The organism is Streptomyces sp. NPDC027962, assembly GCF_055566095.1.
This window is the reverse complement of the sequence record NZ_JBVHTA010000031.1, coordinates 1-92,236: the sequence shown is the minus strand read 5'-3', so window position 1 is coordinate 92,236 and position 92,236 is coordinate 1. Positions and strand designations below refer to the sequence as shown.

At 71.1% G+C, this 92,236-nt stretch carries 74 protein-coding genes and 2 pseudogenes; 48 read left to right on the top strand and 28 right to left on the bottom strand.

The window, feature by feature from the left end; genetic code table 11:
• Positions 1 to 379: 379 nt before the first annotated feature.
• Together ACZ4SA_RS25885 and ACZ4SA_RS25880 are read right to left on the bottom strand one after the other, a co-directional pair.
• A complete protein-coding gene (locus ACZ4SA_RS25885) occupies positions 380 to 1,462 on the bottom strand; it encodes a hypothetical protein (RefSeq protein WP_468278859.1) in 1,083 nt (360 codons plus the stop codon).
• A 622-nt stretch (positions 1,463 to 2,084) separates the two neighbouring features.
• Positions 2,085 to 2,609 carry a hypothetical protein gene (locus tag ACZ4SA_RS25880; RefSeq protein WP_468278856.1) on the bottom strand — a complete coding sequence of 175 codons (525 nt, stop codon included), beginning with the start codon at positions 2,607 to 2,609 and terminating at the stop codon, positions 2,085 to 2,087.
• Between the two features lie 822 nt (positions 2,610 to 3,431).
• Between ACZ4SA_RS25880 and ACZ4SA_RS25875 the strand changes: the two genes are divergently transcribed.
• From ACZ4SA_RS25875 to ACZ4SA_RS25850, 6 genes are all read left to right on the top strand, one after another.
• Entirely contained in the window at positions 3,432 to 4,529 is a 1,098-nt protein-coding gene (locus ACZ4SA_RS25875) for an IS110 family RNA-guided transposase (protein ID WP_468278854.1), read from the top strand.
• A 35-nt stretch (positions 4,530 to 4,564) separates the two neighbouring features.
• On the top strand, positions 4,565 to 5,842 hold the full coding sequence (gene pcaDC, locus ACZ4SA_RS25870; RefSeq protein WP_468278852.1) for a bifunctional 3-oxoadipate enol-lactonase/4-carboxymuconolactone decarboxylase PcaDC: 1,278 nt from the start codon (positions 4,565 to 4,567) through the stop codon (positions 5,840 to 5,842).
• A gap of 12 nt (positions 5,843 to 5,854) precedes the next feature.
• Positions 5,855 to 6,487, top strand: coding sequence for an MBL fold metallo-hydrolase (locus tag ACZ4SA_RS25865; protein WP_468278850.1), 633 nt, complete (start codon positions 5,855 to 5,857; stop codon positions 6,485 to 6,487).
• 50 nt (positions 6,488 to 6,537) lie between these two features.
• Positions 6,538 to 7,317: an exodeoxyribonuclease III gene (locus tag ACZ4SA_RS25860; protein ID WP_468278848.1), complete on the top strand. Its 780-nt coding sequence runs from the start codon at positions 6,538 to 6,540 to the stop codon at positions 7,315 to 7,317.
• Between the two features lie 58 nt (positions 7,318 to 7,375).
• On the top strand, positions 7,376 to 7,825 hold the full coding sequence (locus ACZ4SA_RS25855; protein WP_468278845.1) for a DUF6278 family protein: 450 nt from the start codon (positions 7,376 to 7,378) through the stop codon (positions 7,823 to 7,825).
• A gap of 152 nt (positions 7,826 to 7,977) precedes the next feature.
• Positions 7,978 to 8,721 carry an amino acid ABC transporter ATP-binding protein gene (locus tag ACZ4SA_RS25850; protein ID WP_468278842.1) on the top strand — a complete coding sequence of 248 codons (744 nt, stop codon included), beginning with the start codon at positions 7,978 to 7,980 and terminating at the stop codon, positions 8,719 to 8,721.
• Between the two features lie 131 nt (positions 8,722 to 8,852).
• Here ACZ4SA_RS25850 and ACZ4SA_RS25845 read toward each other — a convergent pair whose 3' ends face one another.
• Positions 8,853 to 10,445: an alpha/beta fold hydrolase gene (locus tag ACZ4SA_RS25845; RefSeq protein WP_468278840.1), complete on the bottom strand. Its 1,593-nt coding sequence runs from the start codon at positions 10,443 to 10,445 to the stop codon at positions 8,853 to 8,855.
• 277 nt (positions 10,446 to 10,722) lie between these two features.
• Here ACZ4SA_RS25845 and ACZ4SA_RS25840 point away from each other — a divergent pair.
• Positions 10,723 to 10,994: pseudogene (locus ACZ4SA_RS25840) on the top strand (alpha/beta fold hydrolase); the annotation flags it as partial.
• A gap of 61 nt (positions 10,995 to 11,055) precedes the next feature.
• Here ACZ4SA_RS25840 and ACZ4SA_RS25835 read toward each other — a convergent pair.
• Positions 11,056 to 11,802: a hypothetical protein gene (locus tag ACZ4SA_RS25835; RefSeq protein WP_468278837.1), complete on the bottom strand. Its 747-nt coding sequence runs from the start codon at positions 11,800 to 11,802 to the stop codon at positions 11,056 to 11,058.
• A gap of 104 nt (positions 11,803 to 11,906) precedes the next feature.
• Here ACZ4SA_RS25835 and ggt point away from each other — a divergent pair, with 104 nt between their 5' ends.
• Complete coding sequence (gene ggt, locus ACZ4SA_RS25830; RefSeq protein ID WP_468278834.1) at positions 11,907 to 13,718, top strand: gamma-glutamyltransferase; 1,812 nt, start codon at positions 11,907 to 11,909, stop codon at positions 13,716 to 13,718.
• Positions 13,719 to 13,939: 221 nt separating this feature from the next.
• Positions 13,940 to 14,623, top strand: a complete 684-nt coding sequence (locus tag ACZ4SA_RS25825) for a glycoside hydrolase family 75 protein (protein WP_468278831.1) — start codon at positions 13,940 to 13,942, stop codon at positions 14,621 to 14,623.
• An 86-nt stretch (positions 14,624 to 14,709) separates the two neighbouring features.
• On the opposite strand, the gene map is transcribed toward ACZ4SA_RS25825, so the two are convergent.
• Positions 14,710 to 15,477, bottom strand: a complete 768-nt coding sequence (gene map / locus ACZ4SA_RS25820) for a type I methionyl aminopeptidase (protein ID WP_468278867.1) — start codon at positions 15,475 to 15,477, stop codon at positions 14,710 to 14,712.
• A 57-nt stretch (positions 15,478 to 15,534) separates the two neighbouring features.
• On the opposite strand from map, the gene ACZ4SA_RS25815 reads away from it, so the two are divergent.
• From ACZ4SA_RS25815 to ACZ4SA_RS25785, 7 genes are all read left to right on the top strand, one after another.
• Complete coding sequence (locus ACZ4SA_RS25815; RefSeq protein ID WP_468278829.1) at positions 15,535 to 15,789, top strand: helix-turn-helix domain-containing protein; 255 nt, start codon at positions 15,535 to 15,537, stop codon at positions 15,787 to 15,789.
• A gap of 76 nt (positions 15,790 to 15,865) precedes the next feature.
• Positions 15,866 to 16,246, top strand: a complete 381-nt coding sequence (locus ACZ4SA_RS25810) for a PPOX class F420-dependent oxidoreductase (RefSeq protein ID WP_468278827.1) — start codon at positions 15,866 to 15,868, stop codon at positions 16,244 to 16,246.
• Positions 16,247 to 16,342: 96 nt separating this feature from the next.
• Positions 16,343 to 17,764 carry a hypothetical protein gene (locus ACZ4SA_RS25805; RefSeq protein ID WP_468278826.1) on the top strand — a complete coding sequence of 474 codons (1,422 nt, stop codon included), beginning with the start codon at positions 16,343 to 16,345 and terminating at the stop codon, positions 17,762 to 17,764.
• Between the two features lie 158 nt (positions 17,765 to 17,922).
• Positions 17,923 to 18,765 carry a nitrilase-related carbon-nitrogen hydrolase gene (locus ACZ4SA_RS25800; protein ID WP_468278825.1) on the top strand — a complete coding sequence of 281 codons (843 nt, stop codon included), beginning with the start codon at positions 17,923 to 17,925 and terminating at the stop codon, positions 18,763 to 18,765.
• Complete coding sequence (locus tag ACZ4SA_RS25795; RefSeq protein WP_468278822.1) at positions 18,762 to 20,072, top strand: aspartate aminotransferase family protein; 1,311 nt, start codon at positions 18,762 to 18,764, stop codon at positions 20,070 to 20,072. Before ACZ4SA_RS25800 ends, ACZ4SA_RS25795 begins: the two co-directional genes overlap by 4 nt.
• On the top strand, positions 20,069 to 21,472 hold the full coding sequence (gene hydA, locus ACZ4SA_RS25790; RefSeq protein WP_468278819.1) for a dihydropyrimidinase: 1,404 nt from the start codon (positions 20,069 to 20,071) through the stop codon (positions 21,470 to 21,472). The genes ACZ4SA_RS25795 and hydA overlap by 4 nt, the downstream gene beginning before the upstream one ends.
• 10 nt (positions 21,473 to 21,482) lie before the next feature.
• Positions 21,483 to 22,484, top strand: coding sequence for a TIGR03842 family LLM class F420-dependent oxidoreductase (locus tag ACZ4SA_RS25785; RefSeq protein ID WP_468278817.1), 1,002 nt, complete (start codon positions 21,483 to 21,485; stop codon positions 22,482 to 22,484).
• 105 nt (positions 22,485 to 22,589) lie between these two features.
• On the opposite strand, the gene ACZ4SA_RS25780 is transcribed toward ACZ4SA_RS25785, so the two are convergent.
• Positions 22,590 to 23,537, bottom strand: a complete 948-nt coding sequence (locus tag ACZ4SA_RS25780; RefSeq protein WP_468278814.1) for a methionyl-tRNA formyltransferase — start codon at positions 23,535 to 23,537, stop codon at positions 22,590 to 22,592.
• A 249-nt stretch (positions 23,538 to 23,786) separates the two neighbouring features.
• Between ACZ4SA_RS25780 and ACZ4SA_RS25775 the strand changes: the two genes are divergently transcribed.
• From ACZ4SA_RS25775 to ACZ4SA_RS25760, 4 genes are all read left to right on the top strand, one after another.
• Complete coding sequence (locus ACZ4SA_RS25775; RefSeq protein WP_468278811.1) at positions 23,787 to 25,139, top strand: lysine N(6)-hydroxylase/L-ornithine N(5)-oxygenase family protein; 1,353 nt, start codon at positions 23,787 to 23,789, stop codon at positions 25,137 to 25,139.
• Between the two features lie 176 nt (positions 25,140 to 25,315).
• A complete protein-coding gene (locus tag ACZ4SA_RS25770; RefSeq protein ID WP_468278809.1) occupies positions 25,316 to 26,305 on the top strand; it encodes an iron-siderophore ABC transporter substrate-binding protein in 990 nt (329 codons plus the stop codon).
• Positions 26,306 to 26,499: 194 nt separating this feature from the next.
• Positions 26,500 to 40,797: an amino acid adenylation domain-containing protein gene (locus ACZ4SA_RS25765; RefSeq protein WP_468278807.1), complete on the top strand. Its 14,298-nt coding sequence runs from the start codon at positions 26,500 to 26,502 to the stop codon at positions 40,795 to 40,797.
• Positions 40,794 to 41,003: an MbtH family protein gene (locus ACZ4SA_RS25760; RefSeq protein ID WP_468278805.1), complete on the top strand. Its 210-nt coding sequence runs from the start codon at positions 40,794 to 40,796 to the stop codon at positions 41,001 to 41,003. Before ACZ4SA_RS25765 ends, ACZ4SA_RS25760 begins: the two co-directional genes overlap by 4 nt.
• A gap of 64 nt (positions 41,004 to 41,067) precedes the next feature.
• Here the strand turns inward: ACZ4SA_RS25760 and ACZ4SA_RS25755 are convergent, their stop codons facing one another.
• The 4 genes from ACZ4SA_RS25755 to ACZ4SA_RS25740 form a co-directional block, all read right to left on the bottom strand.
• Complete coding sequence (locus ACZ4SA_RS25755; protein WP_403864908.1) at positions 41,068 to 41,325, bottom strand: Txe/YoeB family addiction module toxin; 258 nt, start codon at positions 41,323 to 41,325, stop codon at positions 41,068 to 41,070.
• Entirely contained in the window at positions 41,322 to 41,594 is a 273-nt protein-coding gene (locus tag ACZ4SA_RS25750; protein WP_468278802.1) for a type II toxin-antitoxin system Phd/YefM family antitoxin, read from the bottom strand. The genes ACZ4SA_RS25755 and ACZ4SA_RS25750 overlap by 4 nt, the downstream gene beginning before the upstream one ends.
• A gap of 152 nt (positions 41,595 to 41,746) precedes the next feature.
• Positions 41,747 to 43,537: an ABC transporter ATP-binding protein gene (locus tag ACZ4SA_RS25745; RefSeq protein ID WP_468278800.1), complete on the bottom strand. Its 1,791-nt coding sequence runs from the start codon at positions 43,535 to 43,537 to the stop codon at positions 41,747 to 41,749.
• 101 nt (positions 43,538 to 43,638) lie between these two features.
• Positions 43,639 to 45,336, bottom strand: coding sequence for an ABC transporter ATP-binding protein (locus tag ACZ4SA_RS25740; RefSeq protein ID WP_468278797.1), 1,698 nt, complete (start codon positions 45,334 to 45,336; stop codon positions 43,639 to 43,641).
• A gap of 265 nt (positions 45,337 to 45,601) precedes the next feature.
• On the opposite strand from ACZ4SA_RS25740, the gene ACZ4SA_RS25735 reads away from it, so the two are divergent.
• From ACZ4SA_RS25735 to ACZ4SA_RS25710, 6 genes are all read left to right on the top strand, one after another.
• Complete coding sequence (locus tag ACZ4SA_RS25735) at positions 45,602 to 46,678, top strand: FecCD family ABC transporter permease (protein WP_468278795.1); 1,077 nt, start codon at positions 45,602 to 45,604, stop codon at positions 46,676 to 46,678.
• A gap of 26 nt (positions 46,679 to 46,704) precedes the next feature.
• Positions 46,705 to 47,778 (top strand): FecCD family ABC transporter permease, encoded by a 1,074-nt coding sequence (locus ACZ4SA_RS25730; RefSeq protein WP_468278792.1) that lies wholly within the window; start codon positions 46,705 to 46,707, stop codon positions 47,776 to 47,778.
• On the top strand, positions 47,775 to 48,653 hold the full coding sequence (locus tag ACZ4SA_RS25725) for an ABC transporter ATP-binding protein (protein WP_468278789.1): 879 nt from the start codon (positions 47,775 to 47,777) through the stop codon (positions 48,651 to 48,653). The genes ACZ4SA_RS25730 and ACZ4SA_RS25725 overlap by 4 nt, the downstream gene beginning before the upstream one ends.
• Positions 48,654 to 48,673: 20 nt before the next feature.
• Positions 48,674 to 50,254, top strand: coding sequence for an amidohydrolase (locus ACZ4SA_RS25720; protein WP_468278864.1), 1,581 nt, complete (start codon positions 48,674 to 48,676; stop codon positions 50,252 to 50,254).
• Positions 50,255 to 50,282: 28 nt separating this feature from the next.
• The gene (locus ACZ4SA_RS25715; RefSeq protein WP_468278786.1) at positions 50,283 to 50,990 is read left to right on the top strand and encodes a 4'-phosphopantetheinyl transferase family protein; all 708 of its coding nucleotides are present in this window, start codon (positions 50,283 to 50,285) and stop codon (positions 50,988 to 50,990) included.
• Between the two features lie 103 nt (positions 50,991 to 51,093).
• Positions 51,094 to 51,633: a GNAT family N-acetyltransferase gene (locus ACZ4SA_RS25710; protein WP_468278783.1), complete on the top strand. Its 540-nt coding sequence runs from the start codon at positions 51,094 to 51,096 to the stop codon at positions 51,631 to 51,633.
• An 86-nt stretch (positions 51,634 to 51,719) separates the two neighbouring features.
• Here ACZ4SA_RS25710 and ACZ4SA_RS25705 read toward each other — a convergent pair whose 3' ends face one another.
• The 8 genes from ACZ4SA_RS25705 to ACZ4SA_RS25670 all read right to left on the bottom strand — a co-directional run bounded on the left by ACZ4SA_RS25705 (position 51,720) and on the right by ACZ4SA_RS25670 (position 59,444).
• A complete protein-coding gene (locus ACZ4SA_RS25705; protein ID WP_468278861.1) occupies positions 51,720 to 52,850 on the bottom strand; it encodes an acetylornithine transaminase in 1,131 nt (376 codons plus the stop codon).
• A gap of 47 nt (positions 52,851 to 52,897) precedes the next feature.
• Positions 52,898 to 53,857 (bottom strand): acetylglutamate kinase, encoded by a 960-nt coding sequence (gene argB / locus ACZ4SA_RS25700; protein ID WP_468278781.1) that lies wholly within the window; start codon positions 53,855 to 53,857, stop codon positions 52,898 to 52,900.
• 20 nt (positions 53,858 to 53,877) lie between these two features.
• Complete coding sequence (gene argJ, locus ACZ4SA_RS25695) at positions 53,878 to 55,029, bottom strand: bifunctional glutamate N-acetyltransferase/amino-acid acetyltransferase ArgJ (protein WP_468278779.1); 1,152 nt, start codon at positions 55,027 to 55,029, stop codon at positions 53,878 to 53,880.
• Positions 55,026 to 56,063, bottom strand: coding sequence for an N-acetyl-gamma-glutamyl-phosphate reductase (argC, locus tag ACZ4SA_RS25690; RefSeq protein WP_468278776.1), 1,038 nt, complete (start codon positions 56,061 to 56,063; stop codon positions 55,026 to 55,028). Before argC ends, argJ begins: the two co-directional genes overlap by 4 nt.
• Before the next feature lie 87 nt (positions 56,064 to 56,150).
• A complete protein-coding gene (locus ACZ4SA_RS25685) occupies positions 56,151 to 56,807 on the bottom strand; it encodes an isochorismatase family protein (protein WP_468278774.1) in 657 nt (218 codons plus the stop codon).
• Between the two features lie 89 nt (positions 56,808 to 56,896).
• Entirely contained in the window at positions 56,897 to 57,616 is a 720-nt protein-coding gene (locus ACZ4SA_RS25680; RefSeq protein ID WP_468278772.1) for a siderophore-interacting protein, read from the bottom strand.
• A 37-nt stretch (positions 57,617 to 57,653) separates the two neighbouring features.
• On the bottom strand, positions 57,654 to 58,355 hold the full coding sequence (locus ACZ4SA_RS25675) for a DUF2470 domain-containing protein (protein WP_468278769.1): 702 nt from the start codon (positions 58,353 to 58,355) through the stop codon (positions 57,654 to 57,656).
• A 297-nt stretch (positions 58,356 to 58,652) separates the two neighbouring features.
• The gene (locus ACZ4SA_RS25670) at positions 58,653 to 59,444 is read right to left on the bottom strand and encodes an SDR family NAD(P)-dependent oxidoreductase (RefSeq protein WP_468278767.1); all 792 of its coding nucleotides are present in this window, start codon (positions 59,442 to 59,444) and stop codon (positions 58,653 to 58,655) included.
• A gap of 55 nt (positions 59,445 to 59,499) precedes the next feature.
• Between ACZ4SA_RS25670 and ACZ4SA_RS25665 the strand changes: the two genes are divergently transcribed.
• From ACZ4SA_RS25665 to ACZ4SA_RS25650, 4 genes and pseudogenes are all read left to right on the top strand, one after another.
• Entirely contained in the window at positions 59,500 to 60,960 is a 1,461-nt protein-coding gene (locus ACZ4SA_RS25665; protein WP_468278764.1) for an amidase, read from the top strand.
• A 4-nt stretch (positions 60,961 to 60,964) separates the two neighbouring features.
• On the top strand, positions 60,965 to 61,567 hold the full coding sequence (locus ACZ4SA_RS25660) for a TetR/AcrR family transcriptional regulator (RefSeq protein ID WP_468278762.1): 603 nt from the start codon (positions 60,965 to 60,967) through the stop codon (positions 61,565 to 61,567).
• A gap of 84 nt (positions 61,568 to 61,651) precedes the next feature.
• Positions 61,652 to 61,950, top strand: a pseudogene (locus ACZ4SA_RS25655) (response regulator transcription factor); the annotation flags it as partial.
• 64 nt (positions 61,951 to 62,014) lie between these two features.
• Positions 62,015 to 62,671, top strand: coding sequence for a M15 family metallopeptidase (locus ACZ4SA_RS25650; protein WP_468278760.1), 657 nt, complete (start codon positions 62,015 to 62,017; stop codon positions 62,669 to 62,671).
• Between the two features lie 299 nt (positions 62,672 to 62,970).
• On the opposite strand, the gene ACZ4SA_RS25645 is transcribed toward ACZ4SA_RS25650, so the two are convergent.
• Complete coding sequence (locus ACZ4SA_RS25645) at positions 62,971 to 63,438, bottom strand: winged helix-turn-helix transcriptional regulator (protein ID WP_468278757.1); 468 nt, start codon at positions 63,436 to 63,438, stop codon at positions 62,971 to 62,973.
• A gap of 187 nt (positions 63,439 to 63,625) precedes the next feature.
• The gene (locus ACZ4SA_RS25640) at positions 63,626 to 63,820 is read right to left on the bottom strand and encodes a hypothetical protein (protein WP_468278754.1); all 195 of its coding nucleotides are present in this window, start codon (positions 63,818 to 63,820) and stop codon (positions 63,626 to 63,628) included.
• A gap of 170 nt (positions 63,821 to 63,990) precedes the next feature.
• Between ACZ4SA_RS25640 and ACZ4SA_RS25635 the strand changes: the two genes are divergently transcribed.
• A complete protein-coding gene (locus tag ACZ4SA_RS25635; RefSeq protein WP_468278752.1) occupies positions 63,991 to 65,124 on the top strand; it encodes a glutathione-independent formaldehyde dehydrogenase in 1,134 nt (377 codons plus the stop codon).
• A 214-nt stretch (positions 65,125 to 65,338) separates the two neighbouring features.
• Here the strand turns inward: ACZ4SA_RS25635 and ACZ4SA_RS25630 are convergent, their stop codons facing one another.
• Together ACZ4SA_RS25630 and ACZ4SA_RS25625 are read right to left on the bottom strand one after the other, a co-directional pair.
• Complete coding sequence (locus tag ACZ4SA_RS25630) at positions 65,339 to 66,502, bottom strand: thiolase family protein (RefSeq protein ID WP_468278750.1); 1,164 nt, start codon at positions 66,500 to 66,502, stop codon at positions 65,339 to 65,341.
• 118 nt (positions 66,503 to 66,620) lie between these two features.
• Positions 66,621 to 68,054 (bottom strand): DHA2 family efflux MFS transporter permease subunit, encoded by a 1,434-nt coding sequence (locus tag ACZ4SA_RS25625; RefSeq protein WP_468278748.1) that lies wholly within the window; start codon positions 68,052 to 68,054, stop codon positions 66,621 to 66,623.
• A 317-nt stretch (positions 68,055 to 68,371) separates the two neighbouring features.
• Here ACZ4SA_RS25625 and ACZ4SA_RS25620 point away from each other — a divergent pair, with 317 nt between their 5' ends.
• The 13 genes from ACZ4SA_RS25620 (at position 68,372) to ACZ4SA_RS25560 (ending at position 81,949) form a co-directional block, all read left to right on the top strand.
• Positions 68,372 to 69,604, top strand: coding sequence for a cytochrome P450 (locus ACZ4SA_RS25620; protein ID WP_468278746.1), 1,233 nt, complete (start codon positions 68,372 to 68,374; stop codon positions 69,602 to 69,604).
• 99 nt (positions 69,605 to 69,703) lie between these two features.
• Positions 69,704 to 70,603: an alpha/beta fold hydrolase gene (locus tag ACZ4SA_RS25615; protein WP_468278744.1), complete on the top strand. Its 900-nt coding sequence runs from the start codon at positions 69,704 to 69,706 to the stop codon at positions 70,601 to 70,603.
• A gap of 196 nt (positions 70,604 to 70,799) precedes the next feature.
• Entirely contained in the window at positions 70,800 to 71,597 is a 798-nt protein-coding gene (locus ACZ4SA_RS25610) for a thioesterase family protein (RefSeq protein WP_468278741.1), read from the top strand.
• An 84-nt stretch (positions 71,598 to 71,681) separates the two neighbouring features.
• A complete protein-coding gene (locus ACZ4SA_RS25605) occupies positions 71,682 to 73,448 on the top strand; it encodes a fatty acyl-AMP ligase (protein WP_468278739.1) in 1,767 nt (588 codons plus the stop codon).
• Positions 73,445 to 74,416 (top strand): acyl-CoA desaturase, encoded by a 972-nt coding sequence (locus ACZ4SA_RS25600; RefSeq protein ID WP_468278736.1) that lies wholly within the window; start codon positions 73,445 to 73,447, stop codon positions 74,414 to 74,416. The genes ACZ4SA_RS25605 and ACZ4SA_RS25600 overlap by 4 nt, the downstream gene beginning before the upstream one ends.
• Positions 74,417 to 74,419: 3 nt before the next feature.
• Entirely contained in the window at positions 74,420 to 75,382 is a 963-nt protein-coding gene (locus tag ACZ4SA_RS25595; protein ID WP_468278734.1) for an acyl-CoA desaturase, read from the top strand.
• Positions 75,383 to 75,425: 43 nt separating this feature from the next.
• A complete protein-coding gene (locus ACZ4SA_RS25590) occupies positions 75,426 to 75,716 on the top strand; it encodes an acyl carrier protein (protein ID WP_468278732.1) in 291 nt (96 codons plus the stop codon).
• Positions 75,717 to 75,967: 251 nt separating this feature from the next.
• Positions 75,968 to 77,071, top strand: a complete 1,104-nt coding sequence (locus ACZ4SA_RS25585; RefSeq protein ID WP_468278730.1) for a fatty acid desaturase — start codon at positions 75,968 to 75,970, stop codon at positions 77,069 to 77,071.
• The gene (locus tag ACZ4SA_RS25580) at positions 77,068 to 77,937 is read left to right on the top strand and encodes an alpha/beta hydrolase (RefSeq protein ID WP_468278728.1); all 870 of its coding nucleotides are present in this window, start codon (positions 77,068 to 77,070) and stop codon (positions 77,935 to 77,937) included. Before ACZ4SA_RS25585 ends, ACZ4SA_RS25580 begins: the two co-directional genes overlap by 4 nt.
• On the top strand, positions 77,934 to 78,116 hold the full coding sequence (locus tag ACZ4SA_RS25575) for a rubredoxin (protein ID WP_251022369.1): 183 nt from the start codon (positions 77,934 to 77,936) through the stop codon (positions 78,114 to 78,116). The genes ACZ4SA_RS25580 and ACZ4SA_RS25575 overlap by 4 nt, the downstream gene beginning before the upstream one ends.
• Before the next feature lie 162 nt (positions 78,117 to 78,278).
• Positions 78,279 to 79,466 carry an acetyl-CoA C-acetyltransferase gene (locus ACZ4SA_RS25570; RefSeq protein WP_468278724.1) on the top strand — a complete coding sequence of 396 codons (1,188 nt, stop codon included), beginning with the start codon at positions 78,279 to 78,281 and terminating at the stop codon, positions 79,464 to 79,466.
• Between the two features lie 127 nt (positions 79,467 to 79,593).
• Positions 79,594 to 80,625 (top strand): hypothetical protein, encoded by a 1,032-nt coding sequence (locus tag ACZ4SA_RS25565; RefSeq protein ID WP_468278721.1) that lies wholly within the window; start codon positions 79,594 to 79,596, stop codon positions 80,623 to 80,625.
• Between the two features lie 505 nt (positions 80,626 to 81,130).
• A complete protein-coding gene (locus tag ACZ4SA_RS25560) occupies positions 81,131 to 81,949 on the top strand; it encodes an inositol monophosphatase family protein (protein ID WP_468278718.1) in 819 nt (272 codons plus the stop codon).
• A 90-nt stretch (positions 81,950 to 82,039) separates the two neighbouring features.
• Here ACZ4SA_RS25560 and ACZ4SA_RS25555 read toward each other — a convergent pair whose 3' ends face one another.
• On the bottom strand, positions 82,040 to 82,840 hold the full coding sequence (locus ACZ4SA_RS25555) for a nucleotidyltransferase domain-containing protein (protein ID WP_468278714.1): 801 nt from the start codon (positions 82,838 to 82,840) through the stop codon (positions 82,040 to 82,042).
• A gap of 88 nt (positions 82,841 to 82,928) precedes the next feature.
• Here ACZ4SA_RS25555 and ACZ4SA_RS25550 point away from each other — a divergent pair, with 88 nt between their 5' ends.
• A complete protein-coding gene (locus ACZ4SA_RS25550; protein WP_468278711.1) occupies positions 82,929 to 84,344 on the top strand; it encodes a phytoene desaturase family protein in 1,416 nt (471 codons plus the stop codon).
• Positions 84,345 to 84,407: 63 nt separating this feature from the next.
• Here the strand turns inward: ACZ4SA_RS25550 and ACZ4SA_RS25545 are convergent, their stop codons facing one another.
• On the bottom strand, positions 84,408 to 84,683 hold the full coding sequence (locus ACZ4SA_RS25545) for a DUF4291 family protein (protein WP_468278708.1): 276 nt from the start codon (positions 84,681 to 84,683) through the stop codon (positions 84,408 to 84,410).
• Positions 84,684 to 84,757: 74 nt separating this feature from the next.
• On the opposite strand from ACZ4SA_RS25545, the gene ACZ4SA_RS25540 reads away from it, so the two are divergent.
• Both ACZ4SA_RS25540 and ACZ4SA_RS25535 read left to right on the top strand, forming a co-directional pair.
• Complete coding sequence (locus ACZ4SA_RS25540; RefSeq protein ID WP_468278704.1) at positions 84,758 to 86,233, top strand: AlkA N-terminal domain-containing protein; 1,476 nt, start codon at positions 84,758 to 84,760, stop codon at positions 86,231 to 86,233.
• 12 nt (positions 86,234 to 86,245) lie between these two features.
• Positions 86,246 to 86,803, top strand: a complete 558-nt coding sequence (locus tag ACZ4SA_RS25535) for a methylated-DNA--[protein]-cysteine S-methyltransferase (RefSeq protein WP_468278701.1) — start codon at positions 86,246 to 86,248, stop codon at positions 86,801 to 86,803.
• Here the strand turns inward: ACZ4SA_RS25535 and ACZ4SA_RS25530 are convergent.
• The 4 genes from ACZ4SA_RS25530 to ACZ4SA_RS25515 all read right to left on the bottom strand — a co-directional run bounded on the left by ACZ4SA_RS25530 (position 86,800) and on the right by ACZ4SA_RS25515 (position 90,787).
• The gene (locus ACZ4SA_RS25530) at positions 86,800 to 87,525 is read right to left on the bottom strand and encodes an SIR2 family NAD-dependent protein deacylase (RefSeq protein ID WP_468278698.1); all 726 of its coding nucleotides are present in this window, start codon (positions 87,523 to 87,525) and stop codon (positions 86,800 to 86,802) included. The two genes, ACZ4SA_RS25535 and ACZ4SA_RS25530, sit on opposite strands and share 4 nt — an antisense overlap.
• Before the next feature lie 76 nt (positions 87,526 to 87,601).
• Entirely contained in the window at positions 87,602 to 88,789 is a 1,188-nt protein-coding gene (locus ACZ4SA_RS25525) for a hypothetical protein (protein ID WP_468278695.1), read from the bottom strand.
• 154 nt (positions 88,790 to 88,943) lie between these two features.
• Positions 88,944 to 90,152: a hypothetical protein gene (locus tag ACZ4SA_RS25520; protein ID WP_468278692.1), complete on the bottom strand. Its 1,209-nt coding sequence runs from the start codon at positions 90,150 to 90,152 to the stop codon at positions 88,944 to 88,946.
• Positions 90,153 to 90,292: 140 nt separating this feature from the next.
• A complete protein-coding gene (locus ACZ4SA_RS25515) occupies positions 90,293 to 90,787 on the bottom strand; it encodes an NUDIX domain-containing protein (protein WP_468278689.1) in 495 nt (164 codons plus the stop codon).
• Between the two features lie 174 nt (positions 90,788 to 90,961).
• Between ACZ4SA_RS25515 and ACZ4SA_RS25510 the strand changes: the two genes are divergently transcribed.
• Complete coding sequence (locus ACZ4SA_RS25510; protein ID WP_468278686.1) at positions 90,962 to 92,095, top strand: glycerate kinase; 1,134 nt, start codon at positions 90,962 to 90,964, stop codon at positions 92,093 to 92,095.
• Positions 92,096 to 92,236 lie beyond the last annotated feature (141 nt).

Here is a 92,236-nt window from a genome sequence, read left to right as displayed (position 1 = left end):
CTCACGTCAGGGCAGACAGAAGCACCCCCGGCGCGCGCCACGGGATTTACCACGCCCACGGCGCGCGCCGAAGGCGCGCTGCGCTGCTGACCTGCCGATTCTCGGAGTGTGCGTTATGGGAGTTAGGTGCGATATCTTGACGCATATTCGACGCACGTGACGCACGTGACGCACGTTTGACGCACGAGCGAGCGGCTCAGATTCTGACGGGCAGTCACCTGTGATTGGTGACCGCCCGGCGGAGCTCTCAGTCGTGTGGCGGTGGGCATCTTGAAGAGGGCGGGGGACCGGCTGCCGAGCCGTTGGCTGACCCCGCCCAACTTGGCTCTCGGTGGTGACGTTCCGTGACGCTGGGCGGGCCGTCCTGTGGGTGACGTGTTCAGGGGCCGTAGGGGCTCCAGTGCCCGAGGGAGGGCTTCAGGTCGTCGGCTCGCGGCTCGGGGATGTTGGGCAACCGGGGTGGAGTTTCCAGGGGGTCGAGAGGCTCCACGGTGGCCGCGGCCCAGCTGATCCATGCTTCGGCTTCGGTTCTGGCCTTCCCCGGCGGCATGGCCTCGACTCGCGTGCGCACGGCGCTCACGTATTCGGTCAGTCGGGTGGCGTGGCGCCATGCCGCTTCCTGGGCTTCGAGGTGCCTGACGCGGTACGCCTCCGCGTACCGGAGGCGGGCCTCTTCCATGGCAGCTTCCCAGCGGATGCGCTTCTGGCGTGCCGCTTCGATCTCGTCGAGACGTCTGCGTTCTGCGGCTTCGCCGCGGAGGGTGACCTCCTGTGCGATCTCGGCGAGCTGCTCTTCGAGGGAGCGTCCGGGAGTGTCGGCCCATTCGCTCGCCCGGTGCGGTTGGCCGCCGCTGAGGACGAAGCGGAGACGCTCGGATGGGGTGTAGTCGAAGCGGGGGATCCTGGCCCAGGAGTCCTTCTTGGCCTCGGCGAGTTCCTTGTCGGTGGCGACGTGCTCGGTCCGGTCCTGCTCCTGGAGGACGAGGAACCCCACGGTCTGGCCCTGTGCGGTGATGGTGAAGTGGGGATTTGCCCTGCGGCGGCGATGGGATGGGGGTGCGAAGCCAGTCTGTCCTGCCGAACCGGAGTGTCCTTCGTTCTCGGCGGCGGCGATCAGTGCCTGGATGAGCCGGAGAGTACGTCCTTGGACGGGCTTGGTCAGGCCCAGCGGCTGAGGTTCGTTCTGCATGGCCCGGACCACGGGGAGCGGCCGCACGAGCCGCGAGGGCACGGGGACGGGTTCGAGGACGGCAAGGCGCCAGGCGGGGATGTCGACGAGCTTGATCTCGTACCCGCCACGGCACCAACCCCCGTAAAGCTCCTTCGTCTCCGGAATCCTTCCGGATCTGCGTGCCGCGGCGATCCGGGACGGCCAGTTCACGGAGTCGGGACCGCTGCCGCTCTTGACGATCCGGCCGCCTGCCTCCGCGAGCTCTTGCAGCAGCTGCTCCGTGAACGTCACGCGAGGCTGTGGGGGAGGGCTTGGCTTTCGCACGGAGGCCGGTGTTTCCTGCGCGCGGGTGGACGGGGGTTGTGGAGTGGCGGCCTGGGTTTTCTGTGGGCGCGAACCGCGGGGAGGGTACGTGCCGTGCGCCAGATAGTGCTGGCCGGCGCTTGTCAGTGCGACGTTCCACTGCCCGCCCTTCCGGGAGATCGTGACCAGGCTCCGGTTCTGCAGTGCCTGGCAGGTGGTCTTGTAGGAGCTGGTCTCCCAGACGTCGGCAGGGCACCCGGCTCCCACCCACTGCAACACCGAGAGCTGCCGCTCATTGACCCGCCGTTTCAATGGCCCGCCTTCGACTCGAGGTTGACGTACCACGGCGGCATGTTGTCAGTTCCGTTTGTCAGCGACGGGTGGTTCGAAACAATTCGCTCGAACGAGCGGGGGCTGACGTGGACCGTGTCTACGCGGCGATGGCGGGCAACGCCGACCGGTGCGCGGTGGGGTATTTGCCGAAGGGAGCGATGAGCTGCCATTGTGCGGGCGAACTGGGTGCCCGTGCGGGCGGCGATCTTCGCCGTCACCGGCAGCTCGGCCTCCGTGAGCTGCTGGCGAGTCAGCCCGGTGGCTGCGGTCGGGGCTTTCAGCCACTGAGCTTCGCGCGCAAGCGTTCGTTCTCCTTCTCCAGGGTCTTAACGCGTCGTTCGAGGTCGGCTCGTGTCGGCTTCTTCGGGGGCGGCGGAGGTGGAGGTTCTGTTGCTTCCGGTGGCTCGCAACGCAGTCCGATGGGTTCGAAGGCCACGATTGTTTGCCGGTCTTCCCCGCACTCAGAGCATCGCCTGCCGTATGACCCGGCGGAGAGGGGGTCGGTGTACGTGTAGTGCGCCTCGGTCTCGATGATGTGGCCGCAGTACAGCCGGACACGCCATCGCATGATCTCGTGGTCTGCCTTCTTGAAGGACTGCATCAGCTTCGCGACATCCTCGAACGCCTGGCGGCGACGCTCCGCCCTCGCCGGGTCCGCCCGGCATTTGGCGTTGTCCTCCTCGACCTGACGCCGAACCGACTCGCTGATCTCCTCGCTCTGCTTCTGACGGCGATGGTCCCTGCGGGTGAGTTCATACTCCTCCAACGGAACGCCGCTGCTCCGGTATTCGACTTCGCGCATGACGGCCAGCGTAGAAGCGGTGTCCACGCGGCCGTGGAGAAGAACGGTCTTGTCAACCAACTTGCGGATTCTGCCCATGAGTGACCGCAGGGGGCGTACTGGCCCCCGGGGGCCTCCGTAAAGCCGTGGATGGTTGATCGGATTCGCGGTCACAGGAGTCGCTGCAGGCTGTGTCGCGTACGCTCCGAGGCAGCCGCATATGCCCGTATGGTGCGGCGGCGGGCGGCTGCGGCGAGGGTGTTGGGGGCGGGGTTGTGGCTGGTGTGCTGGATGCGGGTAATCAGGGCACCCAGCCACCCGCCAGAGCCGAGGGCAAAATGGGTGACGAGGTTCCTTGCCAACGGCGCACCCATCTAGATCGGCACTCGGCCAGACTCCAGCTCACTCGCGCCCGCGACGGCGCGAGCCGCTCTGAAGTGAGCCATCGACGAAGGGCAGCCGGTGCGGCGGCAAACTTGGCTGCCTGTCAAAGCCGGTCACGGGTAAACGGGGAGTCAACTCTTCGTCAGTCCGTCCAGGCCACGTTGAGCACCGGTTCGGACGAAGCCTTCCGGGACTGATCGGGCCGTGCCGTTGTGCCGGGATCAGTGGGACGGTTGCGCAACACCGTTCCGGACGGAGGTCTGACTCATGACACCTTTGACCGAAGTGTCTTGTCACGGACTTGTCGACTGCCGTTGCGGGATGGTGCCTGCTGTCACCGAGCCACAGGGCGTGTCCCAATAGGGGCCTTGCCATCAATCAGGCGCCATCACGGTTCAGACCGCCCGACCAGGCCGGTGCCAGCCACCCAGCACGTCACCATGCGGGAGGCGGACCACCATGACACCCAGACAGCGCAGCACCCACTCCACCAGCACAGGCCCGCCCGCTTGGGGCGAGGTCGTCCTGGGGGTGGACACGCACGGCGAGGTCCATGTCGCCGCCGTTCTCTGCCCACTGGGTCAGATCCTGGGTACGAAGTTTTTTCCGGCCACGGCGGTCGGATACCGTTGGCTGCTCGCCTGGGCCCGCAAGTTGGGGACGGTGCGCCGGGCCGGTGTGGAGGGTACCGGCACCTTCGGCGCGGGCCTGTCCCGCTACCTGCTGGCGCAGCACGTTCAGGTGTTCGAGGTGAACCGGCCCGACCGCTCGGCCCGTCGTCTGCTCGGGAAGTCGGACCCGCTCGATGCGCAGGCTGCTGCGCGGGCCGTGCTGAGTGGTCGCGCCCGGGCGCGGGCCAAAACCGGCGACGGTCCGGTGCAGAGCGCCCGGATGTTCAAAATCGCCAAGGACTCCGCGGTCAAGGCCCGTACCCAGGCGATCAACCAGCTCAAGGCCGTCCTGGTCGTAGCCGACCCGGCTCTGCGGGAGCGGCTGTCCGACCTGGGTAACCGCGAGCTGTTCCGCACCTGCGCGTGCCTCAGCCCGCGCGACGGCGAGGGCGACGAGGATGCCGTCGCCCAGGCCACTCGCATCACCCTGAGGCTGCTGGCCGAGCGTATCGAGCAGCTCACGGGGCAGATCGATGAGCTGAATCAGCGACTGACCGGGCTCGTCGAACGCCATGCCCCGCAGCTGCTCGCGCCGATTGGTATCGGCCCGGACTCCGCTATCACGCTCCTGATCACCATGGGCGACAACCCTGAGCGGCTGAGCACTGAGGCGTCCTTCGCCGCCTTGTGCGGGGTCAGTCCCATCGAGTACTCCTCGGGCCGGCAGAGCTCGCGTCGCCTCAACCATGGCGGCGACCGGCAGGCGAATGCCGCTCTGCACCGCATCGTGTTCACCCGGCTGCGCCACGACCCGCGTACCCAGGCGTACTACGAGCGCCGCACCCAGGAGGGCAAAACCCGTCGTGAGATCATCCGTTGCCTCAAGCGATATGCCGCCCGCGAGGTCTTCAACCTGGTCCGGACGGTCTCCACCGACCCCCCGTAATAGGGGCGTCCGTGACAGATGAGAGGGTCGGACGGGTGAGCGAGACACCACCGAAAACGCTGCAATACCGCTGTGACGGGCCAGAAGACGCCCCTGTTCTGATCCTGGGTCCGTCACTGGGCACCACATGGCACATGTGGGACCGGCAGATCGCGGAGCTGTCCGAGCGCTGGCGGGTGATCCGGTTCGACCTGCCCGGCCACGGCGGCGCCCCCGCGCACCCCGCCACCTCCGTCACCGACCTCGCAGAGCGGCTGCTCGCCACCCTGGACCAGCTGGGGGTGCAGCGGTTCGGCTACGCGGGCTGCTCCATCGGCGGCGCGGTCGGCATCGAGCTGGCGCTGCGCCATCCGCACCGCGTGGCGACGCTGGCACTGGTCGCGGCGTCTCCGCGGTTCGGCACGGCTGACGAGTTCCGCCAGCGCGGTGTGGTCGTCCGCACCAACGGCCTGGACCCGATGGCGCGCAGCGCGCCCGAGCGCTGGTTCACCCAGGCCTTCGCCGCAGCCCAGCCGGCGATCGTCGAGTGGGCCGTCCAGATGGTCCGCAACACCGACCCCGGCTGCTACATCGCCGCCTGCGAGGCGCTCGCGGCCTTCGACGTCCGCGCCGAACTGGGCAGGGTCAGCGTCCCCACACTCGTCCTGGTGGGCTCGGAGGACCAGGTCACCGGCCCCGCGGAGGCCCGGACGATGGTCGCGGGGATACCGGACGCCCGGCTCGCGCTCGTGCCCGGCGCCTCCCATCTCGCCCCCGTCGAGCAGCCCGCCGCCGTCACGGATCTGCTCGCCCACCACTTCGCCACCGCCTGGCACGACACCCTCACGGCCTTCCCCGCCCCGCCCGCGCCCGTCATCTCCGCTCCCGTCGCCCCCGTGGCGGAGATCGCCCCCGCCTCGCCCGAGCAGCCGCAGGCCCACCACTCCGGCAGGACCGACCCGTACCAGGCGGGGATGAAGGTGCGCCGCGAGGTGCTCGGCGACGCGCACGTCGACGCGGTCATGGCCGATGACGACGACTTCACCGGCGACTTCCAGGAGCTGATCACCCGATACGCCTGGGGCGAGGTGTGGACCCGCGAGGGCCTCGACCGGCGCACCCGCAGCTGTGTGACGCTGACCGCCCTGGTCGCCGGCGGGCACCTGGAAGAGCTGGCCCTCCACACCAGGGCCGCGCTGCGCAATGGCCTGACCCCCGCGGAGATCCGCGAGGTACTGATCCACACGGCCGTGTACTGCGGCGTTCCGGCGGCGAACTCCGCGTTCAAGGTCGCGCAGGCTGTGATTCAGGAGGAGACGACACCGCGGGCATAGCAGGATGGGGGCATGAGGCTCACCAAGAAGACCCATGCCTGCGTGCAGCTCCAGAAGGACGGTCGGCGGCTGGTCGTCGACCCGGGCGGCTTCAGCGAGCAGGATGCCGCCGCGGGCGCCGACGTGCTCCTCGTCACCCATGAACACCCCGACCACTTCGACGAGGGCCGCCTGCGGGCGGCCCTGGAGACGAATCCGGCGGCCGCGCTGTGGACGCTGCGCAGCGTCGCGGACCGGCTCTCCGCGGCGTTTCCCGGCCGTGTCCACACGGTGGGGCACGGCGACTCGTTCACCGCGGCCGGCTTCGACGTGCAGGTGCACGGTGAGCTCCACGCGGTGATCCACCCGGACATCCCGCGGATCACCAACGTCGGCTTCCTCGTGGACGGATCCGTCTTCCACCCCGGCGACGCGCTCACCGTCCCCGACCACCCCGTCGACACGCTGATGCTGCCCGTGCACGCCCCGTGGAACAAGATCTCCGAGGTAATCGACTACGTGCGCGAGGTGCGGCCGCGGCGCGCCATCGACGTCCACGACGCCCTGCTCACGGACCTCGCCCGGCCGATCTACGACCGCCAGATCGGCGAGCTCGGCGGCGCGGAACACGGCCGGCTGACCCCTGGGGAGTCGCAGGACGTGTAAGGACGCGGCGGGCCAGGGGACTGTCGTACCTCGCCGTTAGGCTTTGAGCCATGCGTATCGCCACGTGGAACGTCAACTCGATCACCGCCCGGCTGCCCCGGCTGCTGGCCTGGCTGGAGAGCAGCGGCACCGATGTGCTGTGCGTCCAGGAGACCAAGTGCACCGAGGAGCAGTTCCCCGCCGACCAGCTGCGCGAGCTCGGCTACGAGTCCGCGGTCCACGCCACCGGCAGGTGGAACGGCGTGGCGCTGATCTCCCGGGTCGGCCTCGAGGACGTCGTCCGCGGTCTGCCCGGCGCCCCGGAGTACGAGGGCCTGCAGGAGCCGCGGGCGATCGCCGCGACCTGCGGCCCGGTCCGCCTCTGGTCGGTCTACGTGCCGAACGGCCGGGAGGTCGCCCATGACCACTACGGCTACAAGCTGCGCTGGCTGGAAGCCCTGTCCGTCGCGGTGACCGAGGACGCCGCGGGCGGGCGTCCGTTCGCCGTGCTCGGCGACTTCAACATCGCGCCGAGTGACGACGACGTGTGGGACCCGTCCTTCTTCGAGGGCATGACCCATGTGACGCCGCCGGAGCGGGCGGCGCTGGAGGAGCTGCGCAAGCGGGGCCTGTCCGATGTCGTGCCGCGCCCGCTGAAGTACGAGCACCCGTTCACGTACTGGGACTACCGTCAGCTGTGCTTCCCCAAGAACCGCGGCATGCGGATCGACCTCGTCTACGGCAACGAGCCCTTCGCGAAGGCGGTCAAGGACGGTTATGTGGACCGCGAGGAGCGCAAGGGAAAGGGCGCGTCGGACCATGCACCGGTTGTTGTCGATCTGGACACGTGAGGTTGGTTGACGCGCGCCCAGTGGTGCGCCCGGGCGCCGGGATGCGAGTCTTTGCAGTATGAACATCCCTTTCTTGGACCACTGGCTGGGGCGCCACAGCGACGAACGGGACAAGGGCAAGCCGGCCGCCGCCGAACATGATCCGGAGCGAGCGGCGGCCATCACCGAGCTGCTGTCCGAATGCGAGCTGCTGCGTGCCCGGGCCGGTCAGTCGGGGCTCGAACTGGACGATTCTCCCGGCTCCTTGGCGGCGCTGGATCAGCTGCCGCCGCGCTGGCGCGACGATCCGGAGGAGCTGCCGTGGCTGGGGAACGACGCGGGTCTCTACCTCGGCACCGTGATCGTTCGCACGGTGCCCGGTGCGGCGTGGCACATCTGGCCGGGCGGCCACCCTGTGGTGCGGCTCGCCTCCGGCCGGGAGATCAGCGTGGTCGAAGCAGGGGTGGAATGGGCGTTCAACGGAGCGCCCCAGCTGTCGCAGGTCTACGGCGAGGCGGCGGAAGCCTGACCGTCCTCGCAAGCCCGCCCGTATTCCGTGTTCATGAGGTTCTATATTAATACGGCTTATGCCCTACTTATGCGTGTCGGGTGTAAGTCCCTTGGAGCGCTGGATAGTTTGCGCTGACCTCGACACACAGCTGAGAGTGGGTAGGGCAGCGTATGGCCGTCGATCCGTTGATCGAGCTGCGTGATGTCAACAAGCACTTCGGGCAGTTACACGTTCTCCGGGACGTCAACCTCACCGTCGGCCGTGGGGAGGTGGTTGTGGTCATCGGACCGTCCGGCTCGGGAAAATCGACGCTGTGCCGGGCCATCAACAGGCTCGAGACCATCGAGTCGGGCCGCATCACCGTCGACGGGCAGCCGCTCCCGGAAGAGGGCAAGGCCCTCGCGAAGCTCCGCGCCGACGTCGGCATGGTCTTCCAGTCGTTCAATCTCTTCGCGCACAAGACCGTGCTGGCGAACGTCTCCCTCGGTCCGGTCAAGGTCCGCGGGCGCAAGAAGGAAGACGCCGAGCGCCGCTCGCGTGAACTGCTCGAGCGCGTCGGGCTCGCCGATCAGGCGGACAAGTTCCCCGCCCAGCTCTCCGGCGGCCAGCAGCAGCGCGTGGCCATCGCCCGCGCCCTGGCCATGGACCCCAAGGTCATGCTCTTCGACGAGCCGACCTCTGCCCTCGACCCCGAGATGATCAACGAGGTGCTGGAGGTGATGCAGCAACTCGCCCAGGAGGGAATGACCATGGTCGTCGTCACCCATGAGATGGGCTTCGCCCGCTCCGCCGCCAATCGCGTCGTCTTCATGGCCGACGGCCGCATCATCGAGGACCGCACGCCCGAAGCCTTCTTCACCGACCCTCGGACCGACCGGGCCAAGGACTTCCTCTCCAAGATCCTCAAGCACTGACTGCCCCCGAGCACTGACTGCCGTGGGTTCCCCCTGGCCCGACGGGCGGGAGCGGGAGGCGGCAGAGGTTCATGGAGCACCACCCGCTCCCCTGTGTGAGGCAGGGGACCCCAGCCGGCAGCAGCCGGTGATCACTCCTGGCGCAGCGGGACCGACAGATACGAGGGGTCGGCCGCGGGCGAGGAGAAGGTCAGCTGCGCGCCGGCCGGGTTGTGCTCGATGTAGAGCGGGTCGACTGTGTCGACGACCACGGCGAGACGGTGGCCGGCCGGTACGTCGTAGGCGGTGGAGAACAACTCCAGGTCCACGGCGAACGGCTGACCGGGCGTCTTGCCGTGGAAGGTGTACGGCGCGCCTGCGACCAGCTTGCCGAGGCCGAGCGGGCCCACGTCGTAGAGATGGGCGACGAGGGTGCCGCTCTCCTTGGTGCTCGTGACCGTGGTGTGCAGCTTCGCCGTGCCCCGGACCTGCTGGGTGCTGCCGTAGCGCTGCGACTGCCACACGGCAGCGAACGAGCGCGGCAGCAGCGGGATCGACGCCATGGGCGGCAGCTTGACGAACTGGTCGAGCATGCTGGACAGGAAGATGACCCCGCCGTTCGCCCCGGAGTCGATGTTGGCGCGGATCCGCGGCGACCCGCCCAGCTCGATCTTCCGCCGGTCGGCGCCCACCGACTTCCAGTCGGGGTAGGTCTCGTACCCGCCGGTGGAGCGGGTCTTGATGCGTACGGGCTGCTCGCGGTCGACTCCGTTGTCGACGCCCTTGAGGTGGTGGTCGAACCAGCGGTGGGCGCTGGTCCAGGTGTCGTTGGGCAGGCCGAGCAGGCCGGCGGCCTCCGCGGTGGCGTGGTCGCCCGGGCGGAACTCGAGGCGCTTGGGGACGCTGAGCCGCTCGTAGAAGTCGGCGTACTGGTTGGGCGGGAAGAGCGAGTCGCCCCATGCGTTGCCCAGCATGATCGCGGCGCCGTTGGCGTTGATCTCGTCGAGATGTGCTGCGGGGGAGCGCCGGCGTCCCCACGCGATCATGTCCTGCTCCCTGGCCAGGTTGGAGGTCAGGAAGTCGGACATGACCTGCTGGAGTTCGGCGCTCGGGCGGCCGGTGAGATAGCCGGTGCCGCTGAGCAGGGCGGCGGCCTGGAGGTGCTGGGTGCGGCCGCTGTAGATGGAGTCGATGAGGTCGGCCCAGCCGCTGAGCGCGGCGACGGCCTTGATGCGCTTGTCCTTCGCGGAGGCGAGCAGGCTGATGCCCGCGCCGTAGGAGACGCCCGCCATGCCGACTCTGTCCGGATCGGCCGGCGTGTTGGCCAGCGCCCAGTCGATGACCTTGGACGCGTCGGCGATGTCGGGTGGCCCGGCGGTCTCGATCTCGCCGCCGGACTGCCAGAAGCCGCGGGAGTTGTAACTCACCACCACATAGCCCGAGTCGGCGAGCCTCCTCGCTTGGGCAAGGTACTCGACCTGCGGCGTCGCCCAGCTGGTGGGGAGCACGATGACCGGATAGGCCCGATGGCCGTCCCGGTCCGCGGGCGTGGCGACGTTGGCCTTGAGCACCGTTCCGCCGTCGCCCTCGATGTCGACGAAGCGGATGCCGGGGGAGGCGGTGGCGCTGTCCTGCTGGGTCAGGGCCGGGGCGGCGGGGGCTGCGGCGGTGGTGGAACCGGCGAGCAGCGCGGCGGAGGCCGTACCGATGGCAGTGGTGCGCAGAGCCTTGCGAGGAAGTCCCACGGGTCACTCCTGACTCATCTGTCCCTACGAAGTGACCCGACGGTAATGGGGAGGTGCTACTGGAGGTAACTCCCCAGTAAGTTACGCCAGCGTAACAATTATTGGACGTCGTGTCAGTGGGGTGCGCGCCGAGAAAGGGCCCCAAGTGACTGCTCCTGAGCGGGTGTGCCGGTGGCCGGAAATCGCCTCGTCCGGTACGCCGTCCGGGGACCTGCCCGAGAAGCCGCGGACCAGCACTGTTGTGGTGTTCCGCAAGAGCCGCCGAACGGGAGGCGCCGTGGTCCCCTTCCCGCTGCCCCACTCCCTGCACGGCTCCGGCCCGCACGGCGTGCTCGCCGTCCACGGCTGGTTCGCCGACCGCTCCGCCTACGACAGCCTTCTCCCCGACATCGACCGGCGCAGCTTCACCTACGTCCTCCCCGACCTGCGGGTTATGGCGAGGCGCGGGACGCGCAGGGCGCGTACACGACCTCCGAGGGCGCCGCCGACCTGCTCGCTCTCGCCGACCGGCTCGGCTGGCAGACGTTCGAAGCCGCCGGGGGCGGCGCTGCGGACGACTTCATCAACGGGATCAAGTCGCTGCCGCTGACCACCGTATGAGGGCCGGGGGTCAGGACGCCGCCCGGTGGGAGGTGCGGGCCGCCACAGGCGCGGGCGCCTGCGCGGCCCGCGTCACGTCGGCGACCAGCTCGACCACGTCGGGGCCGTACGCCTGCGAGTTGATCACCTTGAGCAGCAGACAGAACGAGCCGTTGCCGTGCTTGCGGGCGAGCTTCACATGGTGGCGGGCCAGATAGCGACCGGCCGCCTGGTTGGTTATCGCACGCTGGCCGCAGAACAGGAACACCGGCCGCGAGTCCTGCCCGGCGGTCAGCCGCGCCAGCAGCACGTACTCGGACGAACCCGGCTCCATGCGGTACCGCTCGGAGCCGATCTGGAACGAGACCTGGTCCGGCCCCGGTTCGGCATCGAGGTTCACCTTCACGCCCGGCAGCATGCTGCTCAGATGCGCTGCCATACGGCGGTTCGACCCGGGGCCGCCCACGCAGAACTCGGTGCGCTCACCGAAGCCCTGCTGCGCCGTGTCGTGCCAGACGATCTGGGCCTTCGCCCCGCAGTCCTTGATGAGCGCTGCCAGCTCCAGCAGCGCGAAGACGTCGAAGCGGTGCACCGAACCGTCGCGCCCCGCCTCACGGTTGACGACGAGCAGGGACTCGGAGTTCGGCGGCAGCCCGAAGAACGCCTGCTTGCGCCGCAGCCGGCGCCGCCACAAGTAGGTGCGGGCGAGCCAGCCGAGCGCGGCACTGATCCCCGCTGCCACCACCCCGAGCACGATGTTGCGTACGTCGTCAGTCATGGGCGCGCATGTTAGCGGTGCTGCGCACCGTTGTTCGAGCCGGTCCTGTCCGTGGGGCCCGAGGAAAGTTACGCTGCGGCGACACCGGCTGACTGGAGGTACGAATGCGTCGCTCCACCGCACGGAATGCATCGGTCGTGGCCCTTGCCGCGGCCGTCGTCTCGATCGGTGCGGCAGCCCCGCCCACGCATCACTCCCCGCCGACCGCGCCCCCCGCCAAGTCGCCCGTCGCCGTCGGCCACGGCGGAGCGGTCGCGAGCGTCGACCCGGACGCCTCCGCCGCCGGGATCGAGGTGCTGCGCAACGGCGGCAACGCGGTCGACGCGGCGGTGGCCACCGCCGCGGCGCTCGGCGTGACGGAACCGTACTCGGCGGGCATCGGCGGTGGCGGCTACTTCGTCCACTACGACGCCAGGACCCGTGCCGTGCACACCATCGACGGCCGCGAGACCGCGCCGCGCTCGGCCGACGCCGCGCTCTTCCTGGAGAACGGCCGACCCGTCCCGTTCGCGGAGGCCGTGACCAGCGGCCTCGGCGTCGGCACACCGGGCACGCCCGCCACGTGGGACGCCGCGCTCGACGCATGGGGCAGCAGGCCGCTGGGCGAACTGCTCAAGCCGGCGGAGCGGCTGGCGAAGCACGGCTTCACCGTCGACGAGACCTTCCGCTCGCAGACCGCGGCCAACGAGGCGCGCTTCCGTGACTTCCCCGACTCCGCGGAGCTGTTCCTGCCCGGCGGCCGGCTGCCGGTCGTCGGCTCGGTCATCCGGAACCCGGATCTGGCCCGTACCTACAAAAAACTCGGACGCGAGGGCGTGAGCGCGCTCTACGCGGGCGACCTCGCCGAGGACATCGTGCGCACCGTGCGCAAGCCACCGGTGGCCGCGGACGCCGCACGGGTGGTCCGGCCGGGCGACCTGACAAAGCGCGACCTCGCGGCGTACGAGACGGTGCGCCGCACACCGACGAAGGTGTCGTACCGCGGCCTGAACGTGTACGGCATGGCACCGTCGTCCTCCGGCGGCACCAGCGTCGGTGAGGCGCTCAACATCCTGGAACGCACCGACCTGTCGGAGGTCTCGAAGGAGCAGTATCTGCATCGGCTGATCGAGGCGAGCCGGATCGCCTTCGCCGACCGGGGGCGATGGGTCGGCGACCCGGCCTTCGAGGACGTGCCGGTCGAGGGGCTGCTGTCGCAGCGGTTCGCCGACTCCCGCGAATGCCTGATCCAGGACGACGCGGTGCTCTCGAGCCCGCTCGCACCCGGCGACCCGCGCCGGCCCGCACCGTGCGAGGCCACGGGCAAGGCTGCCCCGACGACGTACGAGGGTGAGAACACCACCCATCTGACGACCGCCGACAAGTGGGGCAACGTCGTCGCCTACACCCTGACCATCGAGCAGACGGGCGGCAGCGCCATCACCGTCCCGGGGCGCGGTTTCCTGCTCAACAACGAGCTGACGGACTTCTCGTTCGCTCCGGCCGACCCTGCGGTCCACGACCCGAACCTGCCCGGTCCCGGCAAGCGGCCGCGTTCCTCCATCTCGCCGACGATCGTGCTGGACCACCACGGCCGTCCCGTGCTGGCGCTCGGATCACCCGGCGGCGCGACCATTATCACGACAGTGCTCCAGACGCTGACGGGCCATCTCGACCGGGGCCTGCGGCTCGTGGACGCGATCGCCGCACCCAGGGCGAGCCAGCGCAACCAGCCGACGACGGAGCTGGAGCCGGAGTTGTGGAACGACAGCCTGCTGCGGAAGCGGCTGGAGGCCATCGGGCACTCCTTCCGGCTGAACCCGGAGATCGGCGCGGTCACCGGCATCCAGCGGCTCCCGGGCGGGCGCTGGCTCGCGGCGGCGGAGAGGGAGCGGCGCGGCGGCGGCTCCGCGATGGTGGTGCACCCGTCCCGCTGAACGGGCGGCGGAGGTGTCCTGACCGGGTCGGCGGCCCGGCCAGGGCACTGCTCCTGGGCCGGTCGGCCGCCTCCTGAGGGACGGGTGCTCGAACGCGCGTCCGTAGTCAAGGTCACCCGAACGGCGCTTTCATTCGGGCCGGTCGGTGCCGGCGGCGGTAGGAAAGCTTTCGACAGAAAGGCTTCCTCGTGCATATTCGAAACATCACCCTCGCCCTTGCCATGAGCACCGTTGTGCTCGGAACGACGGCACTGCCCGCAGCCGCGTACGCCGGCGCGGTGCCACCGCCGCCCGCACCCGACGACCACCGTGCGGCCGGCTACGGTGTCGACGCGGACGACCTGCTGGACTCGCTCGGACGCTGCTACCGGATATCCGACGGCAGGTACAGCACCGACAGCGGCAGGCCGGAGAACATACCCGTCTGCGACCACGGCTCCGCCGTGTCGTGGAAGGCCGACATGGACATCGACTGCGACGGCCGGCGCACCGCGCGCTGCAATGAGGACACCGATCCGTCGTACCTGCCGACGACATCCTTCACCCAGTCGGACGGCCGGTACCTGAACTCGGAGAGGCTGCCGTTCATCGTCGTACCGATGCCGAGCTCGACCTGGGACTACCGGAGGTCCGGCATCCGCGGCGGCTCGCTCGCCGCGATCGTCTACAAGGGCAGGGTCCAGTACGCGGTCGTGGGGGACGTCGGGCCGGCCGGGATCATCGGAGAGGCGTCGTACAGCGCGGCGAAGGCGCTCGGAATCGACCCGGACCCCGCGACGGGCGGCGTGCCCTCCGGTGTCACGTACATCGTGTTCAAGGACTCCCGGGTCTCGCCGATCGAGAGCCGGTCCGCCGCCGAATCGCTCGGCGAATACCTGGCCGAGCGATTCGTGTACGGAGACTGAGCGGGCGGAGATGCCTCTCCTGGCTCAACAGTCCTTGAGCACAGGGGACTTGATCGCCCAGCATCTCCGGCGGCAGCCGTGCGGCACTACAGCGCCGTGAGGATCCGCGGGCCGTCGTCCGTGATCGCGACCGTGTGCTCGGCATGGGAGGCGCGACTGCCGTCCGCCGTGCGCACGGTCCAGCCGTCCCGCGCCGTGAACGTGTCGTCGTGGCCGCCCGCGATCAGCATCGGCTCGATCGCCAGGACCATGCCGTGCCGCAGGGGCATCCCCCTGCCGGGCCGCCCCTCGTTCGGCACGCCCGGGTCCTCGTGCATGGTCCTGCCCACGCCGTGGCCTCCGTGCCCGTCGGGGATGCCGTAACCCGCCGAGCGGCACACCCGGCCCACGGCGTGGGCGATGTCGCCGATGCGGTTGCCGACGACGGCCGCCGCGATGCCCGCGTCGAGGGCTTCCTCCGCCGCGGCGATCAGCCGCAGGTCCTTCGGCCTGGCGCGTCCGACGGTGAAGCTGACGGCCGCGTCGCCGACCCAGCCGTCCAGGACGGCGCCGCAGTCGACGCTGACCAGATCGCCGTCGCGGAGCGCGTACTCGCCCGGGATGCCGTGGACGACGGCGTCGTTGACGGAAACACACAGCACGGCGGGGAAGGGGGCGGGTGCCCAGTGCGGGTGGTAGCCGAGGAAGGGGGATCCGGCTCCGGCCTCTTCGAGGACCGCGCGGGCCGCCCCGTCGAGGTCACGGAGCCTCACGCCCACGTCGGCGGCCTTCCGTGCGGCCGCGAGCGCTTGGGCCACGATGCGGCCCGCCTCACGCATCGCCTCGATCGATGTATCGCTCTTGATCTCCACCATGCTCCAATTACTATACCGGTCGGAGCGGTATTTCAATACCGGCATTAGAATACCGGCATGGTTCGCACACCTCTCACCCCCGAAGAGCGCGAACGCGGCGAACGACTGGGCCGGCTCCTGCGCCAGGCGCGCGGCGACCGCAGCATGGTCGACGTCGCCGCGGCCGCGGGACTCTCCGCGGAGACGCTGCGCAAGATCGAGACCGGCCGTGCCCCGACGCCCGCGTTCTTCACCGTCGCCGCGCTCGCCGCGGCGCTCGGCCTGTCCATGGACGAACTCGTCGTGCGCTGCGCACTCGTGCCCGCGGTGTGACGCCGGCGGGCGGCCCCCGTCCCGTGGCTGCCGGCGCCCCTGTTCGGCGGCGGCGGGTACCGCGTAGTCTCGCGGCGTGAGTGCCGACAAGTTCGCCAGCGCCAAGTACGTCAGTCTGACCACCTTCCGCAAGAACGGGACCGGGGTGGCCACGCCCGTGTGGTTCGCCGTGGACGGCGGTGAGTTGTTCGTCTGGACCCGGTCCGACTCCTGGAAGGTCAAGCGCCTTCGGAACGACAGCCGGGTCGTGGTCACCGTCTGCGACGCGCGCGGCAAGATCGAGGACGGCGCGCCCACGGCGGAGGGCACCGCCCGGCTGCTCGACGCCGCCGGGACCGGCGCGGTACGCACGTTGCTGTCCCGCAAGTACACCTGGAAGTTCTGGGTCGTCGACTGGCCCGCGATGGTGGCGCGCCTCGGCAAGCGGCCGCACACGGGTATCGCCGTCACATTCTGAAAACGGGCCGTAGCAGCCCTGTAACACCACTGCGGTCCAATGCCTGCGGTGCCCTCGGAACGGAGGGCTCCAGTCGGCGGTGAGGCAGGGGCGGCGATGACCGAGCATCAACTCCCGGTTGAGGCGGAGACGTTCGCGCGGTACCTCGGGGAGCTGGTGGCACGACTCGACCCCGACGACGGCTGGTGCGCCGTCTTCCGGCAGCGGGACCCCGAGGGGATGCGGGCCTGTCTGGACGGCGTGGAGGTCCCGCCCTGGGACGTGGTCGAGTCCCTGCTCCAGGACCTGTCCGGCGGGCAGGGGGCGGAGCCCGCGCAGGCGGGCGCGCTGCACGCTTCGGCTGCGGCGGCACACGACCGGCTGCCGGGCGGGCGCGAGAGGCTGGAAGAACGCCTCGAGTTGATGCGCCGCGAGCGGCTGCGCGCCCAGGCCAGGGCCGAGGAACTGCTGAGGCTCCTGCCGAACCATGCGGAAGCCTCGCCGGAGGCGGAACGCCTCGCCCACGAACTGGCCTGGATCCGCGACGACCACGCCCGCGCGGTCCGTCGTACAACGGAACTGGAGTCCCGTCTGTCGGCCCTGTCCGCTGCGCTCGACCCGCCCGCGCCCTCCTTCGTGGACCGGCCGCCCGAAGGCCCCGACGGGGCGCAGCCCTCCGTAACGCAGCCCTCGGTAACGCAGCGCCCCGTCCGGCAGCTTCAGCAAGAGGACGGATGGGTTGGGGCGCCCTCGGGCACCGAAGAAACACCCGCGCCCGCCACCGGAGCCGACCATGCTTCAGCGGGACCCGGCCAAGCACCCAAGGCCCCGACGCGCAAGAAGAAGCCCCGCAAGCGCGGTGGCGCCCGGTTCGCCGGGGTCGAGGACGCGGGGGAGGACGCCGTCGCCGTGCCCCTGCTGCCCGTTGGCGCGGACACGCCTCGCGGCGCCCGCTACGGCGGTGCCCCCGAATCGCCGGCCCCTGCGGACCCCGCGCCCACCCCCGAGGGGGCGGAGCGCGCCGCCAGGGACACCGTCGCCGCCCTCGGGCGGCTGCGCGCCCAAGGGCGCGGTGGCGAGGCGCACGCCCTGATCTGCGAGGCCGCCGCCCGCCCCGCGGCCTGGCTGCCGGCGCTCGCCGACGAACTGAACCGCTCCGGGCTCGCCGCCGACTGGGCCACCCTGCTCTGGGAGGCGGCGTCGCAGCCGGCCCTACGGCTCGCCGCGGCCGCCGACGCGCTCATCGCGGCGGGCCGTGACGACGACGGCAGGCAGCTTCTGCGGCAAGGGGTGTTCCGCGCCGCCGACGAGATAGCGGACGCGGTCCTCGTGCTCGAGGACGGGGGCATGTCCCGTCGCGCCCGCTCCCTGCTGGCCGCGTTCGTGCAGGTCCGTACGGCCGCGGACACCGCCGCCGTCGCCGTGCGGCAACCCGCCCGTCTTGTGCCCCTGCTGCTCGCAGCCGCCCGTGGGGTGTCACCGGCGCGGGAGCGCGATGTCGTCCACGCACTGCGTGTGGGCGGACACCTCAGCGGCTGAAACTGTCCGATGTCGACCGCTCGGGTGCGAAACAAGATCGACTCAGCGGGTTCACGACGATGGTCTTGCCCCAGTGTGTGACGAGGCTTACGTTCTCCTTCTACGCCCTGTGTCTACGTGCGTAGAAGCTCTCTGGCGTCCCGTCGAAGGAGCAGCTCATGGCCACTGTCGTACGCGCCGCACTCGTCCAGGCCACCTGGACCGGCGACACCGAATCCATGATCGCCAAACACGAGGAACACGCCCGCGAGGCGGCCCGGCAGGGCGCCAAGGTCATCGGTTTCCAAGAGGTGTTCAACGCGCCCTACTTCTGCCAGGTCCAGGAGCCGGAGCACTACCGCTGGGCGGAGCCCGTCCCGGACGGTCCGACGGTCCGGCGGATGCAGGAGCTCGCCAGGGAGACCGGCATGGTGATCGTGGTCCCCGTCTTCGAGGTCGAGGGCGCGGGCTTCTACTACAACACCGCGGCCGTGATCGACGCCGACGGCAGTTACCTCGGCAAGTACCGCAAGCACCACATCCCCCAGGTCAAGGGCTTCTGGGAGAAGTACTACTTCAGGCCCGGCAACCTCGGCTGGCCGGTTTTCGACACCGCGGTCGGCAAGGTCGGCGTGTACATCTGCTACGACCGCCACTTCCCCGAAGGCTGGCGCCAACTCGGCCTCCAGGGGGCCCAGTTGGTCTACAACCCGTCGGCCACCCACCGCGGCCTCTCGTCCCACCTCTGGCAGCTGGAACAGCCCGCCGCCGCCGTCGCCAACGAGTACTTCGTCGCCGCCATCAACCGCGTCGGCATCGAGGAGTACGGCGACAACGACTTCTACGGCACCAGCTACTTCGTCGACCCCCGCGGTCAGTTCGTCGGCGACCTCGCCGGTGACAAGGAAGAGGAACTGGTCGTCAGGGACCTCGACTTCGATCTGATCGAATCCGTACGGCAGCAGTGGGCCTTCTACCGTGACCGCCGCCCCGACGCGTACGGGGGGCTGGTGCAGCCGTGACCGACCTGCACGAGCGGCACAGGGCCGTCATCCCCGACTGGGTGGCGCTCTACTACAAGCGGCCGATCGAGATCACGCACGGCGAAGGCCGGCATGTCTGGGACGCGGACGGCAACCGTTACCTCGACTTCTTCGGCGGCATCCTCACCACCATGACCGCGCACGCGCTGCCCGAGGTCACCAAGGCGGTGACCGAACAGGCCGGGCGGATCATCCACACCTCCACGCTCTACCTCAACCGCCCCATGGTGGAGCTCGCGGAGCGGATCGCCGCCCTGTCCGGCATCCCCGACGCCCGCGTCTTCTTCACCACCTCCGGCACCGAGGCCAACGACACCGCCCTGCTGCTCGCCACCGGCCACCGCCGCTCCAACCAGATCCTGGCGATGCGCAACAGCTACCACGGCCGGTCGTTCTCCGCGGTCTCCATCACCGGCAACCACGCCTGGTCGCCGACGAGCCTGTCGCCGCTGCAGACCCTCTACGTGCACGGCGGCGTCCGCACCCGCGGCCCCTTCGCGCACCTGTCGGACGCGCAGTTCGTCGAGGCGTGTGTCGCCGACCTCGAGGACCTGCTCGGCCACACCCACGACGTGGCCGCGCTGATCGCGGAGCCGGTGCAGGGCGTCGGCGGCTTCACCTCACCGCCGGACGGCCTGTACGCCGCCTTCCGGGAGGTGCTCGACCGGCACGGCATCCTGTGGATCTCCGACGAGGTGCAGACCGGCTGGGGACGCACCGGTGAGCACTTCTGGGGCTGGCAGGCCCACGGCCGGAACGGCCCGCCGGACATCCTCACGTTCGCCAAGGGCATCGGCAACGGTATGTCCATCGGCGGAGTCGTCGCCGGCGCCGAGATCATGAACTGCCTCGACGCCAACTCCATCTCCACCTTCGGCGGCAGCCCGATCACCATGGCCGCCGGCGTCGCGAACCTCAACTACCTCCTGGAGCACGACCTCCAGGGCAACGCCCGACGGGTCGGCGGCCTGCTGATCGAGCGGCTGCGCGCCATCGCCGCCGGGGTGCCGGCGGTGCGTGAGGTACGGGGCCGCGGACTCGTGATCGGCATCGAGCTGGTGAAGCCCGGCACGGACGAGGCCGACCCGCAGGCGGCCGCGGCCGTCCTCGAGGCCGCCCGCGAGGGCGGACTGCTGATCGGCAAGGGCGGCGGTCACGACACCAGCGTCCTGCGCATCGCGCCGCCCCTTTCACTGACCGTCGCCGAAGCGGAAGAAGGCGCCTCCGTCCTCGAACAGGCCCTGCGCAGCCTCTGGAGCGGCCCCAGTCACATGAGGAGACCATGAGCAACCGCACCCTGATCCGTGGCGGACTTGTCGTCACCGCCGCCGACGAGATGCACGCCGACGTCCTCGTCGAGGACGGCCGGATCGCCGCGCTCGCCGCGCACCACTCGCCCGCCGCGCAGGCCTGGACGGCGGACCGCACGATCGACGCGACCAACAAGTACGTCATCCCGGGCGGCGTCGACGCGCACACCCACATGGAGCTCCCGTTCGGCGGGACCTTCGCCTCCGACACCTTCGAGACCGGTACCCGTGCGGCCGCCTGGGGCGGCACGACCACCATCGTGGACTTCGCCGTGCAGTCGGTCGGCCGGTCGCTGCGCGAGGGCCTGGACGCCTGGTACGCCAAGGCCGACGGCAACTGCGCCATCGACTACGGCTTCCACATGATCCTCTCCGACGTCAACGAGACCTCGTTGAAGGAGATGGACCGGCTGGTGGAGGAGGGCATCACCTCCTTCAAGCTCTTCATGGCCTACCCCGGCGTCTTCTACAGTGACGACGGCCGGATCCTGCGCGCCATGCAGCGCTCCGCCGTCAACGGCGGCCTGATCATGATGCACGCGGAGAACGGCATCGCCATCGACGTCCTCGTCGAGCAGGCCCTCGCCGAGGGCCGCACCGACCCCCGTTACCACGGCGAGGTCCGCAAGGTGCTGCTCGAGGCCGAGGCCACCCACCGGGCGATTCAGCTCGCCCGGGTCGCCGGCGCGCCGCTGTACGTCGTGCACGTCTCGGCCGAGGAGGCCGTCGCGGAGCTCGTCCAGGCCCGCGACAAGGGGCTCAACGTCTTCGGCGAGACCTGTCCGCAGTACCTCTTCCTGTCCACCGACAATCTCGCGGAGCCGGGCTTCGAGGGCGCCAAGTACGTCTGCTCCACACCACTGCGGCCGCGCGAGCACCAGGCCGCCCTGTGGCGGGGGCTGCGCACCAACGACCTCCAGGTCGTCTCCACCGACCACTGCCCGTTCTGCTTCAGCGGCCAGAAGGAACTGGGACGCGGCGACTTCTCCAAGATCCCCAACGGCCTGCCGGGCGTGGAGAACCGGATGGACCTCCTCCACCAGGCCGTCGTCGACGGGCACATCAGCCGGCGCCGCTGGATCGAGATCGCCTGTGCGACCCCGGCCAGGATGTTCGGCCTCTACCCGAAGAAGGGCACCATCGCGCCCGGCGCCGACGCCGACGTCGTCGTCTACGACCCGCACGCCCAGCAGACCCTCTCGGCCGAGACCCATCACATGAACGTCGACTACTCGGCGTACGAGGGCCGGCGTGTCACCGGCCGGGTGGAGACCGTCCTGTCGCGCGGCGAAGTGGTCATCGACCAGCGGACCTTCACCGGCCGTGCGGGCCACGGCGTCTACACCCCGCGCTCCACCTGCCAGTACCTCACCTAGGGGCCTCGACATGGACTTCGGACTCGTTCTGCAGACCGACCCGCCCGCATCTGCGGTCGTCGGACTGATGCGGCGCGCGGAACGCAACGGCTTCCGCTACGGCTGGACCTTCGACTCCGCGGTGCTGTGGCAGGAGCCGTTCGTCATCTACAGCCGCATCCTGGAACACACCACGCATCTCACCGTCGGCCCCATGGTCACCAACCCGGGCACCAGGACCTGGGAGGTCACCGCCTCCACCTTCGCCACGCTCAACGAGATGTACGGCAACCGGACCGTGTGCGGCATCGGCCGCGGCGACTCGGCGATGCGCGTCGCCGGCCGTAAACCCAACACCCTGGCCAGGCTCGGCGAGGCGATCGACGTCATCCGGGACCTCGCCGAAGGGCGAGAAGCGGTCGTCGACGGAAACCCGATCCGGATCCCCTGGGTTCGGGACGGGAAGCTGCCGGTGTGGATGGCGGCCTACGGCCCCAAGGCGCTGGCCCTCGCCGGGCAGAAGGCGGACGGCTTCATCCTGCAGCTCGCCGATCCGTTCCTCACCGAGTGGATGATCAAGGCCGTCCGGCAGGCCGCCGCCGACGCGGGCCGCGACCCGGACACGCTCACCATGTGCGTGGCGGCACCCGCTTACGTCGGGGACGACCTGGCACACGCCCGTGACCAGTGCCGCTGGTTCGGCGGGATGGTCGGCAACCACGTCGCCGACCTCGTCTCCCGCTACGGCGATCACTCGGGGATGGTTCCCGAGGCGCTGACCGCGTACATCAAGGACCGGCAGGGCTACGACTACAGCCATCACGGCCGGGCCGACAATCCCTCCACCGACTTCGTGCCCGACGAGATCGTCGACCGCTTCTGTCTGCTCGGCCCGGCCGAGGCCCATGTCGAGAAGCTGCGGAGGCTGCGGGAGCTGGGCGTGGACCAGTTCGCCGTGTACGCCATGCACGACGCCAGGGAGGCCACCATCGACGCCTACGGTGCCGAGATCATCCCCGCGGTCGAGCAGTAGCTCCGAGGGATCCTCCCGGCAAATCGGCAAAGTAATGACGCCGGCGCTCCCCAGAGCCGACTGGGGAGCGCCGGAGTGCGGGAGGCCGATGAAGCCGGCCGGCCGTCAGGGACGGCTGGTGAGGTAGCCGCCCATGGAGGTGAAGTACTCGGTCGCCGACAGCTCCTGGCCGTCCTCGGTACGGACGCGTGTGATGGCCAGGCCGTGGTTGCGGCCCGTGCGGGCGTCGGCTCCCGCGACGATCGCGACGCCTTCGCCCTCGCGGTAGAAGATGCGGCCGGGGGTGCCGCCGTAACGGCCCTCGGACACCACGGCGGAGAGCACTTCGAGGCGCTTGCCCTTGTGGAAGGTGAACGCCGCCGGGTACGGGGCTGACTGTGCGCGGATCAGGCGCTCCAGGTCCTCGGCGGGCCAGTCCCAGTGGATCCGGATGTCCTCTTCTGAGCGCTTGTGGAAGAAGCTGGCCTGGGAGCGGTCCTGCTTGGTGAACTCGGCCTGCCCGGAGGCGATGAGGTCCAGGGCGCCGACCGTGACGGGGGCGATGAGGTCGACGGTCTTGTGGAACAGGTCGGTGGTGGTGTCCGTGGGCTCCACCGTCACCGCCCGCTGGTCCACGATGTCGCCCGCGTCGAGCACCTCGTCCATCATGTGGGCCGTGACGCCGACTTCCCGCTCTCCGTTGATGAGGGCCCAGATCAGTGGCGAGAATCCGGCGTACTTCGGCAGCAGCGAGTCGTGGATGTTCAGCGTGCCGTGACGAGGCAGGGTGTAGATCCGTGGCGGGATCCACGTGCGCCAGTTGTTGGCCACGATGATGTCCGGGTCGGCCTCCTTGAGCCGCTGGAACAGCTCCTCGTCGTCCGGCCTGTTGCGGATGACGACGGGGACGCCGTGCTCCTCGGCGAGGTCGGCGACCGAGTCGCTCCAGATCTTCTCGTAGGCGTGCTCGCTCTTGGGGTGGGTCACGACCATCACCACGTCGTGCTCGGAGTCCAGGAGAGCTTGCAGGGTGCGGTGCCCCCAGGTCTGGTAACCGAACATGACGACCCGCATGGGGTTCCTCCTCAGAAGAGCGAATGACCGCGCCAAGTAAAGCAAGCCTTACCTAAGGGTGCAACATGCCCCGGTTTAAGGTCCGTTCGGTGCCGGGGTCGGCTGCATGTCCGTTTCGTCCTGTCGACAGGTCGGTTCAGGTCAGGTTAGCTTTACCTAAGTTCGGCTGGCCGGCGTCAACGGCGGGCTCGGCGTCTCGTTCTTTTCATCCACGCCTGACAGGCGGCTGTCCCGCACGATGGGAGTGACATGTCACAGGTTCTTCCTGGCGACGCACCTCTGATCCACGACCTCATAGGAATCGGCTTCGGGCCCTCCAATGTGGCCATGGCGATCGCGCTCAGCGAGCACAACGCGAGCGTGGGGAGGCAGGAGGCGGTCACTGCTCACTTCTTCGAGCGTCAGCCCAGCTTCGGGTGGCACCGCGGCATGCTGATCGACGACGCGACGATGCAGGTGTCCTTCCTCAAGGACCTGGTGACGCTGCGCAACCCGTCCAGCGAGTACACCTTCCTGCGCTACCTGCAGAGCAAGGGCCGGCTGATCGACTTCGTCAACCACAAGAACCTCTTCCCGCTCCGCGTCGAGTTCCACGACTACTTCGAGTGGGCCGCGGCGAAGGTCGACGACATGGTCTCCTACGGCCACGAGGTCATCTCCGTCGAACCCGTCGTACGCGACGGAGTGGTGGAGTACCTCGACGTGACGGCCCGTTCGGAGTCGGAGACGGTGGTCCACCGCGCCCGCAACCTCGTGATCGGCACGGGGCTGCGGCCCCTCATGCCGGAGGGCGTCGAGCGGAGCGACCGGGTCTGGCACAACTCGGACCTGCTCTCGAAGGTGGACGGCCTCGAGGGCGCCGACCCCACCCGCTTCATCGTGGTCGGCGCCGGCCAGAGCGCGGCAGAGAACGTGGCGTATCTGCACCGCCGGTTCCCTCAGGCCGAGGTCTGCGCCGTCTTCTCCCGCTACGGCTACAGCCCCGCCGACGACAGCAGTTTCGCCAACCGCATCTTCGACCCCCAGGCGGTCGACGAGTACTTCACGGCCCCGGACGACATCAAGCGCCGGCTGATGGACTACCACGGCAACACCAACTACTCCGTGGTGGACATCGACCTGATCGACGACCTGTACCGGCAGGCGTACCAGGAGAAGGTCCTCGGCACCGAGCGGCTGCGCTTCCTCAACATCTCGCGCCTGACCGGCGTCGAGGAGGCCGGGGACAGCGTCCGCGCCACCGTCACGTCCCTGGTCACCGGCGACGAGAAGGTGCTGGACGCCGACGTCGTGGTCCTCGCCACCGGTTACAGCCAGGCAGACCCCATCGGTCTGCTCGGCGAGGTCGGGGACCGCTGCCACCGAGACGGCCAGGGCCGTCTCCGGGTCGAGCGGGACTACCGCATCACAACGGACCCAGAACTGCGCTGCGGCATCTACCTCCAGGGCGGCACCGAGCACACCCACGGCATCACGTCGTCGCTGCTCTCCAACACCGCGATCCGGGTCGGCGAGATCCTGGACTCCGTCCGTGACCGCGGACTGGCGCCTGCCCGAAGCGAGTCCCGGCCCGTCGCCGACGGTATCGGCTCGGTCCGCTGAGGCTCCCTCGTACCCACGACCCTTCCCGGGTCGAGCCCCCCACTCGCTCCGCCCGCCTCGTAGCGCCGTCGTACAAGGCAGATGGGGCACGCACTGTGAAAACCCCCGTGAAAGGAACATCCGTGTCCACTGGTACACGTCCCGCTCTGACGCGGCTCGTCAGACACATTCCCCGTGTGGCCGTCGCCACCGTCGCCGCGCTTGCTCTGTCCGCCTGTGGGGGCGGGACCGAGAAGACGGAGTCCAAGCCTTCGGGCGAGGCGAGCAGCAAGTCGGCCGCCTTCCCGGTGACCGTGGAGCACAAGTACGGCAGCACGACGATCGACGCGGAGCCGAAGAGGGTCGTCACCCTGGGTCTGTCGGACCAGGACGCGGTCCTGGCGCTCGGCGTCAAGCCGGTCGGAGCGGTCGACTGGTTCAAGGAGACGCCGTACGGCAAGTGGCCGTGGGCGAAGGACAAGTGGGGGACCACGAAGCCCGAGATCGTCGGTGAGCGTGACGAGTACAACATCGAGAAGATCGCGGCGCTGAAGCCCGACCTCGTCGTCGCCCAGTACTCGGGCATGAAGAAGGAGCAGTACGACACGCTCTCGAAGTTCACCAAGGTCGTCGCCCAGCCCAAGGGGCTCCCGGACTACGGGGCGTCCTGGCAGGTCATGACCCGCCAGATCGGCAAGTCCCTCGGCAAGGACGCGGAGACCGAGAAGCTGATCGCCGGCATCGACGCCCGTTTCAAGGCCGTCCGCGACAAGCACCCCGAGTTCGCCGAGAAGACCCTCGCCGTCGCCGACAGCTTCGAGGCCGGCAAGTACTCGGCCTTCACCAAGACCGACCCGAAGGCGATCTTCTTCTCCGAGCTCGGCTTCAAGCTGAAGCCCGAGATCGACAAAATGGCCAAGCCGGGCTGGAACGTCGCCGAACTGAGCGCCGAGAAGCTGAACGTGCTCGACGTCGACCGCCTCGTCTGGGTCACCTCCAGCACCGAGGCCGACAACCGCATCAAGGCCGAGCCGCTCTACAAGAAGCTGAAGGTCAACCAGGAGAAGCGTGATCTGTTCGTGCCCTACCAGGACCCGGACATCGGCGCGGCCTTCTCCTTCAACACCGTCCTGTCGATCCCTTACGCCATCGACGAGGTCGAGCCGCTGATCGCGGCCATCAAGTAAACGCCGGTCCACCGGCTCCCGCCCGTCCGCCGGCAATGTCGCGGACGGGCGGGCCCCGCCGTCTGCGCCCCGTTCCCCCTCGGCCCGCGTCCTGTCGCCCGCCCGTACGGCGGCCCTGTCCGCGCGGCCGGGAGCGGGGCCCGCGCCGGAACACACCTCACTGACGCACCACCAGGGAAAGGCCCCTTCGAACGATGTTTGACGTCGAGTCGGACCGGACGTCCGCTTCCGGCATATCCGTCACGGGCGGGCAGTCCGGCATCTGGCTTGCCCAGCAGATCGACCCGGACAGCTCCGCCTACAACATCGTGTTCGTCCTGGACCTGCGGGGCGACGTCGACCTCGACCGTCTCGCCGCCTCCGTACGGCAGGCAGTCGGGGAGGCCGAAAGCCTGCACGTGAGTGTCGGCGCCGGCGACGGAGGCCCCCGGCAGACGGCTGCTCCCGTTCCCGTCGACATCCCCGTCGTCGACCTGCGCAGCGCCGCCGATCCCGAGCGGGCCGCCGCCGACTGGATGGACGCCGACCGCGACCGCCCCGCCGATCTCGGCGCGGGCCCCCTCTTCGCCCAGGCCCTGTTGCGTCTGTCGGACGACCATGTCGCGTGGTACCAGCGCTACCACCACATCGTCACCGACGGCATGGGCGTCGCCCTGATCACACGCCGGGCCGGCGAGATCTACACCGGGGGCGAGCAGGCGCCGGCCGCCCGCGACTGGCGGATCTCCGCCCTGGTGGAAGCCGACCAGGCCTACCGCGCCTCGGACCGCCACCAGGAGGATCGCGCCTACTGGCTGGCCCGCATGGCCGACCGTCCCGAGCCCGTACGCCTCGTGGAACGTGCGCCCTCGCCCATGACGCGGCGGCTGCGGCGCACGTCGGAGCTGTCCGCCCAGTCCCTCGAGCGGCTGCACGCCGCGGCCGGCAGCGCGGGCATGCGGGTCTCCCGCCTGCTCGTCGCCGCCGTGGCCGCCTACCTGCACCGGGTCAGCGGCGAGCAGGACCTCGTCCTCGGTCTGCCGATCGCCGCCCGCCAGGACGCCGTGTCGGCCGGCATCCCCGGCATGATGTCCAACATCGTCCCCCTGCGCCTGTCCGTCCGCCCCGGCACGACCGGCGCCGAACTCGTGGCCGACGTCCGCGCCGGGGTCGCCGAGGCGGTCGGCCACGGGCGCTACCGCGCCGAGGACCTGGCCAGGGAACTGGGCCTGGCCGACGGAGTGCCCGAGCTGGTCGGCCCGACGGTCAACGTCCTGCCCCGGCCCGAAGACCTGCGGTTCTCGGACCACACGACCCAGTTCCACCCGGTCTGGCTCGGCCCGGTCAGCGACCTGGCCCTCAGCTTCATCGAGACCCACGGGGGCCGCGGCATCCGCGTCCACGTCGACGCCGACGCCGACGTGTGTGACGAGGAGACCCTGCGCGCCCACGAGACCCGCTTCCTGGCGCTGCTCGATGCCCTCGCCGAGGACCTGGACCGCCCTGTCGGCCACATCGAGCTGACCTCCGGTGCCGAGCGGGCCCGGCTCCTCGGCGAGTTCGGCGTGTCACCCCGCGAGACGGCCGAGCTCTCCTGGCCAGCCGCCTTCGAGCGCCAGGTGCGCCGCAACCCGGGCTCCGTCGCCCTCGTCTGCGAGGACCGGGAGCTCACCTACGCCGAACTGAACGCGGCGGCCAACCGGTTGGCCCGCCTCCTCGCCGCCCGTGGTGTGGGCGCCGAGGACGTCGTCGCCGTGGCCGTGCCGCGCTCTCCCGAACTCGTGGTGTCCCTGCTCGCGGTCATGAAGGCGGGGGCCGCCTACCTGCCCCTGGACGCCGACCACCCGCAGGACCGCATCCTCTACATGCTGGAAGACGCCGGGGCGCGCACCGTCATCACCACCCGCGAGCTGTCCGACGCCCTGCCGAAGGCCGCCGGCGTCGGCCGGCTGCTGCTCGACACCGAGACCGTGACCGCCGAGTGCGCCACCCTCGACGCCTCCGACCTCGGCCTGCCCATCGCCCTCGGCCAGGCCGCGTACGTCATCTACACCTCCGGTTCCACCGGCCGGCCCAAGGGCGTCGTGGTCTCCCACGACGGCGTCGGCAGCCTCATCGCCACCGCCACCGACCGCATCGGCGTCACATCCGAAAGCCGCGTCGTGCAATTCGCCTCCGTGGGCTTCGACGTGACGGTCTGGGACCTGATCATGTCGCTGTGCGTCGGCGGCCGAGTCATCGTCGTGCCCACCGAGCGGCGTGTCGCAGGGCCCGCCCTCACGGACTACGTCGCACGCCACCGCGCCACCCACATGATCCTTCCGCCGTCCCTGGTCTCGGCCCTGCCGCAGGACTGCGACCTGCCCGAAGGCGCCGTCCTGATCGTCGGCACCGAGGCCGTTCCCAGCGAGCTGATCGCCCGCTGGTCCGGCCGGCTCCAGGTGGTCGTCGCGTACGGCCTCACCGAGGCCACCGTCAACTCCACCCTGTGGATCGCCACCGCCGACAGGCCCGGACCCACGCCCATCGGCGAGCCCGACCCCAACACCCGTGCCTACGTGCTCGACTCCGCACTCCGCCCGGTGCCGGCCGGCGCCGAGGGCGAGCTGTACGTCGCTGGACGAGGCCTCGCCCGCGGCTACCTGGGCAGGCCGGGGCTCACCTCCGAGCGCTTCGTCGCCGACCCGTACGCCGCGGAGCCGGGCGCCCGGATGTACCGCACGGGCGACCGCGTCCGCTGGGCAGAAGACGGCAACCTGGAGTTCCTGGGACGCGCCGACGGCCAGATCAAGATCCGCGGTCACCGCATCGAGCCCGGCGAGATCGAAAGCGCCTTCATGGCCTGCCCGGGCATCGCCCAGGCCGCCGTCCTCGTCCGCGAGGACCACCGGAACGCCAAGCGGCTCGTCGCCTACCTCGTGGCCGAGACCGGTACGGACACCGATGCCGCCGTGGCCGGGGCGCGCGCCGAGATCGCCGAGGCGCTGCCCGACTACATGGTTCCCTCGGCCGTCGTACGCCTCGAGGGGCCCCTGCCGCTGACGCCCAACGGCAAGCTCGACAGCCGCGCCCTGCCGGAGCCGCAGTGGACCGCGACGGCCGGCGGCGACGCGCCCACCACCCCCGCCGAGACCGCGCTCGCCGGGCTGTTCGCCGAGGTGCTCGGGCTGCCGTCGGTCGGCGTCCACGACAGCTTCTTCGAGCTGGGCGGTGACAGCATCGTCGCGATCCAGCTGGTGAACCGCGCCCGCGAGGCCGGGCTCGCGATCACCCCGCGCGACGTCTTCCGGCTGCGGACCGTTTCGGCGCTCGCCCGTCAGGCCGGCGTCGAGGAGGCGCCGGCGTTGATCCGGACGGCCGCACGCCGGGTGCAGCTCGACGAGGACGCCCTGCCCGTCTCCCCGCTCCAGGAAGGTTTCTTCTTCCACGCGGAGTTCGACCAGGAAGCCGGCGACCTGTACGTCGTCCAGGAACTGCTCGAGCTCGCGGGCGCCGTCGACCCGGACCGGCTGCGCCGGGCGCTCCAACTGCTGCTCGACCGGCACCCGCTGCTGCGCGCCTCGTTCCGCCAGCTGCCCGGCGGTGAGGTCGTCCAGCGCGTCCCCGACCGCACCACCCTTCCGTGGCGCGAGACCGACACCACCCGCACCGCGCTGGAGGACGTGCTGCGGCAGGACCGTGCCGAGGGCTTCGACCTCGCCCGGCCGCCGCTGATGCGGGCCACCCTGATCCGGGACGGGCAGCGCCACCGGCTGCTCCTCACCCTCCACCACATCATCGCCGACGGCTGGTCGGTCTCCGTCCTGCTGCGCGAACTGACCGCCGCCTACCGGGGCGAGAGCCTGCCGGAGCCGCCCGCCCCGCAGCCGTACCTGTCCTGGCTGGCCGGCCGGGACCGCGACGCCGCCCGCGACGCGTGGCGGCAGGCGCTGGCCGGTCTGGAAGGCCCCACCCGGCTGCCCGCGCCCGCCACGGGCGACGACCGGGCCGCGCCGGTCGCCAGGCCCGAGCACGTGGACGTCAGGCTGCCCGAGACGCTCACCGCCGACCTGACCGCCTGCGCCCGCCGCCACGGCCTCACGCTCAGCACCGTCGTGCACGGCGCCTGGGCCGTGCTCCTCGGCGGCCTGACCGGCAGCCAGGACGTCGTTTTCGGCACCACCGTCTCGGGACGCACCACCGAGGTCGAGGGCATGGACTCGGCCGTGGGCCTGTTCATCAACACCGTGCCCGCCCGGGTCACCCTCCACCCGGGCGAGCCGCTCGCCGAGCTGCTGCGGCGCGTCCAGGACGAGCACGCGGCCCTCCTCGACCACCAGCACCTCGGGCTCGCCGAGATCCAGCGGATCGCGGGCGGCGGCGAACTCTTCGACACCCTCGTGGTGTTCGAGAACTTCCCCTCCGGTGACCTGTCGTCGACCGAACACGACCAGGAGGCGCTGCGCGTCACCGGCGCCGAGGTGTTCGACGCCGTGCACTACCCGCTCGCGCTGATCGTCGAGCCCGGCGGCGCGCATCTGTCGCTGCGGTTCAAGTACGACGCGGCCCGGCTCGAGGCGCTGTCCGTGGCGGTGACGGCCCATCGGTTCGAGGCGCTGCTGCGCACCCTCGTGTCCGACCCCACCCGGCCGGTCGCCCGGCTCGGGATGCTGTCCGACCGCGAGCAGGAGCACCTCACCGCGCTGAACGCCACGGCACACCCGCTGCCCGACGCGGACGCCACCCTCGCCTCGCTCTTCGCCGCGCAGGTGGCACGGACCCCCGACGCCCCGGCCGTCGTCTTCGAGGACACCACCCTGAGCTACGCCGAACTCGACCGGCGCGCGGAGGCGCTGGCACGGCGGCTGCGGGCACGCGGCACCGGACCGGAAGGCTTCGTCGCGGTCGCGGTGCCGCGTTCTGCGGAGTTGATGGTCGCGCTGCTCGGCGTGCACAAGGCGGGCGCCGCGTATCTGCCCGTCGACCTCGACTACCCCGCCGACCGGGTGGCGTTCATGCTCGCCGACTCGGGGGCCCGGACCGTCGTGACCACCAGCGGCTCGGCCGGGCGGCTGCCCGACGTGCCGGGTCTCGAACACGTCGTCGTGGACCACGACGAAAGGGCCCCCGACGCGCCTGCTGCCCACGCGGGACCCGACCACCCCGCGTACCTGATCTACACCTCCGGGTCCACCGGGCGCCCCAAGGGCGTCGCCGTCACCCACCGGGCGATCGTCAACCGGCTCGCCTGGATGCAGGGCGAGTACGGGCTCAACCCCGACGACCGGGTGCTGCAGAAGACCCCGTCCAGCTTCGACGTGTCGGTCTGGGAGTTCTTCTGGGCCCTGGTCGAGGGCGCGACCGTCGTCCTCGCCCGGCCCGACGGTCACCGCGACCCCGCCTACCTCGCCGACCTGATCCACCACCGGCGCATCACCACGATGCACTTCGTGCCGTCGATGCTGGCCGCGTTCGTCCAGGTCATGGAATCCGTCCCGGCCGGCCCCGACTGGGCGGCGAGCCTGCGCCGCGTGTTCTGCAGCGGCGAGGCGCTCACCGGCCCGGACGCCCGACGCTGGTCGGAGCTGACGTCCCGTCACGGAGGCGGCCCCGTGCCGCTGCACAACCTGTACGGCCCCACCGAGGCGGCCGTCGACGTGACGTACTTCCCGTACGAGGGGGCAGCCGAGCTCGCCGTGCCCATCGGCCGCCCCGTGTGGAACACCAGGCTGTACGTGCTGGACGCCTTCCTGCGGCCCGTCCCCGACGGCGTGCCGGGTGAGCTGTACCTTGCCGGCGTCCAGCTGGCCCGCGGCTACCACGACCGGCACGGCCTGACCGCCGAGCGGTTCGTCGCCGACCCGTTCAGCGGCGCATGGGGGTCCTCCCGGACGAAGTCCGGGGGAACGCGCATGTACCGGACCGGCGACCTGGTCAGGCGCCGCGCCGACGGTGCCGTCGAGTACCTCGGCCGCACCGACCGGCAGGTCAAGATCCGCGGCAACCGCGTCGAGCTGGGCGAGATCGAGGCCGCCCTGGCCGCCCTGCCGGGTGTCGCCCGCGCTGCCGTGATCGTCCGCGACGGGGCGCTCCTCGGCTATGCGGTCCCCGGCAGCGGTGCCTCCCTGGACGCCGAAGCCCTCCACGGGGCGCTCGCCGAGGCGCTGCCCGCGGCGATGGTGCCGACGGCGGTCATGGCCGTGGACGAACTGCCCCTGTCACCCAGCGGCAAGCTCGACCAGAACGCCCTGCCTTCGCCGTCCGTCGCGCCCAGGGAAGGCGGACGCGCGCCCGGCGACGAGCGCGAGCGGACCCTGTGCGAGATATTCGCCGCCGTCCTCGGCATGCCGGGGATCGGCGCCGACGACGACTTCTTCATGCTCGGCGGCGACAGCCTCACGTCGATCGCCGTCGCCACCCAGGCCCGGGAAAGGGGACTGACGATCAGCCCGCGCGATGTGTTCGAGCACCGTACGCCTGCCGCGCTCGCCGCGGCGGCCGCGAGCGCGCCCGAGGAGCCCGCTCCCGCGACCGGTCCCGAGAGGCCCGACGGCGGCGTGACCGTGTCCGCCGCCGACGCCGGTCAGGCGGCTGCCGCCCTCCAGGCGATGCTCGCCGCTCAGCAGCAGTCCGGCGCGGCCGTCGACCCGGCCCTCAAGGCGTTGCTCGAGCAGCTGACCGCCGGCGCGCCCGCGGAGCCCGCGGCACCCGGCCCACTGGGCGGCCTTGAGCTGTCCCCGGAGGAGACCGCCCGCGTCGAGACCGTCGCCGGGCTGCCGGTCGCCGACATCTGGCCGCTCTCCCCGCTTCAGGAGGGCATGTACTTCCACGCCACCTACGACGCGGGTGACGCGCTCGACGTCTACCTGTCGCAGGAGACGCTGGACTTCGACCACCGCCTGGACGCCGGCCGGCTGCGCGCCGCCTGCCGGGCGCTCCTGGAGCGCAACGCCGGCCTGCGCGCCGGGTTCACCAGCGACGGCCTGTCCCGGCCCGTGCAGTTCATTCCGGACGGCGCCGAGATCCCCCTGACGGAGACCGACCTGTCCGGGCTCCCCGACGACGAGCAGCGCGCCGGCGTCGACGAACTCCTCGCGGCCGACCGCCGACGCCGCTTCGACCTGTCGGCGCCGCCCCTGTGCCGCCTCCAGCTGATCCGGCTCGGTGACGGCCGAGACCGGCTTGTCGTCACCCACCACCTCATCCTGTGGGACGGCTGGTCCGCGTGGCTGTTCCTGGAGGAGCTGTTCACCCTGTACGAGCGGGCCGGCGACGCCACCGGTCTGCCCGCCCCCGGCTCGTACCGCGACTTCCTTGCATGGCTGGACGAGCAGGACACCACCCAGGCCGTCGGCGCCTGGCGCGGCGCGCTCGCCGGGTTCGACGAGCCGACCCTCGTCGCCCCGACGGGCCGTGACGCCGGCCCGGTCATCCCGGCCGACTTCGACGCGGTCCTGACACGGGAGACCAGCGACCGGCTGCGCGCCCTCGCCCGGCAGCACGGCCTCACCCTGAACACGGTGCTCAACGCCGCCTGGGGCCTGGTCCTCTCGGCGATGACCGGCCGGAGCGACGTGGCCTTCGGCACGGCGGTCGCCGGACGGCCCGCGGACGTGCCGAACGTCGGCGGCATCATCGGCATGTTCCTCAACACCATCCCGGCACGCGTCGCGTTCACCCCGGAAGAGCCGCTGCTCGGCCTGCTGCGCCGTATGCAGTCCGAGCGGGCCGCCGTCATGCCGTACGAGTACGTGGGCCTCGGCACGCTCCAGCAGGAGACCGGCCACCGCCGCCTGTTCGACACTCTCTTCGTGCTCCGCTCCGCCGACGGCGAGGACCGCGCCGCGGCGCTCCGGCAGCGGCACGGCATCACCGACGTGTCGAACGTCGACGGCACCCACTTCCCGCTGACCCTGATCGTCACGCCCGAGACCCGGCTGCGGGTGACCCTGGCGGCCCGGCCCGACCTGTTCGAAGCGGAGGCCGCGGCCACGATCCTCGACCGGTTCACGGCCGTCCTCGAGCGGCTCGGGGAGATGCTCGCCGCCCCGGACGCCGCCTCGGCCAAGGCCGTCGGCGTGGACCTGCTGCTGCCGCCGGAGCGCGCCGCCCTGAGAGCCGCATGGGCCGGCAGCCGGGAGCCCGTGCCGAACGAGACCGTCGCCGACATGCTGACGGCCCAGGTCGCCCGTACCCCGGACGCGAAGGCGCTGGTCTTCGGCGAGCGCGCCCTGACGTACGCCGAACTGGACGCGCACATCAACCGGATCGCCCGCCTGCTGCTCGCCCGGGGCGCGGGACCGGAGAAGGTCGTGGCGCTGGCCCTGCCCCGGTCCATCGACATGGTGGCCGCGCTGTTCGCCGTCCTGCGGACCGGCGCCGCGTACCTGCCGCTGGACCTGGACCACCCCGCCGACCGGCTGCGGCTGATGGCCGAGGACACCGGACCCCTGTGCCTGGTGTCCACCACGGCCGTCGCACCGACCCTGCGCGGCGACGCCGGCGCCGTGGCGCCCGAACTGCTTCTGGACGACGAGGCCGTGGCCGCCGAGCTGGCCGCCCTGCCCGGCGGGGAGATCACCGACGCCGAGCGGCCCGCGTTCGCCCACCACGTGGCGGACCGCCTGGAGTACCCGGCGTACATCATCTACACCTCCGGCTCGACCGGCCGGCCCAAGGGCGTCGTCACCCCCTACCGTGGCCTGACGAACATGCAGCTCAACCACCAGAAGGAGATCTTCGACCCGGCCATCGCCTCGGCCGGCGGGCGGCGGCTGCGCATCGCGCACACCGTGTCCTTCGCCTTCGACATGTCCTGGGAGGAACTGCTCTGGCTCGTCGAGGGCCATGAGGTCCACGTCTGCGACGAGGAACTGCGCCGCGACGCCGAGGCGCTGGTCGCCTACTGCGACCGGCACCAGGTCGACGTGGTCAACGTGACCCCCACCTACGCCCAGCTGCTCATCGAGGAGGGCCTCCTCGAGCGGGACGAGACGGCGGGGAAGCACCGTCCGGCACTGGTCCTGCTCGGTGGCGAGGCCGTCTCCGACACGGTGTGGACGAAGCTGCGCCGCACGGAAGGCACCTACGGCTACAACCTGTACGGGCCCACCGAGTACACGATCAACACCCTCGGCGGCTCGACGACGGACAGCGCGACCTCCACGGTCGGCATGCCCATCCGCAACACCCGCGGCTATGTCCTCGACGCGATGCTGCGCCCCGTTCCGCCGGGCTGCCCCGGTGAGCTGTACATCGCCGGCACCGGCCTCGCCCGCGGCTACCACGACCGTCCCGCGCTGACCGCCGAGCGGTTCGTCGCCGACCCGTTCTGCGAGCCGGGCGGGACCCTCCTGCCCGACGGCGGGCGAGGAGGGAGGATGTACCGCACCGGCGACCTCGTACGGCAGCGCCCGGACGGCCTGCTCGACTTCCTCGGCCGCACCGACGACCAGGTGAAGATCCGCGGGTACCGCGTCGAGCTGGGCGAGATCGAGGCGGCCCTGTCCTCGCACCCCGAGGTCGCCCACGCGGCGGTCGTCGTGAACGAGAGCACCGGGACGAAGCGCCTCGTCGGCTACTTCGCACCGGAGGACGGCACGGAGGCGGACGACGGCCTTCTCCAGCGGCTGCGCGACCACCTGAAGACGGGGCTGCCCGACTACATGGTCCCGTCCGCTCTCGTCGCCGTGGACACCCTGCCGCTGACCGTCAACGGCAAGCTGGACGTACGCGCCCTGCCCGCCCCGGACTTCGCCGCTACGGGTGCGAGCCGGGCGCCGCGCACTCCGCAGGAGGAGACGCTGTGCGCCCTCTTCGCGGAGGTGCTCGGCCTGCCGGAGGGCAGCGTCGGTATCGACAGCGACTTCTTCGAACTGGGCGGCCACTCACTGCTGGCCACCCGTCTCGTCAGCCGTGCCCGTACCGCCCTCGACGCCGAACTCGCGATCCGCGACCTGTTCGAGGCACCCACCGTCGCGGAGCTGGTCGAGCGCGCGGCCCGCTCCGGCGGCGCCGCCCGGCCGGCGCTGACCGCCGGTGAGCGGCCCGACGAGCTGCCGCTCTCGCACGCCCAGCAGCGGCTGTGGGTCATCCAGCAGATCGAGTGCACCTCGGCGGCGTACAACTTCCCGCTGGTCATGCGGCTGCGCGGCGCCCTCGACGTCGACGCGTGGGCAGCGGCGCTCGCCGATGTGACGGCCCGCCACGAAGCCCTGCGAACAGTGTTCGTGGAGCCCGAAGGACAGGCGATCCAGCGCGTACTGCCCGCGGACAAGGCGCGTCCCGTCGTGGAGCGGCTGCGCGCCACAGAGGACGAGGTGCCCGCCCTCGTCGACGCGGTCACCAACCGGCCGTTCGACCTCGCCACCGAACTGCCCTTGCGTGCCACCGTCGTGGAGCTGGCGCCGGAGGACCACGTCGTCGTCCTGCTGCTGCACCACATCACCACCGACGAGTGGTCGGACCGCCCCTTCCTCCGTGACCTCGCCACCGCCTACGCCGCCCGAGTCGCGGGTGCGGCACCGGAGTGGGAGCCGCTGCCCGTCCAGTACGCCGACTACGCGCTGTGGCAGCAGCGCCTCCTCGGAGACCCGGCGGACGCGGACAGCCTCGCCGCACGGCAGCTGGACTACTGGCGTACGACGCTGGACGGCGCGCCCGAGGAGCTGGAGCTGCCCACGGACCGGCCGCGCCCGGCACGGCCGGCGTTCTCCGGAGCCGAACTGGACATCGCCTTCGGCGCCGATGTCCACGAGGGGCTGAAGCGGCTCGCCCGCGAGACCGGGGCCAGCATGTTCATGGTGGTGCACGCGGCCGTGGCCGCCCTGCTGCACCGCATGGGCGCCGGGACGGACATTCCCCTCGGATCGCCCATCGCGGGGCGCGGCGACGAAGCGCTGGACGACCTGGTCGGCTTTTTCGTCAACACGCTGGTGCTGCGCACGGACCTGAGCGGCGACCCGAGCTTCACCGAGCTGCTGGCCCGGGTCCGGGAGACCGACCTGGCGGCGTTCTCGCACGCGGACGTGCCGTTCGAGTCCGTGGTGGAGAAGCTCAACCCGACCCGGTCGCTGTCCCGGAACCCGCTGTTCCAGGTGATGGTCGGCTACCACGCCCGTACGGGCGACGGACTGGAACTGCCCGGCCTCCACGCCGACTACGTACCGTTCCGCATCCGCTCCGCCAAGTTCGACCTGGTGTTCAGCTTCACCGAGCACACGCCGGGCGACGGCGGCGACGGCTCCCTGAACTGCCGCCTGGAGTTCGCCACGGAGCTGTTCGACCACGACACCGCCGAACGGCTCGGCGGTCGCCTCAAGTCGCTCGTCGCGGCCCTCGTCGCCGCACCCGAGCGGCCCGTCTCGCAGGCGGAGATCCTCGGCGACGACGAGCGGCAGCTGGTCCTGGAAGGCTTCAACGCCATGTCCCGCGAGGTCGAAGAGGCATCGTTCCCGGCTCTGTTCGCGCGGCGGCTCGCCGAGTGCCCCGACGCGGTCGCCGTCGTCGACCGTGCCCGTTCCGTGACGTACGCGCAGCTCGACGCCCGGGCCAACAAAGTCGCCAGGCTGCTGGCCGCGCGCGGCGTCGGTGCCGAGAGTGTCGTCGGTGTCGCCGTTCCGCGCTCGGTCGACATGGTCGCCACGGTGCTTGCCGCACTCAAGCTGGGCGCCGCGTTCCTCCCGCTGGACCTGGTCCACCCGGCCGACCGTCTCACCTACATGATCGAGGACTCGCGGGCGGCGCTCGTGGTCGGCACCGAGCCGGTCGCGGGGAAGATCCCGGCGGTGGCGGGCGTACCGGTGGTGCTGCTCGACGAGCCCGCGGTGGCCGCCGAGCTGGACGCCCTGCCAAAGACCGCGCTCGAGAGCGACCAGGTCGGCCTGGACCAGGCCGCGTACGTCATCTACACCTCCGGCTCGACGGGTCGCCCCAAGGGCGTGGTGGTCCCGCACGAGGGCATCGCCAGCCTGGTGGCCACGGCAGTGGACCGGATGGGCCTGGAACGCGACAGCCGCGTCCTGCAGTTCGCGTCGATCGGTTTCGACGTCTTCGCCTTCGAACTGTCGATGGCCCTGTGTCACGGCGGCCGGCTCGTCCTCATCACCGACGAGGCGCGGGTCGCCGGCTCGGCGCTCACCGACTTCCTCGCGGACCAGCGGATCACCCACATGATCCTTCCGCCGTCCCTCGTGTCGGCCCTGCCGCCGGGCTGCGAGCTGCCCGAAGGGTCGACCGTCCTGGTCGGCACGGAGACCGTGCCGCCGGACCTGTTCGAGCGGTTCGGCGCCACGGCCCATCTGATCTGCGCGTACGGGCTCACCGAAGCGACGGTCAACTCCACGCTGTGGCCCGCGCGCGAGCACGGCGGCCTCCCCTCCGGCCGGGTGCCCATCGGCCGGCCCGACCCCAACACCCGTGCCTACGTCCTCGACGAGCACCTGCGGCCGGTCCCGCCCGGTGTCGCGGGCGAGCTGTACGTCTCCGGACGCGGCCTCGCGCGCGGCTACCTCGGCAAGACCGCGCTGACCTCCGAGCGGTTCGTCGCCGACCCGTTCGGCCCGCCCGGCAGCCGGATGTACCGCACCGGTGACCGCGCCCGCTGGCGCGCGGACGGCAACCTCGACTTCCTCGGGCGCGTCGACACCCAGGTGAAGGTGCGCGGCTTCCGCATCGAGCTGGGCGAGATCGAGGCGGCCCTCGCCGGACACCCGTCGGTCGCACAGGCCGCCGTGGTGCCCGACCGCGACGGTGACATCGTCCGGCTGGTCGGCTACGCCGTTCCCGAAGCCGGAGAACTCGACCCGCAGGAGCTGCGCACCCATGTCGCCGGTGTGCTCCCCGAGTACATGGTTCCGGCGCTCGTCGTGCCCCTGGACGGCCCGCTGCCCCTGACACCCAACGGCAAGCTGGACCGCAAGGCGCTGCCCACGCCGGACTGGGCCACGATGACGGGCGACGCGCTCCCGGCCACCGAGACGCAGGCCAGGCTCGCCGAACTGTTCTGCGAGATCCTCAAGCTGGAGAAGGTCGGCATCCACGACAACTTCTTCGCGCTCGGCGGCCACTCCATGGCCTCGATGCGGCTCCTGGGCCGCATCCGCGCCGAGTTCGGGGTCGAGCTGAGCATCCGGGACGTCTTCGACGCGCTGACGGTCGCCGGCATCGAGGGCAAGCTGAAGGGCGCGGCGACCGCCCGACCGGCGCTGCGCCCGGCGGAGGACCGCCACGAGCCGCTCCTGGCCGCCCCCGTGCAGCGCCGGCAGTGGGACGCGTACCGCCGTCACGCAGGCTTCGACCACGCGCTCGTACTGCGCTCTCCCGGCGGTCTGGACGCGGACGCCCTGTCCGCCGCGCTCGCCGATGTGGCTGCGCGTCATGAGCCGCTGCGTACGGCGTTCACGGAACGGGACGGCGTGCTGTACCACCGGGCCGCCGAGGCCCCGGCCCTCGTGCGGGAGGAGTGCGCGGACCTGGAGTCCCGCCTGACGGAACTGGCCGCGGGCGCCCCGCAACCGGACCGCGAGGCGCCGCTCAGGTCCCACCTGCTGACGGCGTCCACCGGCGAGCAGGCCTTGCTGCTCACCATGCACTACCTGGCGGTGGACGAATGGTCGGTCGTCCCCCTCTTCCGCGACCTCACGACGGCGTATGCGGCCCGTACGCAGGGCCGGGTGCCCGAGTGGCAGCCGCTGCCGGTCTCGTACACGGACTACGCCCAGTGGGCCCGTGAGATCTTGGGCGACCTGGACGACCCGGACAGCCGGGGCGGCCGGCAGCTCGCCTACTGGCGCGAGACGTTGAAGGACGCACCGGCCGAGCTTGCTCTCCCGGCGGACGGCCCGCGCTCGTCCTCGCCCGGCGCGGACCATGTGGGCTTCGTGCTGGACGAGCAGCTGCACGCGGCGATGGACGACCTGGCCCGGGCGACCGGCACCAGCATGTTCATGGTGCTGCACTCCGCCCTGGCGGCGCTGCTCACCGCCCACGGTGCGGGCACCGACCTGCCCATCGGTACGATGGTCGCCGGCCGTACGGACGACCAGCTGGCCGACCTGGTGGGCTGCTTCTTCAACACGGTCGTGCTGCGCACCGACTCGGCGGGCGACCCGACCTTCGCGGAGCTGCTGTCCCGGGTGCGGGAGAGCACGCTCAGCGCCCTCGACCGGCAGGAAGTCCCGTTCGAGGAGGTCGTACGCGCGACCGGACTGCCCCCGGAGGGCCCGCAGGTCATGGTGATCCACCATGAGCAGGCGGACCTCGAGCAACTCGAGGGCGGTGTCGGCTCCCTCGAAGCCGTACCGACCGGCTCGACGCGGGCGCAGCTGACCCTCAGCTTCTACGAACCGCGCGGCGACGGCCCGGTCCACTGCGGCCTGATCCACGCGACCGACCTGCTCGGCACCGCCAAGGCACGGCGGCTCGCCGACGAACTCCAGAGGCTGCTGCGCTCCGTGGCAGCCGACCCGGAACAGCCGCTCTCGGAGCTGTTCACCGCCATGACCGCACTTTCCACAAGGAGTGAAACCGCATGAGCACCAACCCGTTCGAGGACCCGCAGGGCCGCTTCCTGGTCCTGGTCAACGAGGAGAACCAGCACTCGCTGTGGCCGTCCTTCGCGGAGGTGCCGGCCGGCTGGCGGACCGCCTTCGGCGAGGACACGCGGGACGCCTGCCTCGCCTACGTCGAGGAGCACTGGACGGACCTGCGTCCGGCGAGCCTCGCCGCCCAACAGGGCTGACGCGCACAGCGAGACGCCGCCGCCCGTGGAGAGGGTTCTCCACGGGCGGCGGCGTCCTGGGCGGTCAGTAGTGGTAGCGGGCCTTGAGAATCTTGACTTCCTTGTCGTCCACCCGGTACACGAGCCGGTGCTCGTCGTTGATACGCCGCGACCAGTAGCCGGACAGGTCGCCTTTCAGCGGCTCGGGTTTGCCGATACCTGTGAACGGGGTGCGCTGGATCTCGCTGATCAGCCGGGTGATCCTGCGGGCTGTGCTGCGATCCGAGCTCAGCCAGAACAGGAGGTCCTCCCATCCGGCCGGGTCGAAGTGGACGCTCCTCACCCGTCACCCGCCAGGGCCTCAAGCTCTTCCATGGTCTTGGCGATGGTGGCGTCACCGGCTCTGTCGCGGGCGACGGCTTCCATGAGGCGTTGAGCGTTGGCAGGGGATTTCAGCAGGTAGACGGTCTCCTGCCAGGAGTCGTAGTCCTCGGCCGACATCAGAACGGCGTCGCCGCCCTTGGAGCTGATACGCACCGGGGCATGATCGTCGTTGACGCGCTTGATGAGCGGGAAGAGGTCCTTGCGGGCCTCACTGGCGCTTATGGTCATGTTAGCGGCACCTCTCTCCGAGTCGTACGATTGAACGGTACCAGCCTCGTACGAGTTTCGGGTACCACTCGGCCATGCAAGGTGGCGCTGAGCACCGCAAGGCTCCCGCCACGGGTGCGTGAGCGGGAGCCGCGGGGGGACGAAGGACGCGCCTATGCCGGCACGGCCGGTTCGCGGCGGCTGTCGGACCAGGCCGACCAGAGTTCGGCGTAACGGCCGCCCGCCGCGACGAGTTCGTCGTGGGTGCCCGTTTCGACGACGCGGCCCTGGTCCAGGACGACGACGCGGTCCGCGGTCGCCGCCTGGGGGAGGCGGTGGGCGACCATCAGGCCCGTGCGGCCCTCCAGGGCGCGCAGGGCCGCGGTCTCGAGGACGCGGGCGCCCGCGCTGCCGGCGTCGGCGGTGGCCTCGTCGAGGATGGCGACGGGCGGGTCGGTGAGGACGAGACGGGCGAGGGCCAGGTGCTGGGCCTGGGTCACCGTGAGGCGGTGTCCGCCCTCGCCCACGACCGTGGACAGGCCGTCGGGCAGTGCGTCGACCCACTCCAGGGCACCCACGTGGGCCAGCGCCGTGCGCAGCTCCTCGTCCGTCGCCTCGGGGTGGGCCAGCCGCAGGTCCTCGGCCAGCGGTCCGGCGAAGACGTGGACCTCCTGGCTGATCAGGGTGACCGCCCGCCGTACTCCGGCGGGGCCCAGTTCCCTGGTGTCCACGCCGCCGAGGGAGATCGAGCCGGACGCCGGGTCGTGCACGCCCGCGATCAGTTTCGCCAGGGTGGTCTTTCCCGCGCCGCTGGCGCCGACCAGGGCGACGCGCTCTCCGGAGCGTACGTCCAGGTCGACTTCGTGCAGCACCGGGTGGCCGTCCACGTACGCGTGGCCGAGCCCCGTCACCTTGACGGAGCCGTCGACCGGTGCGCCGACCGGCCCCTCGGGCTCCCGTTCGGCGGGGAGGCTCGACACGCCGACGAGACGGGCGAGGCTCGCCCCGGCGGACTGGGCGTCGTCGATGAGGAAGAGCGCCGCGTTGATCGGGTTGAACAGGCCGTGGAAGTAGAGCGCCGCGGCGGTTGCCGTACCGATGCTCACCGCGTCGTTCTCGACGAGGAGGAATCCGGTGACGAGGATCGACGTCATGCCGATGAACTCGGCGATGTTCAGGCGCGAGAAGAAGCCCGAGACGAGGCGCATGCCTCGCGCCGCCAGGTCGACGGCCGTCTGCGACCGCTGCTCCAGCAGCTGCGCGTGCCGGCCGTTCAGGCGGAACGCCCGTACCGTACGGACCCCGCCGACGCTGTCGAGCAGCTGGTGCTGCAGAGCGCCGGTCGCCACCCGGTGCGCGGCGTAGATGCTCGCGGCGCGCGGGATGTACCACCGCACCGTGAGGACGTGGACGGGGACGGCCACCAGGATGGCGAGCAGGAAGCGCCAGTCGAGGACGGTGAGGCCCACCAGTGTGAGCACGATGGTGAGGAAGGCGCCGGCGAACTCGGGCAGCGCCTGCCGTACCGCCCGCGCGATCAGGGTGACGTCGCCGGTCACTCGCGATGTCAGGTCGCCGGAGCCGGCTTGCTCGACCCGTTCGAGCGGCAGCCGCAGCGCCCGCGCGATGAACCGTTCACGCAGGTCCGCGAGAACCGTCTCGCCGAGCCTGGCGACAAGGGACTTGCCGATCGCGGTTGCGACGCCCCTGGCGACGGCGACCGCCAGGAGCAGCACCATGGGCACGGTCAGCGCGGCCGCGCCGCGTTCGTCCACGACGAGGTCGACGATGCGGCCGAGCAGCGGTGCGGTCAGCAGCCCGATGCCGGTGCCGACGACCAGTACGGTCACCGCGCCCACGGTCAGCAGCCGGTGACGGCGCAGCAGCCCCCGGACCACGGAGAGAGTCCGGGCGCCGGTGGCGGTGGGAAGGAGCTCGCGTTCGGGCGTGCCGGGTCCGCTCATCGTCCGTCCGTCGTCCTTCTCGTCTCGGTCCTGCCGGTCTTGGTCCTGCGGGTCTTGGTCCTGGCGGTCTTGGTCCTGAGGGTCTTGGTTCTGAGCCGTCGTCATGCCAGCACCGCCGTGCGGTAGCTCTCGTGGGCGCCGACCAGCTCGGGGTGGCTGCCCTCCGCGGCCACGCGGCCGTCGTCGAGCATGACGACGACGTCGGTGCCGGCGAGCAGGGCGGGGCTGGTGGTCACCAGGACCGTGGTGCGGCCCCGGCGCAGGTCGCGCAGCCGGGCCGCGATGCGGGCCTCGGTGACCGTGTCGACGGCGGTGGTCGGGTCGTGGACGACGAGGACCGGCGGGTCGGCGGCCAGGGCCCGGGCGAGCGCGACCCGCTGGCGCTGGCCGCCGGAGAGCGACCGGCCCCGTTCGGTGAGGACGGTGTCCACTCCCTTCGGCAGCGCCTGGGCGACATCGTCCGCCGCGGAGGCGGCCAGCGCCGGATGCACGTCCGCCCCGTCGTGGTCCGCGCCGGCCCGTACGTTGGCGAGGAGGCTGTCCTCGAACAGGTCGGCGTCGTGGTGGGCGACGAGGATCGTGCGGCGGGCGTCGCCGGGGTCGAGGTCCCTCAGCGGTACGCCGTCCAGCTCGACGGTGCCTTCTGCGGGGTCGACTTCGCGGCCCAGGCACAGGAGCAGGTCGTTCGCGGCGGCGGGGTCACGGGCGACCACGCCGACGACGCTGCCGGGGGCGATGTCGAGGTCGACGCCGCGCAGCGCGCCCTGGGTGACGCCCCGCAGCCGCAGCCGCCCGGCGAGCGGGTCGGGAAGCGCGGCCGTCCCGGCCGCGACGGCGGGAGGCGAGGCGAGGACCTCGGCGATCCGGTCGGCCGAGGCGCGGCCCTGGGCGAACTCGCCGTTGACGTAGGTGAGGAGCTGGAACGGGCCGAGGAGGTACTGGGCGAGGCCGACGGCCGCCACCAGGTCACCCACGCTGATGGTGCCGCTCATCGCCAGATGCGCGCCGACGAGCCCGATGACCGCGATGAAGATGCCCGTCAGGGCGAGGATCGCGCCATCGTGCCAGGCCCGGCTGCCGGCCGCCCGGAGGGCGGCGGCCAGCGAGCTCCTGCTGGTCACCCGGTACCGGGAGACCGCCGCCGGTTCGGCGCCGATGCCCTTCAGCACGCGCAGGCCGGCGACCAGGTCCGCGGCGACCCCGGACGCGTGGGCCGCGTGCTCCTGTTCGGCCTCGCTGCGCCGTTCGAGCGGGCGGCTGATGAGGTGGCCGACCAACAGCATGGGCGGCACGCCGAGGAGGACGGTCAGACCGAGCGGAACGGAGATGCGGAGCAGCGCCACCGCGCTGATGGCCAGTCCGGCGACCGCGGCCAGTGCGTACGGCAACGCGGAGGCGACCGAGCCGACGCGTCGGGCGTCGCCGGTCGCGACGGCGGTCAGCGCGCCGGGCAACCGCCCGGTGTCGGCGCCGCCCCGCGGGTCGAGCACCCGGGCGGCGAGGTCCTGCCGGATCCGGTGCGCGGCGCCTTCGGCCGCTCCTTCGGTGAGGCGCGCGGAGTTGCGGTAGCACGTGGACAGCACGAGGAAGAGAACGGCGAGCACCAGCAGCCAGCGCAGGAGGGCGCCGGAGGAGCCGGTCGCCACCGCCTCGTCGATGACCAGACCGATGACGACCGGGACGAGGGCCTCGCACGCCTGGTGCGCCATGCCGAGGACCGATGCTCCGACAACACGGCGGCGCTGATCGGCGAGTGCTCTTCGGAGGACATGGCCCCCCGTTGGTCCTCCAGCGGGCATGCGGTGCCTCCACAAGAAAAGCGCAGGATAGTTAGGTAAGCCTACCTTAATTGCGGGCCGTGCCAAGGGTGCGTGCGGGGTCCTGGCAGTGGCCCGTCCCGTGGGTGTCCACGCAGGTCGCACCGCCGCGTTGACCCCGCCGCGGCCGTACGGTTAGGCTCACCTAAGTTCTGTTGCTCGTCTGTCATGTCGCCTGCCGCATGGCAGTGTTCAACGCTTCGCGCGATGCGCGCGGCACTCGAAACCGCCGCCAGGGGAGTGGTCGTTGTCCGTCGAAGCCCAGGCGGCGTCCGGAACCGGGACCGGTCGCCCTGTCGAGCCCGTCGTGTCCACGGTGCGCCCGGCCGTGGCGGCGCTGCGCGGTCTCGGGCTGCTCGTCACGCTCGGCGTGCTCGTCCTCGTCTCACTGGTCAGTGTCTGGGTGGGCACCAGAGGGATTCCGTTCGCCTCGACATGGGACCTCCTGTGGCGATCTGACGGGTCGGAAGCCTCCGTCATCATCCACGACTACCGGATCCCCCGTACCCTCCTCGGCATCCTCGTCGGAGTGGCCCTCGGACTGTCGGGCGCCCTGATGCAGGCCCTGACACGCAATCCGCTCGCCGATCCCGGACTGCTCGGCGTGAACCTGGGCGCCTCCGCGGGCGTCGTCGTGGCCATCGCCTTCATGGGCGTGGCCGCGCCCTTCGGCTATGTGTGGTTCGCCCTCGCCGGGGCCGCCGCCGCGTCGGTGGGCGTCTATCTTCTCGGCTCCTCCGGGCGGAAACTCGCCACCCCCGAGCGGCTCGTCGTCGCCGGAGCGGCGGTGACCGCGGTGCTGTACGCCTTCAACTGGGGCGTGCTGCTGTTCGATCCGGAAGCGTTCGACCAGTTCCGTTTCTGGACCGTGGGCTCTCTCGCGGGGCGGTACTACGACATCGTGCTCCTCGTCCTGCCGTTCGTCGCCTTCGGCCTGGTCGTCGCCTTCCTGCTGGCGCCTTCCCTCAACGCCATGGCCATGGGCGACCAGATGGGGCGCGCCCTGGGCGTGAACGTCGGCCGGACCCGTGTGATGGCGGCCGTCGCCGTGATGCTGCTGTGCGGCGCCGCGACCGCCGCCGTCGGACCGATCAGCTTCGTGGGCCTGGCCGTTCCGCACATCGCCCGGTTCGTCGCGGGAGCCGACCAGCGCTGGGTGTTCGCGTACTCGATGCTGCTCGCGCCGGTCCTGCTCCTCGGCTCTGACGTGCTGGGCCGGGTGCTCGGCGCCCCGGGCGAGGTACAGGTCGGCATCGTCACCGCGTTCATCGGCGCGCCCTTGTTCCTCGCGCTGTGCCGCCGTCGAAAGCTGGTCATGCTGTGAGCGCCGTACAGGAGGGGAAGGCCTCCGTGCCCGGATCCGAGCACACCCCCGCTCCCCGCGTCATCAGCGGCCGGGTCCTGCGCACAGGAGCGGGCGGCGTCTCGCTGCGCGTGCAGGGCCGAACCGTCGCCGTGACCGCCGGGCTGCTCGTCTCGCTCGTCCTCGCCATGGGCATCACTCTGACCACCGGCGACTTCCCGCTCTCCGTCACCGAGGTCGTCCAGGCCCTGACCGGAAACGGCTCCGGAGCCGCCGACTTCGTCGTCAACACCCTGCGCATGCCGCGGATCCTGACCGCGGTGTTCGTCGGCGCGGCCCTCGCCGTGAGCGGCGCGATCCTGCAGAGCCTCACCCGCAACTCCCTCGGCAGCCCCGACATCATCGGCTTCACCAACGGCTCCGCCGTGGGCGCGCTCGTCGTCATCATCGTGCTGCACGGCAGCATGACCCAGATCGCGCTCGGCGCGCTGATCGGCGGCCTCCTCACGGCCCTCGCCGTCCACCTCCTCATGATCGGCCGCGGGCTGCAGGGCTTCCGGCTGGTCGTCATCGGAATCGGCGTCAGCGCCCTGCTGCTCGCCGCCAACTCGTACCTGATCACCCGGGCGACCTTCCAGGAAGCACAGGAGGCCCAGGCGTGGCTGATCGGCAGCCTGGGGAACCGGCTGTGGATGCACGCCAACGCCATCGGTCTCGCCCTCGCCGTCCTGCTGCCGCCGGCCCTCCTGCTCTCCCGCCGCCTCTCCATGGTGGAGATGGGGGAGACGACCGCCATGGCGCTCGGCGTCGATGTGGCGCGGACCCGAACGGTCCTCCTCGTCATCAGCGTCGCCCTCGCCGCGTTCGCCACCGCCGTCACCGGCCCCATCTGGTTCATCGCCCTGGCTGCCCCTCAAGTGGTCCGCAGACTCACCCGATCGTCCGGACCCGCGCTGCTGCCGTCCGCCCTCATGGGCGCCGTTCTGCTCGCCGTCAGCGACCTCGTCGTGCAGCGGGTGTTCGCACCCGCGCTCCTTCCGGTGGGCACGGCGACCGGCGCCATCGGCGGGCTGTACCTCATCTGGCTGCTGATCACCGAGTCGCGAAAGAGCCGCGCATGACTGGAACGAACTCCCCGCAGCCCCGGCTGCGCGCCGAGGCACTCACGCTGTCCTACGACCAGCGGACGGTGGCCACCTCGCTGAGCGTCGACATCCCCGACCACTCCTTCACGGTGATCATCGGTCCGAACGCCTGCGGCAAGTCGACGCTGCTCACGGCGCTGGCGCGGATGCTCAAGCCCAAGGCCGGGCAGGTCTACCTCGACGGCGCCGCCATCGCCTCGTACCGCTCGCGCGAGGTCGCCCGCCGGCTCGGCCTGCTCCCGCAGTCCTCCAGCGCGCCCGGCGGCATCACGGTCGGCGACCTCGTGGCCCGCGGCCGGTACCCGCACCAGCGGCTGCTGAAGCAGTGGTCCGCGGAGGACGAGGCGGCGGTCGTCGAGGCGATGCGGCAGACCGGGGTGCTCGAACTCGCCGACCGTCCCGTGGACGACCTCTCCGGCGGCCAGCGGCAGCGCGTCTGGCTGTCCATGGTGCTGGCCCAGCAGACCTCCATCCTGCTGCTGGACGAACCGACCACCTACCTCGACATCGCCCACCAGGTCGAGGTGCTCGACCTGTGCGCCGAACTGCACGCCGACAAGGGCCACACCGTCGTGGCGGTCCTGCACGACCTCAACCAGGCCTGCCGCTACGCCACTCACCTCATCGTGATGCGGCCCGGCGGAGTCATCGCCGCGCAGGGCGACCCGGCCACCGTCATGACCGCCGAGCTCGTCGAGGACGTGTTCGGTCTGTCCTGCCGGATCATCGACGACCCCGAGACCGGCACCCCGCTGATGATCCCGGCCGCCCCCAGGCGGTACGAGCGGGAGGCCCGCACGGGCGGCAGCCCGGACCCGGCCGCGGACGCCGTGCTCGCCGAAACCTCCTAGGGACGGACGGACTGCCCATGCTGCTGTGCACGAGGCTGACGAACGCGCACATCCTCACCATGGATCCGGACCACCCGGTCGCCCACGACCTGGGCATCTGGCAGGGCCGGATCGTGGGCCTCGACGAGGCCGTTACCGCACTGCCCGCCCGCGAGGTCATCGACCTCCAGGGCGCCACCGTCCTGCCCGGATTCATCGACAGCCACGTCCACCTGGCGTGGACGGGCCTCAAGGCGAGCTCCCCGAGCATCGCCGGCCTCGAACGCGTCGAGGACGTCCTCGACGCCGTGCAGGACGCCGCCCTGCGCGCCCACGCCCCCGGTGAGTGGGTCAGCATCGGCGGCTACGACCAGCGGGCCCTCGGACGGCACCTGACCGCAGCGGAACTCGACCGAGTCAGCCACGGCCGCCGCGTGTTCGTCATGCACGACTCCGGCCACGCCTGCGTCGTCAACAGCGCCGTGCTCGACCTGCTGCCGGCCGGTGTCCCCCACGACGACGGCGTCCTCGTGGAGAGCGCGATGGGCGCCGTACGCAGCCTGCGCCTGCCGTACTCCCAGCAGGAGCTCGCGGACGCCGTCGAACACGCCGCACGCGTCTGCCTCGCCGAAGGCATCACCGCCTGCGCCGAGGCCGGTATCGGCGCAGGCCTGCTCGGCCACAGCCCCGTCGAGCTCGGCGCCTACCAACTCCTGCGCGACCAGGGCCGCCTGCCCCTGAGGATCCAGCTCATGCCGGGCGGCGACACACTGCGGCCGCTCGGCGCGCACGACCACGACGGCATCCCGCGCGCGCTCGACCTGGGCCTGCGCACAGGGTTCGGCGACGACTGGCTGTCGCTCGGTGCGCTCAAGATCTACACCGACGGCGGCATGATGGCCCGCACCGCCGCGCTCACGTCCCCGTACGAGGGCATGACCCACACGGGCCGGCTCCAGGACGACCCCGAGCACCTCACCTCCCTCATCGTCGACGGACACCTCGCCGGATGGCAGCTCGCCGTCCACGCGATCGGCGACCGGGCCGCCGACCTCGCCCTGGACGCCCTGGAACGGGCCCAGACGCTGCGGCCCCGCCCCGACGCGCGCCACCGCATCGAGCACGCCGGGCTCGTCCGGCCCGACCAGCTGACCCGCTTCGCCCGCCTCGGACTCAGCGCCGTGATCCAGCCCAGCTTCCTGCGCTACTTCGGCGACGACTATGCGGCCGTCATGGGTGCGGAGCGCGCGCCCTGGATGTACCGCGGCCGGGCCTTCCTCGAGCACGGCATCACGCTCGTCGGCAGCTCCGACCGACCGGTCACCGACGGAGCGCCGCTGCGGGCCGTCCAGTTCATGGTCGAGCGGGCTTCGCTCTCGGGGCAGCTCATCGGTCCCGAGGAGGCCATCACCGTCGACGAGGCGCTGCGCGCCTACACGGTCGCCGGGGCCTACGCCTCGCACTGGGAGGACAGCGCCGGTACGCTCACTCCCGGCAAGCGCGCCGACTTCGTCGTCCTCGGCGACGACCCCCGCCGCGTCGATCCGTCCAGGATCGGCGACATCGAGGTCGTCGCGACCTTCGTGGACGGCCGTGAGGCGACGGAGGGACGGAAACTGTGAGCGGCGGCATGCATCATCCGGGACGACCGTGCTCGTAGGGGCGCATCCGGCGCAGCTGGGGACGACCGGGCTGCCCGCACCCTGGGAGCCCGGGGAGGCCGAGGTACACCTGTGGGCCGTGGGGGTCGACGCCTACGCGCCCGACGCCCTGGCGGGGGAGGGGCTGCTCGACCCCGACGAACGGGCCCGGTGCCGAGCCTTCGTGCGGGATGCCGACCGGGTCCGGTACCGCGTCGCGCACGTGGCGCTGCGCCGGCTCCTCGGGGCCTATCTGGACCGGGACCCGGCGGCCGTACGCCTCGTACGCGAGCCGTGCCCCGGTTGCGGCGAGCCGCACGGCCGCCCCGCCGTGGCCGGCGCGCCCCTGCACTTCTCGCTCTCCCACGCAGGTGACGCCGTGCTGCTCGCCTTCGCCGGGGTACCGGTCGGCGTCGACGTCGAGGAGGTGCCGGCCGCCGACGCGGCGGCCGAGGTGGCGGCCATTCTGCACCCGGCCGAGCGGGCCGAACTCGCCGCGCTGCCACGGTCGGAGTTCCGCGCGGCGGTGGGCCGCTGCTGGTCCCGCAAGGAGGCATACCTGAAGGGCGTCGGCATCGGCCTCGGTGAGCCCCCGTCAGTGACGTACGTGGGCACGGGCCGGGTGCCGGGAGCCGTGCCCGGGTGGACCGTGACCGACGTGGCGAGCCCGCCGGGATACGCCGCCGCCTGTGCGGTCCGTACGGCGGAGGCGACTTGAGCGATAAGCTTAGGTAAGGCTAACCTATCTTGACTGTGTTTCACCGGGACGGCACAGCGCACCAAGAGGGCGCCTCGCACGGTGGAGCCGAGGAAGGAACGCCTTGATCACGGCCACGCCGCGCCCCGCCACGCTGCTGTCCGACGCGCCCCACCCGACGTGTGCACCTTCTGCCCCCGTCCTGCCGGTGCGCTCCGCCCGCTCCCGGGACGCCGCGGCGCTCGCCGCGCTCTCCGAGCCGTTCGTCCGCTCCGGCGCACTGCGTGCCCGCCCGTTCCAGGTCTACACATGGCACGCCAGGGACTTCCTGGTGGCCGAGGCTCCCGACGGAACGCTCGACGGCTGCCTGGCGCTCCGTCACCACACCGAACCGGCACACGACGGACGGGCGACCGGAATCCTCTACAACTTCTGCGTCGCGCAGCACAGACAGGGCGGCGGGCTGGGCGCACAGCTCCTGTCCGCCGCGCTGGCCGAAGGCAGGTCGCGGGCACTCGACATGCTGTTCACCGCGACGACCGGAAGCGGCCGCCTCTTCCTCCACCACGGCTTCGTCCACGTCTCCCCGCGCCTCGCACCGAAGACCTGGGCGCGCTCGCTGGACCCGCGGCGCAACGCCAAGGTGTTCGCCTGCGTCCTGTGACCACGGCCGTGCACGGCATACGCAACGACGGACAGTGGCCCGAGCCGAATGGCTCGGGCCCTGTCCGTCGTGACGGCATTCCGGAGTCAGGCGCCCAGAATGCCGGGCAACTCCTTCACCAGCGCGGAGATTTCCTCCTCCGTGACCGTCAGGGCCGGAGCCAGCCGGACGGTCGACGTGCCGGTCGCGGTGACCAGGAACCCGGCATCCTGAGCGGCCCGCTGCACGCGTGCCGCCACCGGTTCGGCGAGGGCGACACCCAGCAGCAGCCCGGTGCCCCGCACTTCCCGCACGAGCGGGCATCTCAACTCCTCGATGCCCCGGCGCAGTTCCTCTCCCTTGCGCACGACCCGCGGGAGCAGGTTCTCCGTCTCGATCGTCTCCAGCACGGCGAGCCCGGCCGCGCACGCCACGGGGTTGCCGCCGAAGGTGGACCCGTGGTCCCCGGGGCCCAGCAGGTCCGCCGCCCTCCCGAATGCCAGGGTGGCGCCGATCGGCAGCCCGCCGCCGAGGCCCTTCGCGAGGGTCACCACGTCGGGAGCCATGCCGGGGACCGACTGATGGGCGAACCAGCGCCCTGTACGGCCGATGCCCGTCTGCACCTCGTCCAGGACCAGCAGTGCCCCCGTGGCGTGTGTGATCTCCCGCGCCGCCCGGAGATACCCGGGCGGCGCCGGCACGACCCCCGCCTCACCCTGGACCGGCTCCAGGACGACGGCCGCGGTGTCCTCTGTGACCGCGCAGCGCAGGGCCTCCACGTCTCCGAACGGTACGTGTGTGACCGCACCGGGCAGCGGCAGGAACGGGTCGCGCTTGGCGGCCTGCCCGGTCAGGGCCAGAGCGCCCATGGTGCGTCCGTGGAACCCGTGCTCGGCGGCGACCATGTGGGTGCGCCCGGTCCGCCGGGCGATCTTGAAGGCCGCTTCCACCGCCTCCGTACCCGAGTTGGCGAAGAACACCCTGCCCGTCCGCCCGAACAGGGCCAGCAGCCGCTCCGCCAGGGCGACGGCCGGTTCCGAGACGAAGAGGTTCGACACATGCCCCAGCCGGGAGACCTGGGCGGTGACCGCTTCGACCACTGCCGGATGCGCGTGCCCGAGCGTGTTGACCGCGATCCCGCCGGTGAAGTCCGTGTAGGCACGGCCCGATTCGTCCCAGACCGTGCTGCCTTCACCCCGGACGAGCGCCGGCCGGGGTGTGCCGTACGTGTTCATCATGACCGCGCTCCAGCGGTGCGCCAGTGGTCCGGCGCTCTCGTCGGCGGTCACGTGCGGTCCTCCTTGGTCTCGGGGGCCTCGTCCGGGACGACCGTGGTGCCGGGGCCTTCCTCGGCGAAGACGCCGCGGAGCAGGGCGTGCGGCACCCGGCCGTCCAGCACATGGGCCTTGCGGACGCCCCCGCGCACCGCCCGCAGACAGCCCTCCATCTTCGGGAGCATGCCGCTCGCGAGCCCCGGCAGCAGCGCGTCCAGTTCACCGGCCGCGAGGCGGCCGATCACCTCGGTGCTGTGCGGCCAGTCCGCGTACAGGCCTTCGACGTCGGTCAGCACCACCAGCCGTTCCGCGCCGAGCGCGACGGCCAGCGCCGACGCCGCGAGATCGGCGTTGACGTTGTAGACCTCCCCGTCCGCACCGCGCGCGACGGGTGAGACGACCGGGATGCGGCCCTCCTCGAGCAGGGTGCGCACCGTGGCGGGCTCCACGGCCACGACCTCTCCGACGAGACCGATGTCGACCGGCCGTCCGTCCACCATCGCCGGGCGCCGTACGGCGGTCATGGTGTGCGCGTCCTCGCCCGACATCCCCACGGCGAAGGGGCCATGGGCGTTGAGGGCGCCGACCAGGTCCCGCTGCACCTGGCCGGTCAGCACCATGCGGACCACGTCCATGGTCTCCGGCGTCGTCACGCGCAGCCCCGCCTCGAAACGGACCTCCAGGTCGAGGCGGTCGAGCATCGCGCTGATCTGCGGTCCGCCCCCGTGCACGACGACCGGACGCAGTCCCGCGTGCCACAGCTCCACGACGTCCTGTGCGAACGTCCGGTGGAGCGCGGGGTCCACCATGGCGTTGCCGCCGAACTTGACGACCACCGTCCGGCCCTGGAGCTCCTCCAGCCACGGCAGGTCGGCGGCCTTCAGGCCGGCGGCCGTCACGTCGGCAGCGGTCAGGCCGGCAGCCGTCAGGTCGGTGGCCGCGGCGGGCCGGCCGACCGGGAGTGATCTCATCCGCGTCGTCCCCTGCCCGTTCATGAGCTGTACGCACTGTTCTCGTGGACGTACTCGGCGGTAAGGTCGTTGGTCCAGATCACCGCCGAGGAGTCGCCGGCGCACAGATCCACCGTGACCGTGATCCGGCGGCCCGACAGGTCGACCTTGTCCCTGGACTCGCCCGCCGCGCCGTTCCGGCACACCCAGACGCCGTTGATGGCCACGTCGAGGCTGTCGGGATCGAAGGCGGCCGACGTGGTACCGATCGCGGACAGCACCCGGCCCCAGTTCGGGTCCTCCCCGTGCAGCGCGCACTTGAGGAGGTTGTTCCGTGCCACGGACCTGCCCACTTCGACGGCGTCCTCCTCCGAGGCGGCGCCGACGACGGCCACCTCGATCTCCTTGGACGCGCCCTCGGCGTCGGTCACCAGCTGCCGCGCCAGATCCAGGCACACCGCGTGCACGGCCTCGGTGAAGTCCGCGGGATCGGGGGCGACTTCCGAGGCGCCCGATGCGAGCAGCAGCACGGTGTCGTTGGTGGACATGCAGCCGTCGGAATCCACCCGGTCGAAGGTGGTGCGCACCGCCTCGCGGAGCGTCGGGTCGAGAGCGGCAGCGCCGACGTCGGCGTCCGTGGTGAGGACGACCAGCATGGTGGCGAGACCGGGTGCGAGCATGCCCGCGCCCTTGGCCATGCCGCCCACGGTCCAGCTCCCGCGGGTGACCACGGCGGTCTTGTGCACCGAGTCCGTCGTCTTGATGGCGACGGCCGCGTCCTGGCCGCCGTCGGCCGACAGCCGCTCCGCGGCGGTGTCGATGCCCGCCGTGACCCGGTCCATCGGCAGCGGGACGCCGATGAGCCCGGTGGAGCACACCGCGACGTCGTACGGGTCCATGTCCAGGGCCCCGGCCGTGCGCTCGGCCATCAGCTGTGCGTCGGCGGCGCCCGCCGTCCCCGTACAGGCGTTGGCGCCACCGGAGTTGAGGACGACGGCCGATATGCGGCCGTCGGCCAGGGCGCGCCGGGACCAGCGTACGGGGGCGGCCTGCACGCGGTTGGAGGTGAAGACGCCGGCGGCGGCGCGCGACGGCCCTCGGTTCACCACGAGGGCCAGATCACGGTCACCGGATGCCTTGATGCCGGCGGCTGCACCGGCGGCAAGGAATCCACGGGCAGCGGTCACGCTCACGGAGCGACTCCATTCGTGGGCAGGCCCAGCCGTTCCGGCAGGCCGAGGGCGACATTCATGCACTGCACCGCGCCACCCGCGGTGCCCTTCGTGAGGTTGTCGATGGCGCTCACGCAGATCAGCCGCCCGGAGTCCGGGTCCACGGCGATCTGTACCTGCGCGGTGTTGGAGCCGGCCACGGCGGCGGTCGAAGGCCACTGCCCGGGCGGCAGCAGCCGTACGAACGGCTCGTCGGCGTATGCGGCTTCGTAGGCCGCGCGCACCTCGTCCTCCCCGGTCGTGGCCGCGCCCGCACGCAGGCGGGCCGAGCAGGTGGCGAGGATGCCCCTGGGCATGGGAGCCAGGGTCGGGGTGAAGGAGACGGTGACGTGTTCGCCCGCCACCTGGGAGAGGTTCTGTGTCAGCTCGGGTGTGTGCCGGTGGCCGCCCCCGACTCCGTACGGGCTCATGGAGCCCATCACCTCGGCGCCGAGCAGCTGCGGTTTGAGTGCCCGTCCGGCGCCCGACGTTCCACTGGCCGCGACGATCACGGCCTCCGGCTCCACCAGGCGGGCGCCGTAGGCGGGGAACAACGCCAGCGTGACCGCCGTCGGGTAGCAACCGGGCACGGAGATCCGGCTACTGCCCGTCAACTCCGTTCGTGTGCCCGGCAGTTCCGGGAGCCCGTACGGCCATGTCCCCGCGTGCTCGGATCCGTAGAAGCGCTTCCACTCGGCGGCGCTGCGCAGCCGGAAGTCCGCGGCGCAGTCCACGACGAGGGTGTCGTCCCCGAGGGCGCGCGCGATCGGCGCGGACTCACCGTGGGGGAGTGCGAGGAACACGACGTCGTGTCCGCGCAGGACCTCGGCCGAGGTCGGCTCCAGCGTGCGGTCGGCGAGCGAGCCGAGATGCGGATGCGTGTCTGCGACCCGGCGCCCCGCACTGCTGTGGGCCGTCACGGCGCCGATCTCCACGCAGGGATGGGTGGCCAGGAGGCGCAGCAGTTCACCGCCGGCGTAGCCACTGGCCCCGGCCACCGCGACCCGTACGGTCATGTTCGTTCCGTCTTTCCTTGTGTGGAGCTCGTTGAGCGGAGGAGCTCGTGTGTGGGGGCTCGTGCGCGGGTAGGCAGAGGAGGGCTCTCACGCGTTTCGCGTCGCCTTCTGGAGCAGCAGGTCGCGCAGGAGTGCGTCCGTTGTGCAGACCACGCCGCTCTTGGCCGCCCACCGCAGGGCCATGGTGTGCTCCTCCGCGGAGAAGTCGGCCACGGCGTCCGCGACGACAAAAGGCTGAATGTCGTTCATGAAGGCGTCGGCGGCTGTCAGGAGGACGCCCAGGTGGGCGTGCACACCGCAGATGATCAGTTGGTCCCGTCTCTCCAGGCGCAGCAGTCTGCCCAGATGGCTCCGGAGGAAGGCGTTGTGGCGCACGTTCGCCAGCAGGTGTTCTCCCTGGCGTGGGGCGAGCGGGGCGATGATGGCCGCGGCGTCGGGCTCGTCACCGATTCCAGGACCCCAGACGTCCGCCACGAGCCCGCGCTGACCGGGCAGTTGGGCTGCCGGCTCGGCACTGAAGATCACCGGCATGCCGAGCGATCCGGCGAGTTCCCGCAGGGTGGTGATGTTGCGGACCATGTCCACGACCGGCGACCCGTCCTGCGGAAACGCCCGTACGAAGTGGTTCTGCATGTCGTGGACGAGGAGTGCCGCCCGGTCGGGGTCGATGTCCCAGGAGGCGCACGACGGGGGGAGTGTGGTGCGGTCGGGCATCGGATATGACGCGATGACTGGCAAGCCCATGACTGTCCCTCCCCGGACGACGTGCATGCGCATCCATGCACCGAACGAACTTAGATAAGCCTAACCTAACCAACGGGCGTGGGGTTCGGTCAGCCGACCTTCCAGTAGCCGAGGGCGTGCAGCCGCTCCTTCGGTACGCCGAGCTGCTTGCGGGCGAAGGAGGTGAGGGCGCGGGTGGTGGTGGTGTCGCAGGCGATCCAGAGGTAGGACGAGTCGTCCATGCGCTCCGCGAGGGCTGCGCGGACCGTCTCGACCAGGTGCGCGCCCTCGTCCTGGCGCGGCAGCTGGATGACCTCGCGGGTCGCGGTGCCGCAGGTCGGGGCGTGGTCGCTGTCGCGGGGGTGGGAGGTCTCGTACCAGATCGTGGCCGGGGTCAGTGGCATCGCGTCGAGCAGTGAGTCGATGGCCGGGCGGGACGCCGGATCGCCGACGACGAGGAGCCGCGACGGCAGAGGGCCGGGCACGCTGAACTCCGAGCCCTGAACCGTCGCCTCGATGGTGTCGCCGGGGCGTGCCGAGCGGGCCCAGTCGCTCGCGCGGCCGGGGTGGAGGACGAAGTCCATGCTGAACGTGCCCGCGGCGGGGTCGGGGGCGACGAGGGTGTAGGCGCGCTGGTGAGGGCGGTCGCCGTTGTCGAACCACAGGCGCACCCACATGGTCGGATGGACTCCCGTGGTGCGGAGCATTCCGCCGTCCGTGAAGGACAGGCGGTGGAGCCGCTCCGAAATCCGCTCGTTCGACCGGACGGTGAAGGTGAAGTCCTTGCCGCGCATGAGCTTGAGGACGGTGCCCTGCCAGCCGTGTCCCACGTTGTCTCCCTACAGGTTCGTGATGACGGGTTGCGCCTTATCCGAGGTGAGGCACGAGGAGTTGGCTGATTCGCTCGCCCGCTTCCGCGGCGTTCCGGGCCGGTGCCGGGAACAGCAGGCGCAGGTCGCAGTGACCAATGGGGTATTCGCAGCGCAGTGTGATGCCTCGACGGTCCAGGGCCAGCGGCACGGCTCGGGTGAAGCCCTGTGGAACCCGGGACCCGGCGAGCGCCACCAGCCCGGCCAGCATGTCCTCGTGTGCGTCGGCGAGATGAGTGAGCATCGCCGCCTCCTCGATCGCGAGTGGATCGGGGGAGGCCAGGGTCATCTCGTCGAGCCCCACGTCGACCGTTTCGGCCGGCGTGCTCAACGTGACGCGCGCGGTGTCGAGGCGCAGGGCCGCGGCGTCCCCGCGCCTGTCCGGCGTCAGCCACCCCGAGACCGTGACCCGGGCCCGCACGCGGGCGCGCGTCGCGGTCGGCGTGATGTCCGTGAACTCCAGCAGGGCGGCGAGGCTGCCGCGCGGCGCGTGCGCTACCTGGGCGGCGAGGGGGCTGTCGGCCTGCGGATGCAGCGTGATCCGCCCCCTCCGGCTCACGGAGTGCATGCCGATCAGGTCGTACGCCTGGCCCTGTGTGGTGAGGGAGAGGGAGACGGCGCGGGCAAGGACGGTGCGGACCTGTTCCGCCGCGGTCGGCTCGGTCGGCTCGGTCGGCGACGTCTCGGCTACGGGGCTCAACGGGACTCCATGCGGTACGGGTTGGGCGGGCCGGGGTGGTGGGTTCTCCGGCATGAGCCCAACCCCCCTTTGAGCGAGGTAAGGCTAACCTTACTTGATGGGTGTGTCCATGCGGGTGTGAACGCTGTTGCCAGGTGTGAGCGCGCGGGGCGTGCCGCCACGATGTGCGTCGCGCACCCCGCGTACCCGGGCGGCGGACCCGGGCGCGCCCGGGAGGGCGGCTCAGCGGCGGGGGGAGCCGGACGCGACGTGAGGGCGGCTCGGTACCGGGGGAGCCGGACGCGACGTGAGGGCGGCTCAGCGGCGGGCGCGCTGGGCGGCCACCACCTGGCGCAGGGTGCGATCGCCCGCGCCGCCGCGCTGGACGCGCTCGGCGAAGCCCGGGAACTGGCCTGCGATCGCGCCCAGCAGCCGCAACTCGAACGGCGCGACGTTGATTTCGGCGACGTCGCGCTCCACGGCCCGTACCACCCCGGCGACGACCTGCCGCGGCGACACGGTCCGCATGCCCGCCGGGGGCTTCGCGCCCGTCGCGGCGAACATGCCGACGTCCCTCACGAATCCGGGCTGGACGATCGACACGCCGACGCCCGTGCCGTGCAGGTCCTGGCGCAGCCCGAGCGCGAAGCCGCGCAGACCGAACTTCGTCCCGCTGTAGAGGGACGCCGATTTCGTCGCGGCCTTGCCCGAGATGGAACCGACGAAGGCGAGATGGCCGCTGCCGGCCTCGACCATGGAGGGTGCGAGCAGGCGGGCGAGCATGACGGGGGCGCGCAGGTTGACGGCGAAGGCGCGGTCGATCTGTCCGGGCGTGTAGTCGAGCAGATCGCCGCTGGAGGGCAGGGCGGCGTTGGCGATCAGAATGTCCGGACCGGATGCCTCCTCGGCGAGCCGTTCCACATCCGCCGCTTCGGCCAGATCGGCGACGACCGCGCGGGCGCCGAGGCGTTCCGCGAGCGGTTCGAGGGCCTCGGCGCGCCGGCCGCTGAGAATCAACTTCGCTCCACGGGCGGCGAGTTCGGCGGCGAGCGCGCCGCCTATACCGCCTGTCACCCCGGTGAGCAGAACGGTTGCTCCGGTGATCCGCATCTGGTTACCCTCCAGTTCTGTTCGTTCGAACGAACAATAGGGAGGCGGTCACAGCGTGTCCACAGACGAATTCGGCGGACTGGCGGAACACATCAGGGCCTTGGCGGCCGGCGAGACGACGTCGGAGGCGCTCGTCGTGGGCGCACTCGCCCGTATCGAGGCGACGCAGGGCACCATCAACGCCTTCCGTACCATCCGCTTCGCGCAGGCCCTCGAAGAGGCGCGGGACGCCGACCGGCGGCTCCTGGCGGGCGCGGGGGTCCCCCCTGGACGAAGTCCTTGGGGGAGGCTGCCGCTGCTCGGCGTACCGATCGCCGTCAAGGACGACACCGATGTCGCCGGCGTGCCCACCTACTTCGGCTGCCCGGGTGAGATCCCGGAGGCCACGGCCGACGGCGAGGCCGTCCGCAGGCTGCGGGCCGCCGGCGCCGTCGTCGTCGGCAAGACCAACTCCTGTGAACTGGGCCAGTGGCCCTTCACCGAGGGCCCCGCCTTCGGCGCCACCCGCAACCCCTGGTCCACCGGCCACACCCCCGGCGGCTCGTCCGGCGGGTCCGCCGCCGCCGTCGCCGCGGGTCTTGTGCCCGCGGCCCTCGGGTCCGACGGCGCCGGCTCCATCCGCATCCCTGCCGCCTGGACCCACCTCGTCGGCATCAAGCCCCAGCGCGGCCGCGTCTCCGTCCACCCGTACACCGACTGCTTCCAGGGCCTCACCGTCAACGGACCCCTCGCCCGGACGGTCGCCGACGCCGCCCTGCTGCTCGACGCGGCGTCCGGCGCGCACCCCGACGAGCCGTACCACCCCGACGCAATCGACGCCTCGGCAGCCGCCCGCCGCGAACCCGGCCGGCTGCGCGTCGCGCTCGCCCTGCGCCCGCCTCTCACCCTCACCGGCGCCCGCCCGCACCCGGAGGTCCGGCGGGCGGTCACCGACCTCGCGGAGACCCTCGCCCGTCTCGGCCACCAGGTCGAAGAGGCCCGCCCCCGCTACGGGCTCATCGGCCTGAGTTTCCTGCCGCGCGCCGCCACCGGCATCGCCGAGTACGCCGACCGGCACCCCGACCCTTCGCTGCTGGACGCCCGCACCCGGTCCTCCACCCGTTCCGGCCACCGGCTCGGCGGACGGGTCGTGCGCGCGGCCCGCGCCCGTGAGGCGGCGCAACACCGCAGGATCGGCGGGTTCTTCGACCGCTACGACGTCCTGCTCACCCCCAGCACGGCTTCCCCGCCCCCGCGCATCGGCGCCTTCGACGGACTGTCCGCGCAGCGCACGGACGTCGGTATTGCCGCCGCCTGCCCGTACGCATGGCCCTGGAACGTCCTCGGCTGGCCCGGCGTGAACGTGCCGGCCGGTTTCACCCACGACGGCCTTCCCGTCGGAGCCCAGCTGCTCGGGCCGGAAGGCGGCGAGGAACGGCTCATCTCCCTCGCCGCCCAGCTCGAGGCGGAGCTGCGGTGGTACGAGAAGCGTCCGCCCACCCCCGCGACCAGCGAAAGCGCTCCGATGGGACAATGACGGCATGTCCACCGCCGCCCGTTCAGCGCCCACCAGGCAGCGCATCATAGAAGCCGTCCTGCTCATCATCGGCAGGGACGGCGTGGCGGCCGTGACAAACCGGCGCATAGCCAAGGAGGCGGGAGTCTCGCTCGGCTCGGTCACGTACCACTTCGAGACGCAGCACGAGCTGCTGCGCGAGAGCCTGCTGCACTTCGTGCGCGACGAGACCCGCCGCTTCACCGAGCTGGCCGACGGATGCCGGAGCGAGGGCATCGACATCGCGGGCGCCGCGGCCCTCGCCGGCCAGGTCGCGGGCGGAATCGGCTTCGACAACGGCCACATCGCGACGTTCGAGCTGTACGTCGAGGCCGGACGCGACGAGCGCCTGCGCGAGGCCGCCTCCGAGGCGTTCGCGGCCTACGACCGGCTCGCCACGGAGATCCTCACCGGCCTCGGCGTCCCCGGCGCGGAGCGGCTCGCCGCGACGACGGTCGCCCTGGTGATGGGTCTTCAGCTGCGCCGGCTCGCCACCGGCGGGCCCGCGGAGGACCTGGTGGACGCGCTGCTGCTGCTCGCGCGCGGCGCGGTGGGTCCCGAGGTGCTCGGTCTGCCCGCCGGGCAGTGACCGCGGTCGGTGCGGAGGCGCTCGGTCTGCCCGCCGGGCAGACCGCCCACACGCGGCTACCGGGCCCTGATCGACACCCGGGACGGAGGGCTCGTCGTCCGCCCACCGGGCCGGGTGGAGCGCGTCCGGTATGGAGGTGTTCACCCGCCGTGAACGCGAGCTCACGGCGCCGACGGCGCTGGGCTGAAGAACGAGGAGATCGCCGCCCGCATGGTGATCAGCCCGTTCACCGCCAAGACGCACATCAGCCGCGCGATGACGAAGCCCGGCGCCAGGGGCGGGCCCAACTGGTCGTCTTCGCCTGCGAATCGGGCCTGGTCGAGCCGCGTGAGCCGTCCGGTCGGCGTGGGCAGCCCCGGCCGCCCGGGTGTGCCGGTCCCTGAGACGCAGGTCCGCGAAGCGTCGGCCCTTGATGCGCGCCCGACACCACAAAATTACCCTGAAAGGGTGCATATCACTCGCCGGTGCTTCCTGTTCGTGCTTGCCGCGGGGCTGCCGCTGGGCCTGCTGCCCGCGCAGGCCTCCGAGACCGCTGTCCCGCGGCTGTCGGCCACCGTCAGTGAGGTGTCCGCGGCCCGGCTCGGCGCGAGCCATGAGCCCGGCTGTCCGGTGCCGCCGTCCCGCCTGCGGCTCATCGAGATGAACCACTGGGGCTTCGACGGCCGCATCCACCGAGGAGAGCTGATCGTGCATCAGGACGTGGTCCGGCCCGTGCTGCGCATCTTCGAAAAGGTCTTCGAGGAACACTTCCCGGTCCACCGCATGCGCAGCATGGCCGAGTACGGCGGCAGTGACACCAAGGCCATGGCGGACGACAACACCTCCGCCTTCAACTGCCGCCGAGTAACCGGCGATTCGAGCCACCTGTCACGGCACTCCTACGGCGACGCCATCGACATCAACCCCGTGGAGAACCCGTACGTGGACCGCGCGGGCGACATCCACCCCCCGGCCGGCGAGCAGTACCTGGACCGCGACCGGCACGCCAAAGGCATGCTCAGGCCCGGCGACGCCGTCACCACCGCGATGAGAGAGGCCGGTTGGCAATGGGGCGGCCACTGGTCCCCGCCCGACTACCAGCACTTCTCGGCCGACGGCACCTAGCAGCGGACGTACGGGGGGACGTGGGGGCGGACGACGGTCCGTCCCGCAGACCCTGCGCAGTGGCGTCCGACCGCCGACAGCTCGAAGGCAGGCCGGAGGCGGCCCGGCGCTGAGCCGGCGCCCGTGGGAGAAGCGGCCGGCGGGCCCGCGTTCCCCTGTGGCCTTGCCCGGAGCCGGCCGGCACTCCGCCCGCGCGTTTCGTGGACGTGTGCCGGTGGCGTGCCGAGTGCGAAGAGCCGGCGACTTCGTGGAAGCCGTGGACGTGCCTCGGGTCCGAGGCTGTTGACGCGGGCCCGAAGCTACTTCCGCAGCCCTGCCTCGTCGGCGGCCAGCACCCCACGACCGGTGGGGGAGTGGACGTTGTTGCCGACGGCGTCGCCGCAGTGGCGGCAGACCACCACCGGCTCGAGGACCTCGCCGCATGTGTGCCGCCAGCGGACGGGCGGGTCGTCGGGATTCAGATGCCGGTCGCCCCACCGCATGAGTGTCACCAGCACGTCCCCCAACTCCCGGCCTGCCGGGGTGAGGTGGTACTCGTATCTGGGCGGGCGCTCGCAGTACTGCTTGCGCCGTACGATGCCGAAGGACTCCAGTTTGCGCAGCCGCGTGGTCAGGATGTCGCGGGATGTCCCGGTGTTGCGGATGATCTGGTCGAAACGGTGCACGCCATGCAGAATTTCGCGCACGGCGAGCAGGGACCAGCGTTCACCCACCAGCTCAAGGGCGTCCGCGATGGAGCACTCCCGAGGGGCTGTTGACTTCGACATGGGCCCACTTTAGGTCAGTGAATCTGCTTTTCGAACCTGAAGGACCAATCCGTCCCGCCGGCGGACCGTTTCCCGGTGAGAGGCTTGCGGGCGCCTCCGCGGCGCCGAGGCGCAAGGCCTCCGCCGTCGTCCTGCGCCGGGGTGCCCCGACACCAGTGGAGCAGCGGCCCGTGCCCGGCGGCCGCCGTCAGCGGTCGGCGGCGATGTCCTCGCGGAGGCCGTCGGAGAACTCCCACCACGACAGCGGCAGCCAGTCACCGTCGACGAAAGCGTCGACAGTAGCGCCATGACCGCGCACAGTCACCGTTGTGCCGGGCGGGTACGTCGTACCGGACAGTCCGGGTACAGGGACGAGCAGGGTCCCGAGCCTTTGTGCTGCCATTTATTTCGCCCTCCCCTTCCGTTCGGCGGCGCTATATCCGGGTGGATATTCCTGCCGAGGTTACCGGCTTGTTTGTCGGCGTAGGCCGGAGAATCATGAGAGGTGGGTCACGCGTGAAGCGGGGCGGGGGCGGAAATCTCAGCGGGCATCGCCGAGCGGAGGTGGCAGCCATGAAGGCCGTCGTGTACAAGGGACCGTTCACCGTGGCGGTCGAAGACGTCGAGAAGCCAAGGATCCAGCACCCCAACGACGTGGTCGTACGGGTCACGTCGACAGCGATCTGCGGCTCCGACCTGCACATGTACGAAGGGCGTACCGCGGCCGAGCCCGGCATAGTCTTCGGCCACGAGAACATGGGAGTCGTCGAGGAAGTCGGCCAGGGCGTCACCTCGCTCAAGGAGGGCGACCGCGTGGTCATGCCCTTCAACGTCGCCTGCGGGTTCTGTGTCAATTGCGTCGAGGGATACACCGGATTCTGTCAGACCGTCAATCCCGGCTTTGCGGGCGGTGCTTATGGCTACGTCGCCATGGGGCCCTGGCCGGGCGGGCAGGCGGAATACCTGCGTGTTCCCTATGCCGACTTCAACTGCTTGAAGCTACCGGCAGGAAAGGAACACGAATCCGATTTCATCCTGCTCGCCGACATCTTCCCCACCGGGTACCACGGCTGTGAACTCGCGCAGGTCCGTCCGGGCGAGAGTGTCGCCGTGTACGGGGGCGGGCCGGTCGGGCTCATGGCCGCCTACTCGGCCCTGCTCCGCGGCGCGAAGAAGGTGTTCGTCGTGGACCGGGTTCCCGAGCGGCTGGAGAAGGCACGGGAGATCGGCGCTGTTCCCGTCAACTTCGCCGAGGGCGATCCCGTGGAGCAGATCAAGGAGCAGACCGACGGCGTCGGCACGGACAAGGGAGTCGACGCTGTCGGCTACCAGGCGATGGCGCACGGCACCGGGCGCGAGGAACCGGCGACGGTTCTGAACTCGCTCGTCGGCACGGTGCGGCCCACCGGAGCACTCGGCGTGCCCGGCCTCTACGTCCCCTCCGATCCCGGGGGCCCCGACGAGCAGGCCAAGCACGGCATGCTCCTCGTCGCGATCGGCAAGCTCTTCGAGAAGGGCCTGCGGATGGGTACGGGACAGTGCAACGTGAAGCGCTACAACCGGTACCTGCGCGACATGATCATCGAGGGCCGGGCGAAGCCGAGCTTCGTCGTCTCGCATGAACTGCCCTTGGGGCAGGCTCCGTCCGCGTACGACAAGTTCGACAAGCGGATCGAGGGTTACACGAAGGTCGTGCTGCACCCGTAGATCCCTCGCAGGCGGGCCCGGCTCCGGAAACGGAACCGCCCCCGCCGCAGTCCGCCGACGGGAAGGTGTTCCGTCTGCTCTACGAGGCCCGGCGCACCTTCCGTCGACGGCGTGAGGGCCGCTGTTGTCGGGCATGGGTCACACCCCATCGGGAGCAGGCGGACGGCGGCGCGGTACGCCTCCCGCCCGCCTGCTCCCGGCGCACGGGCGCGTCTCAGAGGCGCTCGATGACGGTGGCGTTGGCCAGCCCGCCGGCCTCGCACATGGTCTGCAGGCCGTACCTGGCGCCCCGGTCCTCCAGATTGTGCAGCAGCGTGGTCATGATCCGGGCGCCGCTCCCGCCCAGCGGATGGCCGATGGCGATGGAGCCGCCGCGCACGTTGAGCCTGTCGGTGTCGACGCCGGTCTCCCGCTGCCAGGCCAGAACCACGGAGGCGAAGGCCTCGTTGACCTCGAACAGGTCGATGTCGTCCACGGCGAGCCCTGCCTTGGCCAGTACCTTCTCGGTGGCCGGCATGATGGCCGTGAGCATCATCAGGGGGTCGTCCCCGGCCACGGCGAAGGCCCGGAAGCGGGCTCGGGGCCGCAGTCCGAGCCGCTCTGCCACGTCCGAGCCCATGATCAGCAAGGCTGCCGCGCCGTCGTTGAGGGGCGAACTGTTCCCCGCGGAGACGCTCCAGCCGATCTCGGGGAACCGCTCCTCCATGCGCGGGTCGTAGTAGGCGGACTTGAGGCCGGCCAGCGCCTCGGCGGTGGTCGTCGGCCGTACGGTCTCGTCCCGCATGCCGCTCCAGGCGACTTCCCGCTCGAACTCGCCCCGCTGCCAGGCGGCCGCGGCGCGCTGGTGGGAAAGCAGCGCGAAGGCGTCCTGCTCCTTGCGGCTGATCTTCCAGCGAGCCGCGATCAGTTCGGCGCTGATGCCCTGGCCGACCAGCCCCTCCGGGTAGCGCTCACCCAGCTTCGGACCGAACGGATCGCTGCCGGGCAGCACGCTGGACCCCATCGGCACCCGGGACATCGACTCGACCCCGCAGGCCACCACCACGTCGTAGGCGCCGCTCATCACACCCTGGGCCGCGATGTGGGCGGCCTGCTGGGACGAGCCGCACTGCCGGTCCACCGTCATGGCCGGCACGCTCTCGGGGAACCCTGCGGCCAGCACCGCGTTGCGGACGGTGTTCAACGACTGGTCCCCGACCTGGCTGACGCATCCGCCGACGACGTCGTCGATCAGGGACGGGTCCACGCCGGTCCGCTCCACCAGGACGCCGAGCGTCCTGGCGAGCAGGTCCACGGGGTGCTCGCCGTGCAGCGCACCTCCCGGCTTGCCCTTGCCGATCGGCGTGCGAACGGCCTCGACGATCACTGCATCCCGCATGAAAACCTCCTGTGGCAAAACATGGAACATGGAACGTGGTGAGTGGGGACCGCACCCGGCGGGCCCGTGGGGAGGGAACGGCGCACAAGGAGCTTCGCGGTGCCGCCTGCGCCGGGTGTCACGACTGACCCGGGCCGGTCCGCGGTGCCCGGCCGGCCAGACCGAGGAAGAGGCCGGCCACCCCGGCGGCGCCGGTTGCCAGCAGCGTCATCAGCCAGCCGTTGTCGAAGGCGTCCAGCGCCTCGGCGGTGTCGCGCGGCGTGCCCATGGCGGCCACGAGCAGCGCGATGCCGAGCACCGTGCCGACCTGGCGTGCCATCGTGACCACGCCCGAGCCGGTCGAGAAGCTCTGCGGCGGCAGCGCCGTGACGGCAGCGGTGATCAGGGTCGGCAGAGTCAGGCCGACACCGACACCGGTGAGCAGCATGCCCGGCAGCATGCCGGTCACATAGTCCGCGCCGGGCTCCAGCTGCACGTACCACCAGGCGATTCCCGCCGCGAACACCGCGCAGCCGGCCACCGCGATCGGGCCGGCGCCGATCTTGCGGGCGAGGGGGCCGATGCTGACGGCCAGTACGGGCGGCAGCAGGGTGCCCGGGAAGATCGCCAGTCCCGTCCTGAGCGCCGACCAGTGCCAGACGTCCTGGCACCACAGCACGGCCGACAGCAGCATGGCCGCGAAGGCCACCGCGAACAGGACGTTGGCGAGCGAAGCCGGGCTGAACGCCGGAATCCTCAGGAGGGGGAGCGGAAGCACCGGTGACCTGTGCCGTGCGGAGCGCGCAACGAACCACACCAGCAGGACGACCGCGACGGCCAGCGACCCGAGGAACGACGCAGAGGTCCAGCCCCATTCCTCGCCCTGGACCAGGCCGAGGGCGAGGGCCGCGATGGCGATGGTCAGCACTCCCGCACCCAGAAGGTCGGGCCGTGGCAGATCCCGGGCCGGCACCCGCGGCAGCACACGCACGCCGACGATCAGAGCGGCGAGGCCGATCGGCACGTTCACCAGGAACACCCAGCGCCAGTTCAGCTCGGTGAGCAGGCCGCCGGCGACCGGGCCGAGGGCGCTGGCCACGCCGCTGATGGCCGTCCAGGCGCGGACGGAGGAGACCCGGCGCTCGGGCGGAGCGGTGGCCAGGAGCAGGCCGAGCGACGAGGGGATGAGCATGGCCGCGCCGATCGCCTGCACCACGCGGGCGGCCACCAGGAACCAGACGCCGGGCGCCAGTGCACACAGCGCGGAGGCCACGGTGAACAGCACGATGCCCGCGAGATAGGCGACCCGGGGGCTGGTGCGGTCGGCGAAGTTGCCCGCCGGCACCAGCAGCGCGGCGAAGACCACGGCGTACGCGTTGAGCACCCAGGACAGCGACGCGAGTGAAGAGCCGGAGAACTCGTGGCCGATGTCGGGAAGGGCCACGTTGACGATGAACACGTCGAGGTTGGCCATGGCCACACCGGCCGCGACGACGGCGAAGACCGGGCCGAGCCGTGGTCGTGGTCCCGTAGGGCTGGGGGCGGCGGTGGTCTGTTCGTCGGGGAGGCTCATGTTCTTCCCGTCATTGGGTTCGGAATTCCAACTGACCTGGTTGGCGAACGTAGCAACGGTCGATCGAGCGCCGCAACCGCCATGGGGGTGCCTGTGACGGAACGCTCAACTGCACCTGGGAAAAGGGGGGTTGTCAGGCGCGAATCGGCGTTGTTAAGGTCGCTCCGCCATGAAGGTTGGATTATCCGACCCACTCGGGGGGCGGTCGTGGGTCGCTGTGCCACGGACCTCCTGCCGATCTCCAGAAGGGCGCCCTGGCCCGCGTCTTGTGCCACTCGCACGGACCCAACGGTTCGAACCGAACATCCGGAGTGAGAGTGAGTCCTACCGAAACCCTGGCCGATCCGCTCGATGTGATGGGCCGTCTCCTGGCGCCCGCGGGCAAGCAGAACCCGTACCCCTTGTACGAGGAGATGCGCGCCCATGGACCGGTGGTCGACGTGAGCGGAGTCCACGTCTTCGTCACCGGCCACGCCGAGTGCGCCCGGGCCCTGCGGGACCCGCATCTGCTGTCGACCGACGCGGCCGTCCAGGACCTGAAGTTGCCCGGCTGGCGCGAGCACTCCTCGTGGTACTGGCTGACGAAGAACATGCTGTTCTCCAACGACCCGGACCACGAGCGCTACCGGCGCTTCTTCAGCAGCGCCTTCTCCGCCCGAAGCGTGGCGGCGTGGCAGCCCATGGTGGAGCGCCGGGCCGAGGACGCAGTGAGCAACGTCGCTGCGCTCGGCGCCGGTGGCGAAACGGTGGACCTGGTCCCCGAGTTCACGTTCCGCATGGCCACGGGCGTCATCGGTGAACTGCTCGGCATCCCCGACGAGGACCATGCGGGGCTGCGCGCCGTCGTCGGCGACATCACGCTGGCCCTGGAGCCCATCGGCGACCTGGCACAGCTGGTCCCGGGTGACGGCGCCATGGACCGTCTGGCGGAATATTTCCACGACCTGGTGGCCCGGCGCCGCGCGGCCCCCGGCCCCGACTTGACCAGCGCCTTCGTCGAGGCCCGCGATGCCGGTGGCGAGCTGACGGAGCAGGAGCTGGTCGCCAACCTGATGCTGCTGCTCGTCGCCGCCGCCGAGGCGCCGCAGGACCTGCTCAGCAACATGGTGCGGCTCGCCCTGGAGCACCCCGCGGAGCGGGCCCGGCTGTGCGAGGACCCGCAGTCGGCCGCCGGATTCGTCGACGAGACGCTCCGCTTCGACCCGGCGGTGCAGGCGCTCAACCGGGTCGCCGCGCGAGACCTGGACTTCTTCGGGGTGAAGGTCGCCGCCGGAGTCCCGCTGACCCTGCTCATCGCCGCGGGCAACCGCGACCCGCGACGCTTCACCGACCCCGGCGTCTTCGACCCGTCACGGCCGGACAATCAGCCGCTGACGTTCAGCGGCGGTGCCCATTACTGTCTCGGGGCGGCGCTGGCCCGGATGTCCGCGGAGACCGCGGTGCCAAGGCTGCTGCACCGGCTCCCCGGTATGGCCCTGGTCGGCCCGCCCACGTTCCGCGACCAGATCGTGCAGCGGGGACACGACCGACTGCTCGTCATGACCGGCTGACCCGAACCTGTTCCCACGGCCGGTCCGCTGCGGGGCACGCGCCGCGGCGTACGCCGCGGCGGCAGGGCCGCGGCGGAGCCGTCCGCCGAAACGAGAGGAATGTACGTGCCGACGAACACACCGTCCGGTGACCTGGAGCTTGCGGCGTCCCTGGACGGGGACTTCACGAGTGCACACGCTGATGTCAACGGGGTCCGGCTGCACTACGTGGCCGGTGGGCGGGGAGAGCCCTTGGTTCTGCTGCCCGGCTGGCCGGAGACCTGGTGGGAATACCGAAAGGTCATGCCGGCGCTGGCCGAGCGTTTCCGTGTGATCGCCGTCGACATACGAGGAATGGGCGGGTCCAGCAAGCCGGCCGCCGGTTACGACAAGAAGTCGATGGCTCGCGATATTCACGCCCTGGCCCGTCATCTCGGTTACGACCGCATTAATATCGCCGGTCATGGAATCGGCTCCATGGTTGCATTCAGTCACGCCGTCAACCATCCGTCGGCCACCGCGAAGCTGGCGATGCTGAATACAACTCACATCGACGAGAACTACCACGAATTCCGTATCATGCCTCGGCCTACCGATCCGGGACCGCACCGCTGGTGGCTCGCCTTCAACCTGGTGCCCGATTTCCCGGAAAAGGTGCTGGCCGGCCGGTACCGGCACCTCGTCGACTACATGTTCGGCCTCAGTCTGGTGAACCCGGACGCCATCAGTTCCCGCGACCGTGACGTCTACGCCCACGCGTACGACTCGCCGGAGGCCATCCGTGCGAGTCAGGCCTGGTTCCAGGCGTATCAGCAGGACATCGACGACTTCCGCGGATACGGCAGGGTGACCGTGCCCATGCTGGGGCTCGCGTACGGCGGCTTCTTCGAGTACATGCAGAAGGTGCTGCCCACTCAGGGGACCGACGTGCGGGTGGCCGAGGTCAAGGACACCCGCAACTATCTCGTGGAGGAGCAGCCCGAGGCCGTCGTTTCGGAGCTCATCGAATTCTTCGGCTGACCGGGGCGCGATCCCCGCCGGTCGCGGCCGATCGGCGTCGGCATGGTCCTGGAAGCGCGTGAACCCGGGACATGGTGACGCCGTTCGCCGGAATGTTTCATTCAGTGCTTGACCGGCCCACGATGCCACCATTGTGGTGCCTGTCACAGGTGGATATGCCCGCCGAATGAGCTCGGGACAGGCTACTGTTGGGTACATGCTGAGTACCCACGATGCAAGCGAACCGGGAGCATTACTGAAAAAGCCGGCCGGCGGGTGGATCGAGGCTGAAAGCCATCTGCAGGGATTCGGTGGTTTTCACGGCGGACTCGCTCTCGCCCTGCTCGCCTCCGCGACGCAGTCGCATGTGCCCGGTCTCGAGTTGCAGAGCATCACCGGCCGCTTCGACCGGCCGATCGAGTCCGGATTCACCGTCGCAAGTTCCCTCATACGCTCAGGAAGAACCACCGCCGCCGTGTCGGCCACGGCAAGGAGTACCAAGGGCCCGCACATCGAGGCATCGGCGGTCTACGGAGTGCCGGGTGAGGCCGCCTGGCAGCCTGTGGCGCCGAGCGCGCCTGTCGCCCCGCCGCCGCAGGACTGCGAAGTGTTCGCCATACCTCCGGAGTTCGTGCCCATCTCCACCAGCATGGAAATCCGGCCGGTGGGTCCGGCGCGCCCGTACGCCGGCGGATCGGAGCCCGAACTCATCGCGTGGGTACGGCTCCTCGAGGACGACGATCCGCCGGACGTACTCCGCTCCGTCTTCCTCATGGACGCGCTCGCTCCCTCCTACACGGCCGTCCTCTCCCAGCTCGTCCTGGTGCCCACCGTCGAGCTGACGGTGAGGCCCGCTGCGGGGCTGGCAACCGCCTCCTCCCCGTGGATCCTCCTGCGGGCCAGGACGCTCGCCGCCTCAGCCGGTGGCTGGATCGACGAGCAGATAGAGACCTGGGGCCCGGACGGAACACACCTGGGCACCGCCCATCAGCTCCGGGTGGTCCGCGCAGGCTGAGGCGACGCACACGATTCCTGAACGAACCCTGAAAGGCCGTTGGCTGTGGAACCGTTGGATCTCTCCTTATCGGATCCCTCCTCTGTGGATCCCTCCTCCGGGGTATCGCTGGTGCACATCCTCGACCAGCGGGCCCGGGAAACGCCCGATCGGCTCGCCTTCCGATTCCTCCCCGACGGAACGAGCGAGCACCTCGTCGACTGGACCTATCGCGAACTCGCCGACCGCGCAGAGGCGGTCGCCGTCAGGCTGCACGACAGCGGCCTCGACAGCGGGCGAGTGGTGCTGGCCCTCGACCCCGGACTCGACTACGTGGCGGGGCTGTTCGGTATCCTCCGGGCCGGATGCACCGCCGTACCCTCCTTCCCGCCCTTCGGGCGACGCGCCATGGCGCGCTTCTTGTCCATCGTGGAGGACTGTGCCCCCCGAGCCGTGCTGACCCATGCGCGGTTCTCCGGCCAGGTGGACCAGTTCCACGAGCAGTTGTCCGGCTTTCCGGAGAGGCCGCAGTGGATCTTCCCCGATGAGGACTTCTACGTGAGCCGGACCCAGGTCGGTGTGCCGTTGCGGGCCGTCGATCCGGCCCTGCTGCAGTACAGCTCGGGGTCCACCGGAGACCCCAAGGGGATCGTCCTCACCCATGACAACCTGGTGAGCAACTGCCGGGTCCTCGACAGTCACATGGGCTTCGAGGAGGACCGGATCGGCTGTTCCTGGCTGCCCCCGTACCACGACATGGGGCTGATGGGCACCATCATGCTGGCGGTGTACGGGGGATGGCCGCTCGTCATGATGTCCCCGGTTCACTTCGTCCAGGACCCGTACCGCTGGCTCAAGGCGATCAGCGACCACCGGGTCACCATCACCGTCGGTCCGAACTTCGCCTTCGACCTGTGTGCCACGGCCGTCGGCGACGAGGAGCTGGCCACACTCGACCTCAGCACCCTGCGCCAGGTCTTCTGCGGAAGCGAACCGGTGTCCGGCGCGACCCTCGAGCGGTTCCGGGGGCGCTTCGGACCCGCGTGCGGCTTCGATGTCGCCTCGGTCATCCCCTGTTACGGACTCGCGGAGGCCACTCTGTTCGTGTCCGGCAAGCCCGAGCGCAGCTCCGCGATCCGGACGGAGTGGCTGAGCAAGGAGGCGCTGGAGCGTGGCGTGGTGCGCAGGACCGGCGGCAAGGACGCCGACGAGGCGGTGGGTGTGGTCAGCTGCGGTGTGATCGCGGAAGGCCACGACGTCATCGTCGTCGACCCGGAGTCCGGACGTCCGGTGCCGCCCGGCGGCGCAGGGGAACTGTGGGTCACCGGACCCAACGTGGCCACCGGCTACCTCAACCGGCCGGAGCTGACGGAGAGCACGTTCGGCGCCCGCCCGCAAGGACGTACGGACGGCCCCGAGTACCTGCGTACCGGAGATCTGGGCTTTCTGCTCGACGGGGAACTGTTCGTCACGGGACGGCTGAAGGATCTGATCGTCATCAGTGGCCGCAACCTCCATCCTCAGGACATCGAGGCGTCGGTCCTGCAGGCCCACGAGGGGCTGCGCAGATCGGCCGCGTTCTCCGTGCGCAGCACGGCACGTGACGAGGAGGAGGTCGTGGTCGTCGCCGAGTACCGCGGCACGGGCCGCGAGTTCGCGGCCGAGGAGAGCCGGCTGAGGGAGCTGGTGACCGCGGCGGTGACGCGGGAGCACGGCGTCCGGCCGGCCGGCATCCACTTCGGCCCGCCGGGTACGGTCCTGATGACCACCAGCGGCAAGATCCGGCGCAGCGCGACACGGGACGCCTGCCTTTCGGGAAGCCTCAAGACGTTCCCGGCGGCCCGCGTGGCGGACCAGGTGGTCGTCGCATGAGCGCCGCCGGCACAGGAGCCGGCCGGGCGTTGCCCGGCGGGGACGCGGCGGAGACGACGGCGGGCGGTGTGGACCTGGCCGCGCGCAGGCTGGCCTGGATCACCGTGGGAGTGCCCACCCTTGGCATGGCGGCGGCTGTCGTCTTCTCCTTTCGGTACGGCTTCACCTGGTACGACGGTCTGCTCCTGTTGATCATGTACCTGATAACCTCGCTCGGGGTCGAGGGTGGCTTCCACCGGTTCTTCTCTCACCGTTCCTTCTCCGCCGGGCCGGCCATGACCGCCTTCTGGGGAATCGCAGGCAGCATGGCTGCCCAGGGGCCGGTCATCTTCTGGGTCGCGATCCACCGCCAGCACCACGCCTTCACCGACCGGGACGGCGATCCGCACTCGCCCCGGGCGCTCGGGCCGGGGCTGTCCGCCAGGCTGCGCGGGTTCTGGCACGGCCATGTCGGCTGGCTGTTCACCGTGCGCCGGCAGAACTGGAGCAAGCGCGCCTCGGACCTGGTGCGGGACCGACTGGTCATGCGGCTCAACCAGTACTACCTCGTCTGGGTGCTGGCCGGACTCGCCCTGCCCGCGATGCTCGGCTGGGTGCTCGGCGGCGGCACTCTGCGCGGCGCCGTCGGCGGCCTCCTCTGGGGCGGCCTGGCCCGGATCTTCCTCCTCGACCATGTGACATGGGGAGTGAACTCGATCGGTCACACGCTGGGAAACCGCCCGTATCGCACGCGGGACAACAGCAGAAACGTCGCACCACTTGCCGCGCTGTCCGTGGGCGGCTCCTGGCACAACAACCACCACGCGCGTCCCGCTCTGGCACACAACCGGCACGGGCTGTGGCAGATCGACCCCACGGGCGCCGTCATCCGGGCCTTCGAAGTACTCGGTCTGGTCTCCGACGCGCGCTATCCCGATCGTATGCGCGGCGATGAGCGGCGCACACCTGCGGACCAGAAGAGGAGCTGAGCGATGTCATCGGCCACCTCGGCCACCACCTCCAACACCGTCGCGAACGCCGTCGTCAGACTCGACCCCGTGAGCCTGCGGATCAAGCGGTTCTCCGCGCTGACCACCATGACGCTGCCGCTCATCGGTACCGCGGCGGCGGCCTACTTCCTGTGGAGCGGGCAGTTCACCGCAACCGACCTGTGGCTGTTCGGTGCGATGTACTTCGTCCACATGTTCGGCATTACGGTCGGATTCCACCGCTATCTCGCCCACAAGGCATTCAAGACCTCGGCCGTGTTCGAGGGCGTCATGATGATCACGGGTTCCATGGGGGCCCAGGGTCCGCTGATGTTCTGGGTCACCACACACCGCAGGCACCACCGGTTCAGCGACCGGGAGGGTGACCCGCACTCACCCAACCTGCACGGATGGGAACTCAAGGCTCGCATGCGCGGTCTCTGGTACGCGCACATGCCGTGGATGCTCAGCCCGGAGACCACCAAGTGGTCCGTCTTCGGCCCCGACGTGCTGCGCAGCCGGCGGCTGATGTACTACCACCGTACCTACCCGCTGTGGGTGATCAGCGGCCTGCTGCTTCCGGCCGTCATCGGTTTCGCGATCGAGCAGACCGCGATGTCCGCACTGACCGGTCTGGTCTTCGGCGGCCTGGCGCGCATCTTCGTCGCCAACCAGGCGGCGTGGTGCGTCGGATCGATCTGCCACGCCTTCGGCGGACGCCCCTTCGACAACGAGGACCGCAGCGCCAACAACTGGCCCGTCGCAGTCTTCACCTTCGGTGAAGGGCTGCAGAACAACCACCACGCCTTCCCCGGTTCCTATCGGCACGGCGTCACCTGGTGGGAGCCCGACCTGAGCGGGTGGCTGCTCGCGGGTCTCGGCAAACTCCGCGTCGTGTGGAGTCTGCGCGAACCCGACAAGGAGACCATCGCCAAGCGCAGGAAACAGGCACGGGCAGCGGCTTGACCGAGCCGCGCCCACTCGGCACCAACGAGGCAGGAGCGTAAAGGTGTTCAAGAGGAAGAAGTCAGTTCCGCAGCCCCAGGGGCCGCTGACCGAGGAGTCGCTCAAGCAGTGGCTCACCGACTATCTGGCGGTCCACGCCGAGATCCCGCGGGACACCATCGACACCCGGAAGACGTTCGAGTCCTACGGACTCGACTCCCGGGTTGCGGTCCAAGTGTCCGGCGCCCTCGAGAAGATCGTCGAACGCCGGCTCTCGCCCGGCCTGCTCTACGAATACCAGTCCATCGATGCCCTGAGCCAGTACCTGGCCAAGGAGCTCAGGCTCACCGCCTGAGCCTTCCGGGCCCTTCGCCGGACCGCCATGCCCCTCCCGGCGAGCTTTGCCCTGTCGCGTCGCCCCGCACTCCCCCGCAGCCCTCCGGGCGCGGGAGGTGCCCCCACTCGCCGCGTTGGCCAAAAGACCTGGTAGCTCCGCTACAAGGCCTTCCGGCAGCCTTGCGGCAGCACGCACTGGACGACGCTCCTTGACGGGCAGACATTGCCGGTCGCGGCACTGGCACCGACCGTTCTCACGAAGGAGACGACATGGGTGCATTCGACTTCCCTTCGGCACCGGACGAAAACTTCCAGACATTTCTTGCCCAGGCGGAGCAGATCGAGGGCGAACGCCTCGCGAGCGCGATACCGAAGGAGTACTTCGAGCCGCGCCTGGGCCGGGGCATGGCCGGCTTCATCGTCAGCTGGCTGCTCTACGCGGGCGCGATCGCCGGCGTGGCCTGGGCTCCCCACTGGGTGCTCTGGCTGCCCCTGTGGATCGTGGCCGGCCTGGGCGGCTGGGGACTGCACTGCATCGCGCACGACTGCGGTCACGGTTCCTTCTCACGTTCCCGCAAGCTCAATTACGCGATCGGGCACATCTCGCTGCTGCCGCTGATTTATCCGTTCCACGCGTGGCGGCATGTTCACAATATGCATCACACCAGCACCAACCATCTTGAACTCGACACGGACTGGCGCCCTCTTCCGGCCGGCATGTTCGACAGGATGTCCCTGTGGGGCAAGGCGGTGTACCTCTCGACCCGTACCTGGGCGTTCTGGGGCGGCACGATCAACTACTGGGTGGAGTCCGGGTTCCGGCCGGGGTTCTTCCCGAAGGCGGGGCAGCGGCGCGAGGTACGGCGTTCGATGGCATTCGTCGCCGCTGTCGCCGTCCCTTACCAGGCGGCGCTGGTGTACTTCGCCGGTGTGCCGGGGCTGCTGCTCTACTTCGTCGCCCCCTGGCTGGCCACCCACGCCTGGTTCAGCGCCACCACGCTCATGCATCACAGTGCCAGCGACGTGCCGTACCTGACGGCCGAGTACTGGACGCGCAACGCCAGCCGGCTGCTGGTCACCACGGACTACGCCTACCCGAAGTGGCTGCTGTTCCTCACGCACAACATCTCGATCCATACAGCGCATCACGTGGCCCCGGTGGTGCCGTACTACAACCTGCCCAAGGCGCAGGAGATGCTCAAGCAGCGGTATCCGGGCCTGGTGCGAGAACGCAGGTTCACCTTCGGGCAGATGTGGCGCATCGTCCGTCATCTGCACTTCTACGACACGGAGTCCGGGTACTACTCGGACCTGTCACGGAGCAAGGTGGCACCGGAGACGCCCGCGTCCGTGGGCGCTGAAGGAACCCGGTGAAGGCGCCCCTGCTGCGCAGGTTCGCCCACACCGCTCTCGGGGCGCTGGCCCCGAGAGCGGGTGTGCGGTGGGCCACCGATGTGTTCAGCAGTACGCGCACCCTCGGCCTGCGCCCGGACAACGTGCTGCCCCTCGGGGCCGACCGGTTCACCGTCGCAGGCAATGCCGACGTGCCGAGCGGCTTTCTGTGGGGCGGCGGCGAGGCGGCCGAGGGTACCGCGCTGCTGGTGCACGGCTGGGCCGCGGACAGCAGCAGCATGCATTCGCTCGTCCCTTCGCTGCGCGACCTCGGCTTCCGGGTGGCGGCCTTCGACGGTCCCGCCCACGGGGTGCGCGAGGGGACCCAGGCGACCATGACGCAGTACACCCGGGCCGTGGGCGCCGTACTGGACACGCTCGGCGACGTACGCGTCGTCGTGGCGCACTCGCTGGGCAGCGTCGCGGCGATCGGTGCGGCCGTGGAGCGGACCGGAAAGCCGCTCGACTGCGCCGTCCTCATTGCTCCGGCCTGCACGCTGGGCGGTGTCCTGGACCGGTGGGACGGGGCCGGCCTGCGGCTGACGCCCGCCGTGGTGGAGGGCATCTACGGCGAGCTGCACCGCCGCAACGGCGTGCCGGTCAGCCATTGGGACGTCGTCGGACTCGGCGCCTCCTTCGACCGGCCGGTGCTGGTCGTGCACGACCCCGAGGACCCGATGGTGCCGTACTCCGACGCGGTGGCCGTCAGCGCCGGGATGAAGGACGCAACGCTGGTGAGCAAGCCGGGGACCGGGCACATGGGCATCCTCATGTCGAAGGACGTGAGCGCCACCGTCTCCGGCTTCGTCGCCGGGCACATGAACAGGGACAGAGAAGGAATCGTATGAGCGACCGGTCCGGCAAGCGGGCGTGGATGTGTCTCCTCTGCGGCTGGGTCTACTACGAGGAACTGGGGCTTCCCGAGGAGGGATTCCCGCCCGGCACCCGGTGGGAGGACATTCCCGACGACTGGGAGTGCCCCGACTGTGGCGCGGCCAAGGCCGACTTCGTCATGGAGGAGCTGTGACCGGGTGTTTCCCCGGGCCCGTTGCCGGCCGATTCGCCCGCTCGGTTCCCTGTGGCCACGCGTCGTGCCGTTGCTCACACGGCGTGGCCCCCGGTGTTACTGATGGGCATCTTCGACGACGTCGGTGAATCAGCCTCCACAACCCTCAACTCGGAGGAAAACATGGCACGTTCGGTGATTCTGGGGGGAGCGAGGACCCCCATGGGGAAGCTGCTCGGCTCCCTGAAGGACTTCTCGGCAGCCCAGCTGGGCGCCGTGGCGATCCGCGCGGCCCTGGAGCGGTCGGGAGTGCGGCCGGATCAGGTGCAGTACACGATCATGGGCCAGGTGATCACCGCGGGCGCCGGCCAGAACCCCGCCCGGCAGGCGGCGGTGACGGCGGGCATCCCGATGGGAGTGCCCGCACTGACCGTCAACAAGGTCTGCCTCTCCGGGCTGGAGGCGGTGGCTCTCGCCGATCAGCTCATCCGCGCCGGCGAGTTCGACCTGGTCGTGGCCGGCGGACAGGAGTCGATGACGCAGGCCCCGCACGTCCTGCCGAAGGCACGCGCCGGCTTCAAGTACGGCGAGACGCCGCTGGCCGACAGCATGGAGCTGGACGGGCTGTTCTGCTCGTTCGACGACGTGGTCATGGGCAGCGCGACCGACCGTTACAACACCCGCTACGGCGTCACCCGCGAGGAGCAGGACGCCTTCGCCGCCGCCTCGCACCGCAAGGCGGCCGCCGCGGTGGACGCGGGTGCCCTGGCCGAGGAGATCGTTCCGGTGTCCGTGCCGCGACGGAAGGGCGATCCGGTGCTCTTCGAGCACGACGAGTCGCTGCGTCCCGACACCACGGAGGAGGCCCTCGGCAAGTTGCGCCCGTCCTTCAGCCCCTCCGGGACCATCACCGCCGGCACCTCGTCGCCCTTGTCCGACGGCGCCGCGGCAGTCGTGGTGTGCAGCAGGCGCAAGGCCGAGGAGCTCGGCCTGGAGTGGATCGCCGAAGTCGGCGCACACGGCACGGTCGCCGGTCCCGGCCCGAGCCTGCACGAGCAGCCGGCCAACGCCATCAGCGCCGCTCTCGCCAAGGAGGGTATCGGCGTCGGCGACCTCGACCTGGTGGAGATCAACGAGGCCTTCGCCTCGGTCGGTGTCGTCTCCATGGCCACGCTCGAACTTCCCGAGGACATGGTCAACACCGATGGCGGGGCGATCGCGCTGGGCCACCCGCTGGCCGCATCCGGGGCCCGGCTGGTGCTCCACCTCGCCCATGCGCTGGGTCGCCGGGGCGGCGGCACGGCGGTCGCCTCGATGTGCGGTGGCGGCGGCCAGGGCAGCGCGCTGGTGATCCACTCGCCGGCTCCCTGAACGTCTGCCGGCCCGGCTCTCTTCCGCATGGCGACCCCTGCACGACCGTACGGAAGGGAGCGGCCCGCCGATTCACCGTCGCTCGTTCCCCTCCCTCCCCTCGTCCCGGACAGCGGAAGGCCCAGCAGTGATCGTCGTACGTCCCGAGGTCCTGGCCCCGTACCCCGTGCGTGGCAAGCACTTCACCGTCATCGTCGAAAAGCCCTTGGCCCGGAGTGTCCGGATCGCGGGGCGCGGTCCCGGCGGCGCAGAGCCGTCCCTGATCCCCGCGGAGCCGTCCGCCTCGCTGGCCGTGCTCCTCGGCACCGAGGTGCCCGCGGACTCCGACGTACTGGTCCTCGCCACCCGGGACGGCCTGCTGACCGCACCGCCGGAAGCCATCGGGACGTCCCGAGTCGTGGTGGGCGCACGGCTCTGCGAGGGTCCGCTCGCCCAGGGACGGCTGCGCCGCCTGTTGACGGCCATGGAGCGCACCCGTCAGGACGCGACGGCGCACCAAGGCCGCCGGTTGCTCTCGGCATTGCGGGACCCCGGCGGGCTGACCCTGCACGAACCGCTCACGGGCTCGGTGGCGGCACTGGACGGGCACGGCGCACTGCGGCCCGCCCCGGACGGGGCCACGGAAGCGGGGGGCGTGCAGATGGCTCCGATCGGCCGGATGCCGGTCTGCTCCACCACCGGCGGCACGCCGCTGACGGGAACGGTCACCGTCAAGGGGCGACCCGTGGTCGGCGGTGCCCCGCGCGGACGGCAACGCCTGTACGAAAGGCTGACCCCGCTGGTCTCCTATCCCATGGTGCTCACCGTCGAAGCGGGCAGGGTGCTCGGGCTGAAGTCCGTCGAGAGCGGTTCGGACGCGGCGGCGGCAGCGCTCGCGGAGTTGTTCAGGCAGAACGAGGAGTACCGCACGGTGACCGGTGTGGTGTTCGGCCTGAACACCGAGCTGGCGCCACTGCCGTACAACACAGAGGCCGCCACGGCGAGCGCCGACAGGTCCACTGCCTCTTTCCATGTGGAACTGGGCGGCGATGCCACGCCGTACCGGGTCACCCTGGCCTGCGCCACCACCGGCGTCTACGCAACCGAGGGGGGCGTATGGCTGGCGGGCGCGGCGCCCCGGGCATCGGGCCGTTCCGTGTTCCGCCTCGGCCGGCCGTGACCGGCCCGCGCCTTCGGCCACTACGCCGCTCTCGTGCCGGGGCCGGGGCCGGGCCGAGGACGTGGGCGAAGGCGCGGGCAAGGGGGCGCGGGAGGATCGATAGCCTGCTGGGGGAGTGGCGGCACGAGAGCCCCTGGCTCAGCCTCCCCTTTTCTCTGCCAAGACCGGCCCCGAGCGCCGCCCGGACCGGCCGACAGGCGTAAACCGCGAGGTGAGAAGGCCATGTTCACGACCCGGCCGACGCTCCAGGGCACTTTCGCGATGGTGTCCTCGACGCACTGGCTCGCCTCGCAGTCCGCGATGGCCGTCCTCGAGCGGGGCGGCAACGCCTACTCACGACGTCACCGTCGGCGAGCCCTGGTCGGAGGGCCGGCTCTGCGCGGTCGCCAGGGACCCGCGCACCGGCGTCCTGTCCGCGGCGGCGAACCCCCGGGGAATGCAGGCTTACGCGGTGGGGCGCTGAGCGCCTCCCGCGATGTCGGCGGGGCGTGATTGTCTTAGGGACATGATCGATGACTTTCTGACCGGTGGTCTGTCCGACGTCGAGGAGGCCGTCCGCAAGGCGGCGGCCGCCGAGATCATGCCGCGCTACCGCCGGCTCGCCGCGCACGAGGTCGACGAGAAGACCGGCCCGCACGACCTCGTCACGATTGCCGACCGCAGCGCGGAGGAGCACCTGGCCGCATCGCTCACGGCGCTGCTGCCGGGCTCCGTCGTCGTCGGCGAGGAAGGGGTGCACGCGGACCCGGCCGGCGCCGACGGGCTGCACGGCGATGCGCCGGTGTGGATTGTCGACCCGGTCGACGGCACCCGCCAGTTCGTGCGCGGCGAGCCCGGTTTCTGCACGCTCGTCGCGCTTGCGCTGCGCGGCGAGGTCCTCGCCTCCTGGACGTACGCACCGGTGCTGGAGGAGCTGGCGGTCGCCGTGCGGGGTGCGGGCGCCACGTTGAACGGCATGCCGATACGGTCCGGTTCCCCCGCCCCGGGCTCGGCGCTGCGGATCGCCATGTCCCATCCGGACTACACGACTCCGGAGCAGAAGCGCGCGCTCCTCGGACTCGCCGTGCCCGGTGTCGACGCCAGGCCGTGCGGCTCGGCGGGCCTGGAGTACCTGGCCGTCGCGCGGGGAGACCTGGACGCGGTCGCGTTCTCCTGGGAACTGCCCTGGGACCACGCGGCCGGGCTGCTTCTGGTCACGGAGGCGGGCGGCGCGCATCTCACGCTCGCCGGTGAGCCGTTCCGTATCACGGGCGGCAACGCCCTCCCGTTCACGGCGGCACGCGACGAGGCGACGGCCCGCCGGATACGGGAACTGCTCAGCTGAGGAGGCCCGGCGGCTCCATCCGGAAGGGCCCCGCACAGGACGCTCCCGCCCAAAGGAGCCCGGCGCGGATCCCGCCGCCACGTGCCCGGCTCAGACCAGCCGGGCCCGCACCTCGCGGACCAGTTCACCCGCCGACTGCACCGCGGCCGCGTCCAGGCCGGCCAGCGCCGACGACACGCGCGCGGCGAAGTCCGCCGGAACACCGGGGAACGCCGCGGCGGCCGCCAGCGCGCCCTTCTCGTTGAGGCACCACACCCGGTGGTGCGCATGGAGCGCCTGCACCAGCACACCGAACGCCCGCGACAGGCACAGCGACACGTGCAGCGTGTCCGGCGGGCATGCCCTCGCCGACTTGGCCGCGGCGGCGACCGAGAACTCCGCCTCCCATGCCGCGTCCACCAGTGCACGGCGCAACGGCTCCGGATACGTCTGCGTCTGCTCCCGCAGCGCCGTCAACTCGCCCGCCGGGTCGGCCAGCACCCGGCACAGGGCCACCTCGCCGGGATAGGCGGGCGACCAGAAACCGAGCGGATGGCCCGGCTGCGTCCCCGTCTCGAACCGCCCCGCCTGACACTGGGCCCAGACCCGCTCGACGCGGTCCAGGTCCCGCAGGATCCAGTCCACCTGGACGCCGTCCACCGACAGCCACGCACCGCCGTCGACCCACGGCCCCCAGCCGCCCGGCGCGGCCACCTCCACCGGCCCGCCGGTCGCCTCGGACGCCGTCGCCGCCAGTGCGGCGACGTCCACCGTGCCCCGGTAGTAGACGCCGAGATCCCAGTCGGAGTCGGGCCGGTGCGCCCCACGCGCCCGGCTGCCGCCGAGCGCGACCGCACGGACCCCAGGTACGCAGGTGAGCCGGGCTGCCATGTCTTCGATCGTGTTGTTCATCGCGACGGGACGGTACCCCGCCCTGCGATGTCGGTACCCGGGAATATCCTTGTGTCTCTTGGCCGTCGGCTGACAAAGGAGTCCGAAGGTGCCGTCGATGCTCGATGCCGTCGTCGTGGGAGCGGGCCCCAACGGGCTGACAGCCGCGGTCGAACTGGCCCGCCGCGGCTTCGCGGTTGCCGTGTACGAGGCCATGGACACCGTCGGCGGCGGCGCGAAGACCGAGGAACTGACCCTCCCCGGCTTCCGCCACGACCCGTGCTCCGCCGTCCACCCGCTCGGTATCGGCTCGCCCGCCTTCACCGACATGCCGCTCGACCGGCACGGCCTGACCTGGCTGCATCCCGAACTGCCCCTCGCCCACCCCTTCCCGGACGGGACGGCGGCGCTGCTCAGCCGCTCGGTCGGCACGACCGCCATGTCGTTCGGCGCGGCCGACGCCGGTGCGTACCGCCGGCTGGTGGCCCCCTACCTCGGCCACTGGGACAGCCTCGCCGCGGACTTCCTGCGCACCCCCTGGGACGGGCTCCCCCGCGACCCGTACCGTTTCGTCCGCTTCGGCCTCGACGCGATCCGGCCCGCGAGCATGCTCGCCCGTCGCTTCCGCGGCGAAAAGGCGCGCGGCCTGCTCGCCGGGCTCGCCGCCCACGCCATCGCCCCCACCAGCGGCCTGGCCACCGGCGGCATCGCGCTGCTGTTCGCGCTGGCCGCGCACGAGGTGGGCTGGCCGATGCCGCGCGGCGGGTCGCAGGCGATCTCCGACGCACTCGCGTCCTACCTGCGCGAACAGGGTGGCACCATCCACACCGGCACTCCGGTCAGACGGCTCGACGAGCTGCCGCCGGCCCGGGCGTACGTCTTCGACACCTCACCCACCGCGCTCGCCAGGATCGCCGGGCTCGGCCAGGCGTACTGGCGCTACAGGTACGGCGCCTCCGCTTTCAAAATCGACTATGCGCTGTCGGGGCCCATGCCGTGGACGGCCGAGGATGCCCGCACGGCAGGCACGGTCCACATCGGCCCGACCGCGCGCGAGATCGAGAGCGCCCTCGGCGCGGCGGTCGCCGGCCGCGCTCCCGAGGTCCCCTTCCTGATCACCGCCCAGCCGAGCGTGGTCGACCCGACCAGGGCGCCCGAGGGCAAGCACGTCCTGTGGGCGTACGGGCATGTGCCCGCCGGCTGGGAGGGCGACGCGACCGAGGTGATCGAGCGCCAACTGGAGCGCTTCGCACCGGGCTTCCGCGACCTGGTGCTGGCCCGCGCCGTCGCCGGCCCGCCTCGACTGGCCGCGCGCAACGCCAACTACGTGGGCGGAGACATCGCGTGCGGCGCCTTCGCCGGAATGCAGACCGTCATCCGCCCCAAGCTGGCCCGCGTTCCGTACGCCACCGCGCACCCGGCCGTCTTTCTCTGCTCCTCGGCGACACCGCCGGGCCCGGGCGTCCACGGCATGTCGGGCCACCACGCCGCGAAGGCGGTCTGGCGCCGACTGCGGGCACGCTGAGCCCGGCTCACCCACGCAGCGACGCCGGACGGGATATGCGGGAATCCAGTGCCCGACGTTCGCTCATGCCGGTGATCCTTCCAAGTCCGGAAGTGAGGCAAGAGCGGACGACCGGTCGGCGTGGCCCGACGCGGCCGGCCAGTTCCTCGGGCAGCGGATACACCCGCTCCGGCGGAAGCAGGGCCTCCGCCGTGCTGAGGTCCCCGCCTTCACCGCCGTGCGGATGTCGTGTGCCAGTGGCGTCACATCGCGGATGCCGGTGATCCAGTCGTCCACGTAGCGGTCGACGGCCGGGCCCGACAGCCCTACCTGGATCGCACTCCGGGTCCGGGAGGTCACGCCGGTCCTGGCAGAGCAAGGTCGATGTCGGATTCTCGCCAGAGCGAGCGGGTTGAAAGCGTCATCCTTGACCTATGCACACCGACACCGAGCGCTGCGTACGCGCCGTCCGGTCCAAGGACGCGCGGTTCGACGGCTGGTTCTTCACCGCCGTGCTGACCACCGGGATCTACTGCCGCCCCAGCTGCCCGGCCGTGCCGCCGAAGGTCGAGAACATGACCTTCTACCCGAGCGCCGCAGCCTGTCAGCAGGCCGGGTTCCGGGCCTGCAAGCGCTGCCGTCCCGACACCACCCCGGGCTCACCCGAGTGGAACGCCCGCGCCGACGCCGTCGCGCGTGCCATGCGGCTGATCCGGGACGGCGTCGTCGACCGGGAGGGTGTGCCGGGCCTCGCCGCGCGGCTGGGGTACTCCACCCGGCAGATCGAGCGCCAGCTGCTTGCCGAGCTGGGCGCCGGGCCGCTCGCCCTGGCCCGTGCCCAGCGTGCCCAGACCGCGCGGCTGCTCATCGAGACGACGGCTCTGCCCATGGCGGAGGTCGCCTTCGCGGCCGGCTTCGCCTCCATCCGGACCTTCAACGACACCGTCCGCGAGGTCTTCGCCCTCCCCCCGAGCGAGCTGCGGGCCCGCGCCGGCCGCGGCCGTGCCGCCGTGCCGCCCGCGCCCGGCGTGATCGCGCTCAGGCTCCCGTACCGTGCTCCGCTCAACCCCGGCAACCTGTTCGGGCATCTCGCCGCGACCGGCGTCCCCGGCGTCGAGGAGTGGCGGGGCGGAGCGTACCGGCGCACCCTGTCACTCCCGTACGGGCACGGCATCGTGAGCCTGACGCCGCACCCCGACCACATCTCCTGCCGGCTCTCCCTGACCGATCCGCGCGATCTGACCATCGCCATCAGCCGCTGCCGCTGGATGCTCGACCTGGACGCGGACCCGGTCGCCGTCGACGACCAGCTGCGCAGCGATCCGCTGCTCGCCCCGCTGGTCGACAAGGCGCCCGGGCGGCGGGTGCCGCGTACCGTCGACGCCGCCGAGTTCGCGGTACGGGCCGTGCTCGGCCAGCAGGTCTCCACGGCAGCCGCCCGCACCCACGCGGGACGCCTCGTCAGGGCGCACGGCGTGCCCGTGGAAGACGCCGAGGGCGGCCTCACCCACCTCTTCCCGACGTCCGAGGCACTTGCCGCCCTCGACCCCGAGGCCCTCGCGCTGCCCCGCAGCCGGCGCACCACCCTGACCATGCTCGTCGCCACCCTCGCCGACCGGACGCTCAAGCTCGACCCGGGCAGCGACTGGGACCAGGCACGGGCGCAGCTCGCCGAGCTGCCCGGCTTCGGGCCGTGGACCGTCGAGGTCATCGCGATGCGTGCCCTCGGCGACCCCGACGCGTTCCTCCCCACAGACCTCGGAATGCGGCGCGCCGCGTCCGAACTGGGGCTGCCCGCCACCCCGGCCGCCCTCACCGCGCGGGCGGCGGCCTGGCGGCCCTGGCGCGCCTACGCCGTCCAGTACCTGTGGGCGTCGGACGACCACCCCATCAACCACCTCCCGGCGTAAGGAACCCCACTCATGAACACGACCACGTCCAGGCGGCACACGGTCGTCGACAGCCCCTACGGCGCGCTGACCCTCGTCGCCACCGACGGCGTCCTCAGCGGCCTCTACATGACCGATCAGCGTCACCGTCCGGCCGAAGAGACCTTCGGCGACCGCGACGAGACCCCCTTCGGCGAGGCGATCCACCAGCTGGAGGCCTACTTCGCCCGCGAACTCACCGAGTTCGACCTGACGCTGCACCTCGCGGGCACGCCCTTCCAGGGCAGTGTCTGGGACCGGCTGCGGCAGATCCCGTACGGCGAGACACGCACCTACGGCGAACTGGCGGAGGAGCTCGGCAACCGGGGGGCCTCCCGCGCGGTGGGCCTCGCCAACGGCAAGAACCCCATCGGCATCATCGTGCCCTGCCACCGAGTCATCGGCGCCTCCGGGAGCCTCGTCGGCTACGGCGGCGGACTCGACCGCAAGCAGCGACTGCTCGTCTTCGAGCGCGGGGTGGGGGACGGCGCGCTCTTCCCGGCCTTCGCCGCAGACGTCCCGCCGGCCGCTGTCCAGGCGTCCGTCTTCTAGGCGTCCGCGAGCCGCTCCAGGAGCGCCGGCAGCGCCGTCCCGATCGGCTCGCGCACGACCTCGTCGGCGAGTTCGTCGTACGGCGTCGGCTCGGCGTTCACCACGATGAGCCGCGCGCCGTTCTCGGCCGCGACACCGGCCAGCGACGCCGCGGGCTGCACGCGCAGCGTCGTGCCCACGGCGACGAACACCTCGCACGCCTTGGTGATCGCCATCGCCTGGCCCAGCACGACCGGGTCCAGCCGCTCGCCGAACATGACCGTCGCCGACTTCAGGATGCCGCCGCACGTCGTGCACGCCGGGTCCTCCTCGCCGGCCTCCACCCGTGCCAGCGCTTCCGCCATGGGGGAGCGGGCATGACAGCGGGTGCAGGTCACCGTCCGCGCGGTGCCGTGCAGTTCGAGGACCTTGCGATCGGGCATGCCGCCGAGCTGGTGGAGCCCGTCGACGTTCTGGGTGATGACCCGGACGGCGACGCCCGGACGCCGGTCGAGCGCGGCCACCGCGCGGTGCGCGGCGTTCGGCTCCGCACTCCATGTCGCGCTCTTGCGCCGCATCAGCCAGGAGCGCCGCCGGATGTCCGGGTCGGCCATGTAGAAGTCGTACGTGACGAGCTTCTCCGCCTGCGGGTCGCGTCGCCAGAGTCCTTGCGGACCGCGGTAGTCGGGAATGCCGGAGTCCGTGGAGATGCCGGCGCCGCTGAGGATCGCGACGAGAGTCATGCTCCGAGCGTACGCAGCCGGTACGACCGGCGGCGAACCGTTTGTGCCCCGCTGCGCCGGTCCTCCCCGGCCACGGTCACCATCGCGCCGCCGCAGGAATCACGGGGCCGATACGGGCGAACGGGGTCGGAGCCTCACCCGTCCACCGGTGCTGCACCGCCCTGCCCATCTCCTTCATGACGTCACCGTCCTGGACCTTGCCGGTCTCCGCCACGTAGAAGCGGCCGTCGTCCAGCGAGACGAGCCCGTACTGCCCCGCCGCCTCCCAGCCGTACGTCCCCGACGGCTCGTGATGCAGCCCCCGCGGCAGCAGCGGGAGCAGCCGGCCGCGCTCCGGCCGCTGCTGTCCGCGGATCGGTCCCCAGAAGGGGCGGCGGTCGCCGTCGACGACGAAGAACGAGTAGTTGGGGAAGGCGGGCTTGGTGCCCTTGTAGGCGGCCATCATCCAGTTGCCGCTGCGGCCGTCGTATTCGAGGTTCTGCACGCCGTAGGTGGTGTTCCCGGTGTACAGGAAGTACTTGCCGTCCGGGGACGACGGGCCGCTGCGGTGCGGCTCCGACTCGGTCAAGGGCCGCTCGTACGCACGCCACTTGCGGACGTCGTACTGCAACAGCACCTGGTGGTCGTTGTCCTTCCGGGTGGCGTTGGCATACACCCCGTAAGCCACCGTCAGTTTCTGCTGCCCTCCCTTCTTCCCGAACGCCGGGCCGAATGCGACTCCGTCGATGCCACTGCACCCGTACCGGTGGTCGGCCGTCTTGCCCGTGTTGCCGTCGAAGACTCCGTCGCCGTTCATGTCGGCCGTGTAGTCGTCCACCACTTCCTTCAGATGGACGGTGGTGAAGACACCGCTGGTGGCGGCGTCCATGTCCATCCGGTCGATCCGGTCGCCGTCGAGGATCGCGATGTAGAACGCTTTCGCCGACTTGTACTCCAGCGAGCCGTAGACACGTCCGTCGACGGTGTTGAGGTCCAGGTCGCCGAGGTGCCCGGTGAACCCGGTGACCGAACCGACAGGCCGGCCACGGAGGTCGGTCTTGACCAGGAGGTTCGTGAAGGAGAAGTACATGAAGCCCTTGCGGCGGTCCAGGGCCATGCCCTGGAGATGCCCGGACGCCCAGGCCCCGCCGTCGACGGTGAGGGGCGGTCTCGGCGCGGGGCGCGGCGGTGCGGCGCCGGCCGTCGGAGCGAGGGTGCCGATCGTTGCTGCGGCCAGGAAGACGGCAGCCGTCAGCAGGCCGTACACGTGCGAGTGCCTGTGCATGGTCCCTCCGGGGTCCTCGAAGTCCGGATGGTGCTCGGCGGACGCGCACGGCCGACCCGACTCGACATGAACGCCCTGTACGGGGAATACCCACGCTGAATGATGATCCGTCAGGCGCTGTGGATCCTGCGGTGATTGCGCACCGGCGCGTCGGTCACGATGCGGCAGCGGCGGCCGGCAGCACGACGGGGGTGAAGGGCATCGGCGTCCGGCCGGTCCAGCGGTGCAGCCGGGCCCTTCCCCTCTGCAGGGTGGCCCCGCCGTGGCGGACCTTGGTGGACTCGCCCAGGTAGAAGCGGCCGTCGCCGAGCGAAACGAGTCCGTACTGTCCCGCCTGGTCCCAGCCGTACGTCCCCGACTGCTCGTGGTGTTTTCCTTCAGGGAGCAGCGACAGCAGCAGTCCCTGTTCCGGCCGCTGCTGGCCACGGATCCCGCCGATCACGGGCGGCCGGCTGCCGTCGACGGCGAAGAGCCCGAAGTTGGGGAAGGACACCTTGGTCCCATTGTAGACGGCCATCAGCCAGTTGCCGCTGTGACCGTCGTACTCGAGGTTCTGCACGCCGTACGTGGTGTTGCCCGTGTGGACGAAGTACTTGCCCTCAGGGGCGGCGGGGCCTCGGCGGTGGTGGCGGGACTCGTCGAGGGGACGCTCGTACTGCCGCCATGCCGTCGTGTCGTACTGGAGCAGCACCTGGTGGTCGTTGTCACGGCGGGTTGTGTCCGCGTACACGCCGTAGGCGACGGTGAGCAGTTGCCGCCCGTCCTTCCTGCCGAACGCCGGCCCGAACGAGATCCCGTCGATGCCGGCGTTCCCGTAGCGGTGGTCCGCGGTATCGGCCCGCGGGCCGTCGAAGATGCCGTCCCCGTCCATGTCGGCCGTGTGGTCGCGCCGGACCTCCTCGAGATGGACCGTGGTCAGGACACCGCTGGTACGGGCGTCCATGTTCATCCGGGTGATCCGGTCACCGTCGAAGACGGCCACGTAGAAGGCCTGTGCGTCGGCGTACTCCAGCGAGCCGTAGACCCGGCCGTCCCGCGGGTCGAAGTCGAGGTCGCCGAGATGGCCCCCGATGCCCCGGACCGACCCGAGCGGCCTTCCGCGCAGATCCGTTTTCACGATGCTGTCGGTGAACGAGAAGTACAGGTGCCGCTTGCCCGGATCCAGAGCCATGCCCTGGAGATGCCCGGACTTCCAGGTGCCGCCGGCGACGGAGGCGGGCAGCACTCGCGCGTCTGCCTGGACGGGCAGTTGGGGAGGATCCGGGGACTTCTCATGGGGGGTGGCGGCGGGAGCGGCGCCGGCGATCGTCACCAGCGTCAAGGCCGCGACCGCGGTCAGCCAGCCGCGCAGATGCAGGAACATGGGGCACTCCGGAGTCCGGGGGCTCCGGATGCTGCCCGTCGGGTGTGCACGGTCCCGGTCGGCTCGGACAACGAGTCATGAACGCACGCGTACGGCCTGTCGGTTACCGGCAAAACGGGGCAAATGCACTGCTCGAGCGGTCAGGGTGCAGGCGGCAGCCCGTTCTCCAGCTCGACCGTGCCCGTCCCCGCCGACAGCGCGTCGAGAGCGGCCATGACCCGCAGGCCCAGCGAACCGAGCAGGTACTCGGACAGGTCCTCGCGCGCGACCAGGCGCCAGGACACCAGCTCCTCCTCCTGCAGCCGGACCTCCTTGAACCGGTCCTCCGGCAGCACCCCGCCGTCGTACACATACGCGGCGATCGGGGGGCGAGCCTCGCCGGGAACCCAGTCGACCACGAGCAGCGCGCCGAGCTCGATGTCCAGGCCGATCTCCTCCAGCGTCTCCCGGCGGGCCGCCTGCCGCGGCGTCTCGCCCCGATCCGACTCGATCGTGCCGCCCGGAAGCGCCCACCCCTTCCGGTAGTTGGGCTCGACCAGCAGCACCCGGCCCTCGCCGTCACGCAGCAGTGCGGCGGCTCCGGCGAGGATGCGGGGGAGGGAGGCGATGTAGGAGGCGTAGTCCGAGGTCGTCACGGCACGCAGCGTAGGACATGGGCCGCGCGCGGCGGTGAGCGCCACGGCCCGGCGCCTGTGCTAAACAACCACCTTTGGTACGGAATATTGGGCGATGCCGGGGTGGCATGCCCTCCGACGCTGCGGATAGGGTCGGGGCGGCGCGACTGCCTGTTCGATAGCAAGGGATGCAAGGTGACGGACGGAGCAGTTACTCAGCCCGCGCGTGTGCTCGTCGCGGCTGACAAGTTCAAGGGCTCGCTCACGGCCGTACAGGTCGCGGAGCGGGTGACAGCCGGGCTCCGGCGAGTGGTCCCCGACCTGGCGGTGGAGGCACTGCCCGTGGCCGACGGCGGCGACGGCACGGTCGCCGCGGCGGTGGCGGCCGGGTTCGAGCGCCGGGAGGTACGGGTCACGGGGCCGCGCGGCGAGTCCCTCACCGCGGCGTACGCCCTCCGCGACGGCACCGCCGTCGTCGAGATGGCCGAGGCCTCCGGCCTCCAGCACCTGCCGCCGGGTGTCTTCGCACCGCTGACCGCCACGACCTACGGCTCCGGGGAACTGCTGCGCGCCGCGCTCGACGCGGGCGCGCGCACCATCGTCTTCGGCGTCGGCGGCAGCGCGACCACCGACGGCGGCGCCGGAATGCTCGCCGCGCTCGGCGCGCGCTTCCTCGACGCGTCCGGCGAACCGGTGTCCCCCGGCGGCGCAGCCCTGCGCGACCTCGCGACCGCCGACCTGTCCGGGCTCGACGCCCGCTTCAAGGACGTCGAACTCGTCCTCGCCAGCGACGTCGACAACCCGCTGACCGGCCCCAAGGGCGCCCCAGCCGTCTACGGTCCCCAGAAGGGCGCGGCTCCGGAGGACGTCGCCGTCCTCGACGAGGCGCTCGCACACTACGCGTCCGTACTCGGACCCGAGCAGGCGGACTCGCCCGGCGCGGGCGCGGCGGGCGGCATCGGCTACGGCGCGCTGGTCGCGCTCGGCGCGGGCTTCCGGCCCGGCATCGAGGTCATGCTCGACGTGCTGGGCTTCGCCCCGGCCCTGTCGAGGGCCACCCTCGTCATCACCGGCGAGGGCTCCCTCGACGAGCAGACCCTGCACGGCAAGGCCCCGGCGGGCGTCGCGGCGGCGGCCCGCGCCCGCGGCATCGAGGTCGTCGCGGTCTGCGGCCGCCTGACGCTCCCCCCGGAGGCACTGGGGCGCGCCGGTATCCGGCGCGCCTACGCCCTCACTGCGCTGGAGCCGGACCCGGAGCGCTGCATGGCGGAAGCAGGTCCGCTGCTGGAACGGGCGTCGGAGTCGATCGGGCGCGACTTCCTGCTCTGACGGGGGGTGGGGGGGGGGGGGGGGCCCCGCCCCCCCCCCCCCCCCCCCCCGGAAAGCCGCTGGGCGTCTTTTGCGGGGCCAGGTCCGTGTTGTTTGGCGGGTGGGTGTGCTGCCGGGCGTGGCTCGGCGCTTCCAAGCGGA

Bases quoted from the DNA above. Each gene is read 5' to 3' on its own strand.
- argC (WP_468278776.1), bottom strand. From the start codon at position 56,063: ATGACCGTACGGGTCGCGGTGGCCGGGGCCAGTGGCTACGCCGGCGGT.
- ACZ4SA_RS25780 (WP_468278814.1), bottom strand. From the start codon at position 23,537: ATGCGGGTCGTCATGTTCGGTTACCAGACCTGGGGGCACCGCACCCTG.
- ACZ4SA_RS25740 (WP_468278797.1), bottom strand. From the start codon at position 45,336: ATGCCCGCTGGAGGACCAACGGGGGGCCATGTCCTCCGAAGAGCACTC.
- ACZ4SA_RS25625 (WP_468278748.1), bottom strand. From the start codon at position 68,054: ATGAGCCTCCCCGACGAACAGACCACCGCCGCCCCCAGCCCTACGGGA.
- ACZ4SA_RS25645 (WP_468278757.1), bottom strand. From the start codon at position 63,438: ATGTCGAAGTCAACAGCCCCTCGGGAGTGCTCCATCGCGGACGCCCTT.
- ACZ4SA_RS25570 (WP_468278724.1), top strand. From the start codon at position 78,279: ATGGCACGTTCGGTGATTCTGGGGGGAGCGAGGACCCCCATGGGGAAG.
- ACZ4SA_RS25585 (WP_468278730.1), top strand. From the start codon at position 75,968: ATGGGTGCATTCGACTTCCCTTCGGCACCGGACGAAAACTTCCAGACA.
- ggt (WP_468278834.1), top strand. From the start codon at position 11,907: ATGCGTCGCTCCACCGCACGGAATGCATCGGTCGTGGCCCTTGCCGCG.
- ACZ4SA_RS25525 (WP_468278695.1), bottom strand. From the start codon at position 88,789: ATGCACAGGCACTCGCACGTGTACGGCCTGCTGACGGCTGCCGTCTTC.
- ACZ4SA_RS25575 (WP_251022369.1), top strand. From the start codon at position 77,934: ATGAGCGACCGGTCCGGCAAGCGGGCGTGGATGTGTCTCCTCTGCGGC.
- ACZ4SA_RS25640 (WP_468278754.1), bottom strand. From the start codon at position 63,820: ATGGCAGCACAAAGGCTCGGGACCCTGCTCGTCCCTGTACCCGGACTG.
- ACZ4SA_RS25815 (WP_468278829.1), top strand. From the start codon at position 15,535: ATGGTTCGCACACCTCTCACCCCCGAAGAGCGCGAACGCGGCGAACGA.
- ACZ4SA_RS25760 (WP_468278805.1), top strand. From the start codon at position 40,794: ATGAGCACCAACCCGTTCGAGGACCCGCAGGGCCGCTTCCTGGTCCTG.
- ACZ4SA_RS25745 (WP_468278800.1), bottom strand. From the start codon at position 43,537: ATGAGCGGACCCGGCACGCCCGAACGCGAGCTCCTTCCCACCGCCACC.
- ACZ4SA_RS25600 (WP_468278736.1), top strand. From the start codon at position 73,445: ATGAGCGCCGCCGGCACAGGAGCCGGCCGGGCGTTGCCCGGCGGGGAC.
- ACZ4SA_RS25765 (WP_468278807.1), top strand. From the start codon at position 26,500: ATGTTTGACGTCGAGTCGGACCGGACGTCCGCTTCCGGCATATCCGTC.
- ACZ4SA_RS25850 (WP_468278842.1), top strand. From the start codon at position 7,978: ATGGCCGTCGATCCGTTGATCGAGCTGCGTGATGTCAACAAGCACTTC.
- ACZ4SA_RS25610 (WP_468278741.1), top strand. From the start codon at position 70,800: ATGCTGAGTACCCACGATGCAAGCGAACCGGGAGCATTACTGAAAAAG.
- ACZ4SA_RS25520 (WP_468278692.1), bottom strand. From the start codon at position 90,152: ATGTTCCTGCATCTGCGCGGCTGGCTGACCGCGGTCGCGGCCTTGACG.
- ACZ4SA_RS25725 (WP_468278789.1), top strand. From the start codon at position 47,775: ATGACTGGAACGAACTCCCCGCAGCCCCGGCTGCGCGCCGAGGCACTC.
- ACZ4SA_RS25835 (WP_468278837.1), bottom strand. From the start codon at position 11,802: ATGACTGACGACGTACGCAACATCGTGCTCGGGGTGGTGGCAGCGGGG.
- ACZ4SA_RS25660 (WP_468278762.1), top strand. From the start codon at position 60,965: ATGTCCACCGCCGCCCGTTCAGCGCCCACCAGGCAGCGCATCATAGAA.
- ACZ4SA_RS25555 (WP_468278714.1), bottom strand. From the start codon at position 82,840: ATGAACAACACGATCGAAGACATGGCAGCCCGGCTCACCTGCGTACCT.
- ACZ4SA_RS25785 (WP_468278817.1), top strand. From the start codon at position 21,483: ATGGACTTCGGACTCGTTCTGCAGACCGACCCGCCCGCATCTGCGGTC.
- ACZ4SA_RS25560 (WP_468278718.1), top strand. From the start codon at position 81,131: ATGATCGATGACTTTCTGACCGGTGGTCTGTCCGACGTCGAGGAGGCC.
- ACZ4SA_RS25855 (WP_468278845.1), top strand. From the start codon at position 7,376: ATGAACATCCCTTTCTTGGACCACTGGCTGGGGCGCCACAGCGACGAA.
- ACZ4SA_RS25685 (WP_468278774.1), bottom strand. From the start codon at position 56,807: ATGGGCTTGCCAGTCATCGCGTCATATCCGATGCCCGACCGCACCACA.
- ACZ4SA_RS25860 (WP_468278848.1), top strand. From the start codon at position 6,538: ATGCGTATCGCCACGTGGAACGTCAACTCGATCACCGCCCGGCTGCCC.
- ACZ4SA_RS25635 (WP_468278752.1), top strand. From the start codon at position 63,991: ATGAAGGCCGTCGTGTACAAGGGACCGTTCACCGTGGCGGTCGAAGAC.
- ACZ4SA_RS25800 (WP_468278825.1), top strand. From the start codon at position 17,923: ATGGCCACTGTCGTACGCGCCGCACTCGTCCAGGCCACCTGGACCGGC.
- ACZ4SA_RS25775 (WP_468278811.1), top strand. From the start codon at position 23,787: ATGTCACAGGTTCTTCCTGGCGACGCACCTCTGATCCACGACCTCATA.
- ACZ4SA_RS25670 (WP_468278767.1), bottom strand. From the start codon at position 59,444: ATGCGGATCACCGGAGCAACCGTTCTGCTCACCGGGGTGACAGGCGGT.
- argB (WP_468278781.1), bottom strand. From the start codon at position 53,857: ATGAGATCACTCCCGGTCGGCCGGCCCGCCGCGGCCACCGACCTGACG.
- ACZ4SA_RS25825 (WP_468278831.1), top strand. From the start codon at position 13,940: ATGAGCACCGTTGTGCTCGGAACGACGGCACTGCCCGCAGCCGCGTAC.
- ACZ4SA_RS25535 (WP_468278701.1), top strand. From the start codon at position 86,246: ATGAACACGACCACGTCCAGGCGGCACACGGTCGTCGACAGCCCCTAC.
- ACZ4SA_RS25880 (WP_468278856.1), bottom strand. From the start codon at position 2,609: ATGCGCGAAGTCGAATACCGGAGCAGCGGCGTTCCGTTGGAGGAGTAT.
- map (WP_468278867.1), bottom strand. From the start codon at position 15,477: ATGGTGGAGATCAAGAGCGATACATCGATCGAGGCGATGCGTGAGGCG.
- hydA (WP_468278819.1), top strand. From the start codon at position 20,069: ATGAGCAACCGCACCCTGATCCGTGGCGGACTTGTCGTCACCGCCGCC.
- ACZ4SA_RS25630 (WP_468278750.1), bottom strand. From the start codon at position 66,502: ATGCGGGATGCAGTGATCGTCGAGGCCGTTCGCACGCCGATCGGCAAG.
- ACZ4SA_RS25750 (WP_468278802.1), bottom strand. From the start codon at position 41,594: ATGACCATAAGCGCCAGTGAGGCCCGCAAGGACCTCTTCCCGCTCATC.
- ACZ4SA_RS25705 (WP_468278861.1), bottom strand. From the start codon at position 52,850: ATGATGAACACGTACGGCACACCCCGGCCGGCGCTCGTCCGGGGTGAA.
- ACZ4SA_RS25875 (WP_468278854.1), top strand. From the start codon at position 3,432: ATGACACCCAGACAGCGCAGCACCCACTCCACCAGCACAGGCCCGCCC.
- ACZ4SA_RS25615 (WP_468278744.1), top strand. From the start codon at position 69,704: ATGTACGTGCCGACGAACACACCGTCCGGTGACCTGGAGCTTGCGGCG.
- ACZ4SA_RS25805 (WP_468278826.1), top strand. From the start codon at position 16,343: ATGACCGAGCATCAACTCCCGGTTGAGGCGGAGACGTTCGCGCGGTAC.
- ACZ4SA_RS25595 (WP_468278734.1), top strand. From the start codon at position 74,420: ATGTCATCGGCCACCTCGGCCACCACCTCCAACACCGTCGCGAACGCC.
- ACZ4SA_RS25530 (WP_468278698.1), bottom strand. From the start codon at position 87,525: ATGACTCTCGTCGCGATCCTCAGCGGCGCCGGCATCTCCACGGACTCC.
- ACZ4SA_RS25865 (WP_468278850.1), top strand. From the start codon at position 5,855: ATGAGGCTCACCAAGAAGACCCATGCCTGCGTGCAGCTCCAGAAGGAC.
- ACZ4SA_RS25540 (WP_468278704.1), top strand. From the start codon at position 84,758: ATGCACACCGACACCGAGCGCTGCGTACGCGCCGTCCGGTCCAAGGAC.